Consider the following 94,830-nt stretch of genomic DNA (forward strand, 5'->3'; position numbering starts at 1 on the left):
CAACATCAAACGCCGCACTGTCGAGTGCCACGGTGCCCAACCAGGGTTGTACAGCATAAGCCTGGCCAATCTCAGGAGCGGCACTGAGCAGGCTGACCAAATGCGCACCTGCCGAATGCCCCAGCAGCACCACGCGCTGCGGGTCCCCACCCCAGCCTGTTGCATGTTGCTGGACGTAGCTCAGCGCCTGGGCTATGTCCTCGGCCTGTTGCACGGGCATCGCATCCGGAATCAGGCGATAGTTCACCGAGACAAACAGATACCCCTGGGGTAACCAGCGCGCCAGTTTGTTCTCAACCACCCGGTCCATGCGTTTGTCGCCCTTGTCCCAGGCGCCGCCGTGCATCATCAGCAGAATCGGTGCCGACTTGGCCTTTAGTGGGCGGTACACATCCAGACGCTGGCGCGCATGCGTGCCATAAGGCAGATCGGCCAACAGCTCTGCGCCAAGCTGCGCGGCGCTCTTGGCACTGCGTCGATCACTCAGGGCATCGCGCAGCCCCTGTGCCTGCACATCCACTAAGCACAACAGCATCAGCAGCGCGCCGATGCTCAATCGTCCGAGTTTCATGCTTAACCTGCCCCATGCCATCAGGATGATCGGCAGATCATCACTGTTTTACCCGCCGCCTGCATCAGCGGCTGCCCGGCAAAGACGAACGGGGTTAACATTCGCCACCTTTCGCTGACGACCGGATGCTGGCATGGCCCGCCTGAAACTTGAGTTCCCCGAAGACCAGTTCTGCTACAGCACCCACCTGACGGTGCGGGTGACCGACATTAACGCGGCCAATCACCTGGGCAACGACTCGATGATTTCGATGATTTCCGAAGCCCGGGCACGTTTTCTGTTCGAGTTCGGCATCGTCGAAACCCAGGAAGATGGCACTGGCATCATCGTCACCGACCTGGCCACTACCTACCGCGCCGAAGCCCATGCCCGCGACCAGTTGCTATTCGAGGTCGGGGTGATGGATTTCAACAAATATGGTGGCGATATCACCTTTCGCATTACCCGCCCAGCCGATGGCAGCCTGGTGGCCATGGCCAAGTCCGGCTTTGTCTTTTTCAACTACAAATTGGGTAAAGTGGTGCCGATGCCAGCGTCCTTCAGCACGACCTTCAGCAAGGTCAACTGGCTGGACCAGCCATAGACACTGGTCAATTTTTAGTCAGTCATCACGTGACAGCCTGCACATCCTCTGCTAGGCCTAAAGCAGAACAACAAAAAAGCAGGGAATCACGATGCCAACCACACGCAGCCATGTCCGCCACGCCGGGCTGTTGAGCAGCCTACTCGCTCTGGCCCTTCTGACCCTTCCGCTTCCCACCCAGGCGTTAAGCACTGCGGTAGAGGATGCCATCTACACAACCGACGTACGTGGCAGCCGCTGAACCTCTGCTGCGCATATGGGGCCGTCACATGCGACCGATCTGGCATCGCAGTGACGGTCACGGTTTTTCAGGGCAGCACCTTGCCGCCAAGGCGCACCACGCCAGCGCACGGCGCACCATGAGAGTGCCAGAATCACTCCTTCAACCAGGCAAACGCTCTTAAAGCCCTGCAAAACAGCACGCGCTATGTGTTGGCACACGACCTGCATTGTCACTGACACAATTTAATAAAGCGCGACCTTCAACGAAGAGGGTCGCACTTCCCGAGAGAACGGGACTTGGACAAAGGCGTCCTCGCTAGGTGACTAGCGGGACGCCTTTTTTGTTTTGCGCGTGTTTAATCAGGAGATGGCCGGCATGCAGAAGCTCAAGCTGGTGATGATCGGTAACGGCATGGCAGGTGTACGCACCCTCGAAGAGCTGCTCAAGCTCGCCCCCGATCTCTATGACATTACGGTGTTCGGCGCCGAACCCCATCCGAACTACAACCGCATCCTGCTCTCGCCGGTACTGGCCGGCGAACAGACCTTCGAGGAGATCATCCTCAACGACCTCAACTGGTATGCCGAAAACAACATCCATCTGATGCTCAACCGCAAAGTGGTCAGCGTCGACCGTAAGAAGCGCGTGGTTACAGCCTCCGACGGCAGCAGCGCCGAATACGACCGCCTGCTCATTGCCACCGGCTCCACCCCCTTTATCCTGCCGATCCCTGGCAACAAGTTGGCCGGGGTAATCGGCTACCGCGACGTGGCCGACACCCAGGCCATGATCAACACCGCCAAGACCCACAACCATGCCGTGGTCATCGGCGGCGGCCTGCTCGGCCTGGAAGCGGCTAACGGCCTGAAAATGCGCGGCATGGACGTAACCGTGGTACACCTTTCCGATTGGCTGCTGGAGCGCCAACTCGACCGCACGGCCGGTAAGCTGCTGCAAAGCGCCTTGGAAGCACGCGGCATTCACTTCCGCCTGAATGAGCAAACCGAAGAGCTGATGGACAACGGTGAAGGCCGGGTCTGCGCCGTGCAGTTCAAGAGCGGTGACGTGATCCCCGCCGACCTGGTGGTAATGGCCGCCGGCATCCGTCCCAACACCGAACTGGCGGAAAAGGCCGGCATCCCGTGCAACCGCGGCATCTTGGTCAACGACACCCTGCAGACCTACGACCCGCGCATCTACTCGATCGGCGAGTGCGCTAACCACCGTGGCATCGCCTATGGCCTGGTCGCGCCGCTGTTCGAACAAGCAAAAGTCTGCGCCAACCACCTGGCCCAACTCGGCTTCGCCCGCTATCAGGGCTCGGTGACCTCAACCAGACTGAAAGTCACCGGCATCGACCTGTTCTCTGCCGGCGACTTTATGGGCGGCGAAGGCACCGAGACCATCACCCTCTCCGACCCCATCGGCGGCGTGTACAAGAAGCTGGTGATCAAGAACGACATCCTGGTCGGTGGCTGCCTGTATGGCGACACCGCCGATGGCGGCTGGTATTTCCGCCAGATCAAGGAAAACGCCAACATCAGCCAGATCCGTGACCACCTGATGTTCGGTGAAAGTGCCCTTGGCGACGTCGGCCACCAGGGCCAGAGCAGCGCGGCGAACATGCCCGACAGCATGGAAGTGTGCGGTTGCAACGGCGTGTGCAAGGGCACCATCGTCAAGGCGATCCAGGAGAACGGCCTGTTCAGCGTCGATGACGTGAAGAAGCACACCAAGGCAGCCAGCTCCTGTGGCTCCTGCGCCGGTTTGGTCGAACAGATTCTGATCAGCACGGTCGGCGGCGCTGCCGAGGTGAAACCGAAAAGCGAGAAAGCCATCTGCGGTTGCAGCGACCTGAACCATGGGCAGATCCGCCAAGCGATTCGCGAGCAGCACCTGGTCAACATGGCCGACACCATGACCGCGCTACGCTGGAGCACGCCCAACGGCTGCGCCACCTGCCGCCCAGCGCTGAACTACTACCTGATTTCTACCTGGCCGGGCGAAGCCAAGGACGACCCGCAGTCGCGCCTGATCAACGAACGCGCCCACGCCAACATCCAGAAGGATGGCACCTATTCGGTGGTGCCACGCATGTGGGGCGGCGTGACCAACCCGTCCGAGCTGCGCCGCATCGCCGACGTGGCCGACAAATACAACGTGCCGATGGTCAAGGTCACCGGCGGCCAGCGTATCGACCTGCTGGGCATCAAGAAGGAAGACCTACCGGGCGTGTGGAAGGATCTGGACATGCCCTCCGGCCACGCCTACGGCAAGTCCATCCGTACCGTGAAGACCTGCGTGGGCAGCGAGTTCTGCCGCTTCGGCACGCAGAACTCCACCCAGCTGGGTATCGACCTGGAACACGACCTGTTCAACATGTGGTCGCCGCACAAGGTCAAGCTGGCCGTCTCCGGCTGCCCGCGCAACTGCGCCGAGGCCGGCATCAAGGACGTCGGCATCATCGGCGTGGATTCGGGCTTCGAGATGTACATCGGCGGTAACGGCGGGATCAAGACCGAGGTGGCCGAGTTTTTCGTCAAGCTGAAAACCGCCGAAGAAGTGCGCGAATACAACGGCGCCTTCCTGCAGCTGTACCGCGAAGAGGCCTTCTACCTGGAGCGCACGGTGCACTACCTGCAGCGCGTCGGCATGGCGCACATCAAGCAGGCCGTGGTGGACAACGCCGAGAACCGCAAAGCCCTGAATACGCGCCTGCAGTTCGCCCTGTCGTTCGAACAGGACCCGTGGAAGGCACGCATCGAAACCCCGCAACTGAAGAAAGAGTTCGACCGCATCAGCGTCGTGAACCTCGAGGAGGCCTCTGTATGAACTGGCTGGATATCTGCGCGCTGGAAGACATCAACGTGCTCGGTTCGCGCATCATCAGCGGCCCGAAAGGCCATATCGCGCTGTTTAGGACTTCCGCAGATGAGGTGTTTGCCCTCGACGACCGTTGTCCGCACAAAGGCGGCCCGCTGTCCCAGGGGCTGATCTACGGCAAACGCGTGGCCTGCCCGCTGCACAATTGGCAGATCGAGTTGGAGAGCGGCAGCGCTGTGGCACCGGACGTGGGCTGCGCGCACCGACATGACGCCAAGGTGGAAAACGGTCGGGTGTTGCTGGCATTCGCGCAACGCAACTAGCCCGCTTCGTGGGAGGCGCTTCAGCGGCGACGGTCGCGGCTGAAGCCCCTCGCACCAGAACGTCCCCTCGCCCCAGGAGCTCCGAACATGGCCAGCCCCACTCAAGTCACCGCCTCCACCTGCTGCTACTGCGGTGTCGGATGCGGCGTGCTGATCGAACACGACGGCGAGAAGATTCTTGGCGTCGCAGGCGACCCCAGCCACCCGGCCAACTTCGGCAAACTCTGCAGCAAGGGCGCGAGCCTGCACCTGACCGGCGACCTCGACGCCCGCGGCCTCTACCCTGAACTGCGCCTGGGTAAGGGCCTGGCGCGCAGTCGCACGGACTGGGACAACGCCCTTGATCACGCCGCCACTGTGTTCGCCGAAACCCTCCGCGAACACGGCCCGAACAGCGTGGCTTTCTACATCTCCGGCCAACTGCTGACCGAGGATTACTACGCTTTCAACAAGCTGGCGAGAGCGTTGATGGGAACCAACAACATCGACAGCAACTCACGCTTATGCATGAGTTCAGCCGTGGTCGGCTACAAACGCAGCCTGGGTGCGGATGCGCCGCCCTGCAACTACGAAGACATCGAGCAGAGCAATTGCGTGCTGATCGTCGGTTCCAATATGGCTTTCGCCCATCCGGTGCTGTTCCGCCGCTTGGAAGAAGCCAAGGCCCAGCGCCCTTACATGCAAATCATCGTGGTCGATCCTCGGCGCACTGATACCTGTGAATTGGCCGATCTGCACCTGGCGATTTTGCCTGGCAGCGACGTGGCCCTGTTTCACGGCATCCTCCACCTGCTGTTGTGGGAAGGCTGGATCGACCGGCGCTACATCGATGCCCACACCGAAGGCTTCGACGCGCTCAAGAATCTGGTTCGCGACTACACCCCGGCCGCCGTGGCCGATATCTGCGGCATCAGCCAGGCCGACCTGCTGCAGGCCGCCGACCTGATCGGCAAGGCGCCGAGCTTCCTCTCGCTGTGGTGCATGGGCCTGAATCAGTCCAGCGCAGGCTCGGCCAAGAACTGCGCCCTGATCAACCTGCACCTGGCCACCGGACAGATCGGCAAAGTGGGCAGCGGCCCCTTCTCCCTCACCGGCCAGCCGAATGCCATGGGCGGCCGTGAAACCGGCAGCCTGAGTAATCTGCTGCCCGGTCACCGCGACGCCGCCAACGCCGAGCACCGCGACGAAGTGGCCGATTATTGGGGCGTCGACAGCCTGCCGCACACCACAGGTCTTACGGCCATTGAGCTGTTTGAAGCCGTGCGCAGCGGACACATCAAAGCCCTGTGGATCGCCTGCACCAACCCGGCGCAATCGCTGCCAGACCAAAACAAGGTGCATGAAGCCCTGGCCACCTGCCCCTTTGTCGTCGTGCAGGAAGCCTTTTTCACCACCGAAACCTGCCACTACGCCGATCTTCTGCTTCCGGCTGCCAGCTGGGGCGAGAAAGAAGGCACGGTGACCAATTCCGAGCGGCGCATCAGCCATGTGCGCCGCGCCGTGCCCGCACCGGCTGACGCGCGAGAGGATTGGGCCATCACCGCCGATTTCGCCCGTCGTTTAGAACGTCTGCTCCGCCCCGGCCTGCCCAGCCTGTTCACCTTCGACAGCCCTAACGCGCTATTCGAGGAATACAAACACCTGACGGCCAAACGCGATCTCGACCTTTCGGGGCTGAGCTACGCGATTCTGGATCACCAAGGTCCCCAGCAATGGCCGTTCCCGGCCGGCGCGACTCAGGGCACGCCGCGCCTGTATGGCGATGGCCAGTTCCCGACGACAAACGGCCGCGCACAGTTTCAGGCCGAGCCGTTCCGCGCCGCCAAGGAAACGCGCGAGACACGTTATTCCCTGACCCTCAACACGGGTCGCCTGCGCGACCAGTGGCACGGCATGAGTCGTACTGGCTCGGCCGCGCAACTGTTCGGCCATGCCCCGGAAGCGCTGCTCAGCCTGCACCCGGACGAGCTGCGCCGGCGCCGCCTGCAGAGCGGCGACTTAATCAAGGTACGCAGCCGCCGTGGCAGTCTGATCGTGCCGGTGGTGGCCGATGAGTCGGTGCGCAGTGGCCAGGCGTATATGCCCATGCACTGGGGCAATCGCTTTCTCAACGGCCTGGGCACCAACGTGCTGACCCAACCGGCGTTCGATCCGCTGTCCAAGCAGCCGGAACTGAAGCATGCCGGCATCGAGGTGGAAAAGGTCGAGCTGCCCTGGAGCTTCTTTGCCCTGGTCGAAGGTGATGTGCAGTCGCGCTTCGAGGCACTGCGCCCGTTGTTCGAAGCCTTTGCCTACGCCAACCTGACCCTCAGCGGTCGCGAGCGCCCAGCGCTGCTGATCCGAGCGGCCAGCGCGGTGGCACCCGATGCCGAATGGCTGGAACAGATCGACCACCTGCTCGGCCTCAACAAGGGCCCGGTGTTGGCCTATGACGACCCGCGCAAAGCCGTCGGCAAGCGCGTACGTATCGAAGACGGTCGCATCACGGCGATCCGCCTGGCCGGTGAAACCGCCGCTCGCGACTGGCTCAAGGGTGTTTGGGAAACCGGCGGCGCGGATGCCGAACTGCGCCGTTGGCTGCTCGCACCACTGCCCACGCCACCCGGAACCAGTACGGCCAAGGCCTCCGGCAAGACCCTGTGCAACTGCCTGAATGTCAGCCAGGACGCCGTCTGCGCAGGTATCGCCCGTGGCCTCGACCTCAATAGCCTTAAGCAGGAACTGAAATGCGGCACTCAATGCGGCTCCTGCGTACCCGAAATCAAACGACTGCTGGCGACACAAACCATGTCCGTCGTGGCGAATGCCTGAGGAGAGCAACATGAGCACCAAAGTCTGGCTGGTTGGCGCAGGCCCGGGCGATCCGGAGTTGCTGACCCTCAAAGCGGTAAAGGCTCTGAATCAGGCCGAGATCGTGATGATCGACGATCTGGTCAACCCCGCTGTGCTGGAACACTGCCCTAACGCGCGCATCATGTCGGTGGGCAAGCGCGGCGGTTGCCGTTCCACGCCACAGGCGTTTATCCATCGGTTGATGCTGCGTTATGCCCGTCAGGACAAATGCGTGGTGCGCCTTAAAGGTGGCGATCCCTGCATATTTGGCCGAGGCAGCGAGGAAGCTGACTGGCTCGGTGCGCATGGCATTGCGGTGGAGATGGTCAACGGCATCACCGCGGGCCTGGCGGGCGCCACCAACTGCGGTATTCCCCTGACCTTACGCGGAGTCGCCCGTGGCGTAACCCTGATTACTGCCCACACCCAGGACGACAGCAGCCTGAACTGGAGCGCCCTGGCGCAAAGCGGCACAACGCTGGTGGTCTATATGGGTGTGGCCAAATTGGCGGAAATCCGTCAAAACCTGCTGGCCAGCGGTATGCGCGCCGACATGCCCGTGGCCCTGATCGAAAACGCCTCGCTGCCCGAGCAACGCGAATGCCGTAGCCATCTGAACCTTATGCAGCAGGCAGCGGACGACTTTGGCCTGAAAAGTCCGGCCATTCTGGTGATTGGTGAGGTGGCCGGACAACCCGGGATGCAACTCGCGGCTATCAGCGCCTGAGCGCTTTACCTACCTAAACATCGGCAGATCGGCACATCACCTATTAACGATAGGGTCGAGCGGATATAAACCGAGCAGACAAAGAAAAGGCCACCCGAAGGTGGCCTTTTCATGAGCAGTCAGCAACGCTTAGGCGTTTTTGACTTCCCAACCGGTCAGCTCGGCCAGGGCCTTGCCGATGTCAGCCAGGGAACGCACGGTTTTCACACCCGCGTCTTGCAGGGCTGCGAACTTCTCGTCTGCAGTACCTTTGCCGCCGGAGATGATCGCGCCGGCGTGGCCCATACGCTTGCCAGCCGGAGCGGTTACACCCGCGATGTAGGATACGACTGGCTTGGTCACGTTGGCCTTGATATAGGCAGCCGCTTCTTCTTCAGCCGAACCGCCGATCTCACCGATCATCACAATCGCTTCGGTCTTCGGGTCTTCCTGGAACAACTTCAGGATGTCGATGAAGTTGGAGCCCGGAATCGGGTCACCGCCGATGCCGACGCAGGTGGACTGACCGAAACCGGCGTCAGTGGTCTGCTTAACAGCTTCGTAAGTCAGGGTGCCGGAACGCGACACGATGCCTACTTTGCCTGGCAGGTGGATGTGACCTGGCATGATGCCGATCTTGCACTCGCCCGGAGTGATCACGCCTGGGCAGTTCGGGCCGATCAGGACTACGCCCAGCTCGTCGCACTTGACCTTGGCTTCCAGCATGTCGATGGTCGCGATGCCTTCAGTGATGCAAACGATCAGCTTGATGCCACCGAAGGCTGCTTCCAGGATCGAGTCTTTGCAGAACGGAGCCGGAACGTAGATCACCGAAGCAGTGGCGCCAGTGGCTTCCACAGCTTCCTTGACGGTGTTGAACACCGGCAGATTCAGGTGGGTAGTGCCGCCTTTACCTGGGGTCACGCCGCCAACCATCTTGGTGCCGTAGGCGATGGCTTGTTCGGAGTGGAAAGTACCCTGCGAGCCGGTGAAGCCTTGGCAGATAACTTTGGTGTCTTTATTGATCAGGACGCTCATTATTTGCCCTCCGCAGCTTTGACGACTTGCTGAGCAGCGTCGGTCAGGCTGGTTGCCGCGATGATGTTCAGGCCGCTTTCTGCCAGGACTTTAGCGCCCAGTTCAGCGTTGTTGCCTTCCAGACGGACAACAACCGGGATTTTCACGCCGACTTCTTTCACTGCACCGATGATGCCTTCGGCAATCATGTCGCAGCGAACGATACCGCCGAAGATGTTCACCAGAACGGCAGCGACGTTGCTGTCGGACAGGATGATCTTGAAGGCTTCGGTCACGCGCTCTTTGGTTGCGCCGCCACCTACGTCGAGGAAGTTGGCTGGCTTGCCGCCGTGCAGGTTGACGATGTCCATGGTACCCATGGCCAGGCCAGCACCGTTGACCATGCAACCGATGTTGCCTTCCAGCGCGACGTAGTTCAGTTCGAACTTGGCAGCGTGAGCTTCACGCGGATCGTCCTGGGACGGATCGTGCATGGCGCGCAGCTTCGGCTGACGGTACATGGCGTTGCTGTCGATGTTGATCTTGGCGTCCAGGCAGTGCAGGTTGCCATCAGCCTTGATTACCAGCGGGTTCACTTCCAGCAGGGCCAGGTCGTAGTCCTGGAACAGCTTGGCCAGACCCACGAAGATCTGAGTGAATTGCTTGATCTGATCGCCTTGTAGGCCCAGCTGGAAAGCCAGCTCGCGGCCCTGGAACGGCTGAGCGCCAACCAGCGGATCAATGGTCGCCTTGAGGATTTTCTCAGGGGTGTCGTGTGCCACTTTCTCGATGTCCACGCCACCTTCGGTGGACGCCATGAACACGATGCGACGGCTGGAACGGTCAACTACCGCGCCCAGGTACAGCTCCTTGGCGATGTCGGTGCACGATTCAACCAGGATCTTGCTGACCGGCTGACCATTGGCATCGGTCTGGTAAGTCACCAGACGCTTGCCCAGCCAGTTGGCGGCGAAAGCCTTGGCGTCTTCTTTGCTCTTGACCAGCTTCACGCCGCCCGCTTTACCGCGGCCACCGGCGTGGACCTGAGCCTTGACGACCCACTCGGTGCCACCGATTTTTTCGCAGGCTGCTGCGGCTTCTTCCGGGGTGTCTACCGCGAAACCCTTGGATACGGGCAGGCCGTATTCAGCGAACAGCTGCTTACCCTGATACTCGTGGAGATTCATGCTTGTCTACCGTCTTCGTTTAGGTATTGCGCATACGGTGCTGCACTTATGATGCCGCACCACCTGTGACTGCTTCTGGAGCAATCCGGCTGATATTCCGCGCAGCAACCTGAGCTGTACGCGGGCCATCTGCCGTGGTTCTTTCTGCCTGAGCTACACCTGCGTCGGTACACAACGCCGACGCAGGTGTAGCTCAGGCCAACAACGTGTTAACGCTTCTTGCGGTTGGCAATGTGGATGGCATGGCCATTCACTGCCAGAGCTGCTTCGTGCAGCGCTTCAGACAGCGTCGGGTGAGAGAACACCATCATCCCCAGATCTTCAGCGCTGGTGCCAAACTCCATGCCGATTGCCCCTTGCTGCACCAATTCGGCAGCGCTAGGGCCAATCACGTGTACACCCAGAACGCGGTCAGTGTTGGCATCGGCGATCACCTTGACCAGGCCACCGGTGTCGTTGGCCGCCATGGCACGGCCGCTGGCAGCGAACGGGAAGGTGCCGACATTCACGGCAACGCCCTCAGCCTTCAGTTGCTGCTCGGTCTTGCCGACCCATGCGATTTCCGGATGGGTGTAGATAACCGAAGGGATCAGGTCGTAGTTCATCTGCGCTTTGTGGCCGGCGATACGCTCGGCAACCATCACGCCCTCTTCCGAGGCCTTGTGTGCCAGCATGGCGCCACGCACTACGTCCCCGATGGCGTAGACGCCCGGCACACTGGTCGCGCACTGGTCGTCAACGTAAATAAAGCCGCGCTCATCCAGGGTCACGCCGCTGTCAGCCGCCAGCAGATCGGTGGTCACTGGGCGACGGCCCACAGCTACGATCAGCTTGTCGAAGACGATCTTCTGCTCGCCTTCGGCGTCGGTGAAGTTGACGGTAACCTGCTTCTTCTTCACTTCCGAGCCGGTCACACGGGCACCCAGACAGATTTTCAGACCCTGCTTGGTGAAGGTTTTCAGCGCTTCCTTGGCGATCTGCTCGTCAGCAGCCGGGAGGAATTTGTCCAGAGCTTCCAGCACGGTCACTTCAGCGCCCAGACGTGCCCACACCGAACCCAACTCCAGACCGATTACGCCAGCGCCGATCACGCCCAGCTTCTTCGGCACGCTCTGGAATTCCAGGGCGCCAGTGGAATCAACGATCACGTCCTGATCAACCGGAGCCGGCGGAATGTCGATTGGCTTGGAGCCGGAGGCCAGAATCACGTTCTCGGCTTCGACGATCTGCGTCTTACCGTCGGAGCCGGTGACTTCAACCTGCTTGTTGGCCAGCAACTTGCCATGACCTTCGAGCAGGGTCACACCATTGGCCTTGAACAGCGTGGCAACACCGCCGGTGAGGTTCTTCACGATGTTGGCCTTACGACCGATCATCGCAGGCACGTCGATGGTCACGCCTTTGGCTTCGATACCGTGAATCGCGAAGTGATCCTTCGCCTCATAGTATTTCCAGGAGCTGTCCAGCAGCGCCTTGGAGGGAATGCAACCGACGTTCAGGCACGTACCACCCAGGGCGATTTTGCCCTCTTTATCCTGGTACTTCTCGATGCAGGCAGTCTTCAGACCGAGCTGCGCTGCTTTGATGGCCGCTACATAGCCACCAGGGCCGGCACCGATGACTACCACGTCGAATTTCTGGGTCATAACGTATTCCTTCTCGAATAAACCGGACGGCCCTGTAGACAGGGCCGCCGTGGGAGAAACTGGCTTTTAGATGTCCAGCAGCAGACGCGCCGGGTCTTCCAGCAAGTTCTTGATGGTCACCAGGAAGGTCACGGCTTCCTTACCATCAATCAGGCGGTGATCGTAAGACAGCGCCAGGTACATCATCGGGCGGATAACCACCTGACCGTTCACGGCCATCGGACGCTGGATGATGTTGTGCATCCCCAGGATCGCGGCTTGCGGCGGGTTGACGATCGGCGTCGACATCATCGAACCGAAGGTGCCGCCGTTAGTGATGGTGAAGGTGCCGCCAGTCATTTCTTCGATCGACAGCTTGCCGTCTTTGGCTTTCTTACCAAAGGTGGCGATGCCGCTTTCGATTTCAGCCAGACTCATCAGCTCGGCATTACGCAGCACCGGGACCACCAGGCCACGGTCGCTGGACACCGCAACACCAATGTCGGCGTAGCCGTGGTAAACGATGTCGTTGCCGTCGATTGAGGCGTTGACCGCCGGGAAACGCTTCAGCGCCTCGGTGGCCGCCTTGACGAAGAACGACATAAAGCCCAGGCGCACGCCGTTGTGGCTCTTCTCGAACAGGTCCTTGTACTTCGAACGCAGTGCCATGACTTCGGTCATGTCAACTTCGTTGAAGGTGGTCAGCATGGCCATGGAAGACTGAGCCTCGACCAGACGCTCGGCGATCTTGGCGCGCAGACGGGTCATCGGTACACGCTTCTCGGTGCGGTCACCAGTGGCGAACACCGGTGCAGCGGCAGCTGGCGCAGCAGGCTTGGCTGCCGGTGCGCTCTTCTTCGCTTCAACGGCAGCCACCACGTCTTCCTTGGTGACACGCCCGCCTTTGCCGGTGCCGGCAATGCTGTTCGGGTCGATGCCGTTTTCTTCAGCAATCTTACGTGCAGCTGGGGACAGGATTTGGTCATCGCCCGCAGCAGCGGCTGGTGCAGCGGCCTGGGCCGGTGCGGCAGCCGCCTGAGCAGCCGGTGCAGGCGCAGCAGCGCCGCCTTCACCCAGGGTACCGAGCAGTTCGTTGGACAGAACGGTATCGCCTTCATTCTTGATGATTTGCGCGAGGACGCCGTCGGCCTCGGCCAGCACTTCGATCACTACCTTGTCGGTTTCGATGTCAACGATCAGCTCGTCGCGCTTGACCGCATCGCCCGGTTTCTTGTGCCAAGTGGCCACGGTGCCGTCGGCAACCGATTCCGGGAAAGTAGGGGCTTTGATCTCGATAGCCATTGTGTGTGGTTCCTTAAATTCGGTTTCTTCTAGCAGGCGGCCCAGATAGCCGCCTGTTGCGCGAAGGCGTTAAACAGTAAAGGCGTCTTGCAGGAGTTTTTCCTGCTGTTCGGCGTGCATCGATGCATAACCACAGGCTGGTGCAGCAGAGGCATCACGACCGGCGTACTCGAGGAACAGCGCTTTCTTGTGCGCTGTCGCCACGCGACGCATGTGATGCTGGCTGCAGTACCAAGCGCCCTGGTTCATCGGCTCTTCCTGACACCAGACGATGTGCTTGAGGTTCTTGTACGGGGCAATTGCCTCGGCCAGATCATCTTCCGGGAACGGATAGAGCTGCTCGATACGCACGATGGCGATGTCTTCGCGGCCTTCATTGCGGCGCTTCTCCAGCAGGTCGTAGTAGACCTTGCCGCTGCACAGCACCAGGCGCTGGACTTTCTTCGGATCGATTGCATCCAGTTCCGGAATCACGGTCTGGAACGAGCCTTCGGCCAGATCTTCCAGGGTCGAGATGGCCAATTTGTGGCGCAGCAGCGACTTCGGCGTCAATACGACCAATGGCTTGCGCAGCGGGCGAATCACCTGGCGACGCAGCAAGTGGTAGATCTGTGCTGGAGTGGTCGGCACAGCAACCTGCATGTTGTGCTCGGCGCACAGCTGCAGATAACGTTCCAGACGCGCCGAGCTGTGCTCAGGCCCCTGCCCTTCATAGCCGTGCGGCAGCAGCATGGTCAGACCGCACAGACGCCCCCATTTGTGCTCACCACTGGAAATGAACTGGTCGAACACCACCTGGGCACCGTTGGCGAAGTCACCGAACTGCGCTTCCCAGATCACCAGCGCATTTGGCTGGGTAGTGGCGTAACCGTATTCGAAAGCCAGTACAGCCTCTTCCGAAAGGAAGGAGTCATACAGCTCAAATTGAGGCTGACCTTCGTATAGGGTCTTGAGCGGCACGAACGCGCTGGCATCCTTCTGGTTATGCAGCACCGCATGACGGTGCGAGAAGGTGCCACGACCTATGTCCTGGCCGGTCATACGGATCGGGTGGCCTTCAAACAGCAGGGTGGCGTACGCCATGGTTTCGGCGTAGCCCCAGTTGATCGGCAGCGCACCAGCACCCATCTTTTGACGGTCTTCAAGGATCTTCGCCACCTGGCGCTGAACCACGAAGCCTTCCGGGATTTCCAATAGCTTGTTGGAGAGTTCCTGCAGGGTTTTCAGCTCAAAGCGCGTATCGTGACGCGCCGTCCAGGCGTGGCCCAGGTACGGACGCCAGTCAACGAACAGTTCCTTGTTCGGCTCTTTGACCAGACTCTTGACCACGTGCTGGCCGTTATCCAGCGCCGTGCGGTACTCGTCGATCTTGGCCTGAACCTCTTCAACCGATTGACGCGCGGCAGCAGTCAGAGCATCGGCATACAGCTCACGGGTGGTGCGCTGTTTGGTGATCTGCTGATACATGATCGGCTGAGTGCCGCTCGGCTCGTCGGCCTCGTTGTGGCCACGACGGCGGTAGCAGACCAGGTCAATGACCACGTCGCGCTTGTACTGCATGCGGTAATCGACGGCCAACTGAGTAACAAACAGCACGGCTTCTGGGTCATCCCCGTTCACGTGCAGGATCGGCGCCTGAATCATCTTGGCAACATCCGTGCAGTACTCGGTGGAACGTGAGTCCAGCGGGTTGCTGATGGTGAAACCGACCTGGTTGTTGATCACAATGTGGATGGTGCCGCCCGTCTTGAAGCCACGGGTCTGGGACATCTGGAAGGTTTCCATGACCACACCCTGACCGGCAAATGCCGCATCACCGTGCAGGGAAACTGGCAGTACTTTCTCGCCGATCGCGTCATTACGACGGTCCTGACGGGCGCGTACCGAACCTTCGACCACCGGAGAAACGATCTCCAGGTGCGACGGGTTGAACGCCATCGCCAGGTGCACTTCGCCACCGGCAGTCATCACGTTGGACGAGAAACCCTGGTGGTATTTCACGTCACCGGAGGACAGGCCTTCGGTTTTCTTGCCTTCGAATTCGTCGAACAGGTCGCGTGGGTTCTTGCCGAAGGTGTTGACCAGCACGTTGAGACGACCACGGTGGGCCATGCCAATGACGATTTCCTTGGTACCGTAGGAACCGGAACGTTGGATCACTTCATCGAGCAGCGGAATCAGGCTCTCGCCGCCCTCCAGACCAAAGCGCTTGGTGCCTGGGTATTTGGTGCCCAGGTACTTTTCCAAGCCTTCGGCAGCCGTCAGACGTTCAAGCAGGTGGCTCTGCACGTCGACGGAGAATTGCGGACGACCGCGTACGCTTTCAAGACGCTGCTGGAACCAGCTGCGCTGCTCGGAATCGACGATGTGGGTGAATTCTGCGCCGATGGTGCGGCAATATGTCTGCTGCAATGCATCGCGAATTTCGCGCAGAGTAGCTTCTTCCTTGCCAATGAACAGACCACCGGTACGGAAAGTGGTGTCCAGATCGGCATCGGTCAGGCCGTAGTGATTGATCGCCAGATCAGCCGGAACAGGACGCTGCCAGAGGCCAAGCGGATCGAGTTGGGCAGCCTGATGGCCACGCATGCGATAGGCCTGAATCAGGCGCAGCACTTCGACTTGCTTCTTCTCGTGTTCACTGCTCACGCTGCCAGCAGACACTGGTTGCGCGCGGCGCTGGTTTTTTGCGAGCAGAACGAAATGATCGCGAATCGTAGAATGCGATACGTCTGTGGCGGCGCTGCCGTCAGTCGGCAACTTCTGGAAGTAAGTGCGCCACTCTTCTGGCACAGCGTTGGGATCGTGCAGGTAAAGCTCATAGAGCTCTTCCACATAGGCAGCGTTACCACCGGATAGGTGGGCACTGTCCCACATGCGCTGCATCACGCTTTCTTGCATGCTTGGTCACCCTCGGTAAGGGGACACCACCGGCGTAGAAACCGCATGGTTTGCCAGTCCTGAAGCAGCGACTGGTAAGCCACTACGGATCCCGCAGATAGTCCGGGCACCAGCCCGGATGCCCCTGCTGGTCGTCATATTTTTCAAAATCAGGATCCACCGCTTTGTGAGCAGCAGTCCTGGCTATAAGTGCGGCGCTGGGGTTGAAGCCAGCGCCGCAGGTGTTACAGGTCTAGCAAACAACTGTGAATCAGGTACCGCTCTGCAGCAGCATGTTGCGTACGTGGCCGATCGCCTTGGTCGGGTTCAGGCCTTTCGGGCAAACGTTCACGCAGTTCATGATGCCTCGGCAGCGGAACACGCTGAACGGGTCATCCAGCGACGCCAGACGCTCTTCGGTCTTGGTGTCACGGCTGTCCGCCAGAAAGCGATAAGCCTGCAGCAGCGCAGCTGGGCCAAGGAACTTGTCAGGGTTCCACCAGAACGACGGGCAGCTGGTGGAGCAGCACGCGCACAGAATGCACTCGTACAAACCGTCCAGTTTCTCGCGCTCTTCCGGCGTCTGCAGACGTTCGATGGCCGGAGCCGGCGTATCGTTCTGCAGAAATGGCTGCACCTTCTCGTATTGCTTGTAAAAGATGCTCATATCGACAGCCAGGTCACGAATGACCGGCAGGCCAGGCAGCGGGCGAATCACCAGCTTGCCGCCTTTGAGCCCCGCTGCGGACAGCGGAGTGATGCAGGCCAGGCCATTCTTGCCGTTGATGTTCATTCCGTCGGAACCGCAAACGCCTTCACGGCAGGAGCGACGGTAGGAGAAACCCTCGTCCTGTTCCTTGATCAGCGCCAGCACGTCAAGAACCATGATGTCCTTGCCACCGGTGTCGACCTGGAAATCCTGCATGAACGGAGCAGCATCTTTCTCCGGGTTGTAACGATATACACTGACTTGCAACATATCAGGCACCCTTAATAAGTCCGGACCTTGGGTTCAAACGCTGGAACTGTCTTCGGCGAGAAGTTGACCGAACGCTTGCTCACGCGCTTCTCACCTGGGAAGTACAGGGAGTGGCACAGCCAGTTTTCGTCGTCACGTTCTTCGAAGTCTTCACGAGCGTGAGCACCACGGGATTCTTTACGAACCTCGGCGGCGATCGCAGTGGCTTCTGCCACTTCGAGAAGGTTTTGCAGTTCCAATGCTTCGATACGCGCAGTGTTGAATGCCTGGCTCTTGTCCGCGATCTTGACGCTCGCGATCCGCTCACGCAGGTCGGCCAGTTGGGTAATACCTTTTTGCATGTACTCGCCGGTACGGAATACACCGAAGTAGTTTTGCATGCACTGTTGCAGTTCCTTACGCAGCGGGGCGACATCTTCGCCGCTGGTGCGCTCGTTGACGCCGGCCAGACGCTTGAGCGACAGCTCAATGTCGGTTTCGCTTGCACCACGCACTTCCACGCCTTCTTTCAGCGCTTTCTCCAAGTGCAGGCCAGCAGCGCGACCAAATACCACTAGGTCCAGCAGCGAGTTGCCGCCCAGACGGTTGGCACCGTGTACCGATACGCACGCCACTTCGCCTACAGCGAACAAGCCTTCGATGATCTTGTCGTTACCGTTGGCATCCTGAGTGATGGCCTGGCCATGAATGTTGGTCGGCACACCGCCCATCATGTAGTGGCAGGTCGGAATCACTGGCACCGGAGCAACAACCGGGTCAACGTGGGCGAAGGTCTTTGACAGTTCGCAGATACCTGGCAGACGGCTGTGCAACACGTCTTCGCCGAGGTGATCAAGCTTCAGCAGTACGTGGTCTTTGTCAGGGCCACAGCCATTGCCGGCAATAACTTCCTTGACCATCGAACGGGCAACCACATCACGGCCCGCCAAGTCTTTGGCGTTCGGCGCGTAGCGCTCCATGAAACGCTCGCCATGGGCGTTGATGAGATAACCACCTTCACCACGGCAACCTTCAGTAACCAGTACACCTGCACCGGCAATACCGGTCGGGTGGAACTGCCACATCTCGATATCCTGCACGGGCACACCAGCGCGCAGGGCCATGCCCACGCCGTCACCGGTGTTGATCAGAGCGTTGGTGGTGGAAGCGTAAATGCGACCGGCACCGCCAGTGGCCAGAACCACAGCCTTGGAACGGATGTAGACGGTTTCACCCGTTTCGATGCAGATGGCGATCACACCGACGATGGCGCCATCCTGGTTCTTCACCAGATCCACTGCGTACCACTCGTTGAGGAACGAGGTGCCGGCCTTCAGGTTGGCCTGGTACAGGGTGTGCAGCAGTGCGTGCCCAGTACGGTCGGCCGCCGCGCAGGTACGCGCAGCCTGAGTTGGGTTGTTCGGACCCTTGGACTGGCCACCGAACGGACGCTGATAGATGCGCCCCTGTTCGGTACGGGAGAACGGCAGGCCCATGTGTTCGAGTTCGAATACGGCTTCTGGCCCCACAGAACACATGTATTCGATAGCGTCCTGGTCACCGATATAGTCCGAGCCCTTAACGGTGTCGTACATGTGCCAGCGCCAATCATCATTCGGATCGGCCGAAGCGATGGCGCAAGTGATGCCACCCTGAGCAGATACAGTGTGCGAACGGGTCGGAAAGACCTTGGTCACCACTGCGGTTTTATGCCCCCCCTGAGCCAACTGCAGTGCAGCGCGCATACCCGCGCCGCCGCCACCCACGATGATGGCGTCATAAGAAAGAGTGCGAATGCTTGTCATGGATCAGTTACCCCAAAAAATCTGCACGCCCCAGGCAAAGAACGCGAACATGACAACGCCACACGCGGCCTGGAACAGAAAACGCACTACAGTCGCCCACTTACCCAGCGCCATCGGCGTCAGGTAGTCGGTGGAAATGGTCCACATGCCAACCCAGGCGTGAACGCTGAGCGCCACCAGGGACAGTAGACTGAAGATGCGCATTGCGTTATTGGAGAACAGTGCATGCCACTCGGCATAACCCAGACCAGGGTTTGCCACTACAAAACCGAGCAGAAAAAGCACATAAGCCGCGAGGACGACAGCCGACACACGCTGTGCCATCCAGTCATACAGACCGGAGCGCGAGAAGTTAGTGACGTTGGTTACCATATCCACACCCCCAGCAGCACGATCACGATCGTCGAAACGACCAGAACGATTTTCGAGCCCAGCTTGCCGCCTTCCAGCGTCTCACCGATGCCCATGTCCATGATCAAGTGGCGTACACCAGCCACCAGGTGGTACAGCAGAGCGGACAACAAACCCCAAATCACGAACTTGGCCAGCGGGCTGGTCAGGCATTCCTGCACCTGGGCAAAGCCCTCTTCGGACGCCAGCGACTTGTCGAGGCCATACAGCAGGATGGCGATACCGACAAAGAGGATGACACCGGAGATACGGTGAAGAATGGACGTGTAAGCAGTGATTGGGAGTTTGATAGTCCTAAGGTCTAGGTTTACAGGTCTTTGGCTATTCACGGCTTTTTTATCACACTGAGAGCCCCTAACTATCAGGGCAAAGTTGTCGGGAGGTGCACTGGTCAGGTACCCATCACCCAAGGAGTGACAACCACCAAAATACGGGCTAAAGCCCTTGGTAGCTGGGCGCAGAGTATAGACAGTTAGGTTACTAATGACAACGCAAAGCCCCCTACCTAAAAGCGCATTGCACCGCGTTAATAAATGGCGTAATAGAAGCCCTTAACGCACCCTAAAATCGCCCGCAAACCCTTCTGCCATCTGGGTTTTCGCAAATTGACATTCGAATTTATCCCACTATAGTGGTGCGGGCCCTGCGTGGGGGGCAGTCAGATGATTTCAAGCATAACTAGGAGGCCACACATGGCTGACAAAAAAGCGCAGTTGATCATCGAGGGCGCAGCCCCCGTCGAGCTGCCCATTTTAACTGGCACCGTTGGTCCCGATGTAATTGACGTACGGGGCTTAACTGCCACGGGCCGTTTCACTTTTGATCCTGGCTTTATGTCCACTGCTTCGTGCGAATCGAAGATCACCTATATTGATGGTGACCAGGGCATCCTGCTGCACCGTGGCTACCCCATTGAACAGCTGGCTGAGCAATCCGATTACCTGGAAACCTGCTACCTGCTGCTAAACGGTGAACTGCCGAGTGCAGAAGAAAAAGCTAAGTTTGTCAGCACCATCAAGAACCACACCATGGTTCATGAGCAGCTGAAGTCCTTCTTTAACGGTTTCCGCCGTGACGCTCACCCGATGGCCATCATGTGCGGTGTAGTCGGCGCACTTTCGGCCTTCTACCACGATTCGCTGGACATCAATAATCCGCATCACCGCGAAGTATCGGCCATGCGCCTGGTAGCCAAGATGCCAACCATCGCCGCCATGACCTATAAGTACTCCATGGGTCAGCCGATGATGTACCCGCGTAACGACCTGAACTACGCGGAAAACTTCCTGCACATGATGTTCAACACCCCGTGCGAGATCAAACCGATCAGCCCGGTACTGGCCAAAGCCATGGATAAGATCTTTATCCTGCACGCGGACCATGAGCAGAACGCCTCCACTTCTACCGTACGTCTTGCTGGCTCCTCGGGCGCCAACCCGTTCGCCTGTATCGCTGCTGGTATCGCCGCCCTCTGGGGTCCGGCCCACGGCGGCGCTAACGAGGCCGTACTGAGCATGCTGGATGAGATTGGCGATGTTTCGAACATCGACAAATTCATCGCCAAGGCCAAGGACAAGAACGATCCGTTCAAACTCATGGGCTTCGGTCATCGCGTTTACAAAAACCGCGACCCGCGCGCCACTGTGATGAAGCAGACCTGCGACGAAGTATTGAAGGAACTGGGCATCACCAACGACCCGCAGCTGCAGCTGGCGATGCGCCTCGAAGAGATCGCACTTACCGATCCTTACTTCAAGGAACGCAACCTGTACCCGAACGTAGACTTCTACTCGGGCATCATCCTCAAGGCCATCGGTATCCCGACCAGCATGTTCACCGTAATCTTCGCTCTGGCGCGGACCGTCGGCTGGATCTCGCACTGGAAGGAAATGCTCTCCAGCCCTTACAAGATTGGCCGTCCGCGCCAGCTGTACACCGGCTACAAGCAGCGTGATATGAAAAAGTAATTTTCCACGCTGAAGAAAAAGGCTGCCTTGGGCAGCCTTTTTCATTTCCATGCCATGGTTATTCGGCTAACTGTCGGAGCTTGTATAACGTGTTATACGGCGCATCCACCACAAAGCTATTAGCCAACCAGGCAGGGACACTACCGCCGGGATCTGAACTCACCTGATAGATTACCTCGACGCTCTCCCCTTGCGCGGTAAACTGCCAGAAACCGTCCACTTTACTGACACGAACAACCCCCTCTGAACGCGGTAAATACTCAGTATCGCCCTGCAAAATACGTAGTACTCGACCACCCGCCTCAACCTCAGTCGTCACCCGCACAATCGAATCGCGCGGTTTTATAGGCCAAGGTGCACTGAACTGGCTGTAAACCCAACTCACGTTACCTTCTTGAGCCAGCAATCGCTGTTGGTTACATGCATGCATCCAAGCGCATGCTTGAACGACATCATTTTGAAGCGCAATCAACCGATCGAGTGTTGAGCGCATGCGTGTAACAGCTCGGAAAACATGAAAATCTGAACCGTTATCAGGTTTTAGATACACCTGAATACCGGCTTCGTCCTTAACTAATTTCCAGGGTTCAGCCTGCAAGCTCCCACTCAGAAACAAAAGGCCAAGGCTTAATACCAGCGCTCTCAAATGATCTCTCCGACTCTGCGACCAACACCTACTAGACAATTCATGCCTAGAAAGCCGTACTCTGTTCCCACCAGCCAATCAAAAGAATCGCTTCTTCACGCGAGTGACCACATACTTCTTCATCCGCGAGAAAGGAAGAACACACCTTGGGGCGCTCTGGCTGACCGAATATCAAGCACATGTTATGGCTGTCTAATTGAGCACAGCGGACACCAGCAGGTTTGCCGTCAGGCATCCCGGGTATCTGAGAACTGATAGAAGGTGCAATGCAGCAAGCACCACAACCAGCGCGACAATTCATGACAACCAACCTCAACAGCGCAAAGCACTGGATTTTACGAGGCTACCTCATGACTTGATAGTAGGTTAGCAACCTAGGCCAACGGCGAATGCTGCTCAAAAACGCTGATAAAGGATCACAAACCTGGATTTAGGATCTATTGGCCGGGTTCTTCCCCAGCCATACCAATAACGCGGCACAGTCCATGGGCTTAGCAAACAAATAGCCCTGCGCCTGCGGGCAGCCATGCTTAAGCATCCAGTCAGCCTGTTCCGGGGTCTCGACGCCCTCAGCTATCACTTGCATGCCCACCCTCGAAGCAATCTGGATAACGGCTTCAGCGATCATTTGCTGGTCACTAACAGAACCAATTTGCATAACAAAGCTGCGATCAATTTTTAATCGATCCGCAGGCAATAACTGCAAATAGCTCAGCGATGAAAATCCTGTCCCAAAATCATCAATAGCCACCTCTACACCCATGGCCCGCAAGGCACTCAGCCTCTCGCAGACAACATCGAACGAGCCCATCGCCACAGACTCAGTAATTTCGACTTCTAATTGCGCTGGCAATACGCCCGTCATTTTCAAATGGGCACTAAACCGCTCAATAAAGTCGTACTGCAGCAGCTGAGGGGCAGAGACGTTAACGGCGACACGGATGTGCGCATACCCCGCATCCGCTAACTGCTTGGCGGCCCGCAAGGACAAACGCATCAGCAAATCGCCCAGTGGCAAGATATAACCTGTCGTTTCAGCCAAAGGGATAAAACTCAGAGGCGGCACCATGCTGCCATCTGTTTTGTACCAGCGCGCCAGCGCTTCTACCCCCGTCACACGCTGGGTCAACAGGTCAACCTGCGGCTGCAGCACCACACTGATATGCCCCGCGTCGACAGCATCACGTAACGCCAACAGTAAGCGGTAGGATTCGGCGTGCGCGCTTTGCAGACCAGGGTCATAAATACTGTGCTGGTCATGCCCTAGGCGTTTAGCCTGTTTGAGGGTCAATAGCGCATCCTGCAGAGCCACTCTGGCCGAGCCACTGAAATCGCTTAAATGCATGGTGACACTGCTTAGGCTATTAACCTGCCCCAACTCATAGGGCCGTTTGTGCTTGCCGAACAAGGCCACTATCTCAGCAGCAGATATGAGCTTTTGCGGCCCCAAAATGGCAAATACATCGTCACGCACGCGCGCAACAAACACTTCACTGCTAAATGCATCGCGCAATTTTTTGGCGACAACCCCCAAGATGTAATCACCGTACCCGGTACCAAATGCTGTGTTGGCCCCCGAGAAATTATCGATATCAATCAGCACCAGCACCTGCTTGGCTATACCCGAAGAATGCAGTGTCGTATCCAAGGTACGGATCAACGCATTTCGGTTGGGAATATTGAGCAAATCGTCCTGATAGGCCATGTTTTCCAGGCGGCTGAATAACGCTACATTGGAAAAACAGCGACTAATACTGGCACTGAAAACAGTCAGTAATTCCAGCTCAGTATCGTCAAGATCATGCTCACCGCGCAGATAACACACATAGTCAGTACCGGCTTGTAAACGAGGTAGGAAGATCACCGCCCCGCCATGCACACGCTGAGTTTGTTGTGTGCAGAAGCACTGCTGCAGTGTGGTCAACACCTCAGGCTCCGTTAAGCCAGAAAGTTTTACGTTCAAAGAGCGTGCATAACAGCCGCTGGCCCCCACAATCAGCGCATCGATAGGAAGCCTAATGGCTGATCCATCAAGTCGCATGCACACCAACGCATCGATTGTTTGATTTAACAGTTGGCTGATTTCAACGATGACCCGTCCAGCCAACTCAACCTGACTTTTACAAGAGAACAACGTATTGCTTGACTCAACAATCATCTGCAGACCGCGACGTGCTTTGGCCACTGTGCGTAATTGCGCATAAGCACGCACGGCTGCGGTCAAAATGTTCAGTAGTCGCTCTGCATCAAGCTCATTTTTGTTCCAGCAATCATTTATGTCGTAATCACGCATCAGCGCTGGCGCTGGCGCTGGCGCTCTGCCGGGCTCACCGGCCAGAAGGACGACTCGTGTATGGCTGTTATCGATTTCTTCGCGCAGGTATTTGATCAACCGAAGGCCGACTGCTTCGCTTTCCATCACCACATCAAACATCACCAGCGCAATGTCTTTATGGTGGGCCAAAATCTGTTCGGCCTCATGGCAACTGGCGGCCTGAATCAGCTCGACGCGGCTGCCGAGCAATTCAATGTCACGGAAGACAAAGGCCATTGCACGCTGGAAGTCATCATCACGATCGACCGCCAATACGCGCCAAACTGTTTCGTCTGGGGTGACAAATGAGGCTTCTTCACTGAACGCAAATTGTCCGTCCATGGCATTGACCGAATGTCTGAGAAAGCAAAAAAACCGACTCTTGACGGGCCTCGTGCTGATTATAGTCCGCGATCGCTGAATACCAGACAATGCGCCATCGAACAGACAGATGGCGCATTGTCTCAGTCATTTACGGCCGCTTAGCCGCGCCAATAGGCTTGATGTATCCCACCGACCGCCGCCCATGTTCTGCACATCGGCATAGAACTGGTCGACCAACGCCGTTACAGGCAGTTGTGCGCCATTGCTGCGCGCCTCCGCCAACAGAATCCCCAGATCCTTGCGCATCCAATCGACGGCAAAACCATGTTCAAATTCACCGGCAAGCATGGTTTTATGACGATTATCCAATTGCCAGGATTGTGCCGCCCCCTTGCTGATCACTTCCATGGCACCCTGCGCATCCAAGCCTGCGCACTGAGCAAAATGCAGCGCTTCGGATAAGCCCTGCACCAGGCCGGCGATACAGATCTGGTTGACCATTTTGGTCAGCTGGCCGCTACCGGCTTCACCCATCAAACGGGTCATGCGCGCATAGGCCTGAATGATTGGCTCAACCTTGGCGTAGGCCACAGCCTTGCCGCCAACCATGATGGTCAGCACGCCATTCTGCGCGCCGGCCTGACCACCAGATACCGGTGCATCGAGAAAACCCAGCTGGCGGACAGCGGCCTGCTCGGCCAGTTCGCGAGCGACTTGGGCCGAGGCGGTGGTGTGATCGACCAGTACCGCACCGGCTTGCATGCCGGCAAAAGCGCCCTGTTCGCCAAGTACCACACTGCGCAGATCATCATCATTACCCACGCAGACCATCACACACTCAGCCCCCGCGGCCGCTTCACGCGGGGTGGGCGCGTGGCTGCCGGCGTATTCGGCGGCCCACTGCGCAGCCTTGGCGGCGGTGCGGTTGTACACACACACCTGATGCCCGGCACGCGCCAGATGCCCAGCCATCGGGTAACCCATCACGCCCAGCCCGATAAACGCAAGCTTTGCCATATCCACCTCTACCTTCATACGCAATCGACAGCGCACGTTTCTGCTTAACCCCATATCCCCACTTCGCGGCAGATACGAACCCGGCAGCAAGCATGCCCGTCACATGGGACCAGCGCCAGTACAGCCATCGGGCAAAACTGTATGAGTCACCCCACCAAGAGGCTTTACCCAAGGTTAAAACTGCTTCCATACTCGCGGCACGCTAAGGAGGGCTTATGCAGCATTGGCTGGTAATCGACCTGGAAGCGACCACCGAAGAAGGCGGTTGGCCGGTCACAGAAATGGAAATCATCGAAATCGGCGCCTGCCTGGTCACCCGTGATGGCCATGAGGTCGAGCACTTTCAGCGTTTTGTCCGCCCGACTCGACGCCCGCATTTGACACACTTTTGCCGTCAGCTCACGCAGATCAGCCAGGCCGATGTCGATGCCGCCGCGCCACTGAGTACGGTCTGTGCACAATTCGAACGCTGGCTGCTGGCTCATCAAGCGCAACTAGCGGGCTGGGTCAGCTGGGGCGATTACGACCGCCGTCAGTTTGAACAGGAATGGCGCGCCCATGGGCTGGAGAGTTACCTGAGCCAGATTTCACACATCAACCTGAAAAAGCGCTTCGCCGAAGCCCGCCAGCTGCCCAGCCCGATTGGCTTGAAAATGGCATTGAATCTGGCTGGTCTGCAGTTTCAGGGCCAGCAACACCGCGCCCTGACCGATGCACGCAATACCGCCCGGCTATTACCACTGGTTTTGCCTGTGCAAAGCAGATGACGAAGAAAAACCGCTTGGGCATACTGGCGGGCCTTTTTCTATGGCCTGTCGCTACTGGCGGCCAGCCTTTTAAATCCCCTTATCGAGGAACTGCAGATGTTCAAGGTCAATGAATACTTCGATGGCACCGTCAAATCCATCGCCTTCGGCATGGCTGAAGGCCCGGCCACCATTGGCGTGATGGCTGCAGGCGAGTACGAGTTCGGTACCAACCAGCTGGAAGTGATGCACGTGATCGCCGGCGCCCTGACCGTCAAACTGCCGGGAAGCGAAAACTGGGAAACCTTCGCGGGCGGCAGCCAGTTCACCGTACCGGCCAACAGCAAGTTCCAGCTCAAAGTCGCCGTAGACACCGCCTACCTGTGCGAATACCGCTAAGCCCCAGCCAAGTGCCTGAAAGCCGGCCTCAGTGGCCGGCTTTTTATTAACGGATAAAAACCCAAGGAACAGTCATGCCGCGTTCAACGCAATTCTCTATGGTGATCCTGCCAATCCTGTTGCTGTTGATCGCCATGACCTCGATCCAGAGCGGTGCCTCCTTGGCCAAAGGGCTGTTTCCGGAAATTGGCGCCAGCGGCACCACCGCCCTGCGCCTGAGCCTTGGCGCGCTGATCCTGTGCCTCCTGATGCGTCCGTGGCAGGCCAAGCTGACCCTCAAGTCCTGCCGCTCGCTGTTGGCTTATGGACTGTCACTGGGCGGCATGAACCTGCTGTTCTACCTCTCGCTGAAAACCATCCCTCTGGGCATCGCCGTTGCCCTGGAGTTCACCGGCCCACTGGGCCTGGCACTGTTGTCGTCACGCCGGCTGGTGGATTTCGTCTGGATTGCCCTCGCGGTTTTCGGCCTCTGGCTGCTGTTGCCGACCGGGCAACGCGATGTACCGTTGGACCCGGTCGGCATGGCCCTGGCCCTGGCCGCCGGTCTGTGTTGGGCGCTGTATATCGTTTTCGGGCAAAAAGCCGGCGCAGAGCACGGCAAGCATACCGTCGCCCTGGGCACCATCGTCGCAGCCCTGTTGGTGTTCCCGGTCGGTTTGTGGCAAGCCGGTAGCAGCCTGTTCTCAATGGATCTACTGCCCATCGCTTTGGCCGTGGCCGTGCTGTCCTCGGCCCTGCCCTACAGCTTGGAAATGGTCGCCCTGACGCGCCTCCCCGCACGCACTTTCAGCATTCTGATGAGCATGGAACCGGCGATTGCCGCCCTCTCCGGCCTGCTGTTCCTCAGCGAGCGCCTGACCCTCAGTCAATGGCTGGCCATCAGTGCAATCATCCTCGCCTCGGCCGGTGCGGCAGCGACGATCAAACCGAAAGCTAAACCGCTTTAAGCGCCAGAGCGTGCTTGCTCTGGTTTAGTCACGACGGATCTAGACCGCTACACCCTGATTGCGGTTAATGCCCCTCCCGGATTACCCGACCTGGCGGTTAACCAACGACTTCCGCCTCGTTACTGAACTGCAACTCAGCCAGACGCGCATACAGTGGGCTGCTGCTGACCAGCTCGCTGTGGCTGCCAATAGCGGCCAGTTTGCCGTGCTCGATTACTGCGATGCGGTCAGCGCTTTTTACCGTGGCCAGGCGATGGGCGATCACCAGGGTGGTGCGCCCTTCCATCAGCGGTGGCAAGGCTTGCTGAATCAGATGCTCGCTCTCGGCGTCCAGTGCACTGGTCGCCTCATCCAGCAGCAGAATCGGCGCATCAACCAGCAATGCCCGAGCAATCGCCAGGCGCTGACGCTGACCACCGGACAAGCCCAGCCCGGCATCACCCAGGTGGGTCTGGTAGCCATCCGGCAACTTCATGATGAATTCGTGGGCATGGGCGGCCTTGGCTGCCGCTTCGACCTCAGCCAGGCTGGCATCGGTTCGCCCATAGCGAATGTTGTCCTCTACCGAACCGAAGAACAACGCCGGGTTCTGCGACACCAGGGCAAAGCTACTGCGCAGCTCACGAGGATCGAGTTGCTGAATCGGCACGCCATCAATCAGGATGCGGCCCTGTTGCGGGTCGAAAAAGCGCAGCAGCAGATCGAACAGCGTCGATTTACCCGCACCGGACGGCCCGACCAGCGCCAGGGTTTGCCCCGCTGCAACCTGTAGATTAATGCCGTCCACCGCAAAGCTGCCGGGTCGCAACGGGTAGGCGAAACGCAGCCCTTGCAGTTCGATGCGGCCCTCCACCGGCTGCGGCAGATGCAACGCATCGGACGCCGGCGGGGTGATTTCATTGCGCGCCTGCAACAGCTCTGCGATGCGCTCGGCGGCACCAGCAGCCCGTTGCAGCTCACCAATAACCTCGCTCAGCGTACCAAAGGCCGAGCCGACAATCAGGCTGTAGAACACAAAGGCCGCCAGTTCACCGCCGGAGATCCGCCCGGCGATCACGTCCATACCACCGACCCAGAGCATCACGCCCACCGCACCGAGTACCAACACGATCACCACGGTAATCAGCCAGGCACGCTGGGCGATGCGCTGCCGCGCCGTGTCGAAGGCCGCCTCGGCGGACAGGCCGAAACGGCGCTTGTCTTCATTCTGGTGGTTGTAGGCCTGTACGGTCTTGATCTGCCCTAGCACCTCACCGACGTAGCTGCCGACATCCGCCACCCGATCCTGGCTCTGCCGCGACAAGGCCCGCACGCGGCGGCCGAAAATCAGTATCGGCGCGACTACCAGCGGCAGCGCCATCAGCACGATGCCGCTGAGCTTGGCGTTGGTCACCACCAGCAGCACGCTGCCGCCGACCAGCATGATCAGGTTGCGCAGCGCCATCGACAGTGATGAGCCGATCACCGATTGCAGCAGCGTGGTATCAGCGGTCAGCCGTGACTGAATCTCCGAACTGCGGTTGCTCTCATAAAAACCCGGGTGCAGTTCAATCAGGTGATTGAACACCCGCTTGCGGATATCGGCGACAAAGCGCTCGCCAATCCACGACACCAGATAAAAACGGGTAAAGGTGCCGATGGCCAGCGCCAGCACCAGCACGAAGAACAGCCCGATCGATTGCTGCAGCGCCTCTGGCGACTGAGTGGCGAGGCCCTGATCGACCAACAGCTTGATGCCCTGCCCCATGGACAGCGTGATGGCCGCAGTAAACATCAGCGCCAGCAAGGCCCCGAACACACGACCGCGATACGGCGCGATAAAGCGCCAGGCCATACGCAGGGCATTGCGCTGACGGGAAGACAGGATCGAAAGCATGGAGGCTCGCTGGGGCGCTGACGCCCGTTAATGAGGAGGCGATTGCGGCGTTTCCGTCCGCCAAGCCACCCAGCACAGCGCCAAGGCGGCGAGATTGGTTGACAGCGGATTGAACGCCTGCAGCAGTAGATGGGGACTCAATAGCGCCACATCAAGCAGCAAGCCAATTAACAACACACCCGCCAGCAACAATGGCCAGCGCTGACGCCGCCAAAGCAGCAAAACACCCAGAATGATTTCCGCCAGACCGGCGATGCGCGCCACCCACTCGGGGTCTGGCAGATTGTGGGCCTGGATCATCGCTAGCTCATCCGGGCTTAGCCAGAGAATCTTCGGCACCAAGCCGTGCCAGATAAACACCAAAGCCAAGCTAATGCGCGCAATCCAGGCGATCTGCAGCAGGCGCGGATCAGTCATGCAAAAAGCGCCGAGCATGGTCGGCGTTTGGTATGAGGCAACTGTCGTAACGGCCGAATAACCGATAGCGATTTAACGCAATACGCTCATAGCACCTGTCACGTATAGGCCTCGGAATCAGCCGCAGCCAGGCCAGCCAGCGCCATGGCTTAGGCAATTGCGCGACGATGCGCAGCACCGCCTCCGAACGCAGCAGCATTTGGCCATCCTCGATTAACGCCATGGTCTCGAAGCGCTCGGTGGGCAAACCGCCCCAAGCCAGAAGCGACTGGCCCTCGGCCGACTGCACCGAGGCCAAACGAAAGCGCTGCTCAACATCATGGCGAATCAGAAACTTCGCCTAGCCGTTACACAGCTTGCACACCCCGTCGAACAGCACCACGCGTTCGCCTGGCTGGATAAAGGGTGGCGGTATTTGTGTTTGCGCCTGCATGCCCAACTCCTTTTGCCTGGCCTTTATGCGGCCGGGATACGGTAGTGGCCCGTAATCTTGAAGCTGAAGAGAATGTCCTCTTCCTGGGTGCCGCGGCCGATATTGTGCAGCACCAGGGGTACACCGCCGCGTGTCTGTCGGTCACTGATAATGCCGATATGGGTCAGGCCGCCGCCCAGATCCCAGGTGACGATATCGCCAGGGCGGTAGCCGGCCTCCTGGCCAAGCGCCAGCGCCCAGCCCTGTCGCTTGAACCAGGTCATTAAGTTCGGCACACGGCGATGATCAATATTGCTGTCGGGGCGGCTTAGCCCCCAGTTCTTGGGATACAGGCGAAAATTCGCACGCATGTCCTGATGCACGACCTGCTGCAAGTCGAGCCCCTGCTCGCGCAGCGCGCGAATCACCACATCGGTGCACACGCCGGTATTCAACGGTACATCGCCATTGGGGTAACTGAGGGGGCGATAGGCCGGGTCATAGCCCAAGGTCATGCCAACCTGCTCGCGGGCGGCCGTGACCAGAGCATCGGCTTGCAACGCCCAGGCCTGGGCACTCAGCAGAATGCTCAATGCAACCAGCAGAATCGCCCGCATAATGCCTCCTTAAATAGTTCAGCCGCTACTTAGCCACGGGATAGAGCAGCTCTTCCTTATAACCGGCCCACACGCGCACGACATCGGGGAAGGCATCGTCCAGCGCTACATCGCCGCTGTCCACCAGCAGCGGCCGGCCTTCCAGCGTGCCGAGCTTGCGCTTGGTGGCGACCACACGCAGATGCTCAAGGCCGATGGCGCGCAGTACCCGCGGGCTGATCTGCTGATTACCGCGCCCGATGATATGACCCTGACCACCAATGGCAGTGACCAGCAGACGCGCTGGATGGCCATCAATCAGTTCGAACAGCTGCGCCTCGGTGACATCACTGGCCAGCAGCTGACCATTCTCGATCACATCGACGCCGAGCAAGGTGGTCTCGATACCGAGATTCTGTGCCAAGCCATGCAGGGTTGATCCAGGGCCGAACACGTAGCGCACATCCTGCTCCCAGCTGTCATTGAGCCAGTCGGCCAGATCGCCCAACACCAACTCTTCCGACTCAACGCCGCCCTGTTTGACCTGCTGCACGTAGCCGCCCTCTTGCGGCACCGTCAGTTCGCCGTACCAGCGCGCCGTCACACGCCCCTCACGCAGGGCGCTTTCATCGATATCGCGCACTTCACCGCAGCTCAGGCGCACCAGGCCACCCTCGATCAGCCGCGCCGTCAACTCACCCGCCGCACGCGGGCTGATGGCATACACCCCGGACTGGATCTTAACCCCAGCCGGAATGCCCAATACCGGCTGGCCTTCGCGCACGGCCGCGCAGATATCCCGCGCGGTTCCATCGCCACCGGCAAACAAAATCAGCGCCACACCAGCCCCCTGCAGCAGCTCAACCGCTTGCCGGGTATCGGCGGCGCAGCTCGGCCCGTCATCCAGCGCACCGACCACGCGGTGGGCAAAACCCATCTCACTCAGCAGGTCAGCACCCATCGCGCCAGGAAAAGTGACGAACTCCAGGCGTTCACGCAGCGGCCGCAGTACCTCAAGAGCCGTTTGCGTCCGCTGCGCCGCGTTGGCCACAACCCCCAAAGCCAAGGCCTGCTCGGCCATGCCGTCACTGCCCTTGAAACCCGCAGGGCCGCCCAGGCCGGCCAATGGGTTAATGATCAAGCCAATATGGAAAAGCCCCATAACACCCTCTGATTCAATACCTGCCGGCCCTGGCACAGTGCCTGCAATGGCTATCTTGCCCTGTGTCTTGCGGCGGTTTTCTGCCGTCGCAGTTGTCATAGCGCCTTCATCTAACACTCATAAAATCGCGCTAACCGATGAGGAGACAAGCCATGCACAGCCAACAACAGAATTCGCAAAAAAATACGACAATGCCGATTGGTGGCTTTGTCATCGACGCCCAGGGCCGTGAAATTCCGATCACCGAAGAGATGATCCAACAGGCCTGCAACGCGCTGGAAAAAGCCCAGCAGCAAGCCACTAAGCGTAAGTAAGCTCGTCACTTTGTAGGGTGGGTGACGTCTTTTCATCCACCATTAAGACCGCCAACGGTGGGTGGGTGCAGTACCCTCCACCCTACTCCTTCAGCTTCGCACCCAACGCCTGCACCAGGCTTACCAACGCCGGCGCCTCACCCTTTAAGCAAACCTTGAGCCCGTCGATTTCCCGGCGCATCGGGTAGTGCTTGCGCAGCCCGTCAAACGCCACCCGCCGCGTTGCCGCATCGCCGCCCTGCAGACTCCGGCGAAAGTCCGCATCATCGCGGCGCGGGTCATACACCGCGCGGCAGACACTGGCCAAGGCCCAGGCCGGATCGGCGCTGGCATCGATAGTCAGATCACTCAGCCACGGCGCGGGCATCAGCTGCGCCAGTTCGGTACTCGACTCAACACCCAGGTGCCGACACAGGGCCTGATAGATCTGCGCCGTACCGCGCAGCTTGCCGTCGAGGCTGTAGCCGGCAATATGCGGCGTGGCAATGCGGCACAACGCGGCCAGTTCGACATCGGCCTGTGGCTCGCCTTCCCAGACATCCAGCACCACCTGCAGATCGCTGCGCTGCGTCAACAACTGGCGCAATGCCTTGTTATCCACCACCGCGCCACGGCTGGCGTTGATCAGCCAGCTACCGGATTTAAGTGAGTCCAGGCGAGCGGCATCGAACAGATGATGGGTGGGGTGCTCGCCTAGACGTTCCAACGGTGTATGCAGGCTGATCACATCACATTCATCCAGCACCTGCTGCAAGCTGACGAAATCACCGCCCTCCACCGCCTGACGTGGCGGATCGCAGACCAGCACATGCCAACCCAGGCCGCGCAGCACCTTGAGCAGACGACTGCCGACCTGCCCCGCGCCGACTACGCCATAGGTACGCGTTGCCAGATCAATGCCCTGCTGCTCGGCCAATACCAGCAGGCTGCCCAGCACATAATCGACCACGCCACGGGCATTACAGCCCGGCGCGCTAGCCCAGGCGATATCAACCTGCTGGAGGTAATCGAGATCAAGGTGGTCGGTGCCGATGGTGCAGGTGCCGACAAACCTTACTGGCGAGCCTTCGAGCAGCGCACGGTTAACCTGTGTCACCGAGCGCACCAGCAACAGGTCAGCATCGGCGACAGCTGCCGCATCGATGCTGCGGCCGGGCAGGCAACGAATTTCACCAAAACCGGCAAAGAATTCGTCAAGCAGGGGGATATTTTCATCGGCAACGATGCGCATAGGGGTCTGTTCCCGTGCTCCAAAAATCAGGCCGGCATTCTAACCTGCCAGCACGGCTTGGCTACGCTGAGTCATGTAATGCGTTCATCGCACTGAAACATCACGCGACAAGGTTTCCTGACCAAGCCGTCAAGGCGTAGACTGCACGGTTTCCTGATATAAGCCGGATACACTTCAATGCTTGCCCAAACCCGTTTGCAGCGCGTCAGCACCGAGTTCTACAGCCTGCTGAAGCTCGCAACGCCGATCATCATTGCCCAATTGGCCAACACCGCCATGGGCTTCGTCGATACCGTGATGGCCGGCCGGGTCAGCCCGCAGGACCTGGCCGCCGTGGCACTGGGCAACTCAATCTGGGTGCCGGTGTTTCTGCTGATGACCGGCATTCTGCTGGCCACCACGCCCAAGGTCGCACAGCGCTTCGGTGCAGGCGCGCAAAACGAAATTGGCCCTCTGGTGCGGCAGGCACTGTGGCTGGCGCTGGCGGTGGGTATCGCGGCGGCGGTGATTCTGTGGAACGCAGAAATCATTCTCAGCCTGATGAACGTCGACCCGGCACTGATCGAGCCCGCCATGGGCTACCTGCGTGCTGTGGCCTGCGGTTTTCCAGCCGTAGCCCTGTACCACGTGCTGCGCTGCTTCAGTGATGGCCTCGGGCATACCCGGCCGAGCATGGTCATCGGCCTGAGTGGCCTGGCGCTGAACATCCCGCTCAATTACATCTTTATCTATGGCAAGTTCGGGTTACCGGCCATGGGCGGCGTCGGCTGCGGCTGGGCCACTGGCCTGGTAATGGGTTTTATGTTCCTGAGCATGCTCTGGTGGGTGAAGTGGGCGCCGTTCTATCAGCCGAGCAAAATCTTCAGCCACTTCGAATGGCCACAGTGGCCGGTGCTCAAGCGCCTGCTCTCGGTCGGTTTGCCGATTGGCATTGCGGTGTTTGCCGAGTCGAGTATCTTCGCGGTGATCGCGCTATTGATAGGCGGCCTAGGCGCCACCGTGGTGGCCGGGCACCAGATCGCCCTGAACTTCAGCTCCATGGTGTTTATGATCCCCTACTCCCTGGGCATGGCCGCTACCGTACGCGTCGGCCAGGCGCTGGGCCGTGGCGAGCCGCGTGAGGCGCGTTTTGCGGCTGGGGTGAGCATGGCGGCGGCGCTAGGTTACGCCTGCCTGTCGGCCAGCCTGATGCTGCTATTGCGCGAACAGATTGCGCAGATCTACACCCCAGACCGCGCAGTAATTGCGGTGGCCACCACGCTGCTGGTGTATTCGGCGCTCTTCCAGTTCTCCGACGCCATTCAGGTGACGGCTGCCGGCGCACTGCGCGGCTATCAGGACACCCGCGTCACCATGATCCTGACCCTGTTCGCCTATTGGGGCATCGGCTTACCGGTGGGTTATGTGCTCGGCCTGACCGACTGGTTCGGCGAACCCAGCGGCCCCAGCGGGCTCTGGCAGGGTCTGGTGGTTGGCCTGACCTGCGCTGGCGGCATGCTCGCTGTACGCCTGGCCGGCAGCGCGCGCAAACGCATCCGAGCCGCTAAGATGGCCTGATGAACGCCCGCTCGCTGCACTGTGCCTGCACGCCTACCGATGATGGCCTGGCGCTGCAGGCAGATTACCTGCAGCGATTAAGCAATGCTCTGGACGTGAAACCGGCTAGGTCTTTCGACGCCAGCGAACTGACCCGCTATCGCCTACCCGCTCGGCGCGAACGACTGCTAGAAATTGCCGAGCTGCGCATCAGCCTGCTGGACCTGCTGGTCGACGCGCGTCGCTGCCCTGCAACAGCAGATAAGCCCGCGCAACAACAGCCTCGGTAAACAGCTCACGCCCAGCAGCCAACTGGCCTATAAAGGCGATCTGCTGCGCACTCTGGATGCCCTGGCGCAGCTGGCAGGCATCGGTAGCACACTGCCAGCCGCGTTACCGCCGAGTGCCGAGCAGCTGGATCCGCTGTGCTTCGCCCTGCATGCCAGCGACCAGGGCGGCCAACTGATCAGCAGCCTGCGCAGCCTCAGCGGCGTTGCGCAGATACCCCCAGCGACGCGGGAAGACCTGCAGCAATTGAGCAGTGACGAGGCGTCGTTATGGGCGGACTTTCAACAGGCCACCGCACGGCATGTGCGCAGTTGTCAGGACGTGCTGAACAGCTGCGGCCTGGCGCCCGGTCAATCGGGATGGACGGGCCAAGCTGCCAGCGTCGACCAGTAGGCTTCGGACAACAATTCACGCCCCGCCAGCAGGTGGGCCAGGTAATCAGCGCTGGGCAACAGCCCTTCTTCACGAAAGACCGGGTTAGCGATATACACCCAGGCCGGCTGCACGCCGTGGGCCGCGACAATCGGCAGGCATTCGCGGCTGTAATAGATCGGCGTACCTTCAAAGTGATCCAGCTTGGCGATCTCACCAGCGTCGGCCAGGCGATACAGCACACCTTCCACCCGCCCCTGGCGCTGATGACGGATATTGGCGTAGGCCCGCCCCGGCGCCCGATCCGCCGCCCGCTTGTTAAAGCACAGGCTGTAACCGGGAAGATGACCCGGCAGTGCCTCCAGCACCGTCATGCCACGGGCCTGCATGCGTGCCAGGTTCATATTCGAGCCGTAGGCGAAGTACCAGTTCATTAGTCGAGCTTCTTGCGGATCAGGTATAGGTAGGTCGCACCCTCTTCGGCCTGCTCCACCAATTCATGGCCAAGAAACACGCAGAATTTTGGAATATCGCGACGGGTCGAAGGGTCGGTGGCAATCACCTTGAGCAGGCCGCCGGCCTGCAGGTCGCGCACCTTATTGTGCAGCATCATCACCGGCTCGGGGCAATTGAGCCCGCTGGCGTCGAGGGTGGCATCGGGAATGGCGGTGGTTTGCAAAGACATCGGCAGGCTCCAGTAGCAGGCCGCTATTCTCGCGCAAAGCTGACCCAAAGGTCATCTAGCGCCTGATGGAAAACGCCTGTGTAGCGAGATTGGCTCGACAACAGGTCAACACAACCTTGGATGGGCAGGCAGCCACGCCCTGATCAGGCAGGCTGCGCAGCGTCCACCATTCCAATAAGAGCCATCTATGCGCCCTGCCTTGCTACTCGCCGCGTTGCTACTCAGTGGCTGTGCCGCCCGTGATCAACTGCCGGACTTCAGCGCCAGCGCGCAGCAGGATCTACCAGCCACCCACTTTGATGCAGTGATCCATGGTCGCGATGGCACACGGCTGTCGGCCACCGTATTCCAGCCTGCACTCAAGGTGGGCGAACAGGCGCCGGTGATCGTGCATACCCACGGCTGGGGCGGCTGGCGCGTTACCCGGCCGAGCGGCTTCTACGGCACGCAGATGATGTCTGGTCGCGCCGCGTTGAAGGCCTGGCAGGCCGGTTACTGGGTGATCAGCTATGACCAGCGCGGCTGGGGCGGCAGCGAGGGAGATATCGAGATGATGGACCCCGACTATGAAGTGCAGGATGCCCTGGCCGTGATCGACTGGGCCGCCGCCAACCTGCCACGCCTGAGCATGGACGGACCGAATGACCCCAAGGTCGGTATGCTCGGCGAAAGCTACGGCGGCGCCGTGCAGCTGCTTGCGTCAGCTACGGACCCGCGCATCGACGCGATTGTGCCGATTGCCACCTGGTACGACCTAAGCGAAGCCCTGGCCCCGGACAGCCACCTGAAAATCGGCTGGACCAGTGTGCTGCTCAGCTTGGGCCTGTCCACCGGCTATGACCTGGGCAAGTTCGTCCAAGCACCCTACCTGAAAAGCGCTGATGGCCGTATGCGCGAACCGGTGCGCGACGAACTCAAAGCCCACAGCTTGACCAGCTACTGCGCACGAGGCCAGCGTCCGCAGGCTGATGCCCTGCTGATCCAGGGCATGCGTGACACTCTGTTCCCACTCAACCAGGGGCTGGCGATTCGTGATTGCCTGCAACAGGGTGAGCGTGATGTGCGTCTGCTCGGCATGCAGGGTGGGCATATTTTGCCGCCGCCGATGCAGCGCTGGAGCGGCCTGCCGCCGTTCAATAACGAAGCGGTGCTGAACTGCGACGGTCGGGCAATCAACCTCTACCAGAGCATCATCAGCTGGTACGAAGACAAGCTGCGCGGGCGCAAGGGCGTGGCGGCGAGCATTCCCGACTTCTGCGTCAGCCTCGATCTGGATCAGGGCGTGGCCCTGCAGCAACTACCGACGAATCAACGTATCGCGCTGCCGACCACGGCGATTCGGCCGTTTAGCAGCGGGCTGCTGCAAGCGTCGCGGTTTATCCCGCTGCAACAGGTGCAGACGAGCAGCGCCCTGGTGGGCGTGCCACGCGTGCATCTGGAAAACGCCGAGGGACTGCCGACGCTGTTTGCCGCCCTGGTGGTCAAGCGCGCCGATGGCAGCAGTGAGGTACTCAGTGAACAGGTCACCCCGCTCAATGGGCAAGTCAGCACGGAACTGGCTGCCGTCAGCGCAGAGCTGCAACCGGGCGACACCTTGGGCCTGCGTATCAGCGGCTTTAGTGGCCAATACCTGTTCAACGGTTCCTGGCAGCTCTCCAGCAGCACCCTGCAAGGTAGCGTCGAGTGGCCGCAGTTGCTGCCGCTACAGCCGCAACTGGCACGGCATTGAGGGGTTATTTACCTAAGCGGCGCAGGTGACAAGTGACTTCTTCACGGTCGTGGTAGAGCTGTTTGCAGGCAATCGACACCTTGATCTTGCGCGCGGCAAAGCCGTCTTCCAGGCGCTGCAACAGGCGACGTACCTCGGCGTAACGCTGCTTCATCGGCAGCTTGAGGTTGACCACAGCCTCCCGGCAATGGCCATCGCCAATCCAGGTTTCCACCATGGCCGCCGTCCGCGCCGGTTTCTCGACGATATCGCAGACCATCCAGTCCACCGGCTGCTTAGGCGTCCAGGTGAAGCCATCGACCATCAGGTGATTGACCAGGCCGGTGTCCATCAGGCTTTCGGCCATCGGCCCGTTATCAATGGCGGTGACCAGCATGCCGCGTTTGACCAGCTGATAAGTCCAGCCGCCCGGCGCAGCACCGAGGTCAACCCCGGTCATCTCATCGGACAGGCGCTCATCCCACTGCTCGCGGGGGATAAAGGTATGCCAGGCCTCTTCCAGCTTGAGGGTCGAGCGGCTCGGCGCTTCGCGGGGGAACTTCAGTCGAGGAATACCCATAGGCCACAGCGCCGAGTTATTCGCCTCGGCCATGCCAACAAACACCTCACGACCACTTTTAAAAGTTAGCAACAGGCGTGGCTTGTGTGCATCGTCGACCAGCTTGCCGGCTTTGCTGAGGGCATTGCGCAGCGGCGCCTCGAACTTCTTGCAGAAATTCGACAGTTCTTTGCCGTCGTTGGTGTCCAGCACTTCCAGCCAGAGGCTGCCAAACACCGGTGAGTCGGCCAGGTGAGCCAGCAGCACACTGATACGGTCCAGTTCAGGCAGGCCGATAAATGTGCCGCGTGACCATTGCCGGGGAAAGATCAGCTGAGTGAAGCGCACCCCACGCATCAGGCGCTCGGCCCCCTCGGCCTCGGTGCAGATAAATTCTGCGCAGGCCATGTTCGGCTTGGCTTTGGCATACCCGGCCACATTTAGCAACGCTGCCTGTTCGGCAATCTCAGCGCAGACTTCGTTTTCGAATCCGGGGCGGCAGTGCAACAGCAACGTGTTCATCAGTCTCTCCTCAAGGCGCGCATCATAGCCGACTCACCGCTGTATGCTTAAAGTCAACGTGACTATTCCTGCGCAGATAGCAAGAATGCGCGCCCAAAGCCTCAAGCCTGAGCCCTGGAGCATTTCCAGCCCAGATGCGGTTCCGCAGCTAAACTTCCGGCGGCTGCGGCCGAAGTACCGATAACGACAAAAGGAATAGAACTCACCATGCGCAATAATCAGCCCATTACACAACGTGAGCGCACATTCCCGGCGCAGCAACGACTCATTTCCACCACGGACCTCAAAGGTCAGATCACTTATTGCAACGACGCCTTTGTGGACATTAGTGGTTTCACTCGCGAGGAGTTGATCAGGGCGCCGCACAACCTCGTACGCCACCCGGATGTGCCTCCTGCAGTGTTTCAACACATGTGGGATACCCTGAAGAAAGGCCGCCCTTGGATGGGCATCGTCAAAAACCGTTGCAAGAGCGGTGACCACTATTGGGTCAATGCTTATGTCACACCGGTGACTGAACACAATCAGGTCATTGGCTATGAATCTGTTCGAGTCAAACCCACTGCCGAGCAGGTTCGCCGCGCGGAAGCCCTTTATCAACGGATCAATAGCGGCAAGTCAGCGATCCCCAGCACTGATCGCTGGCTACCAATCGTGCAGGATTGGCTGCCATTTATTCTGGTCAGCCAGATCGGCTTCCTGATCGGCGCCTGGCTGGACTCCAGTTGGGGCTTTGCACTCGCTGCAGGGTTATCTATACCGCTTGGCCTGGCAGGGCTTAACTGGCAGCAACGTGGCCTCGCACGCCTGCTACGCCTGGCTGATCAGACCACTTCCGACCCACTGATTGCGCAGATGTATACCGACAGCCGTGGCGATCAGGGGCGTCTGGAAATGTCCATTCTGAGCCAGGAGGCGCGCCTGAAAACCTGCCTGACACGCCTGCAGGACACCGCCGAGCAACTCGCTCAGCAAGCCAAACGAGCCGATACACTTGCTCACAGCAGTTCCGCCGGGCTTGAACGCCAGCGCAATGAAACCGATCAAGTCGCAACAGCCATCAATGAGATGGCCGCCACCACGCTGGAAGTTGCCAGCAATGTGGCACGCACGGCCATCGCCACTCAGGATGCCAATCGCTTGACCAGTGCCGGCCGCAGCATCGCCAGCGAAACCCGTCAGGCTATCCAGCGCCTCTCGCAGTCTGTTGGCGATACCGGTGAGACCGTGACTCGCCTGGCCCATGACAGCAATCAGATCGGAGGTGTGGTCGATGTGATCAAGGGCATTGCTGATCAGACCAATCTGCTCGCGCTCAATGCCGCTATCGAAGCGGCGCGCGCCGGTGACATGGGACGTGGTTTTGCCGTGGTAGCCGATGAAGTCCGTTCGCTTGCGCAACGCACGGCCGAATCCACCGGACAGATCCATCAGTTGATCGCCAAGCTGCAACGCACCGCCGAAGAAGCGGTGATGACCATGGAAATCGGCCGCAAACAGGCTGATGAAGGGGTTGAACGCGTGCAGCAGGCCGATGAGGCCCTGGCCGGTATCAGCGAAGCGGTAGCCAATATCACCGATATGGCCAACCAGATTTCCGCAGCCGCCGAAGAGCAGAGTGCCGTTGCCGATGAGGTCAACCGCAGCATCACCACCATTGCCCAGTTAGCCGATCAGACCTCAGGCGAGGCCCATGACACGGCCCTGCTCAGTGCGGCGCTGATGGCCACAGCCAACGGCCAGTATGCTCTGGTTGAACGCTTCAACCGCTAACCATATAGGCGCACTGCCGCGCAGTGCGCCACCTGCCCGCGCCCTATAAATTCTCATATCGATTCATATCCAGCACGCCGGCTTCCACTGGCTCGATCTGCTGGATATAGGCCGACATATCGTGGAAGTAATGCCAAAACTGCGGATGTGTACGGCGAATCCCCCAGCGCTCGACCACCTTATCGAAGGCTGATTGATCACGCGCCTGCTCCAGCGCAGTGACAAACGCCGCTACCTGCTCTGCCGGGATGTTGAAGATGAAGTTCGGATAACTGCTGAACACCCCCGGGTACACCGTCAGGGTATCCAGAGTGGGCTGGTAGCGCAGTTCCTCGCCCAGCATAAAGGCCACATTGCTGTGCGCACGGTTGCGCAACAGGCTGTAAACCTCGCGCTGCCCTCCAGCCAGTTCTACACGTAGAAGTGTGGTTTCCGGCAACTGGTTGATCACCTTGAGCGTGCCACCCGGTTTACCGGTCAGGCGGCTCAGGGATTGCTCGGCACGCTGTAACTCGGAGGCTATACCGGACCGATGACAATGCGCACCCGTGCAGCGGTTGATCGGGTCAGGCCGGGCGTTCAGGCTGCCGTAACGTTCCAGCAGCGCCCCGGCAAAGCTGCGCTTCGGGTCACCCGCTGCCAAGCGCAGCGCGTTTGGGCTGTCACTGTCGATGGCCTGATAGTCCAGCCAGACCTTCAGCTTGCCACTGCTCTGGTACCAATCACTCAGATAGCCCTGGCGCGACTCAGCCGGCATGAGGCGCAGGAAGTTGACCTCGGCACCATTGCGAATCAGGTCAAAATACAAGCGGGTCTGCGCCTGGTGCGAAACGTTGCCAAACACATCGAAGTTCACTACCAGTTGGTAGTACGTACGCTCCAGCAGTGGGTAGTCCATCCACCAGAGGGTTTGCGGCACTTCGCCAATCAGCCCTTTGCTCACTGACGCGCTGTCGTGATGGCGGAAGATCGACAGCAGTGCGTTGTCGTTGCCGGCCCAGATATGCGACCAACTCGCCGCTGGCGCATCAGCGTAGCGCTGCATGCGCAGCGCTTCATAGGCATTGCGCTTGTCCCGGTAGCTGCGCCACAGGCCCGGTAAATCGGTGATGCCATCAAGCTGTCCCGGCATGGCCAATAACCCGGTGGCCTCCTCACGGTACTGCGCATCAGTGATGTAAAGGTCGTGCTGTGGGTCCTGGAACATCGCCCAGAAGTTATCGCGAATCACATCCGTGGCGATCTGCCCACGGCAAACTGGCCCGCGAATAAACGTGCGCACAAAGTATTCGGCGTTATCCAGCATGAACTGATAACGCGCCTGGGGCGGAATCGCGGCAAAGGTCTCGAATGGATTGGCGCGGCGCTGCAGGCCATATCCGGGCACAGCGTCGGCCTGCCAGTCACTGGCAAAGAACAATGCTTTGACCCGCGCCAGCTTCGCTGCACTCAACCCGTAGGTGATATGGGTCTTGTGCACGATCACCCCCTGCACGGGGATCAACCGGTAGTAGAACTCGGTGCCGGGATCATCATTGGGTCGCCGCGTAGCGATGATGTCCACCGGCTGGCCGCTGGGCGTGCGCGAACGCACCATCTGGAAGAAGTGCCCCGGCTCACCATCGGTAAAATACAGGTGGGCGAGAAACAGATGCTCGTAGAGCCAGCGCGAAACCAGCGACTCGCGGGCACCGGGAGCATTCATAAAAGCGTCCCAATTGGCGATCTGCTGCGCCTCAGCCGCACTGGCCTGCAGCGTTTGCTGATCGACCGGCGCGCCCTCGGCCAGCCAACGCTGGAGCGTCTGGTAGTCCGCCTCGCTCAAGCCGGTAACGGCAAACGGCATGCCTGCCTGCGGATTTTTACGGGCAAACGCCTCAAACTCCTGCGGAAGCGGACATTGGTTGACCCGGTTGATGCCGATAGCCAACCCGGCCGGCAGTTTGCTATTGGCCGCAAACGGCTGCTGATGACCCAGTTCCAGCATACGGGCCATTAAAGCGGCCTGACTGCCCTGCTGATCCAGCACAGACACAAAGTCCTTACGCCGCCACGCGGCCTCACCGTGGGCATCAACAAACAGCCGTGTAGTGGCCTGCGCCTGGGTGCGCGTGCCGTTATACACCGTGGCCTTACTGGCGCCGCGCAGCACACCTTCACCACTGCCCAGATTAAGCTGGCAGGCCGCGTCGTAGCAGGCATGGCAGGCCACGCAGTTCTTGGTAAAAATCGGTTGGATATCGCGGCTGTAGGAGATGGGTTCGGCCGCCTGTAATGAGCCGATGAACAATAAACACACGCCAAGTAGTAAACGGCAGACCATGGAAACATCTCTAAAAAGGCTCAAGTGCCGATTCTAGCTGGCGTCGGTTGGCAAAGGCCAACCCGCAAACATGAGTAAGATTCATGTAAAAGCGCAGCCCACTGCAAAAGCGTGCAGCTTTGTTATCATCGCGCATCTTTTTTTCACGCGTCCCAGGTAGTTCTCTCCATGTCTCTGTCCGATCGCAGCGCCCGCCTCCACGCACTTCAGCAAGCCCTGAAGGAACGCATCCTGATCCTCGACGGCGGCATGGGCACCATGATCCAGAGCTACAAGCTGGAAGAAGCCGATTACCGTGGCGAACGCTTCGCCGACTGGCCGCAGGACGTCAAAGGCAACAACGACCTGCTGATCCTGAGCCGTCCCGACGTGATCGGCGCAATCGAGAAAGCCTACCTGGATGCCGGCGCAGACATCCTTGAAACCAACACCTTCAACGCCACCCAGGTGTCCCAGGCCGACTACGGCATGGAAAGCCTGGTGTATGAGTTGAACGTCGAAGGCGCGCGCCTGGCCCGCCGCGTGGCCGATGCCAAGACCCTGGAAACCCCGGATCGCCCGCGCTTCGTTGCCGGCGTCCTGGGCCCAACCAGCCGCACCTGCTCGATCTCCCCGGACGTCAACAACCCCGGCTACCGCAACGTCACCTTCGACGAGTTGGTGGAAAACTACGTGGAAGCCACCCGCGGCCTGATTGAAGGCGGCGCGGACATGATCCTCATCGAAACCATCTTCGATACCTTGAACGCCAAAGCGGCGATCTTCGCTGTGCAGGAAGTCTTCGAGCAACAAGGCTTCGAGCTGCCGATCATGATCTCCGGGACCATCACCGACGCCTCCGGCCGCACCCTCTCCGGGCAGACCACCGAAGCGTTCTGGAACTCCGTGCGCCACGCCAAGCCGATTTCCGTGGGCCTGAACTGCGCCCTCGGTGCCAGTGACCTGCGCCCGTATCTGGAAGAGTTGGCCAACAAAGCCGACACCTTTGTCTCTGCGCACCCCAACGCCGGCCTGCCGAATGCCTTTGGTGAATACGACGAAACCCCGGCGGAAATGGCGGTGGTGGTCGAAGAGTTTGCCGCCTCGGGCTTTTTGAACATCGTCGGCGGCTGCTGTGGCACCACCCCGGCGCACATTCAGGCGATTGCCGAAGCGGTGAGCAAATACCCGCCACGTGTCATCCCGGACATTCCCAAAGCCTGCCGCCTGTCGGGCCTTGAGCCCTTCACCATCGACCGCAACTCGCTGTTTATCAACGTCGGCGAGCGCACCAACATCACCGGTTCGGCCAAATTCGCCCGGCTGATCCGCGAGGACAACTACACCGAAGCCCTGGAAGTCGCCCTGCAGCAGGTGGAAGCCGGCGCGCAGGTGATCGACATCAACATGGACGAGGGCATGCTCGATTCGCAGAAGGCCATGGTCACCTTCTTGAATCTGATTGCCGGTGAGCCGGACATTTCCCGCGTGCCGATCATGATCGACTCCTCCAAGTGGGAGGTGATCGAAGCCGGCCTCAAGTGCATCCAGGGCAAAGGCATCGTCAACTCGATTTCCATGAAGGAAGGCGTGGAGCAGTTCAAGCACCACGCCCGCCTGTGCAAGCGCTACGGCGCGGCTGTGGTGGTGATGGCCTTCGACGAAGTGGGGCAGGCCGACACCGCCGCACGCAAGAAAGAAATCTGCCAGCGCAGCTACGACATTCTGGTTAACGAAGTGGGCTTCCCGCCGGAAGACATCATCTTCGACCCGAACATCTTCGCCGTGGCCACCGGCATCGAGGAGCACAACAACTACGCGGTCGACTTTATCGAGGCCTGCGCCTACATCCGTGACGAACTGCCCTATGCCCTGAGCTCGGGCGGCGTGTCCAACGTGTCGTTCTCCTTCCGCGGCAACAACCCGGTGCGTGAAGCCATTCACTCGGTGTTCCTGTACTACGCGATCCAGAACGGCCTGACCATGGGCATCGTCAACGCCGGCCAGTTGGAAATCTACGACGAGATTCCCAAAGAGCTGCGCGACGCTGTAGAAGACGTAGTGCTCAACCGTAACGACGACGCGACCGAAGCGCTGCTGGCCATTGCCGACAAATACAAGGGCGATGGCAGCGTTAAAGAAGCCGAAACCGAAGAATGGCGCAACCTGAGCGTTGAAGAGCGTCTCAAGCATGCGTTGGTCAAAGGCGTGACCACGCACATCGTCGAAGACACCGAAGAATTCCGCCAGCAGTGCGCGCGCCCCATCGAGGTGATCGAAGGCCCGCTGATGGCTGGCATGAACGTGGTCGGTGACCTGTTCGGCGCGGGCAAAATGTTCCTGCCGCAGGTGGTGAAATCCGCCCGCGTGATGAAGCAAGCGGTGGCGCACCTGATCCCCTTTATCGAAGCCGAAAAAGGCGACAAGCCGGAAGCCAAGGGCAAGATTCTCATGGCCACGGTCAAGGGCGACGTGCACGACATCGGCAAAAACATCGTTGGCGTGGTGCTCGGCTGTAACGGTTACGACATCGTCGATTTGGGTGTGATGGTGCCCGCCGAGAAAATCCTGCAGGTGGCCAAGGATGAGAAGTGCGACATCATCGGCCTCTCCGGCCTGATCACCCCGTCACTGGATGAAATGGTGCATGTCGCCCGCGAAATGCAGCGTCAGGGCTTTCACCTGCCGTTGATGATCGGTGGCGCCACCACCTCCAAAGCTCACACAGCGGTGAAGATCGAGCCCAAGTACCAGAACGACGCTGTGGTTTACGTCACCGACGCCTCGCGCGCGGTCGGCGTGGCCACGCAGTTGCTGTCCAAAGAGCTGAAAGCGGATTTCGTTGAGCGCACCCGCCTCGACTACATCGAAGTGCGCGAGCGCACCGCTAACCGCAGCGCCCGCACCGAGCGTTTAAGCTACGCCGCCTCGGTTGCCAACAAGCCGCAGTTTGGCTGGGCCCATTACCAGCCCAGCGTGCCGAGCTTTACCGGCGTCAAGGTGCTGGACAACATCGACTTGGCCACTCTGGCCGAGTACATCGACTGGACGCCGTTCTTTATTTCCTGGGATTTGGCCGGCAAATTCCCGCGCATCCTCACCGATGAAGTGGTCGGCGAAGCCGCGACGGCCTTGTACGCCGATGCCCAGGCCATGCTGAAAAAGCTGATCGACGAAAAACTCATCAGTGCCCGTGCGGTCTTCGGTTTCTGGCCCGCCAACCAGGTGAATGATGACGACCTGGATGTCTACGCCGATAACGGTGACAAGCTGGCCACCCTGCACCACCTGCGCCAGCAGACCATCAAACCGGACGGCAAGCCAAACTACTCGCTGGCCGACTTTGTTGCGCCGAAAGACAGCGGCGTCACCGACTACGTCGGCGGTTTTATCACCACCGCCGGTATCGGTGCTGAGGAAGTGGCCAAGGCCTACCAAGATGCCGGCGACGACTACAACTCGATCATGGTCAAAGCCCTGGCCGACCGTCTGGCCGAAGCCTGCGCCGAGTGGCTGCACAAAGAAGTGCGCACCACGTACTGGGGCTATGAGCCAGACGAGCAGCTGTCCAACGAGGAGTTGATCAAGGAAGCCTACAAAGGCATCCGCCCCGCCCCCGGCTACCCGGCCTGCCCGGATCACACCGAGAAGAAGACCCTGTTCGCCCTGCTCGATCCGGCAGCCGAGTTCAACAAAGCCGGCGACAGCGGCGTGTTCCTCACCGAGCACTACGCCATGTTCCCGGCGGCGGCCGTGTCCGGCTGGTACTTCGCCCACCCGCAAGCGCAGTACTTCGCCGTCGGCAAAATCGACAAGGATCAGGTGGAAAGCTACACCGCCCGGAAAAAGCAGGACCTCAACGTCAGCGAGCGTTGGTTGGCACCGAACCTGGGCTACGATAATTAAGGTATGTAGCAATCAAGCCCGCAGCTGCGGGCTTTTTTGTGACCATCGTCAGCATTGATAAACAAGGATCGTATGTCGCCCATTGCCTATGTAACCCGCCACCCTTCTGCCGGCCTGCTGTTCGTGCAACTGCTTGGCGTATTGCTTTACCCCTGGATGGAAAGCACCGCGCTTGGCCGCGCACTCTTCGGTGCATTCGGTCTGGTGGTGCTGGGCCTCGCCTTGCATGTGGTCAAACGCAGTCCAACCCAAAGCTGGATCGCCGTGATGCTGGCAGTGCTGGTGCTGGCACTGTCGGTACTCGACATACTGCTTCCTTCTGCAACCCTGAAATGGCTGGTCGCCCTGGTTGAGGCAGTCTTTTACTTTTATGCCGCCGCCAGCCTCATCGCCTACATGACCGCTGACCAGCACGCGACAACCGATGAGCTTTACGCAGTGGGTGCGACGTTCACCTTGCTCGCCTGGGCTTTCGCCTACCTATTCAATGTTTGTCAGCTGCTGCTACCCGGCAGTTTTGTGGCAATGGTTGATCCACAGAATGCCCGCAGCTGGATGGAGCTGTTGTTTCTCAGCTTTACCACTCTTTCAGGCGTTGGCCTGGGCGATATTCTGCCAGTCACACCCATGGCACGGGCGCTGGTGATGATTGAAGAGTTTGCCGGCGTCATGTACCTGGCGCTCGTTGTCTCGCGGTTGATCGCATTGCCGATCAACAGGCGTTAAACCCTCATGCTAGAGCCCCCTGTAATGAGCACAAAGAGCGGCATAATGCCATTATGCAACCATTACCCAGCCAACCTCCCACAGTGCGAAACCTAAGCCAATGCCTGCCATAGTCTTTGTCGCCGGCGGCCTGCTGCTTTTGTCGCTGCTGCTCTGGTCACTTAACACTCGACGCACCATGCACGTTCAGCTAGGCGTCTACGAACAGCTGCTGAATACGCTCTCGGATGCCGTGTTACAACTCGATCGCAACGGCAAAATCGATCAATACAACCCTGCTGCCGCTCAACTGTTGGGCAAGAGAGCTGACGAACTTCTGGGTGCATGCGTCTCGGACTATCTACCAACGCTGCAGCTCAATCTGGAAACTGCAGCCACCCAATGCCTGGAGATTGTCGCAAACTCCGGACATCGTCTGAAAATCGAAGCCAGATGCCTGCGCCTTGGCCATGCTAAAACCCTTGTACTGCTTCAACCGAGTCATGAACCCTGTCGTTCACAGGAAGATATCGAGCGATTCAAACGCAGCCAGTATTTTGCTCGTATCGGCACCTGGGACTGGGAGATCAACACCAACCGTTTGTACTGGTCAGACGCGATCTACACCATGTTCGGCCATAAGATAGGCAGTGTGACACCGAGCTACGATCTGTTCTGCGCAAGCGTGCACCCAGACGATCGCGAGCGTGTGCGCGCTGGGGAACTGCGCTGCATCGAAACCGGTGAAAATCATGACGAGGAATACCGCGTAATCTGGGCCGATGGCAGCATGCGCTGGCTGCGAGAAACCGGCAATGTGGTCAAAGATGCTCAGGGTAGCGCGGTGAAAATGATGGGGGTGGTGCGCGATATCACCGAGGAGAAAGCCTGGGCTCAGCAGCTGCATCAATTGGCGCATCACGATGTTTTAACCGGTCTGCCTAACCGTCTGGTATTCGAGGATCGCCTGGGCAATGCCCTGAAACGCGCCCAACGCAACAGCACTCGCGTAGCCCTGGTGTTTATCGACCTTAACGGGTTCAAGGCCATCAACGATGCATATGGCCATGCCGCAGGAGATGAAGTGCTGATCACCACCGCGCAACGGCTCAAAGGCGCATTGCGCGCCTCCGATAGCGTGGCACGCATCGGTGGAGATGAATTTGTCGTGATTGTCGAAGGTCTGGCACTCAACAGCAGCCTGGAGCAGGAAGCTCAGACAATCAGCGAAAAACTCTTCGCAACACTGCTGGCACCCTTGGCTATCGCCGGTAAATCGCAGTGTATCGGTGCCAGCCTGGGCGTTGCTGCTTACCCGGATCACGCATCAAGCATGGATCGACTGATTCACATCGCGGATCTGGCCATGTACGAGGCCAAGCGCGGCGGCGAAAATCAGTACCGCCTGGGCAGCAAACGCTCACACGACTGACTCGTCCCGCATAAGTTGTATACGAAAGCAGCCCGCGCTAGGCGGGCTGTGGGTAATCTGTCATCACGGCCAGCGGCATGCGACCCAAGGCCTGGACGTTTACTGCTGCAATTCCTGCTCGGTGAACATGTCGCTGAACAGCATGCTCGACAGGTAGCGTTCGCCGGAATCCGGCAGGATCACCACGATGGTTTTGCCTTGCATGCCCGGCTCATTGGCCAGGCGCAGGGCCACGGCCATGGCGGCGCCGCAGGAGATACCGCAGAGGATGCCTTCTTCGCGCATCAGGCGCAGGGCAACCGCTTTGGCGTCGTCATCGCTGACCTGTTCAACGCGGTCCACCATGCTCAAATCCAGGTTACCGGGGACGAAGCCTGCGCCAATGCCCTGAATTTTGTGTGGGCTGGGTTTGACCTCTTCACCGGCCAAGGTTTGGCTGATGACCGGCGAGCTGATCGGCTCCACCGCTACGGAAAGAATGGCCTTGCCCTGGGTCTGTTTGATGTAACGGGACACACCGGTAATGGTACCGCCGGTGCCGACGCCCGAGACCAGCACATCAATCGCGCCGTCGGTGTCGTTCCAGATTTCCGGGCCGGTGGTCTTTTCATGAATCGCCGGGTTGGCCGGGTTGTTGAACTGCTGCGGCATAAAATAAGTGTTGGCATCGGAGGCGGCGATTTCTGCGGCTTTTTCAATAGCACCCTTCATGCCCTTGGCCGGCTCGGTCAGCACCAACTCAGCGCCCAGCGCCTTGAGTACCTTGCGGCGTTCCAAACTCATGGACGCAGGCATGGTCAGCAGCAGCTTGTAGCCACGCGCCGCCGCGACAAACGCCAGGCCGATGCCGGTGTTGCCGGAGGTAGGCTCGACAATGGTCATGCCGGGTTTGAGTACGCCGCGCTCTTCGGCGTCCCAAATCATGCTGGCGCCGATCCGACACTTCACCGAATACGCCGGGTTACGCCCTTCGATCTTGGCCAGGATGGTTACACCAGCAGGCCCCAGCCGGTTGATTCTGACCAGCGGAGTGTTGCCAATGGCCTGGGCGTTGTCAGTAAAGATGCGGCTCATGACGATGTCCTTGTGCGGTAGTTGCCGAAAGTCCGCCAGACTAAAACGCCCGCGCGCTTGCGTCTAGCACGGTAACAGACGCTCGGTGACCCGCCATTCAGTGACTGAATGCCCCGTCTGCGTTCACAGTCGCCGGGGCTGCGCGTTATAGTCTGGTTTTCACCTACCGAACCCGCGGGTATGGCCCTGCGCGTTACCGTTCGAGGATTTACCGATGAAGTTCGAAGGCACCCAGTCCTACGTCGCCACCGACGACCTCAAGCTCGCGGTCAATGCCGCCATCACCCTGCAGCGCCCGCTGCTGGTCAAGGGCGAGCCGGGCACTGGTAAAACCATGCTGGCTGAGCAACTGGCTGAATCATTCGGCGCACGCTTGATCACCTGGCACATCAAATCCACCACCAAGGCTCATCAAGGCCTGTACGAGTACGACGCGGTCAGCCGCCTGCGTGACTCGCAGCTGGATTCGGACAAAGTTCACGATGTGCGCAACTACATCAAGAAGGGCAAACTCTGGGAGGCTTTTGAGTCCGAAGAGCGCGTCATTCTGCTGATCGACGAAATCGACAAGGCCGACATCGAGTTCCCTAACGACCTGCTGCAAGAACTCGACAAGATGGAGTTCTACGTTTACGAGACCAACGAGACGATCAAGGCCAAGCAACGCCCGATCATCATCATCACCTCGAACAACGAAAAGGAACTGCCGGACGCCTTCCTGCGCCGCTGCTTCTTCCACTACATCGCCTTCCCGGATCGCGCGACCCTGCAGAAGATCGTCGATGTGCACTACCCCAGCATCAAAAAAGACCTGGTCGCTGAAGCGCTGGACGTGTTCTTCGACGTGCGCAAAGTACCGGGCCTGAAGAAAAAGCCGTCCACCAGCGAGCTGGTCGACTGGCTGAAACTGCTGATGGCCGACAACATCGGCGAAGCCGTGCTGCGCGAACGCGACCCCACCAAGGCCATCCCGCCGCTGGCCGGTGCGCTGGTGAAGAACGAGCAGGATGTGCAGTTGCTGGAGCGCCTGGCCTTTATGAGCCGCCGCGCTTCGCGTTAAGAATTGGGCTGCTGCGCGTCGTCGGACGCGCTACCCACTCGGTATAGGGCTCGGCGAGCTAGAGCCAGGCAAGGCGAAACCGAGCTTAACAGCGCAGCGTACTCCAGTACGTGAGCATGTGAAGCTCGGTTTCAACGCCGCATGGCCGACGCGCAGCAGCCCGGCCAGAATCAACACATGAGGGCGCAGCTATGCTGCTCAACCTATTCAATGAAATGCGCGCCGCCAAGGTGCCGGTGTCGGTGCGCGAGCTGCTCGACCTGATCAACGCGTTGAAGCACAACGTGGTATTCGCCGATATGGACGAGTTCTATTTCCTCTCGCGCACCATTCTGGTCAAGGACGAGCGGCATTTCGACAAGTTCGACCGCGCGTTCGGGGCCTACTTCAAGGGCCTGGAAAACCTTAACCAGCACATCGAGGCATTGATCCCCGATGAGTGGCTGCGCAAGGAGTTCGAGCGTTCGCTGACCGATGAGGAACGCGCCAAGATCGAATCCCTCGGCGGCCTGGACAAGTTGATCGAGGAATTCAAAAAGCGCCTCGAAGAGCAAAAAGAACGCCACGAAGGCGGCAACAAGTGGATCGGCACCGGCGGCACCAGCCCGTTCGGCTCTGGCGGCTATAACCCGGAAGGCATCCGCGTGGGTGACGCCGGCAAGCGTCAGGGCAAGGCGGTCAAGGTCTGGGATCAGCGCGAGTACAAAAACCTCGACGATCAGGTCGAGCTGGGGACGCGCAATATCAAGGTGGCCCTGCGCCGCCTGCGCAAGTTTGCGCGCCAAGGTGCACAAGACGAGCTGGACCTGGACGGCACCATCGACCACACCGCCAAAGACGGCGGTCTGCTGAACATTCAAATGCGTCCGGAGCGGCGCAACGCGGTGAAGCTGCTGATCCTCTTCGACATCGGCGGTTCGATGGACGCCCACGTCAAGGTGTGCGAGGAGCTGTTTTCCGCCTGCAAAACCGAGTTCAAGCACATGGAGTATTTCTACTTCCATAACTGTGTGTACGAGTCGGTGTGGAAGAACAACCTGCGCCGCACGTCTGAGCGTTTCTCCACGCAAGACCTGCTGCACAAGTACGGCGCGGATTACAAAGTGGTGTTCGTCGGTGATGCGGCCATGGCCCCTTACGAAATCACCCAGGCCGGCGGCAGCGTCGAGCACTGGAACGAGGAGCCGGGTTACGTCTGGATCAAGCGTTTTATGGAGAAGTACAAAAAGCTTATCTGGATCAACCCGTACCCCAAAGACAGTTGGAGCTACACCGCCTCGACCAACATCATGCGTGAGTTGCTCGAAGACCAGATGTACCCGCTGACGCTGCAAGGCCTGGAAGAAGGCATGCGCTTTCTCTCCAAGTAAACAACGGGCCTTCGGGCCCGTTTTACTTAGTCAGCCTCGGCCGTCAGGCAATCGACCAATTCGGCGGCAAAGCCCGACAACAGCGCCCGCTTACGCACACAGACCTTCAAATCGCGCTGCGCCCAGTGTTCCTCCAACTCGATGATTGGCAACCCGCGCTCGCTCACCGCACTGCGCGGCACCAAACCAATGCCCACACCCGCCGCGACCATACGGCACACAGCCTCAAAGCTGCGCACCTGAATCCGCACCTCCAAGTGCCGGCCCAACGCCGCCGCCGCGTTCATGGTGAAGGTGTGGATGGCCGAACCGGCGTGCAGCATCACAAAGGGATACTCCAGCACCTGCACAAACGGGCAGTGCTTGCGCGCAGCCAGCGGGTGCTCAGCAGGCGCGATCAGCACCAGACGATCGGCCTTGTAAGGAATCAGTTCGACATCGGCCCCCTCCATGGCCCCCGCCACCACGCCCACTTCCACTTCACCGCGCGCCACCGCCATCAACACATCCGGGCTGGTGTGTTCTTCGAGGGAAATACTCACTTGCGGATGACGCTGCAGAAAAGTCGCCAAGCTGTCGGGCAAAAAGGTGTGCGTGGCGTGGGTGTTGGCCCACAGGCTGACATGCCCGCGCACGCCTTTGGCGTAGGGCGTGAGGTCGGCGTGCATTTGCTCAAGCTGGGCAAACACCTGCCGCGCATGGCGCAACAAGGCCTCGCCAGCGCGGGTCAGGCTGACGCCACGCGGCTCACGCAGCAGCAACGGCGTGCCAATCGACGCTTCCAGCTGGCGCAAGCGATGGCTGGCAGAAGAAGCCGCCAGATGCACCCGTTCGGCACCACGGGTGAGGTTTTTCGCTTCGGCGATGGCGACGAATAAACGCAGGTCAACCAAGTCGTAGTGCATAGCGTTTGTTAATTCCGAACGATCAGTTTAGTAAAAGCCAATTCCAAAGCGATTCTAGCCCTCGCATCATTCGGACCAGAACAACTCTTTAGGGATTTATTCGCAATGCATTGGAAATCCTGGTCAGCCGATCGCATCGGCATCGCGCTGGCGATCCTTGCCGCCTTCGGCTTCTCGTTCAAAGCCATCTTCGTCAAGTTGGCCTACGCGGCCGCACCGGTGGATGCCGTCACCCTGCTCGCACTGCGCATGAGTTTTGCCTTACCCATCGCCCTGTGGGCCACGCTGTGGCTGTGCCGCACCGCGCCGCCGCTCACCCGCAAGGACTGGTGCATGCTGCTGGCCCTGGGCCTGCTCGGTTATTACGGCGCGAGCATTCTCGATTTCATCGGCCTGCAGTACATCTCGGCGGCGCTGGAGCGGCTGATTCTGTTTATCTACCCGACCATGACCGTGTTGATCGGCGTGTTGTTTATGGGCAAGCGCCTAGAGAAACGCCAGATCGCCGCCCTGCTACTGTCTTACGCCGGGATTGCCCTGGCCTTCGCCCACGACTTGCGCATCGCCGAAGACCTGCACAACGTATTGATCGGTGCCGCCTTTGTGTTCGGCTCGGCGCTGTCTTATGCGCTGTACAGCGCCGGGGCTGAAGTGGCGATTCACCGGCTGGGCACTATTCGCTTTGCTGCGCTGGCGATCATCGTGTCGACCTTTGCCACGCAACTGCATTTTCTCGCCACGCAGCCATTCAGCGCGTTGCAGTTGCCGGTTGAGGTGTACGCCTACAGCGCGGCGATGGCGGTTTTCTCGACGGTGCTGCCAATCTTCTGGCAATCGGCTGCGCTGCGCCTGATCGGCTCGGCGCGCACGGTGCTGATCGGCACGCTGGGGCCGGTGCTGACGATTGTGTTTACCTGGATGCTGTTGGCGGAGCCAGTGTCACTGGTCCAGTTGGCGGGTGCAGCGTTGGTCGTGGCGGGCGTGTTGTTGGTGTCGCGGCGTAAAAAATTGCCGACTCTGCCGGCTGTTAACGAGGCTGCTTGTATTCAAGGCAGCAAGCAAGCATAAGAAAGTCCATGTACCCATTGCGTGTTGCGTGGCGATAAGGCGTAGGTTGGCGTTGAGCGCAGCGAAGCCCAACAGATTGCAGCATGTCTCGTTGGGCTTCGTCGCGCTGTTCCTCAACCCAACCTACACACGCAACCCTGCGTTGATGCGTATGACACGCTCTACCCAATGCATGCAACAGGGTATTGAGACATCGCCTCAATAAACGGATCAACTGAAACATCAAGGGCTCTTGCGAGCCCTTGAGAGTGATGCAACTCAGCGCCAGTGCCGTTGCTGCACCTTCTGGCTGCGGCCCACACCCAGCAGCATGCCGAACAGCACCAGCAGGCTTTCGACCAGCCAGGCCAGTAGCAGCGCGCAGACGATGCCCCAGGTGATGGCCTCGGGGGCCAGCAGCACCTGGTAACGGTAGGTGGCGAAGGTTTCCTCCAGCAATTCATGGTCTGCTGCGGTAGCCAGATGCCAGACCTGGCCATACCAAGGGCCTTGCATGGCCTTGGATTCACGCTCAAGAAAGGCCGAACGCTCGACCAGCGTACCCAGACTCTGCGCATCGCTGCGCATCACTGGGTCGGCGCTGGCCTGGTAATGGCTAACCAAGGCCACCAGATCGCCTTTGAAAAAGCGCCGAGCCGTTTCACGGAAGCCCTTGAGGCCCAAATCCGACTCAATGCGATGGGCTTCGACGCGCTTGCTGTAGTCGTCGATAAACCCGGGCACCTGAACCCCAACCAGCAAGCCCAGAGCAAACAAGGCCAACCGCAGATAGCTTCTAAACATTGCTTCCCTCCCCCTAATAATCAGCCTTCCATGCCTTGCGCCACACACTCACCGCCGCGCCACAGACGCCACTCGCCCGGCTGGTACAGTGTCCAGCTCTCGTTATCGGTCAACGGCTCGGTCGCCAAAACAGTGACCACATCATTGGGCGTGGTTTCTGCCTGAAAATCCACCTGCATGTCGGCATCTTTCAGATGCGCCGGGCCAAACGGCGCGCGCCGGGTGATATGCGCCAGCTTGCTGCTGCAAAAGCTGAACAGCCAGTCGCCATCACTGAGCAGGCAATTGAATACACCGTGCTGACGATAGCCGGCACAGGCACTGACCAAGGTGGGCAGCAACTGCTCCACCACAACCGGCTCGGGAAAGGCCTGACGCAAGCGATTGAGCAAATCGCAGAAGGCCGCTTCGCTGTCGGTGTCGCCAATTGGCCGGTAGTTATCCAATTGCGGGGCGAAATCGGCCAATTGGCCGTTGTGCGCAAAACACCAGTTACGCCCCCACATCTCGCGCACAAACGGATGGGTATTGGCCAGGCAGACGCGGCCAACATTGGCCTGGCGGATATGCCCGATTACCACTTCGCTCTTGATCGGGTAGCGCTGCACCAGCTGCGCCACCTCTGATTCGCTGCTGGCGCGCGGGTCCTGAAACAGCCGCAGACCACGCCCTTCGTAAAAGCCGATGCCCCAACCATCGCGGTGCGGCCCGGTGCGACCGCCGCGCTGCATCAGGCCGGTAAAGCTGAAGACAATATCGGTCGGTACATTGGCACTCATGCCCAGCAATTCACACATGGCGCAACGCCTCGCGCAGCTGCTGCGCCTCAATCGCCAGACGTGCCTCGATACGTTTACGCGCCAACGGCAGAAAACGCGTCAGGGCGCGCCACAGTAATTGCGTGACATCGCCGCTGCGTCGTGGAATCAGGTGCAGATGCAGGTGCGGCACATGCTGGTTGGCGGTCGGTCCGTCGTTGACCAGAAAGTTGATGCCCTGCTCGCCATACCCGGCCGCGCGCAAGGCCGCGGTCATGCGCTGCGCCAACGGCAGCAACCGCTCACCGGCAGCAGAGGAAAGGTCTTTGAGAAAGGGCGCATGTTCGCGGCTGACAATCAGCACATGGGCCGGGCGCAGGGGAAAGATATCCAGCAGGACGATAAAGTGCTCATCCTCATAAATACGTTCGGCAGGCAACTGGCCAGCAGCGATTGCACAGAACACACACTCCATAGCCCCTCCTTATAAATGACAGGCCATGCTGAACGGCTGTGTGCTGCGGCGCAAGTTTGAGTTACAGACGTGGCTCGACTCTTAGCCTGCGGTCACCACGGGAATCGTAACGGGTGTCGCCGAAATCCTGCTCATCGCGCGCCACCATATTGCGCAAGGTCGGCTCATTATCGGCAATCGGCGCAGGCCCCTTGCGCGACTGCCGCCACCTTTCCACAGGCCAGCGCACCGCGACAAACAGCAGGTACAAGGTAAAGACGATTAACGCGTACATGCTCAAATCGGCTACCGCGCGCCAGGCGTTGTTGCCCACGCCAAGCAGCATGTCCATGGCAGTAATCGCCACCGCAGGGGCGAACTGCTCTTTACCGGGGTCGACAATGGTCGGGCTGAACAGCAGCACCAGCACCAGCACACGCAGCGGCTCTCGCAGGTAACGCCACATCCAGCTGGTCAGGCGAAACCACACCAACAGACAACCAAGAGCCGCCACCAGATAGGCGCCCCAGGCAAGCAGGTAGTCGTTTTCAGTCATAAAACGCAAATTCTCTGGCATTGAAGACCGGGCGGCCTAGGCGCATAAACGCGTAGATTTCAGCAGCCGACGGGCGAAGTGGCGCTTATGATAACGGCTTTTGCCTGCTTCCGCGTCCCCGCTGTCGGCCGCCTGCTAACGGAGTTACCTCATGCAACACGCCCCTATTGCCCGCGTCGACAACGCGGCCGACCCATATCGCTGGCTGGAAAACCGCGACAGCGTTGAAGTGCTTGATTACCTCAAGGCGGAAAATACCTACCTGGAACAGCAGCTCAGCGAGCAACTGCGACTGCGTGAAACGTTGTTTCAGGAGATCAAGGGGCGCATCCGCGAAACCGACCTCAGCCTACCGTCACCCTGGGGGCCGTATCTGTATTACCAGCGCACCACAGCGGGCGATGAATACCCGCGGCATTACCGCTGCCGCAAACCCGCCGATGGCTCGCTGACGGTCGATGAGGCCCGCGAGCAATTGCTGCTCGACCCCAACATCCTGGCCGATGGCGGCTTTATTTCGCTCGGTGCCTTTAGCATCAGCCCTGACCACCAGCGCCTGGCCTATAGCCTGGACACCAGTGGCGAGGAAACCTACCAGCTGTTCGTCAAGGAACTGGCCGACGACCGTCTGATCGAACTGCCGTTCGAGGAATGCGACGGCAGCATGACCTGGGCCAATGACAGCCAGACGCTGTTCTTCGGAGAACTGGACGACACCCACCGGCCGCACAAACTCTACCGCCACCGCCTCGGCACTGACACCGCTGAACTGGTTTTCCACGAGCCGGACGGACGTTTCTTCCTCAGCTGCTACCGCAGCAGCTCCGAGCGCCAGCTGATCCTGCAGTTAGGCAGCAAAACCACCAGCGAAGCCTGGATACTGGACGCCGCAACACCGCAAGCCGCGTTCAGTTGCGTGGCCCCGCGCGAAGAAGGCCACGAATATGACGTCGACCACGGCGCCCTAGATGGCCAGTGGCGCTGGTTTATCCGCAGCAACCAGCACGGCATCAACTTCGCGCTGTTTACTGCCTGCGACGCAACGCTGAACCGCAGCGCTTGGCAATTGCTGCGCGCCCATGACCCCGACGTGATGCTCGAAGGCGTTAGCCTCAATCAGCAAGCGCTGGTGCTTAGCCTGCGTGAAGGCGGTTTGCCGATGATCGACGTGCAGCCACAGGGGCAAGCGGCCTACCGCGTGCAGCTACCGGACGCCGCCTACAGCCTGTATGTACAGGACAGCCTGGAATTCGACAGCCCGGCGATTCGCCTGCGTTATGAAGCGCTCAATCGCCCGGCACAGGTGCGTCAACTGGAGCTGGCCACAGGCGCACAATTGGTGCTCAAGCAAACCCCGGTACTTGGGCCGTTCGATGCCGATAGCTATGTCAGCCAACGCCTATGGGCGACGGCCGCCGATGGTAGCCAGGTGCCGATCAGCCTGGTGGCCAAGCGCGAAGTCCTCGGCACCCCTGCCCCGCTCTACTTGTATGGTTACGGTGCTTACGGCGAAAGCCTCGACCCTTGGTTCTCCCATGCGCGCCTTAGCCTGCTGGAGCGCGGCTTTATCTTCGCCATCGCCCATGTCCGTGGCGGCGGTGAACTCGGCGAAGCCTGGTACCGTGCGGGCAAGCTGGAACACAAGCAGAACTCGTTCAGCGACTTTATCGCCTGCGCCGAACACCTGATCACCGCCGGTTATACCCGCGCGCAGCAGCTGGTGATCAGCGGCGGCAGCGCCGGCGGCCTGCTGATGGGCGCGGTGCTCAATCAGCGCCCCGAGCTGTTCGCCGCCGCCATCGCCGAGGTGCCATTTGTCGATGTGCTCAACACCATGCAGAACCCCGACCTGCCGCTGACCGTCACCGAATACGACGAATGGGGCGACCCAAACCAGCCCGAGGTATTCGAGCGGATCAAGGCTTACGCGCCGTACGAGAACGTGCAGGCCCAGGACTACCCGGCGATTCTTGCGGTGGCGGGCTACAACGACAGCCGCGTGCAGTACTGGGAAGCTGCCAAATGGGTGGCCAAGCTGCGCGCCCATAAAACCGACAACAACCTGCTGCTGCTGAAAACTGAACTGGAGGCTGGGCATGGCGGTATGAGCGGCCGCTATCAGGCACTAAAGGATGCCGCCTTGGAATACGCCTTCATCCTCAGGGTGGTGGGACTCACTTGAATCCACCTCGCTGCTCCGCCGCCTGCAGCAGCACAAGCTCATAGCAATTCGCGCTAAACAACGGACGTTTAGTGCGAAACTCACTTGACCATCCGTACAAACATAGCCGGTTGACCTTCCAGACTCTGCTACGCTGATTTCAAGCTGGCTCAATTCCACCTCCCTGAATTGGCTGCCTGTTCAGCCAGGAAGGTCCGTGATGAAGAACTGGAAGATACGCACCCATTTACTACTTCTTTCTGGCTATCTGTTGCTCGGTTTGCTCTGCGTAGGCGGCTTGGGCCTGCATGCATTGCAAGCGACGGTGAAAGGCCTGCAGACGGTGTATCTGGACCGCGTTGTGCCACTACGTGATCTCAAGCTGATAGCTGACCTCTATGCCGTGAACATCGTCGATGCCACACACAAGGCTCGCAGTGGTGAACTCAGCAGTAAAGCCGCACAGCAACTGATCGAAGAGGCTCAGACGCGTATCGAGAAAACCTGGGCAGCCTACCTGGCAACCACACTGATTGCCGAAGAACACGCCTTGATCGAGCAAATCGAACCGATGATGGATCAGACCCGGGCCCCCCTGAACGAGCTAAAGAATTTACTTAATCACGAAGATAAAGCCGGTATTGACGCATTTGCCACTCGCCAGCTTTACCCATTGATCGACCCGCTGTCAGGCAAGTTCGCCGAATTAATTGAAGTGCAGCTGGTTGAAGCCAAACGGCAATATGAATTGGGCGAGGCGGCATACGCCAACAAACTCCAGCTGAGTCTCAGCGTACTGCTGATTGCCCTGACTGTGGGACTGGCGCAAGTCATCTACTTCCTACGCCTGATGAGCGACAAACTGGGCGCCGAACCCGGCGAACTGGAAGAAATCAGTGCTCGCATTGCTGAAGGCCGCCTCGATAGCGGAAAGACTCTCAGCAACCAGGTCATGACAGGGGTTATGAAGTCCGTACAAGCCATGCGCCGCGGGCTACAAGACACGATTGGCAGTATCGGTGAAGCGTCAGAACAGATTGAATGCGCCGCCTTGCAGCTTGCTTCGTCATCTGAGCAGGTGCTGACCAGTGCCAACGTTCAAAGTGATACCGCTGCCGCCATGGCCGCGACGGTTGAAGAGCTGGCGGTAAGCATCAATCACATCGCCGAGAACGCACAACAAACCTATGACATGGCCAAAAAAGCCGGCGATATGACCGATACCGGAATCCAGGTGATGGCGCGCGCCTCAGAGGAGATGCACCAAATTGCCTTAATGGTGCAACAGAGTTCCAGAGATGTGGAAACTCTGGCCGATCAGTCACGCAACATCAGCGCCATCGTTGATGTAATCCGTGGCATCGCCGAGCAGACCAACCTGCTTGCCCTTAATGCCGCGATTGAAGCCGCGCGCGCCGGTGAGCAAGGGCGTGGATTTGCCGTTGTGGCAGACGAAGTACGCAGCCTGGCGGGTCGTACGGCCCACTCGACAACTGAAATTGTGGCCCTGGTTGATGCCATTCAAAGTGGCATGCATAAGGCACAGAGCAGCATGGCAGCCGGCTGTGAAAGGCTCAGCAGCGGTACACAACTGGTGGATCAGGCTGGCAGCTCCATGGGTGGCATCCGAGAGGCACTTAATCAGTCGCTACAAGCCGTTAGCGTCATAGCCTCATCATTGCAAGAGCAGCGTGCCGCGAGTGAGCAAGTGGCCATGAACGTTGAGAAGGTTGCACAAATCGTCGAAGAAAACTCCGCGGCTCAAAATGACATCGTCCAGGCAACTCAGGCGCTGCAAGCCATGTCAGGACGCCTGCAGGTGGTTATGCGCCGCTTCAGTTTCTAGCGACTATTGGTCCAACAGCCATGAGCCGTCACCACAAGGCTTAATCGACCTTCACTGTGCCCTTAGGCTTAAGAGTTCGCGCCCGCTGTTCCTCCAGCAACAGTAAATCCTGGTCACGTTTGCTTCGCGCAGACTCAGGCTGGACAGGATTCCTTAGCAAAGGCGGATTGTCATTGGTCTGATCTGGTACAGGCTGTAGTACGACAGGAGCATAAGGCTGTGGTGTGCTGGTGCCGGGCGAACCGGCAGCTGGCGCTTTGATTGATAGCGCTGGCAACGGCTGAGCTGACGCCAGTGTGGCGATCAACACGGGCAATACACACAGTATTGTGATCAGGCGCATGGCAATATCTCCAGAGCAGGTATCGTGTTGGGCCATAACCTTTGCGTTTAGTGCCGCATAGGCGGTTCTCACTGACAGCCGGCAAGGCTAGACTCCGCCTCAAGTACCAGATCACGAGATTCCAGATGAGCAGCGATAAATCCCCAGCCTTCACCAGCAAGCTTGACCGCATTCTCGCCGAAGCCCAACGCACGCGCGAAGAAGGCTACCGCGACAAGGCGCTGAAGATGTACCCGCATGTCTGCGGCCGCTGCGCACGGGAATTCTCCGGCAAACGCCTAAGCGAGCTGACTGTTCACCACCGCGACCATAATCACGACAATAACCCGCAAGACGGTTCCAACTGGGAGTTGTTGTGCCTGTATTGCCATGACAACGAGCATGCGCGCTATACCGACCAGCAGTATTTCAGCGATGCCTCGCTGAGCACACCAAAGACCGCCCAGGCGACCCACAACCCATTCGCGGACCTTGCCGCCCTACTGAAAAAGAACTAGCAGGCGCCATCACGCCCCAGCCGAAAGGTGTACAGCGTTATACTCGCCCGCCTTTTCTGCTCAGCCGCCCTTGGCGACCCACTTCGATCACCCTGGGGCGGCGCTCTACCTCCCGAATCTTTGCGAGTACCGCGTGGCCAATAAAAGATACGCCTGCATCGGCCTGTTCAACCCGAAATCCCCGGAAAACGTTGGCGCAGTGATGCGTGCGGCTGGCTGCTATGGCGTCAGCTCAGTGTTCTACACCGGCAAGCGCTACGAACGCGCCCGAGACTTTGTAACCGACACAAAGCGTATCTACATGGATATTCCGCTGATTGGCGTGCCGGATCTGCAGCAGATTATCCCCCTGGGCTGCACGCCGGTGGCCGTAGAGCTGGTCGAAGGGGCGCGGCCATTGCCGGAATACACCCACCCTGACCGCGCCATCTATATCTTCGGCCCCGAAGACGGCTCATTGAGCAAGGAAGTGCGCGACTGGTGCGAAGATGTGATTTACATCCCCACCGAAGGCTGCATGAACCTTGCCGCGACGGTCAACGTGGTGCTCTATGACCGCATGGCCAAGGGCAACAACACCAAGTCCGGTCCCAAGTTCAAATAGGCGGCTTATACCGCTAGTGATACCAGGGCGAGCAGCACCAAACCCGGTACTGCTCATCCTTCACGCGCCGAGGCTTTAGAAGAACTGCGAGGCGCTGACTTTGATATTACGCCCAACACCCGAGACCGCTTCACCCAGGTAAGGGTAATACTCACGGTTGAACAGGTTATCGACCGTGATGCGTGCTTCAAACCCTTTGACTTGAGTGGGCTGCCAGCTCGCAAATAAACCGTGTAAGGCGTATCCCTGACTTTCAGGAAGACTCCAACCGCTCGCCAGGGGGTCATTATCTTCAGGTGAGCGGTCCTGCTTGCGCACGAAATTGCCAGTCCAACCCACTGCCATGTCGACCTCCGGTACTTTCACACCCAAGGTGGCAACTGCTTTGCGCGGAGGAATTTCAGCAATCCAGGTTTTCTCTCCCCATGGATTGCGCGGGGATGCATCACGCTGGCCACGAATGTAGGAAAACGAAAGGCTGCCGAACAGACGCGAACTGTCATAAAAGGACTCAACTTCAACCCCTTCAATCGTGTAACCAGGCAGGTTGCGATTGTTGCTCAGCGGTTGGGCACACACGCTGTTGCCCGCCCCTGTGCTGATCTGTTCTACGCAGGAGATACCGGTGCGTTTGAAAATCTCATCCTTGCCGCGATTACGAAATAACGTGGTGCGCACCTGCAGGCTGTCGCCATCGCGTAACAGCCGATCGAAATTGGCAATGCTGCCGAGCCTTACACCACGAATCCGCTCTCGCTCCAGATGGCGGCTAGAAGCAGGCACGCTGCTTGCCGCACTCTGCACTTCATAAAGTTCATCAATCAGCGGAGCACGCCAGGTTTTGCTGTAGTCCGCGAAAAACGCCAGGTTGTCGGTGGCCGTCCAGAAGATACCCAAACGTGGCGACCAACCGCTGTAAGTCACGCTGCTGTAATCATGTCCTACAGCTGGATTTGTGCTGCTGTAGCGCGCTGCCAGGTTAGGCTCACCTTGGCTGTATACCTCGTCATATCGCAGCGCCGGGGTGATGGTCAGTGAACCAAGGGTGATTGCATCCTGAATGTAACCACTGCGGGTTTCCTGTTCGCCCGACGGCATGTAATAAGGCTGCATGAGACCGTAGTTGTAGGTCTTATCCTTGATTTTGCTGAGATCCAGCATCAGCGAATCACGCTGATGCCCGTGCCACTGCATACCCACTGTCACCGCGTGATCGAGAACGCCTGTGGTAAAGCGGCTCTCGTTGTTCAACTCGGCAAGTCTGTCGGTGTAGTCCACCCAGCTTTCATTACCCAGCGAGGAAGCAAAGCCAGCGCTGGCATTGGCTGGGCGCTTATCGTGCTGGTCAGTTTTTGAATAGGCGTAGCTGGCCGTAACATTGATCATGGAATTATCCAGCGGCGCGTAATTCCATTTCAGGGAGTAGTTTTCATCGTCCTGATCGCGATAGACCAGCTTACGTTTCCATGCACCATCCAGCCCATATTTGGCGATCTCAGCAGCTGTCGGCGCGGCCATTTCGTCACGTTTGGCCGCAAAAGGCTCCCAGGCATTACTGCCAGACTGCATGGCCGAAAGCGTAAACAGATGTTCGTCATTCAGGCGCAAGTTGCTCTTGAAGAGAAAGGCGTCAAGGCTATTGGACGAATAATCAAAGCGCGTACCGTTGGGTCGCTTGATGTTGTCGCCTTCGCGTCCGTTGAGAAAGAGCAATGCATCCAGCATGCGCTCTTCGGTCTGGCCATAGACGGCACCACTGTAGATATTCTGATGGTCATTGCTGTGATAACCATATTTGAGGAACGCACCGACTGGCTTGCCATCACGCAACAGGTCTTCCGGGTCTTTGGTATCAACCTTGATCACCCCACCAAAACCGCCGTTGCCATACATCATGCTGTGGGGGCCTTTATCCACGTCCACATGCTTGATCAGTTCCGGCTCGATAAATACCGAACCCTGGCGATACTTCTCAAAGCCTTTAGGGGCGCCATCCAGAATGACTTTGACATCTTCAACATCGCCCATGCCCCAGATGTTGAGTGTTTGCCCACCTGGCCTTGGTGAACCGCTGGAACTAACACCTGGCAGCACATCGAGCAGAGACGCGATGTTGTCCGCCTGCTGTCGGTTGATGTCTTCCTCCGTGAGCGTTGAGCGACCAACGCTCTCGCTGGTGATGCGGCTGCCCATCACGGTGGTACTGCCTAGCTCGAGCGTATTGCTTACCTGAGCAGCCTGCTTGCGCTGACGCACTACAAAGCCATCCCCGGTTGGCACCAGTTCGAGGCCACTATTACGCAACAGGTGTTCCAGCGCCTCACGGGGGGTCAATTTGCCACTTAACGCAGGGGCTTGCAGATCACGCATCTGCGCTTCATCGAAGAGAATTTGCAACTGGCTCTGTTGTGCCAATGCATTGATGGCGCTGGCCAAGGGTTGCACGGGTAGGTTGAAGTTGTACGCCTGTGCCTGCGCACTGCTGCTCAGCAGACAACTGGCCAAGGCGCTGCTGACACACAGCTGACGCAAGGTAAAACAGGTGAGGCGGGTTTTCATGCAAGTCTCCCAGATACTGCCAAACCGCCTTCGCAGCCGGCGGACACGAGGAAGACGCAACACAGAACAAAACCCACACCCTCAAATGCAAAATATTTTCATTTACACTGATGAAAGACCACCAAGCGCCTAGCTATTGCGCATGGATCAACACACCATCATCACCCTGATGCTCCACCCGAACCGGCAAGAGGTGAGGCAGCGCCGCAAGAAAGGCATCCGGATCATTGATATTCAGGCTGCCGGAGATACGCTTCTCGGCCAGGCTGGTGTTGACCAGACGCACGGGGGCTGCGCGGTAGTGAGACAGTTCATCAAGTAACAGCCCCAATGGACGATCACGAAAAACCAGCAGTCCACGACGCCAACTGGCGATTTCCTCATGCCCCAGGCGCAGCTGTTGTAGGTGCTTGCTGCGGTGGCCGAACGCAAGTCCCTCGCCCGCCCCTAGCATGACCTGCTGCGCTGAGCCGAGCTGCGGCTGCACCATGACCCGACCGCTTTCTACCGCCACGGCCAGGTGCTCGCGACTGCGGCGCACACTGAAACGCGTACCCACCACACGTACACGGCTCTGACCCGCGATCACTTCGAAGGGCCGCGCCACATCCGGGGCGACCGCAAAGAAGGCCTCGCCGTCCAGCAGCTCAGCTTCGCGATGATCAGGATACAGACGCACCTGTAACCGGCTACCGACGTTCAGATCAATCCGCGTGCCATCCGCGAGTTCAACCTGCCGCTGTTCATTCGCTTCGCTGGACAGGCTTAGCTCTTGAACAGGCAATGCGCCGAACCAGTTTTGGGGTGTGGCCAACACGCTGCACAACAGCACCACTGAAGCGGCCAGGGCACGCCCTGGCGTCCAGCGCCGCACTCTGCGCATCGGCAGTACGGCCCCAGGTAGCAAGACTGGACGCGGCATCAGATCAAAGTCTGCCCAGACGCGCTGCATATCGGCCAGCGCACGCACATGGGAAATATCGGCCGTCAACCAGGCATCCAATTGCGCCTGTTCATCGCTCGACAGGCCACGACAGCAGCGGCTGAACCAAACGGCCGCCTGTTCATCAATCACGGTCTGATTCAGTGAATGCATATTCATGGCACCACCTCGGCACCGCAGCCTTCGACGCGCCGCTTGCAGTGCAACAAGGCGCTGGCGATGTGCTTCTCCACCATGCTCAGAGAAATGCCCATGCGCTCAGCTACTTCGGCCTGGGACAAGCCCTCGAAGCGATGCAGCACAAAGGCCTCCCGACGCCTCGGCGACAACTCATCCAACGCCAGGGCCAACAGCTGCAAGCGCTGACGTTGCTCGATTGTCTCCAGGGGACTGACGCCCTGCTGATCAACCAGGGTATCCAGACTTTGTCCTGTGGCGGCATCGTCATTGAACGGTGCTTGGGCCTGCTGTCGACGCCAATGATCGCGCAACAGGTTGCGGGCAATCTGAAACAGAAATGCCCGTGGCTGCTGCACTGTGCTGCGCTCACGCCAGCCCAGCCAGTGGGTGAAGGCATCCTGGGCCAGGTCAGCAGCATCGGCTGCGCTGCCCAGGCGCTTGCCGAGAAACTTCAGCAACTCGGCATGCAAGGTGCGGTAAGCCAGAGAAATCGAGCCATGAAATTGCTCATCCATGGCGATACGGTTGATACAGCTGACAACTGATGAACACCCTAACTCCTGACCTGCGGCGACCGTACAACGCAGCGCGGTACGTTGATCGGCAAGACTTAAATGATAATGCTTATCATTAGATAATTTTCAGATTGAAGTGGTCAAGCACCACTTAACACATGCGGCGCAAACAACAACGCCACCTATGGGTGGCGCTGCTTGCAGGTGTTACAGCGGGGATCAAAGCCCGGACTTGAGCCGACTGAATGCACGTGTCAGGGCGCGGTTGAACGCCGGATTATTGTCGTTCTTGGTGTACAGTTGAGCGCGTATCGCAGCGGGTGGATAGGTGCCTGGGTCAGCAAGAATCGCTGGCTCGACCGTGGCATTCGCCGCCGGCACTGCATTGGCGTAGTAGATAGTGTTAGTGATGGCGCCGATGACATCGGGCGTCATCAGATGATCCATCAACGCCAGGCCCGCCTCAGGATGCGGCGCATCCTTGGGGATGACCATCGCATCGAACCAGATCAGCGTGCCTTCGCGCGGAATGCTGTAGTGCAGGCTGTAGGCCTTGCCCGCCTGCTCAGCCTGGCCGGACGCAATCGACACGTTGCCGTTCCATGACATCGCCAGGCAGGTATCGCCGTTGGCCAGGTCGCTGATGTTACGGTCGTTGTCGAAGTAGCGGATCGATGGCCGTACCTTGGCCAAGTGCGCCTCGGCCAGTTTCAGATCGTCCAGGCGCTGCTGGTTGATATCCAGCCCCAGGTAGCGGAACGCAGCGGCAAACACCTCATTGGGGTCGTTGAGGAAACTCACCCCACAGTCGGCGAATTTCGCCACGACGGCTGGATCCATCAGCATGGCCCAGCTGTCGGTTGGCGCATTGGCCATGCGCGTGTTGATGGCCTGCTGCTGGTAGCCAAAGCCGGTGGTGCCCCACACATACAACCCGGCATAGCGGTTACCCGGATCAAAGGTCGCCATATGCCCGGTGAACTCCGGATCAAGCTCACGAAGATGCGGCACTGCGGCCTTGTCCAGCGGCTGTACAGCCCCACTTTTGATGGCCCGCTGCAGATGCTGCCCAGCGGTGAGCACCAAGTCATATCCGCTGCGCCCGGTGAGCAGCTTGGTTTCCACGGTTTCCAGCGAGTCGAAATGATCGACCACCACCTTAATCCCGGTCTTCTGCTCGAAGCTACTGAGAGTGTCCGGGGCCAGGTACTCGCCCCAGATAAATAAATTGACCTGCTTCGGCGCTTCGGCCGCCAGCGCCTGAACGCTGGCGGCCAAACCAAGGGCTAAGAGACTGATGTGCAGCTTCATAAGAGCCTCCTAGGCGCGCGTGGGCGCGGCGTATTGCGGCATGGTGATGCAGGCGACATTGCCGCCGCCGAGGAGAATTTCCCGCGAATTGTCGATGCCGAGGATGCGGTGTTTGGGGAACAACTCGGCCAAGGTGGCCTGGGCCACGCGGTCGCACGGGTCGTTGAACAGCGGCACAACGATGGCCGAGTTGCCGGCGTAATAGTTGATGTAGGAGGCGCAGATCTGTGTGCCGGCCTGACGGGTGTGGGTCGAATCATCCTGATCCAGCCCTTCGGCCTCCTCCGCGGTCCACTCCAACACCCGTGGTTGCGGCAATTTGTGAATTTCCAGCTCGCGACCCTGGGCGTCGCGGGTGCTGCGCAGGATATCGTAGGCCTCCTGGTAGATTTCCCACTGCGGATCATTGCGGTCGTCGGTCCACTGCATCACCACCACACCGGGACGGACGAAACAGGCCAGGTCGTCGATATGGCCGTCGGTCTCATCGAACTTGCAGCCGCGTGGCAACCAGATCACCTGCTCGGCACCGAGGTAATCCTGCAGGCGGCGGGTCATCTCGTCCTTGCCCAGGTGGGCGTTGCGGTTGCGGTTTAGCAGGCACTGTTCGGTGGTCAGTAGGGTACGCTGGCCATCAGTCTGGATACCGCCCATTTCGGCGATAAAGGGCGCGCGATAGCGGTCATAACCTTCGATTTCGAGGATCTTCTGCGCGATCTGATCATCTTTGTCCCAAGGGTAGTACAAACCGCCATCGAGGCCGCCGTAGGCGTTGAATTCGAAGTCCACGCCGCGCACTTCGCCGGTTGCATCATTGACCAGAAAGGCCGGGCCGCTGTCGCGAAACCAGGTGTCGTTGCAAGTCATCTCCACCACCCGCACATGGGCCGGCAACTGGCGACGGGCGTTGGCGTACTGGCTGGCCGAGGCGCACACGGTCACCGGCTCGCTGCTGGCAATCGCCGTGACGATATCCACCCAGACCTTTTGCGCCGGCTTGGCACCGTTGCGCCAGACATCGGTGCGCTCCGGCCAGCCAAGCCAGCAACCGGCCTTGGGTTCGAATTCGCCAGGCAGGCGGAAACCATCGATTTTAGGGAGAGAGGTCAGGGAGCGGGCCATTGCAAGGTACTCGTCGGTGGCTGAGGAATAGCTCGACAGTACCTGCGCTCAAGCGCCCGCGACCAATGACCATTTTCGCGGATTCGATGAATTAAATTCAGATATCAACCAGCTGATCAGTGAACCATTCAACGAACTGCGCAACCGCCGGCTTCTCCAGGCGCAGACGTTCGCAGACCAGCGCGTACTGCCCGAGCGAGGCCACACTGGCGGCGAATGGCCGCACCAGACGGCCGCTGGCGAGGTCTTCGGCACTGGTCAGGTTATCGCCAATCGCCACACCCTGACCGCGCGCAGCCGCTTCCATGGTCAGCCCGGCATGGCCGAGATACAGGTGGCGCTGCGGCTGGATATCGCCGGCGTGAGTGGTCAGCCAGGCCGTCCAGGTCTTACCGTCCTGGTCGTCATGCAGCAGGCATTGGCGCGCCAGATCACGTGGGTGCTTGAGCGGCAGTTGGTTGAACAAGCCTGGGCTGCACACCGGGAAGAACAACAGAGTCGGCAATGGCCGCACGAAGTAGGCGCTGCCATCGACCGGGCCGGTGCCATAGGTGATCGCCAGGTCGATCGGATCAAAGGGCTGGGTTGATTCCAGCGGCTGCTCGTAGAGGTGCAGGGTGATCTGCGGATAACGTTCGCTGAAATCCGCCAGGCGGCCAATCAGCCACTTCTGCGCCAGCTCGGCGGTTACCGCGATGCGCAGCTGCGCCTGGGAGCCGGGATCGCGCAATTCATCACAGGCCTCGCCGATCAGCTCGAAGGCCTGCTGCAGGCTGCGCAACAGGCGCTTGGCCTGCGGCGTGGGGCGCACCTGACGGCCGTCACGCTGAAACAGCGGAGTTCCGAGTTGTTCTTCAAGCTGGCGAATCTGGTGGCTGACGGCACTGTCGGTGACACACAGCTCGGCCGCCGCCCGGCCGAAGTGGGCGTGCCGGGCGGCGCATTCAAAGGTGCGCAAGGCGGTAAGAGACGGTAGGCGGCGCATGCGGTGCTCCAGAGCGACAACTGCGCCGCATGCTTACTCAGGGCGCGTGCTAGCGCAACAGCTTGTTGTCCAGCACCTCGGAGGCTCCGCCCATGACGTTTTCGCTGATCTCGATAAAGTCTCTGGTGCTGGCTTTGTCGAGGCGCATCAGGCCGCGGGTCACGTCATCCAGCGAACGTGGCTGGGTGGTGCCCTTGGTGGCCTGACGGATTTCCCGATCCAGTTCCTGCAACAGCAGCACCGCACGGGCGGTGACCGGACCGCTGGAGTTGTTGGTGCGCAGGCTGTCCACCGGTTTGCTCCAGCGAATCAGCTGCTCGCGAATCTTCTGGTAACGCTCCTCACTGAGGCCGCCGGCGCGGCGCATCAACTCGATGGCGTAGAACTCGGCCAGGCCTTCGGTGATCCAGTCACTGCGATCACGGGCACGAATCCGGCTAAATACATGAACCAGCTCATGCACCAGAGAACTGGTGCCATTTTCGCTGACCAGCGGGCGATCCGTGTGCATGTAGTAGGAGTTGGCCGCCGACAGGCCGCCGCGCCACATCGGGTCACCGGCACCGACGATCAGCAGCTTGGCCGGATCGCGCGGGAACACATCCTGGGCATGCGGCCAGACAAAGGTCAGCAGGGTCATCACATCCATGCGGCGCATGCCCTCGCCAACCGGGGCCGCGATTGCTACATCGGTTTCACCGAGTTTGGCGCGGCGCGTGCCAACCTTGCCGGCCACCATCCAGCCAGTCGGGCGATCTAACTTGCGCTGTGGGTTGTCGATGCGGAACCTGTTTTTGCCGATACGCGGCCAACCGGTTTCGACGCTTTTCCAGCCCTTGGGCAGGTCAAATTGCAAGCGCGAGATCAGCTCGGTTTTATCTTTCTGGCGCAGTTTGACCGCCGGTACCAGATCGTCGCCACGCAGCAGTGCCCAGTCCTTGGTAATCAACGCATCAAAGCGCCCAGCGCTGCGTTCATTATTGATACGCACGCGGTAAGTCAGGGTCGACTCGCCTTTGCTTGGCTGCCAGATGCCCAGTTCCGGACTGTCCTGTGTCCACTGGCCGTCAGCCTTGAAGTCGCTGTAGGCCCCCTGCTCGCCCAGGTTGAAGGCAAGGCTGATCACCTGCCCACCGTCTTCCAGGGTCAAGCTGACTTCAGCCTGTTCTGTGTCTGGCAGAAAACGCACGCGGTAATCCAGGTCGACCTTTTTTGCCCACAGCGGCGTGCTCAGGCTCAGCAGAACAACAGACAGCAGCAAACGACGCATCAACATGGCAAAGCTCCACAGTGCAAAACATTGATTCAAGCGAGTTTAGGCTGGCATTTATCGACGAGGTTCAGCCCGCGCGGAAAATCATGTGCTCTTCCCACTCATCCTCGGCCACGCTGTTTTCGCTGAGCATGCGCCCGGCCTGGGAAATCCGCTGTTTGTGCACCTGCTCTGGGTCGCCGCACACCAGGTGATGCCACAGCAACAGATCCTTGCCTTCGCTGACCAGGCGATAGGCGCAGGTCGGTGGCAACCACTGAAACTGATCGGCCTGGGCCGGGGTGAGCTGAATGCAGTCCGGCACAAACCTGCGTCGATTGCTGTAGTCGGTGCAGCGGCAGGTCTTCAGGTCCAGCAGTTTGCAGGCGATGCGCGTGTAATACACGCTGCCATCGTCCTCATCCTCGAGCTTTTGCAGGCAGCACAGGCCGCAGCCATCACACAGCGACTCCCACTCGTCCTGATCCAGCTGTTCGAGGGTTTTGCGTTTCCAGAAGGGTTCGACTTTGGCGGCCATGGCGAGGGTACGGTGAGCGGCGAAAAGGCCGGCAGTCTAGCCGCTCGGCCTGGCGCGGCCAAGGGCGGCAAGCCGAATGGCTGCAGCGTGCTCAATAACCCCGGGTGAAATCCACTTGGCCCAGTACGGTTTCACCGGCTTGCCAACGCTGCAGGTTATCGACAAACAGCTGCACCAACAGGCACGGGTCCGTCGGCGCCGCGCTGTGCCCGGTCAACAGCAGGCGCGGCGCATCCCAGAATGGATGACCCGCAGGCAGCGGTTCTGCACGGCAGACATCAATCACTGCACCGGCCAGTTGCCCTTGTTGCAACGCGCTGACCAATGCCTGGTCGACCACGGCCACACCGCGCCCGGCATTGATGAACAGCGCGCTGGACTTGCAGGCAGCAAACAGCGCTGAATCATAAATATCACGGGTGGCTGGCGTATCGGGCAGCAGGTTGATCAGGTAATCGGCCTCAGCCGCTAGGCTTGGCAGTTCGTCGAGCCCAGCCACCTGACGGAACGGCGGCAGATTGCGCAGGCTGCTGGCGATACCCAGCAACTGAATGCCGAACGGGGCCAGAAACCGCGCCACGCTCAAGCCGATATCACCGGTGCCGACAATCAACGCCGTGCGCCCGGCCAGGCTTTGCGGTGCGCGGTTGTCCCAGCGCTGCTCGACCTGTGCCGCCAGGCGGGCAAACAACTGACGCTCATGGGCCAGCAAATGGCCCAGCACATATTCGGCCATCACCTGGCCGAAGATGCCCACGGCGCGGCTCAGGCGGTAGTCAGCCGGTAAACCAGTGGCCAGCAACGGCGTGATGCCTGCCCATGTCGATTGCATCCACTGCGGCCGAACACCCTGACGCAGCAAGGCGGCCAACAGATCAGGCTGCCCCAGCCAAACCGGGCAGGTTGGGGCCTGCTGCAGCTCGACGAGCTGGTCGCTGCCGTACACTTCCAGCTCAGGAGCCTGCTCATGCAGCAGCGCGGCATAGCGGCGATATTCGCCCTCACCGATCAGCACGCGCAGAGGGTTGTCAGCTGGCGGGCTCATCAGACCGGATCGTTACGGCGCAGCAGCTCATCGGGCAGGTGCTCGATGTATTCATCTTCCGGTGGCGGCATTTGCAGGTGGTAGCCCTGCTCGTCGAGGTTGGCCAGCACCTTGTGGATGTCCTCGCGGGCCAGCTCACGCTCGGGGGTGAGGACCAGCTCAAAGGCCAGAGCTGGCAGGCCGAAGGCGCTCAACAGTGCTTCAGGCACACGCTTGAGGCCATCACTGCGCAACACATAGAGGTACATCTCGTTTTTGCGCGGGCTTTTGTAGATTGAGCAGATACGTTTCACACGGAGTCTCCGGTTGCAGCCAGGCAATCGAGCAGCGCCTGACCCATCAATTCACGTCGCCAGCCACGCAGGGAATCCGGCAGCTGGTAGGGGCCATTGGGGTAGCCGGTTTTCAACAGGGCTTCGAGGGTTTTCTTGCGTAGCATCAGCTCCGGGGCGATGCTCAGGCGCTCACCCTCACGCTGGCCGATCGCACGCAGCGTCTTCAGCAGCGCCGAGGCTTCCAGCGGTAAAGGTTCGGGTAAAGCTTCGGGCCAGTCCGCCGGCACAGTATTGGCCGCTTGCTTGATCAGTTGCAGGATGAACTCACCGTCCTGACGCACGGTTTTCGGGTGCATGTCCTCGATCCGCGCCAGGGCCACCAGGTTGTCCGGCTGGGTGCGCGCCAGTGGCCACAACGAATGCTCGCGGATAATCCGGTTGCGCGGCTGGTTGCGCTTGCGCGCCTGGCCTTCACGCCAGGTGCACAGCGCCTTCAGCACCGCCAATTGCTGACGGGAGAGTTTCCAGGCCAGCTTGGCTTCGCGGTAGGCCAGTTCAGGATCGACTTCACGACCAAGGTTACTGACCAGCTCGGCGCCGTCTTCCAGCACCCAGGCGTACTTCTCAGCTGACAGTTGCGCCTTGAGCTGCGCGTATACCTCAGCCAGGTGCAACACATCCTCTGCCGCATAGCTGACCTGAGTTTCCGACAAGGGTCGTTGCAGCCAGTCGGAGCGGGTCTCGCCCTTGGGCAGTTCGATATTCAGCACCGCCTGCACCAGGCGCGAATAGCCCATGGAGAAACCCAGGTTGAGGTAGCCGGCAGCCAACTGGGTATCAAACAACGGCATGGGCAGACTGCCGGTCAGACGCAGAAAGACTTCAAGGTCTTCGCTGCAAGCATGCAGCACCTTGACCACGGCGGGGTCCTGCAGCAGCTCGGCAAAGGGCGTCCAGTCGCTGATCAGCAGTGGATCAATCAGGTACGCCCGTTCGCCCTCGCTGACCTGCAGCAGGCCGGCAATCGGGTAAAAGGTGTCGACCCGCATAAACTCGGTATCAAGCGCCACAAACGGCAGGCTGCGCCAGGTTGCACAATGCTGCGCCAGGCTGGCGTCATCGCCAACCCACTGAATATCAATCGCCACGCGGCTCTCCCCCTGAAGAATGCCGCGCAGTATATATGCCCAGGCACGGTGCCGGGCATTTGCCGGCCATTTACCCACTGGGCATCACAGACGCGAATGAACCCTGTAATCTGACCGGCGCTTGCATCTGCTTACCTTCATCACAGGGAATAAAAACAATGAAGAAACTGCTTGGCCTGCTTGTGGCCTTGATTGCTGCGGCGGCGATCTACCTCGCTGTCACACCCAGCCCGATTGATCCGCTAGCCTGGGACGCGCCTAAGATCCCGCCGATGACCGGCACTCTGGAGCCCAATGACACACTGATGAAGGCCGAACTGCTCGGCCGCGGCCAGGTGCATGGCCCGGAAGACACGGCCGTGGATGCCCAGGGTCTGGTATATGCCGGCCTGCATGACGGCAAGATCGTGCGCATCAAAGCCGATGGCAGCGTGGAAACCTTTGTCGACACCAAAGGCCGCCCGTTGGGCATGGACTTTGACGCTGCCGGCAACCTGATTGTTGCCGACGCCTACAAGGGCTTGCTCAGCATCGACGCCCAGGGCCAGATCAAGGTACTGACCACTGAAGCTGAAGGCGTGCCGTTCAAATTCACCGATGATCTGGACATCGCCCGCGACGGCATCATCTACTTCAGCGATGCCAGCCAGCGTTTTGAACAACCCGACTACCTGCTCGACCTGCTCGAAGCACGCCCCCACGGCCGTCTGCTCAGCTACAACCCGGCCAACGGCGAAACCAAGGTGCTGCTCAAAGACCTGTATTTCGCCAACGGCGTAGCACTATCGGCAGCTGAAGACTTCGTGCTGGTCAACGAGACCTACCGCTACCGCATTACCCGTTACTGGCTGAGCGGCGACAAGGCCGGCACCCACGATATCTTTATCGACAACCTCCCGGGCCTGCCGGACAATCTGCAAGGTGACCGCAACGGCACCTTCTGGGTCGCCCTGCCAACCCCGCGTAAGGCCGACGCCGACATGCTGCATCGCTCGCCTTGGGCCAAGGCGCAGCTGGCCAAACTGCCCCGCGCCCTGTGGCCCAAGGCTGTGCCTTATGGCTTTGCTATCGCCCTCAATGAGCAAGGTGAGATCACCCAGAGCCTGCACGACACCAGCGGCACCCACCTGCGCATGATCACCTCAGTCAAGCCGGTGGGCGATTATCTGTACTTCGGCAGCCTGGACAACGACCGCATTGGCAAGCTGAAGATCCGCTAAATCCTGATCGACCCGCAATCAGACCGCTTAGCGGCAGATTGCGGGCTGCACGTGCGCAAAAAATCTGCCAGCTCATCTGTTCATCGCTGCCCGACGGCAGTTTTCCTGATGCAAATCAGCGCAAGCCCTAAACCGCACTTTTGCCCTGCTGAATCGCTGCTATCTTGATAATTCCCACCTTCTCTGCAGGCTTTTGTCATGGATATAAGCGCCCTGTTCTCCCAAGTTCACAGCTTGCCCTGTATTCCCAAAGTCGCTCAGGATCTGATTCAGCAATTTGACAACCCCCACACCAGCCTCGACAGCATTGCTCGCAATATCTCCCTCGACCCGGTCATTGCCGCCAAGGTGCTGCGCCTGGCCAACTCCGCCCGCTTTCGTGGTTCACGTGAGTCAGCCAGCGTCGAAGATGCGGCCATGCGCTTGGGGTTCAACACCTTACGCACCCTGGTGCTGGCATCGGCGGTAACGGGTGCTTTCCAGGCACCACCGGGTTTTGACCTCAAGGCGTTCTGGGCGCACAGCTTTCAGGTGGCCAGTATCAGCCGATTACTGGCCAAAACCCGAGGTGTGGCCGTTGAGACCGCCTTTACCTGCGGAATGATGCACAACATCGGTGAACTGCTGATCCAGACGGGTGTGCCTGAGCTTGCCGAACGACTCAACCAGAATGGCAAGGATGTCGGGGCTGCGCAGCGTGTGGCGTTGGAAACCCTGCAACTGGGTTTTGGCTTTCCCGAGGTGGGTGCAGAGCTGGCGCGGCGCTGGCAGCTTCCGGAGCTAATCCAGCATGCCATCGCCTACCAGAGCCGACCCTTCCAGGCACCGGTCGACATGCCTTTGCCACGCGTACTGGCTCAGGCGGTATCGATTGCCGAAGCGCTGCGCGAACACCCGGGCGCCATGTCCAAAGCGGTGGACACACTGCAAGGCCCGCTATTCGAAGGACTGGATGTACCGAGCCTGCTGGATGAACTGCCCGCCGTTCTGGATGCCGACAAAGGCTTTGCCGAACTGCTGAGCTGACCCGAGCACCACTGAGCGCTTTGCCGCGCTCAGTGGTGACTACTGCTACTTGCTGGCAATCCAGATGGTATGCCGGGTGCCCTTGTTGCCATGGGCATAAACCTGAACCTCTTCCACCTTGAAACCCGCCTTGCGCACCTTGTCGCTGAAAACCCGATCGGCACTGGCCGACCACACCGCCAGCACGCCTTTGGGGCGCAATGCCTGGTAACAGCGCTGCAGGCCCTGGGCCGAATACAGCCAGGTGTTGCGTTTCTGGGTCAGCCCTTCCGGGCCGTTGTCGACATCCAGCATGATCGCGTCATAACGCTGCTCGGCGTTTTTCAGGCAGTTAGCGACATCGTCCTGAATCACTCGAGTACGCGGGTCGAGGATTGGGTAACCGGCCTTGGCCCCCAGCGGGCCGCGGTTCCACTCCACCACCCCCGGCACCAGTTCGGCCACTTCCACCTCGGCTGTCTTGCCCAGGTTCTGCAACGCCGCCGCCAGGGTAAAGCCCATGCCCAGCCCCCCGATCAGTACCCGTGAGTCAGGACGCCCCGCAACCTTCTTGCAGGGAATCGCCGCCAGGGCATCTTCGGAGCCGTGCATGCGCGTATTCATCAACTGACCGCCATCGCCGCCGGCAATCTTGATAACAAAGTCCTCGCCGTACTCGAACAGGCACAGGGCGCCTGAGCCATCGGGAATCGGGGCGGTATCGAGCAGTACAAAACGCTTCATGGGTCGCGGCAACCTGGATCAGAGAAAACGGGCAGGCAGCATGCACACAATCAGCCCAAGATGCAGCGCCCAGCAGGTAGAAATCTTCCAGAACGAAGCTGCGACGGCTCAACAGCAGGGTTTATGATGCTGACTGACTTTTTGCCCACAGGATGACTGGCATGCCCCTCGCCCAACTGATCAGCGCTGCCCAGCTACAGCGTCGCCTTGATGCGCCCAACCTGCTGATTCTTGATTGCCGCTTCGCCCTGGACGATCTGACCTATGGACAGCGCAGCTACGCCGACGGGCATATCCCCGGTGCACAGTTCGCCGATCTGCAGCGCGACCTGTCCGGGCCGATCCACAGAGGCATCACAGGCCGTCATCCCCTGCCAGAACCTACACAACTGCTAAGTCGCCTGCGTGATTGGGGCCTGCACAATCACAACGACGTGGTGCTGTACGACGACGGCCCCGGCGCCTTTGCAGCACGCGCCTGGTGGCTGCTGGCCTGGCTGGGTAAAAGTGAGGGCGTGTACCTGCTCGATGGCGGCCTCAAGGCCTGGCGCGAAGCAGGCGGCGCCTTGACCCAGGACCTGCCCACGCCCCCACCAGGCATGTTCAGCGGCAGCGCCGACGCCCGCCTGCTGGTCAGCGCCGCCCAGCTGCAGCAGCGCCTGGGTGATCAGCAGATGACCCTGCTCGATGCGCGTGGTCTGCCGCGTTTCAGGGGCGAAGTCGAACCGATTGACCCGGTCGCAGGCCATATTCCCGGCGCGCAGTGCGCGGCGTTCACGGACAACCTCGACAGCGACGGCCACTTCCTCAGCCCAAAGCAGCTGCGCCAGCGCTTTGATGCACAACTCGGCGGGCGCCCGGCCAGTGAGCTGGTGGCCTACTGTGGTTCGGGTGTGACGGCCTGCCATAACCTGTTTGCCCTGTGCCTGGCCGGCTACCCGTTGGCACCGTTGTATGCCGGTTCCTGGAGCGAATGGATCACCGACCCCGCTCGACCCGTGGCCACCGGCGACTGACGGCCGCCGACCACGCAGCCACAAGCTGTGTTAAGCACCAACTGGAATATAGGCAATAACCGAAAGCCGAAAACAATTTAAAAACAGCCCTTTACAGCAGAAAGGTCGCACTACACTTCAACATGAGCGGCTAACCACCGCTCCCGGTGGGGCCTTTTATCAGAACAAGTCGAAGCTGCCAGCGCCCCAGCCCCATCGGTCACCTTTCGCCGAGGGCTATATGGGAATTGCCGCCTGCGAGTTAAGCCAGTACGTCATCCGCCCTACCCTGGTCTATCTGGGCCGCCACTCCACCGCCGCCGAAGCCTTGTTGCTCGGAGCCGCCGCCAGCCAATCCGGGCTTGGCTCTGCCCTCGATGACAAGCACGGTCACGGCCTATACCGAATCGCCGCACTGCGCCACCAGCAGCTCTGGGATCAGCACCTGGCGCTGGATCCGGACCTTGCCAGTCAAGTACGAGGCCTCGCCAGCCAACATGCCTTCCTTGCTGCGCCGCACTTGGAGCTGACCGTCAACCTGCGCTATGCCACGGCGATTGCCTGGATGCTGATTGAGGCCGAACACCGCGAACTGCCGGCCGCTGATGACCTGCTGGGTATGGCGCACGTTTGGCGCCGAGTGTTCAAACCGCACGGGCGCACTAAAGACTTTATCGCTGCTTGGCAACGCTGCATCGGCAACCTCAGCCAGGTGGCCTGAAACCCGCGATAACGGCTTGTATTGCCAGTAAAAACCGCTCTATCCGAGGAACTTCGTGGGCTTGGCAGAGGTCAGGAAAAGTTGTTAGTTTCCGCCCCCCGCTAAAACCTAGGAGTCCTCCGTGACTAGAAGAGTCGTCAAGACCTGCCTGTCCCTTGCCCTTGCTTCTGCCGCCAGCCATGGCTTTGCCAGTGGTTTTGCCATCAACGAACAAAGCGTCAGCAGCATGGGTACTGCCTTTGCCGGGCGCTCCTCATCCGCCGATGACGCCAGCACTGTCTTCGGTAACCCGGCCGGTATGGCGCGCATCAAGCGCGAACAAGTCAGCAGTGGCATTGCCCTAATCCACGCCAAAACCGATATCGACAACGCCAGCGGCTCTGCCCGCGGCAGCAATGACGGCGACATGGTGCCGTTTATCGGCGCGCCCATGGGCTATTACGTCAAACCGCTGGACGACAACTGGAGCTTCGGCCTGGGCCTGTACGTACCGTTTGGCCTGGTGACCGACTATGAGCGCAGCTTCCAGGGCCGCTACCACGGTGACCGCAGCGAAGTGCGGGTGATCACCCTGCAACCGACCCTGAGCTATCGCTTCAACGAGCAGCTGTCGATCGGCTTCGGCCCAACCATCAACCGTATCGACGGCGAGCTGACTTCAGCCATCAACAACCCGATTCCCGGTGCGGGTGACGGCAAGGTCGAAATCAAGGGCGATGACACGGCGCTGGGCTACAACGTCGGCGTGTTGTTTGAAGTCACCCCGCAAACGCGTTTCGGCCTGACCTACCACTCCAAGGTGGATTACCGCCTTAAGGGTGACACCACGGTGTCCGGCCCTGGCTTCGTCATTGGCTCTTCCGCCGGCACCTACGATGCGTCACTGGAGCTGACCACCCCAGAATCTGTGGACTTCTCGGTAACCCACGAACTGAATGCCGACTGGACCCTCTATGCCGGCAGCACCTGGACCCGCTGGAGCCGTCTGGAAGAAATCCGCGCCGACAACAAAGGCGTAGGTGGCCTCCTTGGAGGAGCCCTGAGCAGCATCAGCGAACCGCAGAACTGGCACGACACCTGGGCTCACGCTGTGGGCGCCGCCTACAAACTGAACCCGCAGTGGACCCTGCGCGCCGGCTTGGCCGTCGACCAGTCGCCGACCAACAATGTCGACCGCTCGCCGCGCATCCCCACCGGCGACCGCACGATCTTTAGCCTAGGCACAGCCTGGAGCCCGAATGATGATGTGACCATCGACCTGGCCTACTCCTACCTGATGGAAGACGACGCCCACATCGAGCGGGACGACTACCGCGCCACCTACAAGAACACGGCCCACGGCCTGGGCGCACAAGTGACGTACCGCTTCTAAATCAACCAGCGGTTTGGGTTACACTCGCGCGGCGCACACAAAAACAATAATGCCGCCTGAGACAGCCCTTATGACTGCACTCTGCACAGCCTTGCCCGAACAGCTCAGCCTGTTACTGGTGGATGACCACCGGATCTTTCTCGATGGCCTCAGCCTGGCCCTCGCCCCGCTCTGCGCCGACCTGCAGATTCACACCGCCGAATCCGCGGCCGCCGCCGAAGCCTGCCTGCAACACGCCACCTTCGACCTGATTCTGCTCGACCTGCGCCTGCCCGATATGCCAGGCCTGGAGTTGCTGCAACGCTGGCAACAGCAAGGCCGCATGACCCCAGTGGCAATCCTTAGCGCCAGCGACTCCAATCTGGACGCCCAGGCCGCACTGGCAGCCGGCGCACTGGGCTTTATCCCGAAAAGTGCCAATAGCGCTGAACTGCGCCAGGCAGTAACCCGCGTGCTGCTGGGAGAAACCCTGCCCGTGCCACAGACGGGCGATAAACCGCAGCTCACAGCCCGGCAGATGGAAATTCTCCAGTTGCTGGCCGAAGGCTTGCCGAACAAGTCCATCAGCCGTCAGCTGGGCGTCTCCGAGGACACGGTGAAAACCCATCTGAAATCACTGTTTCAGGAGTTTTCCGTACATACCCGAACGGCCTGCGTCAGTGCGGCGCGACAACGGGGCTGGATCTGAGTTCTGCCGGCAACAGCACCGCCAAGGCCTGCCGCAAACGGGCTGGCAACAGTGGTTTGCCGAGCAAGGTGACATGGGCGCGGGTGCAGCGCTCCTGCAGGTCGGCGCTGACATCGGCGGTAATCAGCAAGGCCGGCAGCATGCGTCCGGCCTCCTCACGCAAGCGCTCGATAACACGCAAACCGTCCTCAGTGGCGGCCAGGCGATAGTCGCTAATCAGCACCTGCGGCTGCGCATCGGGCAAACACTGCAAAGCCTCAGCTGGGTCGGCGCAAGCCCAGACCTCGCAACCCCAACGCTGCAATAAACCGATCAATGCCTCCCGGCCAGCTGCATCGTCCTCCAGCAATAGCACCCGCCCGCTCAATGCTGCAGCAACGACTGCGGGGGCTTGCCAATCGCCTGCTTCCGCCTGCGGCAGTTGCAGGATAAAACGCGCGCCCGCGCCAGGGCTGGAATCCAGCCGCAGCGGATGCCCCAGCAACTGCGCCAGTTGCTGAACGATGGCCAAACCCAGCCCCAAACCGCGCTCGGCATTGCGTCCAGGGTTATCCAATTGGCGGAACTCTTCAAAGACCTGACTCTGCTCTTGCTCACTCAGCCCCTGGCCATCATCTCCGACCTCCAGTTGCACCATGTCTTCTTGTTCGACACGGGCATGCAGCCAGACATGCCGCGCCTGGGCATGGCGCAAGGCGTTGCTCAGCAGGTTGCGCAGCACGCGCTCCAGCAGCAGCGGATCACTGCGCACCCAGAGTTCCGCGCATTGCAGCTGCAGCTCGACACCCTGGGCGTCGGCCTCGGCGCGGCTTTCACCGCTCAGGCGCGCCAACAAGGGGCGCAAGGCAAATACCTGCGGCTTGGCCTGTACCCCACCGGGCAAGGTCAGGCGGGTGTAATCGAACAACGACTGCAACAACCGGCTGAGCTGCTCCACGGCAATCGCCAGACGGCTGCTGATGCGGTGCACGCCGGGTGCCTGGTTCTGCTCCAGCAAGTGCTGGGCATACAGGCCCATGGCGTTGAGCGGTTGGCGCAGATCATGGCTGGCGGCTGCGAGCAGGCGCAGCTTGCGCGCATCATCGGCTTCGGCGCGCTGCCGCGCCAGGTCCAGCAAGCGCAGATTGAGCCAGGCGCCGCGCTGGCCGTGCTCCTGCAGGTAGGCGCCGACACTGCCAATCAGATTGGCGCAAAACAGAAACAGGCCCTGATAACCCAGCGCCACACTGCCCCCCGTGGCGACAAGCCCCAACCAGAGAAACAGTCCGCACACGCCCCAGGATGCCAGGCTGACGGCGCGAAACGACACGCCCAGCAGCACGTAACCAAACAGCAGCACCAGAAACAGCCCGTCATAGGGCATGGCCACACCCAGGCTCCAGCACAGGTGAATAATCACGGCAACGCAAACGCCGTTAAGGCCGTAAGCGCCCACATAGACCAGTAGTGCGCGGCGCGGCGGGCTCTGGGGCCGGCGGCAGTAGAAAAAGGACAACAGCGCACCGACTATGCCCAATAGCCGCACTGGCAGGGTCGCCAGGCTGGCATTGAGGGGCAGCAACAACAGATCGAGGGCGGCGTAGACCAGTTGAAAGATCACCGCCGTGCTGATGATCAGCAGCAGGCGACGACGGATACGCTGTACCCGGTGTTCGACAAATTCGTCTTCCAGCACGCCGGTAAAGCGCAGCCGGCGATAGCCGCGGCGCTGCTGGGCCAATAGCAGTGCTTCCTGACGTTCCAGGCTCACGGCCTACAACTCGGGCGGTTGATTGTCCTGCAGCTTGGTGGCAATGGCGTCATAGGCTTCCACCCGGTGCTGATCTTCGGCGCTGAATAAACGCTGGCGCAAACGCTGCTGCTCCTGCTGCCGATCCGCCGCACTGAGGCCATTGCCCTGCAACGCGGCCAGTTCCTGCTGATAGGTGGCATAGCGCTGTTGCCAGGCGCGCTCATTGCGCTGCTCGCTGAGCAGACGTTGGACCGTGGGCGGATCATAGGTCAAGGCCAGCAGCTGGCGCACCTGCTCTTCGCTGGCGCCTTCCTGCCAAAGCTTGTCAGTCTGAGCCTGCAAGGCCTGCGCGTGGACCTGGCGCTCTTCGCTGGCGCGCATGGCTTCGGGGAGTTGAGCGCGCAAACGCTCCTGTGCCAGGGCCTTACCGTGCTCGCTGAGGTCATCGCGGGCCATCAGCGCCAGATTGTCCAGTGTGTAACGGCCGTAAGCCTCCTCGGCGCCGAACAGGGCCTCGGTCGCGGCGCTGGAAAAATGCGCGCGACGCAACTGCGCCAGTTGATCAAAAGCACGCTGCAAGGCAACCAGCTGGCCATCGGGGGTGCTTTGCTGGGCACTGCTCAAGGGTTGCTGCAACAGCGCCAGACTGGCGCGTTTGTAATCCATATAGTCGCCGAGCAGGCCGATAAACTGCCCAAGGGCAGGCTCTGGCAGGCGTGCACGTGCATCGGCCAACATCACTTCGACCACGGTTTCCAGGCCGGCCTGATCGGCGGCGCTGAGGAAGTAATCCAGATAATCGCGCAGTGCCAGATTCAGCTGCAGATTGCCGGCGCTATCTGCCTTCAGTTCGCCATCCACGTCGGTGCCCTGCAAACCCGGCAGGCTTGCCGGCGCTCTGGCAGTTGATATGACAGGTTTGGCGGTTTGCAGCAAAGGACTGGGGACGACGGGAAGAGGCGCCGTGACGATAGCAGAAGCAGTTGGCGCAACGGGTACAGCGGCGGCAAGCCATTGCCAGTAAAGCGTAAGGCCGGCAACGCCGCCGGCCAGTACCAGAAGAGGAACCATTGAGCGTAACGACAGGGCCATATGACCTCCAGAATGCGGGCTGCATGGCGCAGCCCGCCGGGGTGACGGTCAGACGCCTTTATTTTTCAGGCGGTTGGCATGCTGGCGATACAGCGACACCGGCTCGGTCCAGCCGCGAACACCGAACAGATGGTTGATCGCATCCACGTGGTTCATGTTGTAGTCATCACCGATCACCTGACCCAGGTAGGTGGAACAGACACCGACCAGGCCATCGTTTTTCTCGCTGCCAAAGGCCAGTCCGGTGATCGCCAGGAACGGATCGACCGCATCGAAGACGTTGGTGTAGGAGGTGTTGCCGGTCCAGGAGAAGTAACGGATGTTGTGCCCGCGCACGTTGTGCACTTCGGTGGACTTGGCGCAGTAGCTGCTGCTGTTTACGCCCCACGGATGGCGACCGTTCAATGCAGTGGTGCCCGCCGTGGTCAGGGTTTTCAGCGCGGCCAGGCCGTTCTGCGGGTTGTTATTGCCCGACAACAGATTGATCAACGCGCCAAGTGCGTTGGCCAAACCGTTGGCACCGCCTTCAATGGCACTGTTGGGCGGGATCACACCGCGCAATACATCGGCAACTTTCGAGCCTTTGTTCACCCCGTTGACCGAGGTTACCGAGGCCACCAGATCCGGACGCAGCGAGGCCGCGACGCGCGAAGTTGGCGACCCCTGACTGTGGCCGATCAGGTTGACCTTGCCGCCATTGGCACTGGCCCACGGCACGATCTGCTGGGCGAGAGAGGCACCGCGCTGCTCGCTGTCATTCAGAGCCGAAACACTGGCGACATAGACCTTGGCGCCATCACGCTCAAGGTTCCAGGGGATGGTGTGGAAGTAGTTGATCAGACCGCCGATGGTGTCGAAACCGGTCACCCCGTGTACCAGTACGATTGGGTATTTGGTCTTGGTGTAGTTGGCCTGAGCCTCAACCGCGCCGACCAGGGCACATACAGCTAGAGCAGAAGTCATAACGCGACGCATGGGTGCCTCCTTATTTTTCTTGTTGGCACGCCGGGAAACTGCGTCCGGCGTACTCACAACTCTAAGGAGGTACTGGGTGCTGGGCTATCGCCCAGATGGGTGATGCTTCAGCGCTGCGAGGCGATAGCCTGCTCGACGGCGGCCAGCAATGCAGGGTCATCCGGGGCAGTGCTGCTGGGAAAGCTGGCAATCACCTTGCCCTGGGCGTCGATCACGTATTTGGAGAAATTCCAACGCGGCGCCTGACTTTGCGCGGCCAGCTCCTTGAACAGCGGCAACGCATCGCTGCCAGTAACCTGCTGGGTTTCGCTCATGGGGAAGGTTACGCCGTAATTGACATAGCAGACCTTGGCGGTTTCTTCGCTGCTATCGGCCTCCTGACGGAAGTCATCGGAAGGCACCCCGAGGATTTGCAGGCCCTGCTCCTTGTAGCGCTGGTAGAGCGCTTCAAGGCCTTTGAACTGCGGGGTAAAACCGCAGAAGCTGGCGGTATTGACCACCACCAGCGGCTTGCCGGCGAACTGGGTGCACAGATTGATGCGCTCCTCACTGCGCAGCTTCTGCACCTCGCCCTGCAGCAGAGTCGGGCATTCGACCGCCTGAACGACGCCACCCCATACACACGACATGACAGCAATCAGCAGAACAGTACGCCACATAACGGATCACCTTGATCAGCAGACACCCAGCCCCAGTTGTAAAAAAGCCAGACCGCCCTGCAACCATCCCCACCACGCCAATCCCAAGGTCAGCATGCCGCCCATGGCCAGCGCAGTATTCCATCCATATTCAGCATTCATCCTCTCGCCTCCTGTTGTTGCAAGCGCGGCACAGGCAGCTCGCGTACCGGCCAGTTCAGTGCCGCCGCCAGCAAGCTGAGCAGCACAGCAATCTGCCAGACCAGATCATAACTGCCCGTGTGGTCATACAGATAGCCGCCCATCCAGCCGCCGAGAAATGCCCCCAACTGATGGAATAGAAAGACAATGCCGCCGAGCATCGACAGGTTTCGCACGCCGAACAGGGTTGCCACCGTGCCATTGGTCAACGGCACTGTAGACAGCCACAGCAACCCCATCGCCACACCGAAGGCATAAGCACTCCACACCGACAGCGGCGCCAGGATGAACGCCATAATCACCACCGCACGCGCCAGGTACAGTGCGCTGAGCAAGCGCGGCTTGGACATCCGCCCGCCCAGCCACCCGGCAATGTAAGTGCCAAAAATGTTGAACAACCCCACCAGTGCCAGCACTGTAGTGCCCACCAAAGCGGGTAAATGTTGATCAACCAGGTAGGCCGGCAAATGCACACCGATAAACACCACCTGAAAGCCACAAACGAAAAAGCCCAATGCCAACAGCCAGAAGCCTGAGTGGCTGCAGGCTTCGCGCAACGCTTCACCAAGGCTCTGTTCCACGCCCGTCAGCGGCAGCGGCGTATCTTTGAGCATCGCTGCCAGAGGCACGATCATGGCAACCAGTAACCCCAGCGCCATCAACGCCACCGACCAGCCCAGCCAACTGAGCAAGCCCAAGGTGCCTGGCAGCATGGCGAACTGCCCGAAAGAGCCTGCTGCCGCCGCGATGCCCATGGCCATACTGCGTTTTTCCATAGGCACCGCACGCCCCACGGCACCGAGGATTACCGAGAACGAGGTGCCGGACAAACCAATACCGATCAGCAGCCCGGCGCTCAGCGACAGGCTTAGAGGCGAGTCGGCCAGGCCCATGCAGCCGAGCCCAATGGCATACAAAATGCCGCCAACAATCACTGTGCGCTTGGCGCCGAAGCGATCGGCCAGAGCGCCGGTAAACGGCTGGGTCAGACCCCAGATCAGATTCTGCAAGGCAATGGCGAAGGCGAACACCTCACGCCCCCAGCCGAATTCGGCGCTCATCGGCGGCAGGAACAGACCAAAGCCATGGCGAATGCCCAGCGACAGTGCCAGCACCAGAGATGCGCCCAGCAATATCCAGCCACTGGTGCGCCAAAGCGAAGTCATAGGTTGTCCTTTACGGGTAGCGACCCGCTTATCGAGAGATCAGCAATAGGGCGCAGGTATATACCGCAACCCGCTCAGGTAACAGCTACAGCTGTTCGGCAATGCAGTGCTACAGATTGCATCCTGAGTTGGGCGTATCGACAAGCCGGCCATCGACCAGCAGGTCGCTGGAAAAACTATCTGCGTGGGCAATCCGGCGTTGAAAACCGCCGGCTAATCAAACAGCAGCGGTGCAGCGCTGGCGCGTTGGGCGAAGAATGCCAGCAACTGCTCGTGGTAATGGCTATACACCTCAGGCGGCAGCCAACGCTGGTAGATCGCCAAGGTGCTGGCGGGTGCGGCGGAAACCTCGCGAATCGCCTGATCGAGACGCCCGGCCACGCGCGCACCCCATGGTGTGCGCGAGCAATAGATGCCCACCGTCACCAGTTCAGCGTTCTCGCGTAGCGGTACGCTGACCAGCGCATCACTGAGACTGAAATGGCGCATTACCTCGGTGTAGATCACGGGGTAATCGAAGACATAATCCAGACGGTGATGGCTGACCATCAGCAGCAGATTCTCCCCCGCCAAGCTCCCCCCCAACTCGGGGATGCGACCTTCGGCGTGAGCCTGGAGCAGACGTTCGCGAATCGGCGCGGGATAGACCCGACTCTTGGCCAGAGCGCCGCGCAGGTAAGGATTATCGAACAACCAGTCGAGGCTGACCTGACCGTCTTCGATCAGCAGTTGGTCCAGGGTCTGCCTGCGTACCAGCACATGGATCGGTGTGCTCGCCACATAGGGTACGAAATAACCCAACTGATCGCGCTCAGGGCTCTGCAGCTGGCCACTGCTGCACAGCTCACCCTGCTCGCTCATGCGTTGTTCAACCCGGGCCATGGGTAAAACCTCATAACGCATTTGCAACTCGGGTAGACGGGCCGCCAGCAGTTGCATGACCTCGTACAGCACGCCATCAACCACCTCACCGTCACGCACATTGAAGGCCCCCGGAATCGGCACAATGCCCCACACCAGCTCCTCGGCCTGAATGGCCCCCCTACAGGGCACGATTCCAAGCAGTGCCGTCACCAGCGTTGAGTAAAGCCACCTACGCCCCATGTCCATCCCTGCTGTGTCTTGCTGTCCTTACACGCTAGCAGGCCAACGCCACCAGCACCGCGCACTCGGCAATTTCCAGCAGTGCTCCGGCGGTATCACCGGTGGTGCCATCCAGACGTTTGAGCATCAGGCTGCGCAGCCAGATAAACACGCCTCCGGCCACCAACAAGGCGAGCAGCGCCGGCCAGCCAAACAGCAACATGACCAGCGCATTGGCGGCCAATACCCAGGGCAGTTGCCGGCGCGGCAGATGCTCGGCCAACGCGTGACCCAAGCCGCCGGCCCGCACATAGGGTGTCGTAAGAAACAACAAGGGCAACAAGCCACGGGCCAACCAGGGCACCAGTATCAGCAGCCAGGCCGACTGATGTTCCAGCAGCGCCACCAGCGCGGCAAACTTGAGCAGCAACAGCAGCACCAGCACCACCACTGCGATCGGCCCGCTGCGTGGGTCTTTCATGATCGCCAGGGTGCGTTGTTTATCGCCAAAGCCGCCGACCCAGGCATCGGCACTGTCGGCCAGGCCATCCAGATGCAGGCCGCCGCTGATGCCGACCCACAGCGTCAGCAACAACGCCGCCTGTAGCAACACCGTGCTCTCGCCCAGCAGGTGCTGCACAGCGAGCAGCAGCAGGCCGATCAACAACCCCACCAGCGGGTAGAACAGCAGCGAGCGGCCGATTTGCTCAGGCGTTGGCATGCCGGCCAGGGTCACCGGTAAACGGGTAAGAAACTGCAGGGCAATCCACCAGGGCGTCATGCGCGCTCCCACAGCTCGCCTTGTTCATCCAGACACAGCTGATAGCGCTCGGCATGCCCCACAGCAACCTGCAGCAGATCATTGCGCGGCAAGCCACGGGCACGCGCCAACAGCAGGCGGATCACCCCGCCGTGGGTGACCAGCAGCAAGCGCTCGCCGGCATGCCGGGCCTGCAAACGTTGCAAGGCGCCCAGTATCCGCGCCTCAAAAGCCAGCAAGGTCTCGCCTTCGGGCGGGGTAAAGCCATAAGGATCGCTCCAGAAACGGCCAAGTTCTGCCGCGCTGGTCTGCATCAGCTCGGCGGTACTGCGGCCTTCCCACGCGCCGAAATGCAGCTCCTGCAGATCAGGCTCCAGGCTCAGTGGCACGCCGTGCTGCGCGGCCAACTCTTCGGCAAAACGCGCACAGCGCTGCAAGGGCGAGCTGATCAAGCGATCCCAGCGCGTGCCATCGGCCACCGCCGCGCGCAATTGCGCCCAACCGGTGTCGGTCAGGGCATCATCCAGGCTGCCGCGCAGACCGCCGCCCAATTCGGTTTCCCCGTGGCGCAGCAATTCCAGATACACCGTCATGCCGAGACCTCTGCCACTGCGGCCTCGGCAAAGGTGGCCATGTCGTTGTGCAGGCTGCAGGCCAACTGCAGCAGCGGCACGGCCAGCGCTGCGCCACTGCCCTCGCCCAGGCGCAAGCCCAAGTCCAGCAACGGCTGCGCCTGCAAGGCTTGCAGCACGTGTTGATGGCCGGGTTCTGCACCACAATGGGCAAATAGCAGCCACTCGCGGCACGCCGGATTAACACGCACCGCCAGCAACGCGGCCACGCTGCAGATAAAACCATCCACCAAGGCCACACACCCCTGCTGCGCACAGGCCAGGTAAGCGCCCACCAACGCCGCAATCTCAAAGCCGCCCACTGCGCGTAAAGCGTCTAGCGGCTCGCCGAGCACGGGACGGTGCAAGGCCAAACCGGCCTCAATAACCTCCGCTTTGCGTGCCACGCCCTGAACATTTAAACCTGTGCCTGGACCAACCAGTTCACGGGCCGGACGCTGCAGCAACCAACAGGCTAACGCAGTGGCCGCCGTGGTGTTACCAATGCCCATCTCGCCGCCGATAAACAGCTCGCAGCCACTCAATTGCGCGCGCTGTAGGCTGTTGCGCCCGGCCTGCAGGGCATGCCCAAGCTGCGTATTGTTCATGGCCGGGCCGTGCAGAAAGTTCTGCGTGCCTGCGCCCAGCTGCAACCGCATCACGCCCGGCAAGGCCTCTGCCGGCGAGACAGTACCGAGGTCGATCACCTCAAGGCGCGCGCTCAGCTGCTTGGCCAGCACGCTGATAGCCGCGCCGCCGTTGACGAAATTGCGCAGCATTTGCCCGGTGACGGCTTGTGGGAATGCGGAAATCCCTTCAGCGACGATGCCGTGATCGCCGGCAAAAATGCTGATGGCCACCTGCTCAAGACGCGGCCGCTCACGCCCCTGCAACGCCGCCAATTGAATGACCACATCCTCCAACTGGCCCAGCGAGCCGGCAGGTTTGGTCAACTGTTGCTGGCGCGCGATAGCTTTGCTGCGCGCCACATAATCGAGTGGCTGACAGGGTGCCTGCCACCAGTTAAGGCTCATACTGCATCCCCCTTAAGCACCATGGGTAAACCCGCCACACAAAACACCACACGCTGACAACGCTCGGCCAGCGCCTGATGCAACCAGCCGGCCTCATCGACAAAGCGCCGGCTCAACTCGCCCATGGGCACCACGCCTAAGCCGGTTTCATTGCTGACCAGCAGAATCCGCCCCGGCAAGCTGCTTAGACAATCCAGCAACGCATCGCGCTCGGCGCTCAGGCGTGCCAGGTTATCCAGCATTAATAGATTGGTCAGCCACAGGGTCAGGCAATCAACCAGCAGGCATTTATCCGCGCTGGCTTGCTCGCGCAGCACGCGGGCCAATGCAAGCGGCTCTTCCACCAGCCCCCAATGCGCCGGCCGCCGATCCTGATGATGACGAATACGCGCGCTCATCTCACCATCCAGCGCCTGACTGGTGGCGATATAGGTCACAGCCAGCGCCGACTCAGTGGCCAGACGCTCAGCCAGTCGGCTTTTGCCGGAACGGGCACCGCCAAGAATCAGTTCAAGCATGGTTCACCTTTGTTCGAATAAAGCATCACAGACCGTGGGAGGCGCTTTAGCCGCGACTGTGCGGGGCTGACTCGTCGCGGCTAAAGCCCCTCCCACACAAACGCATCACCGGCCATAAAACGGGCTACAGATTACAGAGCGTACGTAATTGACTCGTATCGAGATGCGCCTCTACGAGATCGGCCAAGCGTTCGATATCACGCTCGCGCAGGGCGTGGTAATCCACCGCCTGTACCTCACCCAAGCCGGCCCAACGCAGCAAGGCACTGCAGGCCTCGGGTGTTTCAAACAGGCCGTGCAGATAGGTGCCCAGCACCTGACCGTCCGCGCTCAGGCCACCATCGGCGCGGCCATCGTCGAGTCGCACGGCCGCATTCAAACCGATGCCCGTGCTGACGCCGGCATGAATTTCATAACCGCTGACCGGGGCATTTTCCAGGCACAGTTGGCCGCGCACAGTGCGCAATTGCTTCTGCGGCTCCAGCACCGTGCAAAAATCCAGCAACCCCAACCCAGGGCTGGAACCCGCCGCGCCTTCCAGACCATGCGGGTCGTCAATCTGCGTGCCGAGCATCTGCAGCCCGCCGCAGATACCCAGCAACTTGCCGCCGTAGCGCAAGTGTTTGTTAAGGGCTGCCGACCAGCCCTGCTCACGCAGAAAGGCCAGATCACTGCGCACACTTTTGGAGCCGGGCAAGATGATCAGATCCGCCGCAGGGATCGGCTGACCGGGGCCAATAAAGGTCAGCTCAACCTGCGGGTGCAGGCGCAGCGGGTCGAAGTCGGTGTGGTTACTGATGCGCGGCAACACCGGCACCACCACCTTGATCACCTCGACGGCCTTGGCGCTCTGACGCGTGTCAATGGCGTCTTCGGCTTCCAGATGAAAATCCATCAGGTACGGCAATACGCCCAATACCGGTTTGCCCGTGCGCTGCTCCAGCCAGTCCAGCCCCGGTTGCAACAACGCAATGTCGCCGCGAAAACGGTTGATGACAAAGCCTTTGACTCGCGCCTGTTCGCTCTCCGAGAGCAGCGCCAGGGTGCCGATCAAATGGGCAAACACCCCGCCCTTGTCGATATCGGCAATCAGAATCACCGGGCAATCCACCGCTTCGGCGAAGCCCATATTGGCGATATCGCCGGCGCGCAGGTTGATCTCGGCGGGCGATCCCGCCCCTTCAACCATCACCACCGGGTAAGCGGCACTCAGGCGCTGATGCGACTGCAGCACCGCCTGCATCGCCACCTTTTTGTAATCGTGATACGCCACGGCATCCATGCTGCTCAGGGTGCGACCGTGGATGATCACCTGCGCACCGATGTCGCTGTTGGGCTTGAGCAGCACCGGGTTCATGTCGGTGTGGGGCGCAAGCCCGGCGGCCTGCGCCTGCACCGCCTGGGCGCGGCCGATTTCGCCGCCATCGGCGGTTACGGCGCTGTTGAGCGCCATGTTTTGCGGTTTGAACGGCACCACACTGACGCCCTGACGCTTGAGCCAACGGCACAGCGCGGTGACCAGGGTGCTCTTGCCGGCATCGGAGGTGGTGCCCTGCACCATCAGTGTGCTCATGCCAGCTCTCCAGCGAAGACCGCCAGTGCCTGCTGCAAACGCTGCCAGCCGGTTTCATCCGGTGGCAAACCAAAACGCAGGCTCAGCGGCTTTTCAAACAGGCGGGTAAGAATGCCTTGCAGGGCGAGAAACTCATGCAGCAAGGCGGCCTGCGGTGTGCAACAGAACTGAAACAGCGCGCAACCGCCTGTGGGGCTGAGCCCATGCGCAACCAACAGCGCCGACAGGCGTTCAGCATCGGCGAGCAACCGCTCACGTTGCGCCTGCTGGCCGGCCATGTCCTGCAACAACGCCGTGGCCACCACGCGGCTCGGCCCGCTGATTGCCCAAGGCCCTAGCAACTCGGCCAGTTGCGCCAGCAGCTGCGGCGGCGCCAGGACAAAGCCCAGGCGAATACCCGCCAACCCGAAAAACTTGCCAAACGAGCGCAGCACGATCAGCCCGGGCAACTCACTGAACGCCGCCAGGCTGAACGCCGGCGTGCAATCGATAAAGGCCTCGTCCACCACCAGCCAGCCGCCTCGCTCGGCCAAACGCCGATGCCACTCCAGCAAACGCGCAGGTTCAATGCAGCGCCCGGTGGGGTTGTTCGGATTGACCAGCAACAACACATCGATGCGCTCCAGCGCGCGCTCAATCGCGCCTTCACTGATTTCCAGCAGACGATGCCCTTCACGCTGCCAGGCCGCCGCATGCTCGGCATAAGCGGGTGAAACAATGCCCACGGTGACGTGTCGCAGCAGACGCGGCAGCGCCTGAATGGCGGCTTGCGAACCCGCCACCGGCAGCAGGTTGGCGACGCCGTAGTAATCGCGCGCAGCGATTTCCAGGCCGTCCTGCTGCTCGGGCAAGCGCGTCCAGGCAATTGCCGGAATAGCGGGCAAGGGCCAGCCGTAGGGCGCAATGCCGGTGGACAAATCCAGCCACTCCGCCAGGGCAATGCCATAACGCAGCGAGGCCGCGCGCAGGCGACCACCATGTTCAAGCATAAGCAAGCCCCCATAGCACTAGCAGTGCCAGCCACAGCAGCACGCCGCCGTAAACCAGATTGACTGCCCGCTCGATATCCCGTGCGCGGGGCGGTGGACCGTCGCCCAAATCAGGCCGCACATGCAGCTCGCCGTGGTACTCCGCCGCACCACCCAGGCTGACGCCCAGTGCCCCTGCACCCGCTGCCATCACAGGGCCAGCATTGGGACTGTCCCACAGCGGCGCCTGGGTGCGCCAACAACGCAACGCCAACAGGGTTTTACCCAGCAACGCATAGGTCAATGCGACCAGCCGTGCAGGCAGGTAATTGAGTGCATCGTCAATCTTTGCAGCGGCCCAGCCGAAGCGTTCAAAGCGTTCATTGCGATAGCCCCACATGGCGTCCAGGGTATTGCTCAGGCGATACAGCACCACCCCCGGTGCGCCAGCCAGCACAAACCAGAACAGCGCGGCGAACACCGCGTCGCTGCCGTTTTCCAGCACCGATTCGCTGCCAGCGCGGGCCACACCCGTGGCATCCAGCTGCGCAGTATTACGGCTGACCATATAGCCAACCCGCTCGCGGGCCAGGCGCAAATCCCCCAGACGCAGCGCCTGCGCCACTGGCATGGCATGCTCGCCCAGGCTTTTCAGGCCCAGGGCGGCGTACAAGGCAATGATTTCCACCGCCCACCCCAGCCCGCTGATCTCACTCAACAGCCAGGCCAGCAGGGTCAGCGGCAACACCGCCAGGCACCAGGCGCTGACGCCATGGCTGCGCCACCCGCCACCCGCCGGATTGAAGCGCTGCTCGATGCGCTCGGCCATACGACCAAAGGCCACCAGCGGGTGCCAGCCCTTGGGTTCGCCCAAAATCGCATCCAGAACGACCCCGGCGCAGGTACTCAGCACCAGGCTCATGGCGTGCTCCACTGATTCTCGAACAGCAACTCGCTGAGCGGCCGAGGCTCGGCCCAGC

Annotated in this window: 89 protein-coding genes and 1 pseudogene; 32 read left to right on the forward strand and 58 right to left on the reverse strand. The window is 60.0% G+C overall.

The genetic code is table 11. The features are described 5' to 3' along the window. On the reverse strand, positions 1–571 hold a 571-nt coding region (locus DBR00_RS20795), incomplete at its 3' end, for an alpha/beta hydrolase (protein ID WP_218276611.1). 133 nt (positions 572–704) lie between these two features. Between DBR00_RS20795 and DBR00_RS10140 the strand changes: the two genes are divergently transcribed. The 5 genes from DBR00_RS10140 to cobA all read left to right on the forward strand — a co-directional run bounded on the left by DBR00_RS10140 (position 705) and on the right by cobA (position 8,082). Then, positions 705–1,154, forward strand: a complete 450-nt coding sequence (locus tag DBR00_RS10140; protein ID WP_108488303.1) for a thioesterase family protein — start codon at positions 705–707, stop codon at positions 1,152–1,154. A 598-nt stretch (positions 1,155–1,752) separates the two neighbouring features. Next, complete coding sequence (gene nirB, locus DBR00_RS10145; RefSeq protein ID WP_108488366.1) at positions 1,753–4,209, forward strand: nitrite reductase large subunit NirB; 2,457 nt, start codon at positions 1,753–1,755, stop codon at positions 4,207–4,209. Further along, positions 4,206–4,523 (forward strand): nitrite reductase small subunit NirD, encoded by a 318-nt coding sequence (gene nirD, locus DBR00_RS10150; RefSeq protein WP_108488304.1) that lies wholly within the window; start codon positions 4,206–4,208, stop codon positions 4,521–4,523. The genes nirB and nirD overlap by 4 nt, the downstream gene beginning before the upstream one ends. Before the next feature lie 87 nt (positions 4,524–4,610). Beyond that, positions 4,611–7,334 (forward strand): nitrate reductase, encoded by a 2,724-nt coding sequence (locus DBR00_RS10155; RefSeq protein WP_108488305.1) that lies wholly within the window; start codon positions 4,611–4,613, stop codon positions 7,332–7,334. Between the two features lie 10 nt (positions 7,335–7,344). Then, complete coding sequence (gene cobA, locus DBR00_RS10160) at positions 7,345–8,082, forward strand: uroporphyrinogen-III C-methyltransferase (protein ID WP_108488306.1); 738 nt, start codon at positions 7,345–7,347, stop codon at positions 8,080–8,082. Between the two features lie 129 nt (positions 8,083–8,211). Here the strand turns inward: cobA and sucD are convergent, their stop codons facing one another. From sucD to sdhC, 9 genes are all read right to left on the reverse strand, one after another. Next, on the reverse strand, positions 8,212–9,099 hold the full coding sequence (sucD, locus tag DBR00_RS10165; protein ID WP_108488307.1) for a succinate--CoA ligase subunit alpha: 888 nt from the start codon (positions 9,097–9,099) through the stop codon (positions 8,212–8,214). After that, positions 9,099–10,265: an ADP-forming succinate--CoA ligase subunit beta gene (gene sucC / locus DBR00_RS10170; protein WP_108488308.1), complete on the reverse strand. Its 1,167-nt coding sequence runs from the start codon at positions 10,263–10,265 to the stop codon at positions 9,099–9,101. The genes sucD and sucC overlap by 1 nt, the downstream gene beginning before the upstream one ends. A 209-nt stretch (positions 10,266–10,474) precedes the next feature. After that, positions 10,475–11,911, reverse strand: a complete 1,437-nt coding sequence (lpdA, locus tag DBR00_RS10175; protein ID WP_108488309.1) for a dihydrolipoyl dehydrogenase — start codon at positions 11,909–11,911, stop codon at positions 10,475–10,477. 66 nt (positions 11,912–11,977) lie between these two features. Then, positions 11,978–13,192: a 2-oxoglutarate dehydrogenase complex dihydrolipoyllysine-residue succinyltransferase gene (gene odhB / locus DBR00_RS10180; RefSeq protein WP_108488310.1), complete on the reverse strand. Its 1,215-nt coding sequence runs from the start codon at positions 13,190–13,192 to the stop codon at positions 11,978–11,980. A gap of 69 nt (positions 13,193–13,261) precedes the next feature. Further along, positions 13,262–16,093, reverse strand: a complete 2,832-nt coding sequence (locus tag DBR00_RS10185) for a 2-oxoglutarate dehydrogenase E1 component (protein WP_108488311.1) — start codon at positions 16,091–16,093, stop codon at positions 13,262–13,264. A gap of 250 nt (positions 16,094–16,343) precedes the next feature. Beyond that, positions 16,344–17,051: a succinate dehydrogenase iron-sulfur subunit gene (locus DBR00_RS10190; RefSeq protein ID WP_108488312.1), complete on the reverse strand. Its 708-nt coding sequence runs from the start codon at positions 17,049–17,051 to the stop codon at positions 16,344–16,346. Between the two features lie 11 nt (positions 17,052–17,062). Continuing rightward, the gene (sdhA, locus tag DBR00_RS10195) at positions 17,063–18,835 is read right to left on the reverse strand and encodes a succinate dehydrogenase flavoprotein subunit (protein WP_108488313.1); all 1,773 of its coding nucleotides are present in this window, start codon (positions 18,833–18,835) and stop codon (positions 17,063–17,065) included. 3 nt (positions 18,836–18,838) lie between these two features. Next, positions 18,839–19,207, reverse strand: coding sequence for a succinate dehydrogenase, hydrophobic membrane anchor protein (gene sdhD / locus DBR00_RS10200; RefSeq protein WP_108488314.1), 369 nt, complete (start codon positions 19,205–19,207; stop codon positions 18,839–18,841). Beyond that, positions 19,201–19,575, reverse strand: coding sequence for a succinate dehydrogenase, cytochrome b556 subunit (gene sdhC, locus DBR00_RS10205; RefSeq protein ID WP_090253269.1), 375 nt, complete (start codon positions 19,573–19,575; stop codon positions 19,201–19,203). Before sdhC ends, sdhD begins: the two co-directional genes overlap by 7 nt. 363 nt (positions 19,576–19,938) lie before the next feature. Between sdhC and gltA the strand changes: the two genes are divergently transcribed. After that, positions 19,939–21,213, forward strand: a complete 1,275-nt coding sequence (gene gltA / locus DBR00_RS10210) for a citrate synthase (RefSeq protein WP_108488315.1) — start codon at positions 19,939–19,941, stop codon at positions 21,211–21,213. 58 nt (positions 21,214–21,271) lie between these two features. Here gltA and DBR00_RS10215 read toward each other — a convergent pair whose 3' ends face one another. The 4 genes from DBR00_RS10215 to DBR00_RS10230 all read right to left on the reverse strand — a co-directional run bounded on the left by DBR00_RS10215 (position 21,272) and on the right by DBR00_RS10230 (position 25,532). Beyond that, entirely contained in the window at positions 21,272–21,859 is a 588-nt protein-coding gene (locus tag DBR00_RS10215) for an START domain-containing protein (protein ID WP_108488316.1), read from the reverse strand. 46 nt (positions 21,860–21,905) lie between these two features. After that, the gene (locus tag DBR00_RS10220; protein ID WP_108488317.1) at positions 21,906–22,160 is read right to left on the reverse strand and encodes a YkgJ family cysteine cluster protein; all 255 of its coding nucleotides are present in this window, start codon (positions 22,158–22,160) and stop codon (positions 21,906–21,908) included. A gap of 129 nt (positions 22,161–22,289) precedes the next feature. Then, positions 22,290–24,515 carry an EAL domain-containing protein gene (locus tag DBR00_RS10225; RefSeq protein ID WP_108488318.1) on the reverse strand — a complete coding sequence of 742 codons (2,226 nt, stop codon included), beginning with the start codon at positions 24,513–24,515 and terminating at the stop codon, positions 22,290–22,292. Positions 24,516–24,641: 126 nt separating this feature from the next. Then, the gene (locus DBR00_RS10230; RefSeq protein WP_256582988.1) at positions 24,642–25,532 is read right to left on the reverse strand and encodes an NAD(P)-dependent oxidoreductase; all 891 of its coding nucleotides are present in this window, start codon (positions 25,530–25,532) and stop codon (positions 24,642–24,644) included. A gap of 197 nt (positions 25,533–25,729) precedes the next feature. Here DBR00_RS10230 and DBR00_RS10235 point away from each other — a divergent pair, with 197 nt between their 5' ends. The 3 genes from DBR00_RS10235 (at position 25,730) to rhtA (ending at position 27,606) form a co-directional block, all read left to right on the forward strand. Continuing rightward, the gene (locus DBR00_RS10235; RefSeq protein WP_108488319.1) at positions 25,730–26,281 is read left to right on the forward strand and encodes an exonuclease domain-containing protein; all 552 of its coding nucleotides are present in this window, start codon (positions 25,730–25,732) and stop codon (positions 26,279–26,281) included. A 96-nt stretch (positions 26,282–26,377) separates the two neighbouring features. Continuing rightward, positions 26,378–26,659: a pyrimidine/purine nucleoside phosphorylase gene (locus tag DBR00_RS10240; protein WP_108488320.1), complete on the forward strand. Its 282-nt coding sequence runs from the start codon at positions 26,378–26,380 to the stop codon at positions 26,657–26,659. A gap of 74 nt (positions 26,660–26,733) precedes the next feature. Continuing rightward, entirely contained in the window at positions 26,734–27,606 is an 873-nt protein-coding gene (gene rhtA, locus DBR00_RS10245) for a threonine/homoserine exporter RhtA (protein ID WP_108488321.1), read from the forward strand. A 97-nt stretch (positions 27,607–27,703) separates the two neighbouring features. Here the strand turns inward: rhtA and DBR00_RS10250 are convergent, their stop codons facing one another. From DBR00_RS10250 to DBR00_RS10270, 5 genes are all read right to left on the reverse strand, one after another. Further along, complete coding sequence (locus DBR00_RS10250; RefSeq protein WP_108488322.1) at positions 27,704–29,482, reverse strand: ABC transporter transmembrane domain-containing protein; 1,779 nt, start codon at positions 29,480–29,482, stop codon at positions 27,704–27,706. Positions 29,483–29,509: 27 nt separating this feature from the next. Continuing rightward, positions 29,510–29,899: a DoxX-like family protein gene (locus DBR00_RS10255; RefSeq protein ID WP_108488323.1), complete on the reverse strand. Its 390-nt coding sequence runs from the start codon at positions 29,897–29,899 to the stop codon at positions 29,510–29,512. Next, a complete protein-coding gene (locus DBR00_RS10260) occupies positions 29,892–30,230 on the reverse strand; it encodes a thiol-disulfide oxidoreductase DCC family protein (protein WP_256582989.1) in 339 nt (112 codons plus the stop codon). The genes DBR00_RS10255 and DBR00_RS10260 overlap by 8 nt, the downstream gene beginning before the upstream one ends. Positions 30,231–30,355: 125 nt before the next feature. Next, positions 30,356–30,928 carry a DUF1287 domain-containing protein gene (locus tag DBR00_RS10265; protein ID WP_108488324.1) on the reverse strand — a complete coding sequence of 191 codons (573 nt, stop codon included), beginning with the start codon at positions 30,926–30,928 and terminating at the stop codon, positions 30,356–30,358. A gap of 25 nt (positions 30,929–30,953) precedes the next feature. Beyond that, complete coding sequence (locus tag DBR00_RS10270; RefSeq protein ID WP_108488325.1) at positions 30,954–32,069, reverse strand: ATP-NAD kinase family protein; 1,116 nt, start codon at positions 32,067–32,069, stop codon at positions 30,954–30,956. A 137-nt stretch (positions 32,070–32,206) separates the two neighbouring features. Here DBR00_RS10270 and DBR00_RS20735 point away from each other — a divergent pair, with 137 nt between their 5' ends. After that, on the forward strand, positions 32,207–32,383 hold the full coding sequence (locus DBR00_RS20735) for a PA1571 family protein (protein WP_371920643.1): 177 nt from the start codon (positions 32,207–32,209) through the stop codon (positions 32,381–32,383). A gap of 82 nt (positions 32,384–32,465) precedes the next feature. On the opposite strand, the gene pdxB is transcribed toward DBR00_RS20735, so the two are convergent. Beyond that, complete coding sequence (gene pdxB, locus DBR00_RS10275) at positions 32,466–33,614, reverse strand: 4-phosphoerythronate dehydrogenase PdxB (RefSeq protein ID WP_108488326.1); 1,149 nt, start codon at positions 33,612–33,614, stop codon at positions 32,466–32,468. A gap of 177 nt (positions 33,615–33,791) precedes the next feature. Here pdxB and DBR00_RS10280 point away from each other — a divergent pair, with 177 nt between their 5' ends. Genes DBR00_RS10280 through DBR00_RS10285 form a run of 3 tightly spaced genes read left to right on the forward strand, consistent with a single transcriptional unit; the run spans position 33,792 to position 35,831 of the window. Beyond that, positions 33,792–35,171, forward strand: a complete 1,380-nt coding sequence (locus DBR00_RS10280) for an MATE family efflux transporter (RefSeq protein WP_108488327.1) — start codon at positions 33,792–33,794, stop codon at positions 35,169–35,171. Further along, positions 35,171–35,440, forward strand: a complete 270-nt coding sequence (locus tag DBR00_RS21030) for a DUF3080 family protein (RefSeq protein WP_256582978.1) — start codon at positions 35,171–35,173, stop codon at positions 35,438–35,440. Before DBR00_RS10280 ends, DBR00_RS21030 begins: the two co-directional genes overlap by 1 nt. Further along, positions 35,346–35,831, forward strand: a complete 486-nt coding sequence (locus DBR00_RS10285) for a DUF3080 family protein (RefSeq protein WP_256582979.1) — start codon at positions 35,346–35,348, stop codon at positions 35,829–35,831. Before DBR00_RS21030 ends, DBR00_RS10285 begins: the two co-directional genes overlap by 95 nt. Here DBR00_RS10285 and DBR00_RS10290 read toward each other — a convergent pair. Together DBR00_RS10290 and tusA are read right to left on the reverse strand one after the other, a co-directional pair. Beyond that, positions 35,789–36,244, reverse strand: coding sequence for a gamma-glutamylcyclotransferase family protein (locus tag DBR00_RS10290; RefSeq protein WP_108488328.1), 456 nt, complete (start codon positions 36,242–36,244; stop codon positions 35,789–35,791). The genes DBR00_RS10285 and DBR00_RS10290 overlap by 43 nt on opposite strands. Then, positions 36,244–36,495 (reverse strand): sulfurtransferase TusA, encoded by a 252-nt coding sequence (gene tusA / locus DBR00_RS10295; RefSeq protein WP_108488329.1) that lies wholly within the window; start codon positions 36,493–36,495, stop codon positions 36,244–36,246. The genes DBR00_RS10290 and tusA overlap by 1 nt, the downstream gene beginning before the upstream one ends. A 187-nt stretch (positions 36,496–36,682) precedes the next feature. Between tusA and DBR00_RS10300 the strand changes: the two genes are divergently transcribed. Beyond that, positions 36,683–38,224 carry a CocE/NonD family hydrolase gene (locus DBR00_RS10300; RefSeq protein ID WP_108488330.1) on the forward strand — a complete coding sequence of 514 codons (1,542 nt, stop codon included), beginning with the start codon at positions 36,683–36,685 and terminating at the stop codon, positions 38,222–38,224. Positions 38,225–38,228: 4 nt separating this feature from the next. Here the strand turns inward: DBR00_RS10300 and rlmM are convergent, their stop codons facing one another. Beyond that, entirely contained in the window at positions 38,229–39,284 is a 1,056-nt protein-coding gene (rlmM, locus tag DBR00_RS10305; protein WP_108488331.1) for a 23S rRNA (cytidine(2498)-2'-O)-methyltransferase RlmM, read from the reverse strand. 207 nt (positions 39,285–39,491) lie between these two features. On the opposite strand from rlmM, the gene DBR00_RS10310 reads away from it, so the two are divergent. Next, on the forward strand, positions 39,492–41,057 hold the full coding sequence (locus tag DBR00_RS10310) for a PAS domain-containing methyl-accepting chemotaxis protein (protein WP_108488332.1): 1,566 nt from the start codon (positions 39,492–39,494) through the stop codon (positions 41,055–41,057). Between the two features lie 43 nt (positions 41,058–41,100). Here the strand turns inward: DBR00_RS10310 and DBR00_RS10315 are convergent, their stop codons facing one another. Beyond that, entirely contained in the window at positions 41,101–43,380 is a 2,280-nt protein-coding gene (locus DBR00_RS10315; protein WP_108488333.1) for a fatty acid cis/trans isomerase, read from the reverse strand. Positions 43,381–43,548: 168 nt separating this feature from the next. Between DBR00_RS10315 and metH the strand changes: the two genes are divergently transcribed. From metH to DBR00_RS10330, 3 genes are all read left to right on the forward strand, one after another. Next, positions 43,549–47,265 carry a methionine synthase gene (gene metH, locus DBR00_RS10320; RefSeq protein WP_177479967.1) on the forward strand — a complete coding sequence of 1,239 codons (3,717 nt, stop codon included), beginning with the start codon at positions 43,549–43,551 and terminating at the stop codon, positions 47,263–47,265. A gap of 72 nt (positions 47,266–47,337) precedes the next feature. Beyond that, positions 47,338–47,991 carry a potassium channel family protein gene (locus DBR00_RS10325; RefSeq protein WP_108488334.1) on the forward strand — a complete coding sequence of 218 codons (654 nt, stop codon included), beginning with the start codon at positions 47,338–47,340 and terminating at the stop codon, positions 47,989–47,991. A 100-nt stretch (positions 47,992–48,091) separates the two neighbouring features. Continuing rightward, positions 48,092–49,402: a diguanylate cyclase domain-containing protein gene (locus DBR00_RS10330; RefSeq protein WP_108488335.1), complete on the forward strand. Its 1,311-nt coding sequence runs from the start codon at positions 48,092–48,094 to the stop codon at positions 49,400–49,402. A 99-nt stretch (positions 49,403–49,501) separates the two neighbouring features. Here DBR00_RS10330 and cysK read toward each other — a convergent pair whose 3' ends face one another. Further along, positions 49,502–50,476: a cysteine synthase A gene (gene cysK, locus DBR00_RS10335; RefSeq protein ID WP_108488336.1), complete on the reverse strand. Its 975-nt coding sequence runs from the start codon at positions 50,474–50,476 to the stop codon at positions 49,502–49,504. 214 nt (positions 50,477–50,690) lie between these two features. On the opposite strand from cysK, the gene DBR00_RS10340 reads away from it, so the two are divergent. Further along, on the forward strand, positions 50,691–51,536 hold the full coding sequence (locus DBR00_RS10340; protein ID WP_108488337.1) for a MoxR family ATPase: 846 nt from the start codon (positions 50,691–50,693) through the stop codon (positions 51,534–51,536). Between the two features lie 191 nt (positions 51,537–51,727). Further along, entirely contained in the window at positions 51,728–52,906 is a 1,179-nt protein-coding gene (locus tag DBR00_RS10345; protein ID WP_108488338.1) for a VWA domain-containing protein, read from the forward strand. 26 nt (positions 52,907–52,932) lie between these two features. Here DBR00_RS10345 and DBR00_RS10350 read toward each other — a convergent pair whose 3' ends face one another. Then, entirely contained in the window at positions 52,933–53,811 is an 879-nt protein-coding gene (locus tag DBR00_RS10350) for a LysR family transcriptional regulator (RefSeq protein WP_108488339.1), read from the reverse strand. 105 nt (positions 53,812–53,916) lie between these two features. On the opposite strand from DBR00_RS10350, the gene DBR00_RS10355 reads away from it, so the two are divergent. Further along, a complete protein-coding gene (locus tag DBR00_RS10355) occupies positions 53,917–54,879 on the forward strand; it encodes a DMT family transporter (RefSeq protein ID WP_108488340.1) in 963 nt (320 codons plus the stop codon). Positions 54,880–55,137: 258 nt separating this feature from the next. On the opposite strand, the gene DBR00_RS10360 is transcribed toward DBR00_RS10355, so the two are convergent. The 4 genes from DBR00_RS10360 to DBR00_RS10375 form a co-directional block, all read right to left on the reverse strand. Beyond that, on the reverse strand, positions 55,138–55,662 hold the full coding sequence (locus tag DBR00_RS10360) for a DUF2937 family protein (protein WP_108488341.1): 525 nt from the start codon (positions 55,660–55,662) through the stop codon (positions 55,138–55,140). Between the two features lie 20 nt (positions 55,663–55,682). Further along, entirely contained in the window at positions 55,683–56,459 is a 777-nt protein-coding gene (locus DBR00_RS10365; RefSeq protein ID WP_108488342.1) for a class II glutamine amidotransferase, read from the reverse strand. Beyond that, positions 56,452–56,895, reverse strand: coding sequence for an HIT family protein (locus DBR00_RS10370; protein WP_108488343.1), 444 nt, complete (start codon positions 56,893–56,895; stop codon positions 56,452–56,454). The genes DBR00_RS10365 and DBR00_RS10370 overlap by 8 nt, the downstream gene beginning before the upstream one ends. A 61-nt stretch (positions 56,896–56,956) precedes the next feature. After that, entirely contained in the window at positions 56,957–57,430 is a 474-nt protein-coding gene (locus DBR00_RS10375; RefSeq protein ID WP_108488344.1) for an MFS transporter, read from the reverse strand. A gap of 151 nt (positions 57,431–57,581) precedes the next feature. Between DBR00_RS10375 and DBR00_RS10380 the strand changes: the two genes are divergently transcribed. The 3 genes and pseudogenes from DBR00_RS10380 to DBR00_RS21460 all read left to right on the forward strand — a co-directional run bounded on the left by DBR00_RS10380 (position 57,582) and on the right by DBR00_RS21460 (position 61,437). Next, on the forward strand, positions 57,582–59,612 hold the full coding sequence (locus tag DBR00_RS10380) for a S9 family peptidase (RefSeq protein WP_108488345.1): 2,031 nt from the start codon (positions 57,582–57,584) through the stop codon (positions 59,610–59,612). Positions 59,613–59,811: 199 nt separating this feature from the next. After that, positions 59,812–60,339, forward strand: a pseudogene (locus DBR00_RS21455) (Tar ligand binding domain-containing protein); the annotation flags it as partial. A 510-nt stretch (positions 60,340–60,849) separates the two neighbouring features. Next, positions 60,850–61,437, forward strand: coding sequence for a methyl-accepting chemotaxis protein (locus DBR00_RS21460; RefSeq protein WP_371920647.1), 588 nt, complete (start codon positions 60,850–60,852; stop codon positions 61,435–61,437). A 40-nt stretch (positions 61,438–61,477) separates the two neighbouring features. Here DBR00_RS21460 and DBR00_RS20540 read toward each other — a convergent pair whose 3' ends face one another. Next, entirely contained in the window at positions 61,478–61,780 is a 303-nt protein-coding gene (locus tag DBR00_RS20540; protein ID WP_146180686.1) for a hypothetical protein, read from the reverse strand. 125 nt (positions 61,781–61,905) lie between these two features. Between DBR00_RS20540 and DBR00_RS10390 the strand changes: the two genes are divergently transcribed. Together DBR00_RS10390 and DBR00_RS10395 are read left to right on the forward strand one after the other, a co-directional pair. Beyond that, on the forward strand, positions 61,906–62,277 hold the full coding sequence (locus tag DBR00_RS10390) for a YajD family HNH nuclease (RefSeq protein WP_108488347.1): 372 nt from the start codon (positions 61,906–61,908) through the stop codon (positions 62,275–62,277). 133 nt (positions 62,278–62,410) lie between these two features. Further along, on the forward strand, positions 62,411–62,881 hold the full coding sequence (locus DBR00_RS10395; protein WP_108488348.1) for an RNA methyltransferase: 471 nt from the start codon (positions 62,411–62,413) through the stop codon (positions 62,879–62,881). Between the two features lie 75 nt (positions 62,882–62,956). Here DBR00_RS10395 and DBR00_RS10400 read toward each other — a convergent pair whose 3' ends face one another. From DBR00_RS10400 to rnd, 11 genes are all read right to left on the reverse strand, one after another. After that, a complete protein-coding gene (locus tag DBR00_RS10400) occupies positions 62,957–65,440 on the reverse strand; it encodes a TonB-dependent receptor (protein WP_108488349.1) in 2,484 nt (827 codons plus the stop codon). Positions 65,441–65,573: 133 nt separating this feature from the next. Then, positions 65,574–66,542 carry a FecR family protein gene (locus DBR00_RS10405; protein ID WP_108488350.1) on the reverse strand — a complete coding sequence of 323 codons (969 nt, stop codon included), beginning with the start codon at positions 66,540–66,542 and terminating at the stop codon, positions 65,574–65,576. Next, entirely contained in the window at positions 66,539–67,078 is a 540-nt protein-coding gene (locus DBR00_RS10410) for an RNA polymerase sigma factor (protein ID WP_108488351.1), read from the reverse strand. Before DBR00_RS10410 ends, DBR00_RS10405 begins: the two co-directional genes overlap by 4 nt. 219 nt (positions 67,079–67,297) lie before the next feature. Beyond that, positions 67,298–68,389 carry an extracellular solute-binding protein gene (locus DBR00_RS10415; protein ID WP_108488352.1) on the reverse strand — a complete coding sequence of 364 codons (1,092 nt, stop codon included), beginning with the start codon at positions 68,387–68,389 and terminating at the stop codon, positions 67,298–67,300. Positions 68,390–68,398: 9 nt separating this feature from the next. Beyond that, positions 68,399–69,511, reverse strand: coding sequence for an agmatine deiminase (gene aguA / locus DBR00_RS10420; protein ID WP_108488353.1), 1,113 nt, complete (start codon positions 69,509–69,511; stop codon positions 68,399–68,401). Positions 69,512–69,608: 97 nt separating this feature from the next. Further along, complete coding sequence (locus DBR00_RS10425) at positions 69,609–70,496, reverse strand: LysR substrate-binding domain-containing protein (RefSeq protein ID WP_108488354.1); 888 nt, start codon at positions 70,494–70,496, stop codon at positions 69,609–69,611. A gap of 49 nt (positions 70,497–70,545) precedes the next feature. Then, complete coding sequence (locus tag DBR00_RS10430; RefSeq protein WP_108488355.1) at positions 70,546–71,772, reverse strand: hypothetical protein; 1,227 nt, start codon at positions 71,770–71,772, stop codon at positions 70,546–70,548. Positions 71,773–71,836: 64 nt separating this feature from the next. Then, the gene (locus DBR00_RS10435; protein WP_108488356.1) at positions 71,837–72,286 is read right to left on the reverse strand and encodes a YcgN family cysteine cluster protein; all 450 of its coding nucleotides are present in this window, start codon (positions 72,284–72,286) and stop codon (positions 71,837–71,839) included. A gap of 91 nt (positions 72,287–72,377) precedes the next feature. Then, entirely contained in the window at positions 72,378–73,307 is a 930-nt protein-coding gene (locus DBR00_RS10440; RefSeq protein WP_108488369.1) for a D-2-hydroxyacid dehydrogenase, read from the reverse strand. Between the two features lie 23 nt (positions 73,308–73,330). Then, on the reverse strand, positions 73,331–73,624 hold the full coding sequence (locus DBR00_RS10445) for a YcgL domain-containing protein (RefSeq protein WP_108488357.1): 294 nt from the start codon (positions 73,622–73,624) through the stop codon (positions 73,331–73,333). Beyond that, positions 73,621–74,754 carry a ribonuclease D gene (rnd, locus tag DBR00_RS10450; protein ID WP_108488358.1) on the reverse strand — a complete coding sequence of 378 codons (1,134 nt, stop codon included), beginning with the start codon at positions 74,752–74,754 and terminating at the stop codon, positions 73,621–73,623. Before rnd ends, DBR00_RS10445 begins: the two co-directional genes overlap by 4 nt. 158 nt (positions 74,755–74,912) lie before the next feature. Between rnd and DBR00_RS10455 the strand changes: the two genes are divergently transcribed. Together DBR00_RS10455 and DBR00_RS10460 are read left to right on the forward strand one after the other, a co-directional pair. Beyond that, on the forward strand, positions 74,913–75,974 hold the full coding sequence (locus DBR00_RS10455) for an SMP-30/gluconolactonase/LRE family protein (protein ID WP_108488359.1): 1,062 nt from the start codon (positions 74,913–74,915) through the stop codon (positions 75,972–75,974). A 198-nt stretch (positions 75,975–76,172) separates the two neighbouring features. Beyond that, positions 76,173–77,000 carry an HDOD domain-containing protein gene (locus DBR00_RS10460; RefSeq protein ID WP_108488360.1) on the forward strand — a complete coding sequence of 276 codons (828 nt, stop codon included), beginning with the start codon at positions 76,173–76,175 and terminating at the stop codon, positions 76,998–77,000. A gap of 45 nt (positions 77,001–77,045) precedes the next feature. Here DBR00_RS10460 and DBR00_RS10465 read toward each other — a convergent pair whose 3' ends face one another. Next, entirely contained in the window at positions 77,046–77,723 is a 678-nt protein-coding gene (locus DBR00_RS10465; protein ID WP_108488361.1) for a spermidine synthase, read from the reverse strand. A 161-nt stretch (positions 77,724–77,884) separates the two neighbouring features. On the opposite strand from DBR00_RS10465, the gene DBR00_RS10470 reads away from it, so the two are divergent. The 4 genes from DBR00_RS10470 to DBR00_RS10485 all read left to right on the forward strand — a co-directional run bounded on the left by DBR00_RS10470 (position 77,885) and on the right by DBR00_RS10485 (position 81,499). Continuing rightward, positions 77,885–78,739, forward strand: coding sequence for a sulfurtransferase (locus DBR00_RS10470; RefSeq protein ID WP_108538053.1), 855 nt, complete (start codon positions 77,885–77,887; stop codon positions 78,737–78,739). Positions 78,740–78,959: 220 nt separating this feature from the next. Next, entirely contained in the window at positions 78,960–79,439 is a 480-nt protein-coding gene (locus DBR00_RS10475; RefSeq protein WP_108489995.1) for a hypothetical protein, read from the forward strand. Positions 79,440–79,560: 121 nt separating this feature from the next. Continuing rightward, a complete protein-coding gene (locus tag DBR00_RS10480) occupies positions 79,561–80,811 on the forward strand; it encodes an OmpP1/FadL family transporter (RefSeq protein ID WP_108489996.1) in 1,251 nt (416 codons plus the stop codon). 70 nt (positions 80,812–80,881) lie between these two features. Beyond that, positions 80,882–81,499 carry a response regulator transcription factor gene (locus DBR00_RS10485; RefSeq protein WP_108489997.1) on the forward strand — a complete coding sequence of 206 codons (618 nt, stop codon included), beginning with the start codon at positions 80,882–80,884 and terminating at the stop codon, positions 81,497–81,499. On the opposite strand, the gene DBR00_RS10490 is transcribed toward DBR00_RS10485, so the two are convergent. The 15 genes from DBR00_RS10490 to DBR00_RS21040 form a co-directional block, all read right to left on the reverse strand. Then, the gene (locus DBR00_RS10490) at positions 81,468–83,249 is read right to left on the reverse strand and encodes a hybrid sensor histidine kinase/response regulator (protein ID WP_256582980.1); all 1,782 of its coding nucleotides are present in this window, start codon (positions 83,247–83,249) and stop codon (positions 81,468–81,470) included. The genes DBR00_RS10485 and DBR00_RS10490 overlap by 32 nt on opposite strands. A 3-nt stretch (positions 83,250–83,252) precedes the next feature. After that, a complete protein-coding gene (locus DBR00_RS10495; RefSeq protein ID WP_108489998.1) occupies positions 83,253–84,323 on the reverse strand; it encodes a lipase secretion chaperone in 1,071 nt (356 codons plus the stop codon). Positions 84,324–84,371: 48 nt separating this feature from the next. Continuing rightward, the gene (locus tag DBR00_RS10500) at positions 84,372–85,298 is read right to left on the reverse strand and encodes a triacylglycerol lipase (RefSeq protein ID WP_108489999.1); all 927 of its coding nucleotides are present in this window, start codon (positions 85,296–85,298) and stop codon (positions 84,372–84,374) included. A gap of 107 nt (positions 85,299–85,405) precedes the next feature. Further along, positions 85,406–85,957 (reverse strand): glutathione peroxidase, encoded by a 552-nt coding sequence (locus DBR00_RS10505; RefSeq protein ID WP_108538054.1) that lies wholly within the window; start codon positions 85,955–85,957, stop codon positions 85,406–85,408. A 15-nt stretch (positions 85,958–85,972) separates the two neighbouring features. Further along, complete coding sequence (locus DBR00_RS21035; protein WP_256582981.1) at positions 85,973–86,098, reverse strand: hypothetical protein; 126 nt, start codon at positions 86,096–86,098, stop codon at positions 85,973–85,975. Further along, positions 86,095–87,303, reverse strand: a complete 1,209-nt coding sequence (locus DBR00_RS10510) for an MFS transporter (RefSeq protein ID WP_108486995.1) — start codon at positions 87,301–87,303, stop codon at positions 86,095–86,097. Before DBR00_RS10510 ends, DBR00_RS21035 begins: the two co-directional genes overlap by 4 nt. 213 nt (positions 87,304–87,516) lie before the next feature. Continuing rightward, positions 87,517–88,407: a hypothetical protein gene (locus DBR00_RS10515; RefSeq protein ID WP_146180687.1), complete on the reverse strand. Its 891-nt coding sequence runs from the start codon at positions 88,405–88,407 to the stop codon at positions 87,517–87,519. 34 nt (positions 88,408–88,441) lie between these two features. Next, positions 88,442–89,167: an adenosylcobinamide-GDP ribazoletransferase gene (locus DBR00_RS10520; protein ID WP_108486993.1), complete on the reverse strand. Its 726-nt coding sequence runs from the start codon at positions 89,165–89,167 to the stop codon at positions 88,442–88,444. Next, positions 89,164–89,739: an alpha-ribazole phosphatase family protein gene (gene cobC, locus DBR00_RS10525; protein WP_108486992.1), complete on the reverse strand. Its 576-nt coding sequence runs from the start codon at positions 89,737–89,739 to the stop codon at positions 89,164–89,166. Before cobC ends, DBR00_RS10520 begins: the two co-directional genes overlap by 4 nt. Beyond that, a complete protein-coding gene (gene cobT, locus DBR00_RS10530) occupies positions 89,736–90,791 on the reverse strand; it encodes a nicotinate-nucleotide--dimethylbenzimidazole phosphoribosyltransferase (RefSeq protein ID WP_108486991.1) in 1,056 nt (351 codons plus the stop codon). The genes cobC and cobT overlap by 4 nt, the downstream gene beginning before the upstream one ends. Next, positions 90,788–91,309 (reverse strand): bifunctional adenosylcobinamide kinase/adenosylcobinamide-phosphate guanylyltransferase, encoded by a 522-nt coding sequence (cobU, locus tag DBR00_RS10535; protein WP_108486990.1) that lies wholly within the window; start codon positions 91,307–91,309, stop codon positions 90,788–90,790. The genes cobT and cobU overlap by 4 nt, the downstream gene beginning before the upstream one ends. Positions 91,310–91,433: 124 nt before the next feature. Continuing rightward, positions 91,434–92,882: a cobyric acid synthase gene (locus tag DBR00_RS10540; RefSeq protein WP_108486989.1), complete on the reverse strand. Its 1,449-nt coding sequence runs from the start codon at positions 92,880–92,882 to the stop codon at positions 91,434–91,436. Continuing rightward, on the reverse strand, positions 92,879–93,871 hold the full coding sequence (cobD, locus tag DBR00_RS10545; protein ID WP_108538055.1) for a threonine-phosphate decarboxylase CobD: 993 nt from the start codon (positions 93,869–93,871) through the stop codon (positions 92,879–92,881). The genes DBR00_RS10540 and cobD overlap by 4 nt, the downstream gene beginning before the upstream one ends. Further along, complete coding sequence (gene cbiB / locus DBR00_RS10550) at positions 93,864–94,772, reverse strand: adenosylcobinamide-phosphate synthase CbiB (protein ID WP_108538056.1); 909 nt, start codon at positions 94,770–94,772, stop codon at positions 93,864–93,866. The genes cobD and cbiB overlap by 8 nt, the downstream gene beginning before the upstream one ends. Continuing rightward, positions 94,769–94,830, reverse strand: a 62-nt coding sequence (locus tag DBR00_RS21040) for a hypothetical protein (protein WP_256582990.1), incomplete at its 5' end; no start/stop codon positions are given. The genes cbiB and DBR00_RS21040, both read right to left, overlap by 4 nt.

This window comes from Pseudomonas sp. HMWF032 (assembly GCF_003060885.1).
Taxonomy (GTDB): Bacteria; Pseudomonadota; Gammaproteobacteria; order Pseudomonadales; family Pseudomonadaceae; genus Aquipseudomonas.

Bases quoted from the DNA above. Each gene is read 5' to 3' on its own strand.
- DBR00_RS10140 (WP_108488303.1), top strand. From the start codon at position 705: ATGGCCCGCCTGAAACTTGAGTTCCCCGAAGACCAGTTCTGCTACAGC.
- nirB (WP_108488366.1), top strand. From the start codon at position 1,753: ATGCAGAAGCTCAAGCTGGTGATGATCGGTAACGGCATGGCAGGTGTA.
- nirD (WP_108488304.1), top strand. From the start codon at position 4,206: ATGAACTGGCTGGATATCTGCGCGCTGGAAGACATCAACGTGCTCGGT.
- DBR00_RS10155 (WP_108488305.1), top strand. From the start codon at position 4,611: ATGGCCAGCCCCACTCAAGTCACCGCCTCCACCTGCTGCTACTGCGGT.
- cobA (WP_108488306.1), top strand. From the start codon at position 7,345: ATGAGCACCAAAGTCTGGCTGGTTGGCGCAGGCCCGGGCGATCCGGAG.
- sucD (WP_108488307.1), bottom strand. From the start codon at position 9,099: ATGAGCGTCCTGATCAATAAAGACACCAAAGTTATCTGCCAAGGCTTC.
- sucC (WP_108488308.1), bottom strand. From the start codon at position 10,265: ATGAATCTCCACGAGTATCAGGGTAAGCAGCTGTTCGCTGAATACGGC.
- lpdA (WP_108488309.1), bottom strand. From the start codon at position 11,911: ATGACCCAGAAATTCGACGTGGTAGTCATCGGTGCCGGCCCTGGTGGC.
- odhB (WP_108488310.1), bottom strand. From the start codon at position 13,192: ATGGCTATCGAGATCAAAGCCCCTACTTTCCCGGAATCGGTTGCCGAC.
- DBR00_RS10185 (WP_108488311.1), bottom strand. From the start codon at position 16,093: ATGCAAGAAAGCGTGATGCAGCGCATGTGGGACAGTGCCCACCTATCC.
- DBR00_RS10190 (WP_108488312.1), bottom strand. From the start codon at position 17,051: ATGTTGCAAGTCAGTGTATATCGTTACAACCCGGAGAAAGATGCTGCT.
- sdhA (WP_108488313.1), bottom strand. From the start codon at position 18,835: ATGACAAGCATTCGCACTCTTTCTTATGACGCCATCATCGTGGGTGGC.
- sdhD (WP_108488314.1), bottom strand. From the start codon at position 19,207: ATGGTAACCAACGTCACTAACTTCTCGCGCTCCGGTCTGTATGACTGG.
- gltA (WP_108488315.1), top strand. From the start codon at position 19,939: ATGGCTGACAAAAAAGCGCAGTTGATCATCGAGGGCGCAGCCCCCGTC.
- DBR00_RS10220 (WP_108488317.1), bottom strand. From the start codon at position 22,160: ATGAATTGTCGCGCTGGTTGTGGTGCTTGCTGCATTGCACCTTCTATC.
- DBR00_RS10225 (WP_108488318.1), bottom strand. From the start codon at position 24,515: ATGGACGGACAATTTGCGTTCAGTGAAGAAGCCTCATTTGTCACCCCA.
- DBR00_RS10230 (WP_256582988.1), bottom strand. From the start codon at position 25,532: ATGAAGGTAGAGGTGGATATGGCAAAGCTTGCGTTTATCGGGCTGGGC.
- DBR00_RS10235 (WP_108488319.1), top strand. From the start codon at position 25,730: ATGCAGCATTGGCTGGTAATCGACCTGGAAGCGACCACCGAAGAAGGC.
- DBR00_RS10240 (WP_108488320.1), top strand. From the start codon at position 26,378: ATGTTCAAGGTCAATGAATACTTCGATGGCACCGTCAAATCCATCGCC.
- rhtA (WP_108488321.1), top strand. From the start codon at position 26,734: ATGCCGCGTTCAACGCAATTCTCTATGGTGATCCTGCCAATCCTGTTG.
- DBR00_RS10250 (WP_108488322.1), bottom strand. From the start codon at position 29,482: ATGCTTTCGATCCTGTCTTCCCGTCAGCGCAATGCCCTGCGTATGGCC.
- DBR00_RS10255 (WP_108488323.1), bottom strand. From the start codon at position 29,899: ATGACTGATCCGCGCCTGCTGCAGATCGCCTGGATTGCGCGCATTAGC.
- DBR00_RS10265 (WP_108488324.1), bottom strand. From the start codon at position 30,928: ATGCGGGCGATTCTGCTGGTTGCATTGAGCATTCTGCTGAGTGCCCAG.
- DBR00_RS10270 (WP_108488325.1), bottom strand. From the start codon at position 32,069: ATGGGGCTTTTCCATATTGGCTTGATCATTAACCCATTGGCCGGCCTG.
- DBR00_RS20735 (WP_371920643.1), top strand. From the start codon at position 32,207: ATGAGGAGACAAGCCATGCACAGCCAACAACAGAATTCGCAAAAAAAT.
- pdxB (WP_108488326.1), bottom strand. From the start codon at position 33,614: ATGCGCATCGTTGCCGATGAAAATATCCCCCTGCTTGACGAATTCTTT.
- DBR00_RS10280 (WP_108488327.1), top strand. From the start codon at position 33,792: ATGCTTGCCCAAACCCGTTTGCAGCGCGTCAGCACCGAGTTCTACAGC.
- DBR00_RS21030 (WP_256582978.1), top strand. From the start codon at position 35,171: ATGAACGCCCGCTCGCTGCACTGTGCCTGCACGCCTACCGATGATGGC.
- DBR00_RS10290 (WP_108488328.1), bottom strand. From the start codon at position 36,244: ATGAACTGGTACTTCGCCTACGGCTCGAATATGAACCTGGCACGCATG.
- tusA (WP_108488329.1), bottom strand. From the start codon at position 36,495: ATGTCTTTGCAAACCACCGCCATTCCCGATGCCACCCTCGACGCCAGC.
- DBR00_RS10300 (WP_108488330.1), top strand. From the start codon at position 36,683: ATGCGCCCTGCCTTGCTACTCGCCGCGTTGCTACTCAGTGGCTGTGCC.
- rlmM (WP_108488331.1), bottom strand. From the start codon at position 39,284: ATGAACACGTTGCTGTTGCACTGCCGCCCCGGATTCGAAAACGAAGTC.
- DBR00_RS10310 (WP_108488332.1), top strand. From the start codon at position 39,492: ATGCGCAATAATCAGCCCATTACACAACGTGAGCGCACATTCCCGGCG.
- DBR00_RS10315 (WP_108488333.1), bottom strand. From the start codon at position 43,380: ATGGTCTGCCGTTTACTACTTGGCGTGTGTTTATTGTTCATCGGCTCA.
- metH (WP_177479967.1), top strand. From the start codon at position 43,549: ATGTCTCTGTCCGATCGCAGCGCCCGCCTCCACGCACTTCAGCAAGCC.
- DBR00_RS10325 (WP_108488334.1), top strand. From the start codon at position 47,338: ATGTCGCCCATTGCCTATGTAACCCGCCACCCTTCTGCCGGCCTGCTG.
- DBR00_RS10330 (WP_108488335.1), top strand. From the start codon at position 48,092: ATGCCTGCCATAGTCTTTGTCGCCGGCGGCCTGCTGCTTTTGTCGCTG.
- cysK (WP_108488336.1), bottom strand. From the start codon at position 50,476: ATGAGCCGCATCTTTACTGACAACGCCCAGGCCATTGGCAACACTCCG.
- DBR00_RS10340 (WP_108488337.1), top strand. From the start codon at position 50,691: ATGAAGTTCGAAGGCACCCAGTCCTACGTCGCCACCGACGACCTCAAG.
- DBR00_RS10345 (WP_108488338.1), top strand. From the start codon at position 51,728: ATGCTGCTCAACCTATTCAATGAAATGCGCGCCGCCAAGGTGCCGGTG.
- DBR00_RS10350 (WP_108488339.1), bottom strand. From the start codon at position 53,811: ATGCACTACGACTTGGTTGACCTGCGTTTATTCGTCGCCATCGCCGAA.
- DBR00_RS10355 (WP_108488340.1), top strand. From the start codon at position 53,917: ATGCATTGGAAATCCTGGTCAGCCGATCGCATCGGCATCGCGCTGGCG.
- DBR00_RS10360 (WP_108488341.1), bottom strand. From the start codon at position 55,662: ATGTTTAGAAGCTATCTGCGGTTGGCCTTGTTTGCTCTGGGCTTGCTG.
- DBR00_RS10365 (WP_108488342.1), bottom strand. From the start codon at position 56,459: ATGTGTGAATTGCTGGGCATGAGTGCCAATGTACCGACCGATATTGTC.
- DBR00_RS10370 (WP_108488343.1), bottom strand. From the start codon at position 56,895: ATGGAGTGTGTGTTCTGTGCAATCGCTGCTGGCCAGTTGCCTGCCGAA.
- DBR00_RS10375 (WP_108488344.1), bottom strand. From the start codon at position 57,430: ATGACTGAAAACGACTACCTGCTTGCCTGGGGCGCCTATCTGGTGGCG.
- DBR00_RS10380 (WP_108488345.1), top strand. From the start codon at position 57,582: ATGCAACACGCCCCTATTGCCCGCGTCGACAACGCGGCCGACCCATAT.
- DBR00_RS21460 (WP_371920647.1), top strand. From the start codon at position 60,850: ATGCACCAAATTGCCTTAATGGTGCAACAGAGTTCCAGAGATGTGGAA.
- DBR00_RS20540 (WP_146180686.1), bottom strand. From the start codon at position 61,780: ATGCGCCTGATCACAATACTGTGTGTATTGCCCGTGTTGATCGCCACA.
- DBR00_RS10390 (WP_108488347.1), top strand. From the start codon at position 61,906: ATGAGCAGCGATAAATCCCCAGCCTTCACCAGCAAGCTTGACCGCATT.
- DBR00_RS10400 (WP_108488349.1), bottom strand. From the start codon at position 65,440: ATGAAAACCCGCCTCACCTGTTTTACCTTGCGTCAGCTGTGTGTCAGC.
- DBR00_RS10405 (WP_108488350.1), bottom strand. From the start codon at position 66,542: ATGAATATGCATTCACTGAATCAGACCGTGATTGATGAACAGGCGGCC.
- DBR00_RS10410 (WP_108488351.1), bottom strand. From the start codon at position 67,078: ATGGATGAGCAATTTCATGGCTCGATTTCTCTGGCTTACCGCACCTTG.
- DBR00_RS10415 (WP_108488352.1), bottom strand. From the start codon at position 68,389: ATGAAGCTGCACATCAGTCTCTTAGCCCTTGGTTTGGCCGCCAGCGTT.
- aguA (WP_108488353.1), bottom strand. From the start codon at position 69,511: ATGGCCCGCTCCCTGACCTCTCTCCCTAAAATCGATGGTTTCCGCCTG.
- DBR00_RS10425 (WP_108488354.1), bottom strand. From the start codon at position 70,496: ATGCGCCGCCTACCGTCTCTTACCGCCTTGCGCACCTTTGAATGCGCC.
- DBR00_RS10430 (WP_108488355.1), bottom strand. From the start codon at position 71,772: ATGTTGATGCGTCGTTTGCTGCTGTCTGTTGTTCTGCTGAGCCTGAGC.
- DBR00_RS10435 (WP_108488356.1), bottom strand. From the start codon at position 72,286: ATGGCCGCCAAAGTCGAACCCTTCTGGAAACGCAAAACCCTCGAACAG.
- DBR00_RS10455 (WP_108488359.1), top strand. From the start codon at position 74,913: ATGAAGAAACTGCTTGGCCTGCTTGTGGCCTTGATTGCTGCGGCGGCG.
- DBR00_RS10460 (WP_108488360.1), top strand. From the start codon at position 76,173: ATGGATATAAGCGCCCTGTTCTCCCAAGTTCACAGCTTGCCCTGTATT.
- DBR00_RS10465 (WP_108488361.1), bottom strand. From the start codon at position 77,723: ATGAAGCGTTTTGTACTGCTCGATACCGCCCCGATTCCCGATGGCTCA.
- DBR00_RS10470 (WP_108538053.1), top strand. From the start codon at position 77,885: ATGCCCCTCGCCCAACTGATCAGCGCTGCCCAGCTACAGCGTCGCCTT.
- DBR00_RS10475 (WP_108489995.1), top strand. From the start codon at position 78,960: ATGGGAATTGCCGCCTGCGAGTTAAGCCAGTACGTCATCCGCCCTACC.
- DBR00_RS10485 (WP_108489997.1), top strand. From the start codon at position 80,882: ATGACTGCACTCTGCACAGCCTTGCCCGAACAGCTCAGCCTGTTACTG.
- DBR00_RS10495 (WP_108489998.1), bottom strand. From the start codon at position 84,323: ATGGCCCTGTCGTTACGCTCAATGGTTCCTCTTCTGGTACTGGCCGGC.
- DBR00_RS10500 (WP_108489999.1), bottom strand. From the start codon at position 85,298: ATGCGTCGCGTTATGACTTCTGCTCTAGCTGTATGTGCCCTGGTCGGC.
- DBR00_RS10505 (WP_108538054.1), bottom strand. From the start codon at position 85,957: ATGTGGCGTACTGTTCTGCTGATTGCTGTCATGTCGTGTGTATGGGGT.
- DBR00_RS21035 (WP_256582981.1), bottom strand. From the start codon at position 86,098: ATGAATGCTGAATATGGATGGAATACTGCGCTGGCCATGGGCGGCATG.
- DBR00_RS10510 (WP_108486995.1), bottom strand. From the start codon at position 87,303: ATGACTTCGCTTTGGCGCACCAGTGGCTGGATATTGCTGGGCGCATCT.
- DBR00_RS10515 (WP_146180687.1), bottom strand. From the start codon at position 88,407: ATGGGGCGTAGGTGGCTTTACTCAACGCTGGTGACGGCACTGCTTGGA.
- DBR00_RS10520 (WP_108486993.1), bottom strand. From the start codon at position 89,167: ATGACGCCCTGGTGGATTGCCCTGCAGTTTCTTACCCGTTTACCGGTG.
- cobC (WP_108486992.1), bottom strand. From the start codon at position 89,739: ATGACGGTGTATCTGGAATTGCTGCGCCACGGGGAAACCGAATTGGGC.
- cobT (WP_108486991.1), bottom strand. From the start codon at position 90,791: ATGAGCCTTAACTGGTGGCAGGCACCCTGTCAGCCACTCGATTATGTG.
- cobU (WP_108486990.1), bottom strand. From the start codon at position 91,309: ATGCTTGAACTGATTCTTGGCGGTGCCCGTTCCGGCAAAAGCCGACTG.
- DBR00_RS10540 (WP_108486989.1), bottom strand. From the start codon at position 92,882: ATGAGCACACTGATGGTGCAGGGCACCACCTCCGATGCCGGCAAGAGC.
- cobD (WP_108538055.1), bottom strand. From the start codon at position 93,871: ATGCTTGAACATGGTGGTCGCCTGCGCGCGGCCTCGCTGCGTTATGGC.
- cbiB (WP_108538056.1), bottom strand. From the start codon at position 94,772: ATGAGCCTGGTGCTGAGTACCTGCGCCGGGGTCGTTCTGGATGCGATT.